Here is a 115,343-nt window from a genome sequence, read left to right as displayed (position 1 = left end):
TGCTCATCAATATGAGTGAACTGGTAGCCAATGTGATTGCAGTAAAGGCCATCCAATCGCTGGACGAGTTCTCGCAACGGGATCTGTTCGATCTTATCGCCGCACGTGTAGTAGACCCGTTCGCTGAGATCCGACTTCGACAGGCCGAAGGACTCGAGAGAAAGAGGCGTCCGAAGCTGCATGTTCAGCTTGAGCGGATCGAGCTTTGCGTTGTAGTGCCCGCGTGAACGATACCCATTGACCAACTGGTCGGCACCGTACTGCACTTTCTGGAGTTTAACGTTACCGCCAACGCTGGTGACCGGGGCGCCAGAATCTCCGCCGGACTCACGGAAAATGCTGCGTGGCTGGAACGAAGGGGCACGCGATCCCAATTCGTCGGCAGAGATACCATTTTCGGCCGCCTGCTGGTCGAAAAAATCGCGCCAGTTCTCTGGGACACCGTTACGGTCATCCAGATACTTCTGCAGCAACTGCTCGACATAGCTGGCGTTATAGCACGCTAAGTCGAGCTCTTCGGTCGACTCAGCTTTGGCCTGCCTGGGGGAACTTTCGGAGATCATTTTTTCGCGATGCCTCTTGAACTTCTAGTTTTACGCGATTCTTCCATGGAGCACAGGTAGCCTAGGGGCCGCATGCCCTGACAACGCCAAGATTTCCGATTCTTTTGGTCTTGGAGATTGCCAATGACGAACCATGCCTGTTCCTGCCGGATTCGGGACATGCAAAAGCTTGCTCGGCTTGAGCTGAAAGGTCCTGCCAGAAATTGCCATGGAGGGTTCATCTTGGGGTACCCCGCATCCTTTGCCGGGGAGCCTAACCGATATGTGATGAAAGGTGGGACCTAATTAATTTCGAGAATGCGAAATCCCATCTATTAGGATTTCTGCCGCAATAAAAACGCATTAGCGTACAACGCGCCAACCTAACCGTCTATTTCAATTCTGCCGGTTGGGCCAATTTTGCCCAAAATGAAATATGGTATGGCTATATTCTGTGCACCAGGAGCCGACTGATGGAAAGCTTTCTCACTAAATCGCTTGAATCTCGCCGGCAGACGCCCCGTGTATTGGCGAAACGTCGTAAACTGTAACGCAATTCTAACAAGTTGCATCGAGAGTCAACGCTGGGTGAAGCCAGCGATTGCGCGGGGCTGACTGGGTGAATCGATCAGCGAGTTTTCGTGGCAACAACCGAAGTGAGTACTAGTCCTATCGTACGAGAAGTGCGAATTCCTGGATTTTGTGTTTTTTCCTTGCCGAAAGCGTGCAAATTGGATAAAAACAAGGGCATATCGCGGGATAGTCGCTGCCACGGCCATTCCACCCATTCGAAGTAGTATAACAAGCGTAAACACGATGGCAAAGAAGACTGGTCGAACCGCGGTCCGAATGAAGGATGTTGCTGAAGTCGCAGGCGTTTCTCGCATGGCTGCTTCAGCTGTATTAATGGGAACAGGCAACGGCCGAATTCGCGTTTCGGAAGAAACGGCGGAAGCCATTCGCAAAGCGGCTGCCGACCTGGGCTATCGCCCGAACATTGCTGCACAGCAGTTGGCAGGCAAAAAGAGTAACGTGGTCGCGTTGGTCGTTCGCGAAACGCGAAACTTCCTGACCCAAAAGGTCACGGCCGAACTTCAGCGCGAGGCCGAAGAGCTAGGACTTCGCCTCCTCTCGGTCGGTTCATACCCCGATCTCGACGGTCTGAAACGGGTTGTCCAGGATCTGGACGCTGGTTGGGTCGATGGCGTGATGTACCTCGCCCACGAAAACGAAGAGCAGTGGGACGAAGTCGGCAAGCTCTTCGAGTCGCGGCAAAACGTGCTGACCGTTCTCGAAAACCTCGGGAATGAAGGGACTTGCCGGGTCATCAGCGATGTTCGCACGGGTGCCAAAGAATCGATCGATCACCTTGTGTCGACGGGTCGGAAGAAGGTTGCATTGCTGACCGAGCAGCGAGAATCATTGTCGATACTCGATCGGATCGAATCGTACCGAGAGGCCCTCGGCGAGCACGGTATGGAGCTTTCCGAAGACCAGATCATCGTCGATACCAAGGGCTGGCTGGTTAACGATCCGACGACTTTCCCTCGATTCGATGAGATTAGCCGTCACCTGGTCGAGGAGGTAGGCGCCGACGCCATCCTCTGCGATACCGACTTCAACGCCGTCGCCGTTTGTCGGTCGCTGCGTCGGTTGAACCTTGCCATTCCTGACAAGGTCGCCGTCATTGGTTGGCATGACCTGCAGTTCTCGTCGCTGCTTGATCCGCCCCTGACAACCGTTGCTCATGATTTGCCGGCCCTGCTGAAGGCCGCCGTGAACGTCATTCAATCGGATAGCGACGAAATGCCATCGGAGATTCTCATCCCGACCAAGCTAAGAATTCGCCACACTTCCTGAGATCAAATTTCGTGGTTGCTGGACACTTGGTCATGGTAGATCATCGCCGTCTGTTTCCAGCCCAAGAAGGAAGTACGTTCCTTGGGCGTCGAGGCCCGTTTCCAGCTTTTTCCAGCCACGGCGGCGATAGAATTCGAGTGCTCGGTGGTTGGTTGCCAGGCACTTCAGTTTCCAGGGAAATGGCAACCACGGGGCAAGTGATTCGAGCAATTGGGTGCCAATCCCCTGCCCTTGATACTGGCTGTCGACAAACAGGAAATGAATGAAGGCTTCGGGCTGCCAGACGGTAAGGGTCCCGACCAGATAACCTTCTTGCGAGACCGCCACATAGACGCGTTCCCCGTTTGTGGCCTTCATGAAATCGGTGTCTTTCGCCGATCCCACAGGCAGCCAGTCAGCGCCGCCAACAAAACGTTCGAACAGCGCTTGGAGTTCGTCTGAATCAGCGGAGGTGGCTAAGCGGATCGTGACCATACCTTGCCAGAGCGTGTCGCTTACAACGAGGTTCGCTGGCGAGCCGTTAAACCGCCGTGGTCTGGCCCCGCCTAACCGGTCACCAGGTGATTGGCGGCCTGCTCGGGACTGTGCATGACCCGCAAATCGACGTCGTTGAGACGCATCCTGGCGGATTCTAAGTAAACCCCAAACAGCCCAGCGGAAAACGTTGAGTCAGCGAGAGTGAGAATGATTCGACCGTTGACGGAAAACTCGATGTAGTGACCAAACGCAATCAAGCAGATCTCGGCTTGGCCTGGTGTTTCGCTCCGCCAGTTGCCACTTTGCAGGGCCTGGAACTGCATCATGTGCTCGCCGCTGCCTGGTTCTCCCGTGTGCCAGGCGCGCAGTTGGGCCATTCCCTTCAACAGGTCTAGGGACAAATAGTAGCCATCCTGCGTCTCGGGATCGACTCGAAAAATAACCCCACACTTCCCGAGGCCATACAAGTCGATCTTCGCCGTGAACTTCGCCGATTCGATCGAACCATCGAAGACGTAAGCTTGAAAACCCGCTTCACACCCAAGATCCAGGTTGTTTCCGTCGATCGAACAGAATTGCTGGCCGATACCTTGCTGGAGCTGGTGAATGCAGCGGGTATCGACGCGTTCTCCGATGAACTCGTTGAGCCCCTCGAATGTTTTCGTGCGCAACATTCCATTCTCAGTGAGTTCAAGCCTCTTCGGAGGAGGCATCAAATTACGGGCAGTTCGGTCAGCCCCACCCAGCGAGAAGAAATTCCAAAGCAGCCAACCTTTGTCATCACGGCAGACACGCCCAGCGTAGTTTCCCTGGGCGAGCAGCACGTTGTCGTAATAGCTGCGCCACGGCTTGCCGATCTTGTCGGTATGCCAATACCGGATCTTGGCGTCTTCGCGAATACTTCCGATCAGGTAGTACTCGTCGCGCAGCTTCAGCAGGTTGGGAACTTCGATATCGTCATACAGGCCTGGATGATGAAGCGAAGGCCTTGCCTCGAACTTCTCAGGAGCGACTTCTTCCATCACACCGACACAGCCTCGGCGAACGATCGGTCCTTCTTTCATGCGGGCCGCCATGATCAACCAGCCTCGATCCCCTTCGCGATAGTAGTAAGGATCACGGAAGCTGACCCAGCAGCGTCCTTCGTCGAGGCGTGATTCGTAATACTCGGGAGCCGCTTCCAGGGGAAGATGACTCTCAGGATCCGTCATCGCATGACGGCAACTGGTCGACTGTTGGCGAGCGAGTTCACGTGCCTCCATGACCTTAGGCGGATCGTTTGGCCCACGTTCGTCGGTCCAATTCACCGGTCGCTTATGCCAATGATAGAGGTCATCGCTGACCGCCATCCCAAGTCGCTGGATATTTCCCTGCTCGCGCCGCGATAGGCCGGTATAGAACATTCGCCATCGCCCCGGCTGGTGCGGGTCTGGTGAGACGGCCATCGTCCACAGCATGAGATCGTCCCACGAGCCGGGATCACCAATGAAGAGCGCATTATTCACGCGCCGCCAGTCGATGCCATTGGTGCTGACCGCATGGGCGATGAAGTCGTGATTGGGCAACACCAAGTGAAACAGGTGATAGAGTCCATCGTGATAGACAATATCAACGTCGCCGATTGCCTTTCGACTGCCTTGGGTTTCCGTGTACATGGTGCCAATCTTCTTGAAGAGCCAAGTCATCAAGGCTGGCCGCGAAATTCAAAATGCCAACCGCTTTCGCAGCTTACGCGATATGGCAGCATGTCGCGAGGGCAAAACATGGCAATTGCCGCCGGCGATGCAGGACCGTACGCGCTTTTTTCGAAGTTACCGAATCGACGCCTAAGAAGTGGCGATCGCGCTCAATTGAAACTCCGAGATCAACTTCTCGGCATTCTTGACGAGGTTGAACTCGTGCTCGACGCGTGCTCGGCCATTGGCAGCAAGTTGGCGACGTAAGTCGGCATCTTGATAGAGGGTCTTGATACTGTCGACGATCGAGTCCACGTCCCTCGGATTGGGTAAGAGGCCGCATTGACCTCCGAGCAGTTCGGGGATTCCCGAAAGATTGCTGCCAATGCACGGGACGCCGCTGGCCATCCCTTCCATGAGCACAACAGGGATTCCTTCACGCTGTCCGCTTTGCGTGAGAACGCTGGGCGTGACGAGTGCATCAGCGGTTGCCAGGTGATCAACGATCTGGTCGCGTGTTCGCGGTCCCCAGAAGACGACTTGCTCTTGGATTCCCAACTGCTCGCATTGCGACTGCAGCATTTCCATGTCGGGGCCACCTCCGATGAAGTGACAGTGCACGTCGAAAGATTGCTCTCGGAGTTTGGCACATGCCTGGATGAGGTAGGTTTGCCCCTTCACTTCGTGCAAGGTGCCGATGCAAAGCAGGACCATCGGCCCACTTCCCTCATCAAAAGGCGTAGACGAAGTTCGTGCTGCAAACTTGGCCGTATCTACCCCGCAGTGGATCACCTTCACTTTGGACGAAAACTGCTGACCACATTCCTCCAAGATCAGATTGCGGTTGTAGTCGGAGATGCCAATCACCGAGGAAGCGTCTGCGACTTTCTCCAATAGCATGTGACGATCGCAATGAAGATCGGTCCCATGCGCCGTGAAGCTATAGGGAATCCCGGTCAGTCGGTGAATGATATAGGCCGTGGCAGCCGGGTGACTGCAGAAGTGCGCATGGATGTGTGTGACACCCCGCTCTTTCATGTCCTTGGCCATCCACACCGATTTCGGAAAGTACAGAATCGCTCCGGCAAGATAACGAAGACTTCCCATGTTGGCTCGCACCAGCGTAAACCACGTCGCCAGGTAGGTGCCGGGCATAGTCAGCAGATATTGCAAATTAGCGAGAACGATCGCGACCGACAACCATCCGGTGAAGTGTGCTTTGGCGACAATCGGCTCGGCTTCTTTGTGCATCGTCTTGCACTTTTCGCGGCGAAGCGGATAGACCTCGACCGGAACTCCAGCTCGTTGGGCAGCGAGTATTTCGTAGAGGACGAATGTCTCTGTCAGCTTGGGAAAACGCGACATGATGTAGGCCACCGGTGCGTGGGTGACTACGGAATCTTCGCGCTGGGTTTCGATCTGTTCAGCTTCGGCAGCAATCGCCATGGGAATACTCTTTCAACCAGTTTGTTCTGTGCTAAGCAGACGTCCTAAGTAGGGAACCCGAGCAACCTCAGGAAACACGTTCGCGACTTCCAAGTCATGTCGACACAGCCAGGCGAACAGAATCGACGCAGCCACCAGCAGTACCGGCATCCAAAAAACGGGCACTACAGCGCTGTTCGCGGCTGCCCACAGACACCAGGTCAGGACTGCGGCTAGTGAATAGGCCCGGATCAATCGCCCCGACACGGGATTCACATCAACGGTCATGGCGACCGCCACCATGCAGGCGACGCCTTGAATACCAAATCCGATCAAAATTGCCCAGGCACCGCCAACGGCTCCAAGCGATGGAACCAGTAACAGGTTCGTTACGATCGCCCCGGCCAGGCTAATGACGTCGACGAGGATCAGTGTCCGCAACCCACTTACCACGCGGATAAGTCTTAGGTTCATCCCCACCATGGTATTGATGAAGAATCCCAACGAAAGAATCGCCAGGGTGGACGCCGAGTCAGCGTATTGGGCCCCAAACAGCAGCACGCAAAGCTGCTCCGGTAGAAGAAAGCATGCCAGGAAGAGCGGAAAGGAGAGAACCGTGGTCCAAATTATCGTTTTACGAAAGAGGTGATTCAGCGAATCGATCGCGCCCTCGGAAAACAAGCGGCCTGCTCCAGGCATGAAGAGCATCGAAAATGTCGCGATGACGATATCGTTCAGCCGAGCTGCAGGAAAGACAGCCTGAAATCCGGCGACCTCGGACGGGGTATGGAACATTCCGATGATCAGAACGACCATCGCTCCACGCATCAGGAATCCAACATCGCCGAAGATGAGCGTGAGGCTATAACTGAAGACTTCTTTGGCTGTTGACTTCATGTCGTTCCAGGTGACGCGGACGAAGTCATTTCGTTCGAGAATCAGCCCACGGACCAATGTTGCGTAAATGAGCACACCAATCAGCGACGCAACGAGCTGGCCCGCAGCGAAGGCGAAAATTCCTCCGCCGGCCAACACGACTGCAATGACGGCCGCCAACCGTAACAAGGGGCCCAGGACATGCTGCCGCACGAAAATTGCCCGCGGCTTGCCAAACACTGAGAACAGGGAGGTGACAAAACAATCGAGCACCATGCAGGGTGTCATCCAGATCATGACCAGCATCAAGTCCATCGACCGTGACTGGCTCGAATAGGCGCTTTCGACTCCCCAGGTGACGTAAATCACTGCGATCGCTAACAAAGAACACAGGAAGGTCGCCAGCGCCATCATGAGAGTCGCCGCCGAGAACTTCTTGAGATCGCCACTGCTCTGATAACGAGGCAAGACTCGCAGGGCCGTCTTATCCATGCCGAAAGCGGCGAAGACCGCGGCCACAGCTACGGCGGACAACGCGACGGAATAGACACCAAATTCGTCCTTCGAAAAGTATCGGACCGCGGCCAGCTGTATCGCGAAGTTCATGCCCAACGAAAGGCACCGCCCAGCAAACAATAGCGAGGACCCGCGAATGCCCCGGGAGATTTCCCCGCCATTCGGGGTGGTGGAAGATGCCGTTCTATTACTCATTTAGGTGGGCAGTGAGATATCCGTGCTTTGAAAAGTGGACGACCGAGATCCATTATGCTTCCCGCGTTCCGCTCTCAAGGTCGGAAAAATTCTGATTTACATGGGTCGATAGCTGAAAAACCATGATTTATGAGTGTCTTTTCACCACCCACATCATTTGAAGCATTGCTGATAGATCGTGTCGATCGTTGCCTCTCCCAAAGATCAGGACTTCGAGCTTCGCGTCCCGCGCCGAAGTAAGTCGGAGACTCTGCAGACGTTGCTCACCGTTGTGCCCATGATGGTTGCCGATGGGTTGAGCATCGTTGTTGCCATGGCGTTTTCGCAAGTTCTGATTGGGACGGTTTTTCCGGATGTGCATTACGCCATCACACGGCAGCTGCTCCCCCTGCTGGCAATTGCAGTTATCACGTACTCCATCGGAGGCGCCTATCGCATCTGTGGATTGCACCCAAGTCAAGAGTTGCGACGTATCGCACTGCTCGACAACACGTCCATGTTGCTCTTGCTGCTGGCGAACCTTCTCTTTAGCGAAACAAGCACTCCCTACGAACTCTCTCTGCTCTTCGTGACGCTTATCGCACTGAATTTGATTCACCCCGGGGTTCGCCTCGTGAGCCGAACTTTGTTGAGTACGCAGCGTTGGTGGGGCTGGTCCGTGGTCGTGGTCGGACCTCGCGAACATGCACGACGTGTCCTGCGACATATTCAGAAAAATGCTGAATTGGCAATGCGTCCGGTTAGTCTCCTGACGTCGGATGAGTTTCGAGTCGCCATGACACCCGCCGAAAAAGAACAGCTGGCCCGCGATACGGTCACCCAAAGCCATGCCAGTATCATTGTCATGGCGGTTGAAGATCCCGATCCATCTTCCTACTGCAGCGATATTGATTTCTGGTCGACCCAGGCCCACGACGTCATCATTGTTCCCGCCGATTTCCAATGGCCAACGCTATGGACGGAAACTCGGGACATCGGTGGCATTATGGGGCTTCACGCGAGGGCCAAGTTACTTTCCCACTGGCGACTTTTCGCCAAGCGTCTTCTGGATGTCGGCCTCGTCCTTTTGTTTGCACCACTGCTTGTGCCGATGTGCTTAGTGATCGCCATTTTGGTTCGCCTAAACTCGCACGGACCGATCTTCTTCGGACACAAACGGATTGGCCGATCGGGCCGAACGTTTACTGCCTGGAAGTTTCGCAGCATGATTCCAAATGCGAATGAAGTTCTGGAACAGTACCTAAACGAACATCCCGAATTGCGGGAAGAATGGGAACGCGATCATAAGTTGAAAGACGATCCACGCATCATTCCAGGCGTCGGCCACCTAATCCGAAAATTCAGCCTCGACGAATTACCTCAGATTTGGAACGTGCTTCGTGGCGATATGAGCCTCGTCGGCCCAAGGCCCATCGTTGATTCCGAGATCGAAAAATATTGCGATGTATTCCCGCTTTACCTCAAGGTGACACCTGGAATCACAGGCCTGTGGCAGGTATCCGGCAGAAACAATACAACCTACCAAGAGCGTATAACCCTTGATGCGTTCTATGTGCGAAACTGGTCACCATGGCTGGACTTGTATATTCTTGCAAGGACAATAAAGACGGTATTACTACGTGAAGGTGCGTATTAGAAGACGTTGCAATGTCATTACATGCATGCACACATTTACAGGACTCAGACTAGATGGGTGCTGCCTCGCTACTTGTCCAGCAAAGAACGGCCTCTCAAGTGCGCCCCATCGTCCTGAGACCAAATCAACTGACAACCGATCAGCTTTTGGCATGGAAGACGGTCGTCGCTGAGAACAGTTCGCTTCAATCTCCGTTTTATCAGCCCGAGTACACCCAGGCTGTCGGACAGGTACGCGATGATGTTCGCGTCGCCGTCGTTGAAGAAGACAACCAGCCGGTTGCCTTCTTTCCCTTTCAGCGTGGTAGCACGGGACTCGGATTGCCGGTCGGTGGCAAACTCAATGACTTTCAAGGTCTCATCGGGACACTCCCTGGGTCCCTCACCACTCAAGCACTCTTGAAGGAGTGTGGTCTATTCAGCTGGGCTTTCGATCACTTACCGGAGACACAGTTAGATCTTGTGCCCTCAGGTGCCGGGAGTTCTGCCTCGCCGTATATCGACTTCTCGAACGGCTGGAAGGCGTATCAAGACGATCGTGCCCAGGCTCACTCCTCTATCATCCGAGAAACCAGGCGAAAAGAACGCAAGTTGGCTCGCGATGTGGGTGATATCCGGTTTGTGTTCCACTCGGAAGATGACTACGTATTCAATACGCTACTTGACTGGAAGTCGGCCCAACGCAAAAGCACAAAGACGTTCGACGTTTTACAGATGGACTGGGCACGACGTGTCCTCGAGATTCTGCGGCCTATGCAGACCGAGCATTTTCGGGGTTGTCTGTCAGCACTTTACGCTGGCGACCACTTGGTTGCAGCACATTTTGGGCTTATCTCTAACCAGGTAATGCACCTCTGGTTCCCTGCCTACAACGTCGACTTTTCCGCCTATTCTCCAGGCGTATGCCTAATGTTGAACATGTTGGAACAGGCCGATACGCGTGGTATCAGCCGGTTTGATTTAGGAAAAGGTGACGAACGCTTTAAACAGCGCCTATCCAATGGCACAACGAACGTTTGTCATGGCGCTATTGCCTCGAATGCGTGGGCGAAATACTGCAATCGCGTATGCGGTATGGCCCGGACTCAAGCCAGGCAGTTGCCATTTCGCGGGCTGCTGAGGAAGTCCAAACGTTGGCTCGACACTTGGCTCTATCGATAAGCTTTACACGGCTCGGTGGGAATTCCAGATATCGACCCGGCGGCCGACGAAGAATTGATACCAACCGCTGAGGGCAGAGAAGTTGGCCATACAGAAGAAGTATGGCACGGCCATGATCTTCGCAAGTTTGTTGCGGAAGATCGGGGTGTTTCTCAGTAAAATGCCGACAAACGCTAGTGCGTAAAAGGCCAACTGTAGACCAAGTAGCACTTGGTAAACTAAGCCTTCGCCGACGCAGGCAACGTTTAAGAGAAGGATTACCGGGAGCAGGAAGATCACGCTCCAGCGAAGCAATTTGTGCGACGCCAATTGGAAGGAATAGAACCCGTAGGCCAAGGGATTTAGAAGGGTCTTCATCACCCAAAGCCCGCGAATACCGCGTGCAATGATGCGAGATTTACGGCGAAACTCTGCCTTGTCTGATGCGGCGACCTCTTCGTAGGCAATTGCATTTGGCTCAAATACCAAGCGATATCCCTTAGCGATCACCCTGGTTGAAATCAGGAAGTCGTCGCAAACACCTGAGGGTACCGGCTCGAACAGATCACGCCGCACAGCATGAATGGCGCCAGTTGAAGAAGTGACGCTGCCGGACCGTGATTGCATTTGTTTCAGGAAACGGTCAAAGTTCCAAAAGAGTCGTTCTCCGAGACTTCCTGCGTTTCCTTTATCGGTCGTGTATACCTGATCGCCAGCGACGCCGCCTACTTTTGGATCGGAAAAACACGAAGCGATGGCCTGTAGTGACTTCGAGTCATACATACTGTTCGCGTCGGAGAAAACTAAGATCTCTCCTTGGGCATGCGCGACGGTTTCGTTTAATGTGCCAATCTTGCCTTGCCGCTCGCATGCGATAAGGCGCACTCCAGCGTGTTTGAAACCTTGGACAATTTCATTGGTTCGATCGTCCGAACCATCTGACCCGACAAGGATTTCCAACTTCTCGCCAGGGTAGTCCTGCGTGATGGCGTTTTGCAGTTTGTCCGCAATTACGTCCTCTTCATTGTGCGCAATGATCACCAGCGTCACGTTCGGAGTTGCCGGTGATTTCCGAATTGGTCGGGCCAACAATCCCCGCACCATGAGCAGGACCGGAAACCCCACATATGCGTAGACAACCAGTAGCAGGGTCAGCCAGAAAGTTACGCACAGAAGTGTCATGAGTATGTCACATGGTGGGTGTACAAATGTAAGAAATATCCTGTCTAGACTATTCACAAACCATGGGATGGCAAGCATTCTAGAAGTAGAAGGACGCATATTTATGTGTCTATTTCATGTGCGCATTACGGGTTCGTAATTCGCGCAATTGCTTTGTAGCCGAAACCCTTGAATTAAGCTCTGATGTTCCAAGCTCACTCGGAAGACAACACGGCCGCCCCAGATCAGATTCGCGTATCCACGTTCTTGCGGAAGTGGTACTACTTCGCGATCACGATTCCAGTGTGTCTCGGTCTCGGCGCCGCTCACTACTTCCTGGTGACACCCACCTACGTTGTTACGGCACGCATCCTCATCCAAGAGCGTGGTAAACCACTTACACCTCATGATGAAAATGCGCTAGTTCAGAGCTTTCTGCCTACCCACGCTGAGATTCTCAGCAGCCCTTCAGTGATTAGCCGTGCTGTTCCGAAGATTCCAAGTGCGAAGGTTGATTCACCAGACAAGTCTCCGATTGATAAAGTCTTGAAACGACTTGAAGTTCGACCTCTCGCCGGAACAAACGTGCTCAGCGTCACGTACACCGACGAGGATCCGCAGTGGGCAATCGACGGTCTCTCCGAGGTTATCGAATCGTATCGCGACTATCTTTCCGAGCGAGAGCAGTCAGGCCATCAACAGACGATCGTGCTGCTCGATAAGCGAGCCGAGAAACTGCGGCACGAGATCGCAGATCTCCAAGTGGAGTATCAAGAGGTACGTAGCCAAAGCCCTCTGCTGGGGACTGACGTTGATGCGGCTTCGGTGCAAAGAAACAAGCTAATGCGTGTGGGAGAAGAACTGGTTCGCACGCAATCCCAGCGTATTGCGTTAGAGAATAAGCTGGAAACTTTATTGGCCATGCAGGCTGATCCAGCACAGAAGAACATGCACTTGGTTGCCAAGCCGGCGATTCCTAACGAATTCGATCAACAAAGAAAAGTGGTTGAACTTCTTTCGCGTTTGAACTCCGAAGGCCTATTGGCGGGTTCTCATCTTCAAACGGACCTGGACACGCTTCTCTCATCGGAAGTGGAATATTCGGAACTACGCAAGAGCTACGGGGAAAAGCATCCAAGTGTGCTCGCTGTCGCAGAGCGTATCGAAACGCTGGAAAAGCGACTGAACGAAGTCGCGGCCTCGGCTCAGACAATAGTTCGGCAGGAGACCGAAGCACTACGGCGACGTGAGACGCGATTGGCGTCTCTTTATCAGGACGAGTTCACCGAAGCCAAGAAGATCGACGAATACCTGGTAAAACAGCAGCAAAAGCTGGATGAGATCGACCTGGTCAAGTCGGCACACGATACGATCGTCGTGCAGCTCAATGAACTTCGCGTTGCCGATCAGGCAGTGACCGAAGGCAGGTCAAGTGTGGTGGTAAGTGTCTTGGATGGCCCTATTCTTACGGATGAATTGCTCTGGCCTCAGCCCAAACCATTGTTCGGTATTTGCGTACTTGCTGGATTGGCAAGCGGGTTTTGCCTGGTGTTCGCCTCGGAAAAGTTCAAGCAATACAAACAACAACCGGTCGACCCCTCCCGTGCTTCACGACAGTTGCCGCTTGAATTCGGTCGCACTGCCTAGTCTCTAATCCATGGAAGCAAGCTCAAACAAGCCCGATATCCAGCAAATTGCCTTTCTCTGGGGCAGTTGGTTCGCCATTACTTGCCTCTGGATACTTGCTGCGTTCTACGTCCTTTCTGGGGCAAGTCCTATTTGGCTTGGAATTGTTGTTCTTCCCGTTGTGCTGGTTGCTGGCTACCTGAAGCCCCACCTGGCGACTTTCGCTTGTGTCTTTCTGATCTACTCAAATCTGCCAGTCGTCGCGGCACAGTTCCACGGCTTGCCGTACGCTGTGGTGGCTTTGACACCCGCGATGTTGCTGCTTCCTTTGGGCTACTTTTTATGGGTTCGGGAAGAAGGCATCATTTTTCCCTGGGAAGGGATGCTCGTGGTGGGCATGGTGGCCGTTCAAGCATTCGGCGTGATGTTCTCACGCGATCCGGATGAGTCGTTCTCGGAACTTGTTCGCGCAATCTTCGAGGGACTCGGCTTGTTCTTTCTCGTGATCAATGCGGTTCGGACGCCAGAGATTCTTCGTGGTTCGCTCTGGGCCATATTGGCAACTGGGGCATTCATGGGGGCGGTGACAGGCCATCAATACCTCACCAACAATTATCAAAGCGATTACGGTGGATTAGCTCAGGCAGACCAACTTGGGTTTGGCGAGGTTAACGAACGTGGTGTCACAATCACACGCGCTCGATCCGCAGGGCCCATTGGCGAAAAGAATCGGTATGCCCAGAACATGTTGATGCTTTTGCCGATTGGTATTTGCTTGGCCCTGTCGGAGCGGAAGCATTGGCTCAAGTACCTGGCCTGGATTGCAACAGGTCTGACCGTCGTTGGGTGGGCCGTGACCTTCTCGCGAGGCTCCGTGATCGGCCTGGCAGGCGCAATTGTGATCGCTGTGTTTCTCGGTTATCTGAAGCCGAGAGTGCTCGGGGTGATGGGAATCACGGCGGTGCTGTTTGTAGCGATTATGCCTGCCTATCGAGAACGTATCACCTCACTCATGGCTGCGACTCAGTTGATTTCATCGACCCAGGGCAGCGAGGAAGTGGATGGTTCGTTGCGAAGCCGAGCAACCATCATGATGGCGGCTGCGAACGTGATTGCCGAAAATCCAATCCTTGGTGTCGGTCAGGGCATGTTCCCCTCGTACGCCCGCGAATACGGCAAGAAGAGCGGATACAGCGTGCTGCAAGGCAATTGGGAAGCGCACAATCTCTACCTTGGAATCGGGGCCGACAGCGGCCTCTTAGGGCTCAGCTGCTTTCTCGCAGCCCTTGGCGTCGTCATTGTGCGACTCCATCGCATTCGCCGACAGTACTTGGATAGCAATCCAGCCATCGCGCTGACGGCGACTGCCCTGGTCTTCACGCTCTTGATCTACCTGATGTCAGGCATGTTCCTGCATTTTTCCTACATTCGTTACTTCTGGCTTATGTTCGCTATCGCCAGTGCAACCGCGACCATTTTCGGGCCGAAAGCAACTTCGATTTTGGGGAAACAAGGCTCTCAGAATTATTCTGATCCCATCCACAAATTCACGAATCAGAATGAATAACGTTGTGGAATTTCGCGCTCCTCGGAATAACTACCGCTTTAGCGATCATTGTGGCAAAGACACCTTTAGAAACGATCGGAATTCTGGCGCCCGGTGAGATGGGATCTGCCTTGGCGGACGTGTTTCGTCAAAACGGTTGTCGGGTCGTTACCTCGGTGGAGAAACGAAGCGATCGCACAAAGCAAATCGCCGAACTTGCGCAGATCGAATTACTGCCGAGCTTGCAAGAAGTTGTTCGCCAGTCGTCTATCCTGATTTCGACAACACCACCACAATGTGCGGTCGAACTAGCCCAAGAAGTCACTGAGATGGCTTCCGATGATGGCAAACTTTATATCGACGCAAATTCCATCGCTCCTCGAACGACACAACATATTCAAGGACTTGTGAACTCAGCTGGCATGACGATGGTCGACATGGCGATTCGAGGGCTCGCTGGCAAGTTGGTCGAACGGGGTGCGATTTACCTAAGTGGCGAAGACGTGCAGCGAGTGGTACCACTGCTTCGCCCGATTGAAACAGAAAACCTGGGGGCTGAGGTAGGCTCCGCATCGCTATTAAAGATGCTGATGGGCGGCCTATCCAAGGGAATTGCTACGCTGGTAATGGAACTAGGCGTGGGCGCCGATCGAGCAGGTATTCTCGATCGCTTTCTCCAAGGCCTGGGTCGGTATTATCCCGACGTGTTGTCGGCTATGGATTCGGTTCTACCTACCTATCCACTACACGCTGGGCGGCGAGCCCACGAGTTGGAAGAAGTAACGGCATGTTTGGCTGACTGTGGTATCGAAAGCCAAGTCGTCGCCGGAGGTCGTCAGCTACTTCGCAGTTGTGCCCAAACCAATCTTGAGAAATCAAGCAGTACGCTCAAGACCGCTCCCGTTCAAGAAATCATCCGCGCCTTGTCTCATCAGTCATCGTTCCTATCGACATCTACAGGGCAACACTTTGTAGATTCGATCTAGCCAGCGTCCAGTGGACGTCAGCAATTGCAGAAGACCAGCACCATGAATAAACGCCTCCGATCTGCCGCTCTCAATCCCGGTCCGGGATTCCGAGTGCGCACCGACTTTGTACGTCTTGAGTCCATTGTCTACCGACAGCTCGCGCGTTTCGAGACGCCAGATATCTCGGACATGCTTAATCGCCTCTACGCAGTCGACTCCGAGATTCGTTTGCGAACCAACCCGGAACACCGCCTCTGTGGCCCGGTTTGCACCGTAAAAGTGTTTCCTGGCGACAACTTGATGGTGCATAAAGTTCTCGATATCGCGAAGCCTGGGGACATCGTCGCCATTGATGCTGGTGGTTCCCAGATGAATGCGGTCTTGGGAGACATCATCTGCACCAAGGCTCGTCATCGCGGAATTCAAGGTTTCATCGTCGACGGACTCATTCGCGATCTTCCACAAATTCAGGAACTCGATTTCCCTGTGTTTGCACGTGGCGAAACAGCGATTGGCCCACTGCATCGAGGTCCTGGTGAAATCAATTTCCCCATTGCTTTGGGCGGGATCGTGGTGAATCCAGGTGACGTGATTGTTGCTGACGCGGCCGGTATCGTCGCTGCTCCGCAAGATATCGTCGCCGAACTGATTCGTCGATTGAAGGTTCACGAGGCGGGCTCGCGCGAGTATCTCGAAGCCGTTCATCGTGGCGAGTTCTCGAATGCTTGGGTCGATGAAATGCTTGCCGAACAGAACTGCGTTTTCGAGACACCAGAAATCGATCCGCCTCCTTCGGAAGTGAAGGAAGCATCATCGCACGCCGATCCGATTGAAACCGAAGAGCACGCATAGGTTTCGTGATGTGGAATCATCTAGACCTTCGCGCACGGAGTCTTTGGACGTTCGCTGGCTCGAAGCTGACAGTTCGTCGTGGATTGGGGCAAGAAATGCAACGGCAGCGTGATGAGTTTTACTCGCACGCCTGGGAGCAAGCGGCAGCGCAGGTCGGAGCTTCTCTCGAGCATCTTGGCGGTGGACTCTTTGAGTTTCATCGCAAGGGAGAAAGCACGCGTGTCTTCAAGAACTACACAACACTCGACGATCCGGTGACGCTTCGCCTGGCTGGCAATAAGCCGCTGGTACTGAAGAAACTAGAACACATTGCGAAGGTTTCCCCTTGGAAGGCTTTTACCCTCAAGACGATAGAAGCCGCCTACGAGTTTCTCGATGGCAGCCCACATGTCGTGAAGCCTGCACGAAACACCGGGGCTGGTTCGGGAGTGACAACAGGCGTTCGCACGATTCGCGATCTCCGAAGATCGGTGGCAACGGCTCGTGCATTTGATACGACCATGCTCATCGAAAGACAGATTGCCGGAGATAACTATCGCCTGCTTTTCCTGCATGGTGAATTGATTGAAGTCGTACATCGTGGCGCTCCCGTTGTTGTGGGAGATGGGAAGAGTTCCATCCAACAGTTGATCGCTAGCGAGAATGCGCTTCGCCGAGAACAAGGCTGGCGACGTGCTCAAACCATGCTATCGGTCGACGACGACATGCGGCGCACCTTGTCGGCTTCTGACCTGACGCTTCGCTCAATCCCGAAGAGTGGCCAGTCGGTAGTGCTCAAGACTGTCATTAATGAAAACCGGGCCGCGGAAAACCAGCTTGTTCAAGACATGTGTCCCGAGATTGTCAATTTGTGTCGTAAGTGCGCTTTAGAGTTGGGTATCCAACTCGCAGGAGTTGACATCATCACGGCCGATCCGAGCGTTCCGCTTGAGGAATCCGGCGGTGTCGTGCTGGAAATGAATACAACCCCTGGGCTCTATCATCACTTGGATCCCGATCAACTGACGTGCCGCGTCGCTCCCGCGATTCTCGAAGCAGCCCTGCACAAGGCGACACCTTCCCTGAAAGATGTCGCCAAAGAGAAGTGGGAGGTCGCTACCTAATGTCTGCGATTCCTCCCACACTTAGCAAACGCATCGAGCCAAGCGAAAACACTTGCTCCACAACGGCTAAGCCTCCGGCGATCGTGATTGGTGGCGGAGCGAATGCCCTATCCATTGCACGAAGCTTGGGCCGCACGGGCATCCAGGTGTGGGCGCTCAACTACGACAATTCTCCCGTTCGATACTCTCGTTTCTCCCGCTGGCTGAGCCTGGACGGAAAGTCGCAGGGCAAATCAGCGTGGGGAGACTTTTTGCTGGGTTCCGCTTCGGATGACTTGGAAGGAGCCGTTCTTATTCCGGCAAGTGACGATGCGTTGGAACTGCTGATCGAGCACTATGATAAGCTCAAACGGAAATTCCGTCTCGATCTCTTCGTGCCGGATGCCCAGGCATCGATGCTCAACAAGTTGGAGACATATCAAGCAGCGAAGCGCGTCGGCGTTCCGACTCCCAAGTTCTGGCTGGTCGACTCGAAATCATCGGTGATGAGTGTTCGTGACGAACTAGTCTTTCCACTGCTTGTTAAGCCACTCTATTCGCATCGCTTCGTGGCTACGTTCGGTGTGAAATTCCTCGTCGCTGAGACGTTTGAAGAGTTGATCTCGGCATGGGAAAAGATCGACGAAGATCACGAGGTAATGCTCGTAGAAAAGATCCCGGGACCCGACAGCCAGCTTTGCAGCTATTACACCTACATTGACGAAGATGGCGAGCATCTATTCCAGTTCACCAAGCGCATCATCCGCCGTTTTCCCCCAGAGATGGGCGTCGCTTGTCGTCATGTCACCGATCACATTCCGGAACTGGTAGAACCTGCCACCAAGCTCTTCGCCGAAGTCGGCTTGCGCGGACTGGCGAACGTCGAGTTCAAGCTTGATCCTCGGGATGGCGTTTTGAAGCTCATTGAATGTAATGCGCGAATTACCGCGGCGAACATTCTGTTGGATCGCTGCGGGTACGACCTGGCGTATTTTCTCTATCAGCGCGTTTGTGAGGGCGATCTTCCCGAGTTTGGTGACTATCCCGATAACGCCTACCTTTGGAATCCGGTTGATGATCTACGGGCCTTTCTGCAACTAAGAAGGCGCGGCGAATTGAGTTTTCGCGACTGGATTAAAAGTATCAGCAAAACAAATGTAACCCTTCAAATCTTCCAATGGAGTGACCCGCTGCCATCCTGGATGGATAATTGGCATCGACTTTGTCGGGCTTTGAAGCGCAAATAACTTTTTGTGGGAGAGAGGTTTCATGCACGAAGAAAAAGAAGTCCAACAGTCGACTGATTTTGGCAGTCAGTTCTCGATCTTTGCCTTCCTAATGGCATGTGGCATTTTGTTCCACCAGTCGATTCTTTCCGATTGGAATCCATTCTCTCACCATATGGTGGCGTCACTGACGGCCATCATCGTGCTCACGCGTCCAAAATCGCTTGTAGCCTTTCTTGTCATGGTTGGCGCACACCTAGCCAGTGTGCTGATTGACCTGCCTTATGTCGTCAATCATTGGATTTTCGTCGGTGTCATGGACATCGCGATTCTGCTCACCGCACTGGGGCTTTGGCTTCAGCATCGATGTTCACGGTTGACTGGAGGAGAACTACTTCAAGTTCTGGCACCGGTCATTCGCTGGTCCGTGATCGTTATGTATACGTTTGCCGCCTTGGCAAAGTTGAACTCTGACTTCTTCAAGCCGGAACTCAGTGCCGCCGTCTCATTGTACAGTGGCCTTTCCGAAAAGCTGGGCGGTATCCTGCCTCAGGAGATGTGGGCTTTCTATCTGGTCATCTGGGGAACAGCGGCTCTGGAGTGCTCGTTGCCGATTCTGCTTACCGTGAGGAAGACGCGCTGGTTGGGCATTACGCTGGCATTCTCGTTTCACTTTGCCATGGGAGTGTCAGGCTTCATCCCGTTTTCCGGCTTCGCAGTTGCTTTTCTTTTTCTGTTCCTGCCGGAAGATGTGCCTGCCCGCTTTACGGAACTTCGAGTCAGCATGCCTTGGCTGGATAAAGCATGCTCGGCGATTGCAAGAGTCTTTCGAAATCCCGCGACTCCGATCACATTGTGCCTGGTGTGGTTTTTGATCGCTTGTACACGATCCTACGCATGGCTCCCACCGGCTCAGGTTCGCATGGCGGTCATTCGCGTCGGCCAATTGCTATTCGCGTTGTATTATGGAGGGGTGGCGTTTTTTGTATGGAAAATGTACGGCCGCACACTCTTTGACCCAAGTGATAAGCCACAACCTGCGTCACTTAAGCTGGCCAGTGTCGGCCTGGCAATCGTTCCGCTGGTCGTCATCCTCAATGCACTATGCCCTTACATCGGATTGAAAACCGAGAGTTCGTTCACGATGTACAGTAACCTTCAAACGGAAGGGAATCAGTGGAACCACCTGTTGATGCCCAAAGCAATGAAGGTCTTCCACTGGCAGGATGACCTGGTGAGCATCATTGACTCATCCTACCCGCCGTTTCAGCATGCCGCGAAGGAAGACATTCGCTTGACCTGGTTCGAGTTCCAACGCCAGGCCAGCGAGGCTGACAGCATTGCAGTGACTTACCGCCGTGGTGATGCAGTCTATGAAGTTTCTGATTCCAAGAGTGACCCGGTTCTGTCGCATCCGCCGGAGGCCTATTGGGGCAAGTGGATGTGGTTCCGTGAAGTTCCGCTTCCAGAGAAGAACACCATTCGGCACTAAATTATGATCAATCGAGTGTTCTCACAATGCGCGCTGTCTCTGGTGAACTCCTGGGCAGGAAGCAACCTTCTCTCGTCTTTCGAGTCGAGAGATCGCTGTGACAACGTGCTCCGCGTGATTACCTATCATCGCGTCGATCGTCCCAGCGAGAACCCGCACCTATACCCAGGCGTACACAGTGCTACGCCGGAACAATTCGCCGCTCAGCTTGATCAGCTGCAAATGTGCTCGAATATCGTTTCGCTCGACGACGTGCTAGACGCCATCGAAGGTCGTCGTCGATTGCCTGCTAAATCGGTATTGATAACCTTCGACGATGCTTACCAAAACTTTGAAACGGCTTGGCAATACCTTAAATCACGCGGCCTTCCTGTCGTTCTTTTCGTACCGACTTCGTTCCCTGATCACCCGGAAAACAAGTTTTGGTGGGATCGCGTTCATTGGGCGATTTCTTCCTCCCCCAAGACCCAAATCACTCTCGACGGTCAAACTTTACCTTTGGATGGTCTCCAGCAGAAGAGCCAAGCCGCTCGCATGATTGCCGCCAAGGTCAAACAACTGCCACATCGAGATGCCATGCCATGGATCGATACCCTTTGCGAAGAGCTTCAGGAGGATGCTAAGCCCAACGAAGTCCTCTCATGGGAACGACTACGAGAGTTGGCGGAGGAAGGCGTTACCATGGGGGCTCATACGCACACGCATCCGCTTATGAACCAAATTGATTTGGACGAAGCCCGCGAAGAGGCCATTCGATCACGAGACGAACTGCAAAAGCGCCTAGGGAAGGAGATCCATTCTTTCTGCTATCCGGCTGGGGGCGTCAGCGATGAGGTTGCCGCGATGTTGAAGGACATCGGCTATACGGCTGCCTTCACAACCAAGCGGGGCGTGAACGACTTGGACGCTTGCGATGCGATGCGATTAAACCGCATCAATGTCGGGGGCCGCACGTCGACGAACGTCATGCGGATGCAATTTCTGTCGTATGCCAGAAGCTTGAAGCCAGCCCGTCAGCCCGCCTAGAATCCCCAGACACTTCGATAGGGGAACAGGAACACGTCGTCGATCAGTCGATCAAACGTGCGACGGAAGTACCAGTTGGCATCCGGATTCAGGTAGATGATATCGCCAGGGCAAACATTGATGTTCTCTTGCCGGCAATACCTGGCCTTAATCAGATCGACATGGATCAGCATGGGTTCTTGCCCAGGGATCTGTCGATGGACGGTAACGGTCGTGGGTGAATCGATCGGATCGATGTAACCAGCCATGGCCACTGCCGTAATGACGTCAACTTCCCGATCCCGCGGTAGGATGAAACCGCCACCAAGCTCTCGTTCTCGTTCCCCGGCAGAGAACCGAACCACATTCGTCGGGTTCAGCTTTCCAACGACATAGAATACTTCGTTTCTTCGGTTGGGAACCACGACAACATCGCCTTCGTGCAAGATGACATCGTGCGGCCCGAAGTTGAGGTTATCCATGCCGCGTAGATCGATCTTCACGACCTCTGGGGTAACCCCGTGTGCCCGGCGGTGAATTTCGATCGCTTCGGCCGCGTCTTCGGTTAAGCCGCCTGCTAAAGCAATTGCGTGGGCTACGTCGTTCTCGTAGCGAGGAAGCTCCGTAACGCCTGGCGACGCGACCTTGCCCAACACGACCACGCTGAACGTGGCCTTCTGGGCCAAGGAGATACTGACCGTTGGAGAATTGAAGAAACCGTTCGAGTAGGCTCGCGTGATTTCCGATTGGGCTTGCGCGAGATTCAGCCCACCGACAGGGACCGATCCAACCAGCGGAAGCTGGATATGCCCCGACCCCATGACTTGCACTAAGAGTGGTCGATACTCGCCGTTGGGAAACAGTTCGGGAACCGTAACTTCCAGCACGTCTTCGGCACCCAACAGATAATCTTTGGGGGGCGGTGCTGTGAGCATTGTGTAGTTCAGTGGAGTGCCGCCCGTACGAAGAGGAAGGCGGAACTCTTCGGGAAGCGTGCTAGCGGGAATTCCACCACTGACCAGTGGAGCATAACAACCTGAGCAAATAACCAGCGCGCAGACCACAATCAGTCCATAGACTGCCTTCGTGTTCATACGCAGAATTGCTAGCATTGGGCCGTTTCCTCTTCCGTGAGCTTTCGGCGTCCTCGTAGTATCCCTTTATGCAATCAGTTTCGGCGTAACTGGCGCAACGATTAAGACGAGTCGCTTTCCATCCTACGACTCGGTTAGGCGGGACAACCGCACTCTCTTAGCTAACCGGAATGTCGAAGTACTTCGGCTTCCTGAATTGCTGGACCAACTCGGAGATGGTTTGGTCGTCGACCGAAGTACTCAACCTCTGAAGACCTCGACGCCCGAATACCATTGCGATGTCGCGAATCAGTTGTAGTGGCGAGTCGATATCAAGCTTGTCAAACAGCTGCGTCCGAAAGGTATGAACCGTCTTAATGGCGATCCCCATTTCCAGAGCGATTTCCTTGACGTGTTTCCCGGCTACCATATGCCGAAATACTTCGCGTTGACGCTCCGTCAGCGTTGCGATACGACGGCCAAGCTGCTGCCGTTCCAGACGTGTTTTTCGACGGAGGCGAGTTCCCAGAATTGCCTGATCGACAAGGATCTTTGCCCGCTCTAGATCGAAAGGCTTCTCCAGAATGGACATGGCTCCTCTCTCGAGGCAATGCAGGGCTCGGTGGAGCTGCGACTCAGTTGCCGAAATCAAGATCGATCTAAGTTCTGATTCCGCGCAGAGTTCCAGAATCAGCGATTCACCGCGGCCATTCTCAAAGTCCACATCGATCACAAGCGCATCGAAGACCGTTTTCGTATTTGCGAGGTCATCGATACTATCCAGGCAGTGGATATAACGAGCGGGATTCTGCAAGCTATCGTGCAGCCGCTTGCGTTCTTGTCCGCAAGACTCTAGCAGGGCGATATTGGAACTAGGAGTGAGCAAGGTACAACTTCGAAGAATGACGCCAAGGGGTGAGAGCGGCAAAAACCATGAGGAAAGTGGCTTTGCGATCGACGAAGGAAGCAACGCCGGAAATACGGATATTGCTCCGCAGCTGCCGATAAAACAGTAGTTCGCTTAGAGATCGACAGCAAACGCGACGTTTGTAGAAATGGGCATCCAGACGGAAATCATGGTTTGCAAGTGAGCAAGCTTCCCCTTGAACGGGCCGTGCCGACGGTTTTGGTTGCAGCGATTATGCAGATCGCATGCGTGGGAGTGGTTAGGTGGCCAAAAAGAAACGACTCTGAGAACCACTGTCGAGGAGTGATTCACAGAGCCGTTAGTTGCTGCGCTGAAGCTGTGTGATTTGCGACGAGGCACTAATCAGGGAGCTGGGCACTGTGATAGACGTTTTGCACATCTTCGCAGTCGTCGAGCATGTCCAGGAACTTCTCGAATGCCTTGGCGTCATCGCCTGTTAGCTCGGTGTTTGCTTGGGGAACGAACGCAATTTCCTGAACTTCCAATTCAACATCGGGAAATGCTTCCTGGAGGGCCTGCTTCGCTTTGAAGAAGTCGGTCGCCGCGGCGAAGACGGTGAGCTGACCATCTTCTTCCTCGACGTCATCGACATCGACATCTGCTTCGAGCATGGCCTCGAGAACCTGGTCTTGCTCGCCACCTTTGAACGAGAAGACGGCCAGGTGATCGAACAAATGCGAAACGGAACCGGCGGTGCCCAGCTTAGCTCCGCTCTTGTTGAAGCAGTTACGAACGTCGGTAATCGTGCGATTGGGGTTGTCGGTCAAGCAGTCGACAATCACGCTACAGCCGCCTGGCCCGAACCCTTCGTATCGGGCTTCTGAGTAGTCCTCGCCCCCTGCCCCCTTGGCCTTTTCAAGGGCCTTATCAATCACGTGGGCGGGCACCTGCTCGCGTTTGGCCTTTTCCATCAGGCTTTTGAGGGACGGGTTGGACTCAGGATCGGGCACCCCATTCTTCGCCGCAACGTACAGCATCTTGCCGTACTTGGAGTAAAGCTTGGACTTTTGAGCGGCCGTCTTAGCAATCGAATGCTTCCGGTTTTCGAAGCTTCTTCCCATTCGCGTAATCTACTTATGGTTTCAAGAAAGGGGTTGAGAAATCACTGCACAACAAAGATAAACCAGTTCGATGTTTCGGGCAATTGCTCTCAAATTACCCCGTAAGCGACCAATCTAGCGGCACCGTAACATGCTTTCTTATAAGACGTTACATCTCGCTGCCCTGTTCTTTGGCCCCAAGGCTCCGGCCTTCTTAACGTGCTTGAACCCCGCAAGATGACAACCGGAAGGGCTATGAATCGGTTCTAAACGCTCTACTTGGTCGATTCGGACGACCATTTTTCCCACTGTTGGTCAAGCCATTTCGCATCTGGCATCGCATCGGTTACCAGGTACCGGTACCGAGACTGATATGGGTGATCTTCGTCGATCACGAACTCTCCATCGACACACGGAGCGTAGCAGAAGTACGGCTTCGTGGGATGGATTCGAGCAGCCTGAGGGGCTCGGAAGTTATTCGGATCGCACAGTACAGTTATGCTTACCGGCTTTCCGTCGATCTCACCCCATAGGGAAACCCATTTGGCATGCTGATGGTTTCCTTCCGCTCGTTTTGAGCCAAGATTGTTGAGAAACCCGCTAGATTCTCGTTCTTCCTTCTCGTTCCCGGTGGTAACCCAACGTGCAGGTCCCCGCACGGCGAAGCCGCCGTAATGGTACTCGTTGATAAGCAATGCGCGTGGCGAGATTGCGGACTGGGTTGATTGCAAATCGAAACAGCGGTAACTGCCGTCGGTGGGATAAGCTGTTACTTTCCAGCGCTCTCGCAAGACGTCAACCTTCGGCTCGGTTTCTTTGCGATGGATCAGATTGACCTCGAACCCTGCGCGGTCTTTCTCTTGAAAGGTCCCCACCACTTGCTCGTGTAAAACGCGACCTGTCCCGCCGCCAAGATTCCAGAAATCAATGTTCTCTCCCTCATAGGTTGTTTTCACCCAGGCCGAGAAGATGCCTTGCTGATGTGGGTGGTCCTTGGGAAACATTGCCGTGACCGACTGGCCACTTGGAGAACAAACCGGATGCAGGCAGCCGCTACGGTGGTAGATCTCTTTCAATCCCTTGGGAACCGGTGGCGAGACCTTGTTGTAGGTCAGTATGGATTGGTCCCCATCGGATATCACTATCGTGCTATCCGATTCCCTTACGCTCAGATTTTCAGCCGTGCAATGGGAGGCAAGCCCACAGAACCAGCCTAGGACAGATACTGAAGCAATCCCAAGCAACCATGCACATTTCATCTCGAGCAACTCCCCGAACGGCGAAAGCTGAATCAATAATAGGCGACGGCCCTATTGTAGCTGCTCGGCGAGGCATGTCATAAGCCTGACTTCTTCTTCCGTTCGCGGCAGGTATCAATTGGGGTGGATGCGAGTGAAGCGGTTCAGGATGGAAGTCTTTGCTGAGATAGATGATGCAACCGTCCACCGGGGATGCTTGATCGGCGGCTTCTGCCTGGGCATCCACAATGGTCGCAGCTTTAGTTCTAACGCGACTTGTTGGAAGAGATCGAATCCAGACCGACACGTCACAAATGGGCAGACATAGTCCAACCGAATGGAACGCAGCAACTCCGTTGCCTCGAAGCGTGAAAAGGAGTCACCTGTGTAGTGGCCGTCTTCGTCGATCTCGACGGGGAATTCGCACCGGCCTGCTGGGGTAAGATCGAGCAAAACCACTTCCCACCGCTCCGCCGCCGGAAGACGCTGTAAAGTGTCTAGTGCGAGCTGGTGAGATCGACGCCTGGACCTCTCAGATTCTGGTGATCCGATTACGACAAGTATCCGACGAGTTTGCCACATCTTATCTCACTCCTCTCCGCAAACTGAATCTCCACGAGACCGAACTTAATATGGTCCGATATCTGTGAAATGCTGCCCGCAGACCTGAAGTTGTCGTCGGGACTGCGAGACCTCGCATGGGAACACCGACCGAAGTGTTTGCTGTTAACCGTGACTTGCTTTTGGCGGTAACACGGTTAACAACAGGCATAACAAGGAGGAATCTTGATCGAAGTCACTGAGGCCGGGCTCTACTGTCGGGCCGGCGATTTTCATATTGATCCTTGGCGGTCAACTCCCAAAGCGATCGTCACGCACGCCCATTCCGATCACGCCCGCTTCGGCAGTCAGCAGTATGTCACTTCGGAGGAAGGCTATGGCGTTCTTCGCAAACGTCTGGGTAACACTGCGCAGATTTCAACGCTTCCCTATCGAGAAACTCTCTCGATGAACGGTGTTTCCGTTTCGCTTCATCCGGCTGGTCACATCTTGGGGTCTTCTCAGGTTCGTGTGGAACACCGAGGCGAGGTCTGGGTCGTCACAGGCGACTTCAAGTTGGGAGCCGACGCAACGTGCTCGGAATTTGAGCCCGTCCACTGCCATACGCTGATCAGCGAATGCACCTTTGGCCTACCCATCTATCGCTGGGAAGATGATGCGCGAGTATTTCAATCCATTAATACTTGGTGGAAGGCCAATGCCGACGATGGCCGTCCTTCGGTTTTGTTCGCCTACTCGCTTGGTAAGGCTCAGCGTCTCCTCGCGGGTCTCGACGCTTCCATTGGTCCGATTTATTGTCATGGAGCGATTCAGAACCTCAACGAGGCATATCGCCAAGGTGGCATCGCTTTGCCAGAAACGCTCTACACGGGCCGCGACAACGAGAAGTCTCGGTGGGACGGGGCGATGATTGTGGCCCCTCCTTCGGCACTTGGTTCCGTTTGGATGCGTAAGTTTCGCAAAGCATCCACCGCCTTTGCTTCCGGTTGGATGCTCGTCCGGGGTAATCGTCGTCGACGCAATGTCGAGCGAGGTTTCGTCTTATCAGACCATGCCGATTGGGATGGTTTGCTCACGGCCATTGATACAAGCCAAGCTGAACGAGTTCTTCTCACGCATGGCCAAACGGCCCCGATGGAGCGATATCTGCGAGAAAAGGGAATCGAGGCCGACGCGCTCAACACGCTGTTTACGGGCGAGAATGACGACCTGGTGGTTGACTCCAACTCTGACGACGAACCTGTCGAGCAGGAGTCCGAGGTATGAGGCAATTCGCAGAGTTGTACCGAGCCCTTGATGAAGCTTTGGGGACCAATGCCAAGGTCGATGCCCTCGTCGACTACTTCTCGCGGTGTAGCCCGGATGATGGCGCATGGGCCGTTTATTTCCTTGTCGGTCATCGAATCAAACGTTTGTTACCTTCTAAGGACATGCGCCAGTGGGCGGCCCAGGCGGCTGGAATTGAAGATTGGCTATTCGAGGCCTGCTACGAATCAGTCGGCGACTTGGCAGAAACGATGGCGCTTCTCGTCGCCGCCTCGACATCTCCAGGCAAAACAGGGGAACACAATCAAAGAAAGCAACAAGAGTTGGCACATTGGATCGACAATCGCATTTTGCCCCTTCGCAAGCTCAACGAGGTAGAACGCGCGTGTCTCTTGCGGCAATCGTGGCAGGAACTATCGAACCACGAACGGTTTGTCTTCAACAAGATTGTGACCGGTGGTTTCCGAGTGGGCGTATCCAAGGGACTTGTTGTTCGGGCACTTGCGAAGGCGAGCGACGTTGCCACATCAGTGATCGCCCACCGCTTGATGGGCAGTTGGGAGCCGACACCCCAATTCTTCGAAGCTCTGGTGAGTCGTGATGATGGCGAGGCCGATGCCAGTAAACCTTACCCGTTCATGCTCGCTCATCCTCTTCAGGATGACCCAAACGTGCTGGGAGACCCTCAAAACGGGCTCGCCGAATGGAAGTGGGATGGTATCCGTGCACAAATCCTTCGCCGTGACGGGCAATCGTATGTGTGGTCTCGTGGAGAAGAGCTCATTCTGGAAAGGTTTCCAGAGCTTTACGATGCCATCGCCGAACTGCCTGACGGTACCGTGTTGGACGGTGAAATCGTTGCCTGGAAAGACGATCGAGTGATGCCGTTTGCAGATCTGCAGAGGCGAATTGGCCGAAAGCGCGTCGGGAAGAAGTTGCTCAGTGATGTCCCCTGTCGATTTATTGCGTTCGACTTGGTGGAACATGGCGGCCAGGACATTCGTTCAATGCCACTCGCGGACCGTCGAATGAAACTGCTGAAAACGATTGGAGCGATCGAACATACGTGCCTGCAAGTATCATCTTCGATCGAGGCAACCTCCTGGGAAGATCTGGCCCAACATCGCGAAGAGAGTCGGCTACACGGGACGGAAGGTCTGATGCTCAAGCGTTTGGACGCGAGCTATGAAGTTGGACGCCCAACCGGCCTCTGGTGGAAATGGAAAGTCGATCCGTTTGTCTGCGATGCGGTTCTCATCTATGCCCAGCGAGGACATGGCCGAAGATCCAATTTGTACACCGACTACACTTTTGCTGCCTGGGATGACGGACAGCTCGTCCCTTTCGCCAAAGCTTATTCCGGACTGACCGATGAAGAGATCCGGCAGGTAGATCGCTTTATTCGCAAGAACACGCTGGAGAAATTTGGACCAGTTCGTTCGGTGAAACCCGAACTCGTCTTTGAGTTGGCCTTCGAGGGTATTCACGAGTCGAAACGGCACAAGTCAGGCGTGGCGGTTCGCTTTCCGCGCATCAGCCGCTGGCGACACGATAAGCCAATTCAGCAAGCCGACACGCTCGCCACGATCAAATCGATGGCTCAATTGGAGGTGGCTTGATGGAAGGATCCGTCATTACCAAAACGGCCCGTGAAAGCAAACGCCGCCAACCTTCGCGGACCCACATTGATTCCGCTAAACGCAAGGTAACCGATTGGTTTCACGCGCAGGGATTCGAGCCTTTTCGTTTCCAGCGTCAGGCCTGGAACGCCTATCTAGGCGGTCAAAATGGCCTCATTCACGCGAGTACGGGAACTGGCAAGACGTATGCGGCCTGGATGGGGCCACTGATCGAGATTCTTGCCGAGCGCCAGTCACGAAAGATATCTTCTCCGCTACCTTTACGTGTGCTTTGGATTACGCCTCTGCGGGCACTTGCCAACGACACGTTCGATTCGTTGGCTCTGCCGGTCTTGGATATGGACCTGCCGATGACGGTCGATATTCGAACTGGGGATACCTCTTCTTCCGCACGAGCCCGCCAGAAGAGACGACTTCCGACAGCATTGGTGACGACCCCGGAAAGTCTCACGGTGATGCTGAGTCAAGAAGACGCCCAGGCCAGGCTAAGAGACTTGCGCCTCGTGGTGATCGACGAGTGGCATGAACTGATCGGATCGAAACGAGGTACACAGACGGAGCTTGCCTTGTCGCGGCTACGGCAATGGAATCCACTTATCCAAACCTTGGGCCTATCGGCAACGCTCGGAAACACCGACGAGGCAATCGACGTCCTTCTTGGAGAACATCGCCGCTTACAAGCTGAGCCGGCGATAATAGCTGGCCGAAGGCGAAAGAGCATTGCGATCGAGACCATGATCCCCAGCAAGATCGAACGCTTCCCATGGGCAGGGCACCTAGGTACGCGTCTCGTCGAGGATGTCGCCAAGCGTGTCGACGCAGCGAATACGTCTTTGGTCTTCACGAACACGCGATCACAGACCGAGGCCTGGTATCAGCGACTTCTGGAAATACGTCCCGACTGGGCCGGTTTGATTGCCGTCCATCATGGTTCTATTGATCGTGACACCAGAAGTTGGGTCGAACAGCAGTTAAGAGTTGGCAAGCTCAAGTGTGTTGTCTGTACATCCAGCTTAGATCTTGGTGTCGACTTTAGTCCGGTCGAACAGGTTTTTCAGGTAGGTAGTCCTAAGGGTGTGTCCCGATTGATGCAACGTGCTGGTCGAAGTGGACATTCGCCTGATCGACGAAGCCAAGTCGTTTGCGTTCCAACCAACACCCTGGAGTTGATCGAGTTCGCAGCGGCTAAAGAAGCCATCGAACGAAATGAGCTGGAGAGTCGCGTCCCACCCAACGCCCCACTCGACGTCTTGATCCAGCACATGGTGACGATGGCGTGTGGAGGCGGATTCCAGGCAGAGAATCTCTTCCAGGAGGTACGGCAGACCTTTGCCTATCGGAATCTGACTGACACTGACTGGCAGTGGGCGCTCAAATTCGTTACGACCGGAGGTGATGCCCTGAAGGCTTATCCCGAGTATCGCCGAGTTGTGCCCAGTGAAGACGGGTCGCTGGCAATCGGCGATCGCAAAATTGCCCGAAACCATCGGCTCTCGATTGGGACCATTGTGGGTGACGCGAACATTACGGTTCAGTTCGTCAAAGGTCCTCGCCTGGGCACCCTCGAGGAAGCGTTCATCGCGAAGGTTTCTCCTGGCGAAGCATTCTATTTTGCAGGCCGACTCGTGGAATTGGTACGCGTCCAGGACTCCAAAGTGTGGGTCCGACGGGCCAAGAACGCGGAAAAGCCTGTGATTCCGCGTTGGATGGGAGGCCGCATGCCACTCTCCACGGAACTATCACGCGCCGTGCGTCGCAAGTTGGATCAAGCCGCCGACGGGAACTTTGACGGGAGCGAAATGAAGGCGGTCCAGCCAGTTTTAGAGCTCCAACCGGCATGGTCGGCGATTCCGCGACGAAAGCAATTGTTGATTGAGTCGTCGAAGTCTCGAGAAGGATATCACCTCTTCTTCTTTCCGTTCGCAGGACGACTGGTTCACGAAGGGTTAGCTGCGCTGGTGGCATATCGACTCGCCAGGCTTCAGCCGATTACCTTCAGTATGGCGGTCAACGACTACGGGTTCGAGCTGCTTTCGCCAACGGAGATCCCGCTCCAAGAAGCCCTTCAGACGGACCTGTTTCGCTCGGAACTTATTCAAGACGACATACTGGCCTGTCTTAACTCGGTGGAGATGGCCAAACGACAATTTCGTGAAGTCGCGCATATCGCTGGTCTCGTTTTCCAAGGCTATCCAGGCAGTCGCAAGAGTGCTCGTCAGCTTCAAGCCTCGACGGGACTTCTCTTTGACGTATTCAGCAATTACGACCAAGACAACCTACTACTTAAACAGGCCAAAGCAGAAGTTCTGGAACGAAATCTAGAGCGTCAGCGACTACTGGATACGCTCCAAGAAATCCGCGAAAGCGAAGTTGTGATTCGGAATACAAAGCGTTTCACGCCGTTGGCGTTTCCGCTGGTCGTGGATCGTCTACGGGAACGGCTATCATCGGAAAAGCTTTCTGACCGAGTTCGCAGGATGCAACAACAACTCGAGAATGCGGCGGAGCGGCGCTAGATGGAAGGAAACATCGAGAACACCATGGGGGAAGGATTCGAGCTGATCTGGCACGAACAACGGCTTGTGCTCCTAGGGGAACGTGCCGTCTGGATGCCGGATTATGAGGTACTCCTTGTCGCCGACCTACACCTGGGTAAAGAATCCGCGTTCCGAGCAGCTTCGATCCCGGTTCCCGATGTGACTGCAATCGACCTGGGACGATTGTCGTCCTTGATCGATAAGACCGAATGTCGGCGACTGATTATCCTGGGCGACTTAGTCCATTGTGCTCGTGGACTGAGCCGAGAGGTGATTGATCAGACGGCTCGTTGGCGAGAAGAGCATCGAGACCTTCACGTTCAATTGATAGTCGGCAATCACGACGATAAAGCCGGCTGCCTCCCGACGTCCTGGAACCTTGATAGTCGTGATGTCGCCGACTGCGGTCCATTTCAGCTTCAACACGTTCCACCTAAACGCAGCACCAAACCATTGCTTGCTGGCCATGTGCACCCGAAATACCGTTTAAGAACTTCGACCGACTCGATAACCCTACCCTGCTTCGTCCTGACCAACGAGATCCTCATCCTTCCCGCGTTCGGGACTTTTATTGACGGTCAAGCGGTGAAGTACGCTCCGGCACGCTACTTTGTGATTTCCGACGACACAATCACGGAATTGTGCAGCCCTTCTTCAAAAACGGCCCGTCTGGCCAAGTAGTTTACCTGGGCGAAGGTAAGCAGAATTCACAATATACCTTAGGTCGGAGACGATGCTTCTCATTGCCCTCCCCCATGTCGCCAACTACAACGTTCGGAATAGAATGATTGTCAGATGCAGACGCTATGGCCTACGTCGACCGAAACCATTCGACCCAATTCCAAAACACGCCCCTCCCGGAGCGACCCTTCCTGAAGTGAAGTTCGCCGGGAACCAGTCCCCAAATACGAAGGTTTATCCATGAAGGCTCTATTACTCTCGGAATACAAAAAGCTGGATGTCGTTGAATTCGAAGAGCCTCAGATTGGCGACCACGATCTCCTGATCAGCGTGAAAGCTTGTGGAATCTGTGGCAGCGACATTCATGGATACGATGGCAGCACAGGGCGTCGCCAACCACCGCTGGTCATGGGACACGAGGCCGCAGGCGTCGTTGCCAAGGTGGGTAAGTCGGTGACCGGGTTTCGCGAAGGGGATCGCGTCACGTTTGACTCCACCGTCTCTTGTGGACATTGTTTCTACTGCCGTCGGGGAGAGATCAATCTTTGCGATAACCGCATGGTTTTGGGTGTTTCGTGTGACGAATACCGTCGACATGGCGCCTTCGCTGAATATGTCGCCGTACCGCAGCATATTTGCTATCACTTGCCTGCTTCGATTCCGTACAATCACGCAGCGATGATCGAAGCCGTTTCTGTTGCAGTTCATGCGGCAGGCCGAGCCCCTGTTACGCTGGGCGATACGGCAGTGGTCGTCGGAAGCGGAATGATTGGCCTGCTCGCCATCCAGGCAATTCGTCTGGCCGGGTGCTCCCAGGTCATCGCCGTCGATCTCGACAGCAATCGACTTGAGGTTGCCAAAAAGCTGGGAGCGGATGTCGGTATTGTTGCCAGCGAAGGAAACGTCGAAGAAAAGGTCCGCGAACTGACTGAAGGACGCGGTGCGGATGTCGTGCTGGAAGTTGTTGGGGCTACTCCCACGGTCAAGACCGCGATCGGGTGCGCCAAGAAGGGGGGCTCAATCGTCCTGGTAGGTAACCTGGCACCGAACGTCGAGTTTCCTTTGCAAGCCGTCGTGACGCGTGAGCTCTCCGTGTATGGTTCGTGTGCCTCCAGCGGAGAGTACCCGGCTTGCATCGACCTGATGTCTCGGGGGCTGATCCGTGTCGAAGATATGATCACGGCGACAGCTTCGTTGGAAGAAGGAGTCGACTGGTTTGCCCGCCTCTACTCAGGCGAACCGGGGGCGATGAAGGTCATTATCGACCCGACCCAGTAGAAGTAAGTAAGCGAAGCCAATCGCCTGTCAGCCGCTTCACTGACGATGGTAGATGGCACGACTAAACTCGCGCGTTTGCCTGTCTTTACATCTCGCTACAAGTACACGGCGGATCGATCATTTCGATCGGCCTTTGCGTTGCTTGCCGTCTGATCCTGTCGCCAACCGCGGAAAAGTGCGTCAAGTTGCTGCCAGACTACCTCCCCCTTAGTGGAAGGGATCATCCGCAATACGGACGCAATTCTTGTTGACTAAGAAGCCAGAACTCTACAATAGCGTCATCGATCCGTAATCTTGGTTCGGAGTATCTGGCTTTGCGTACGTCCCTTAGCAGTTGGATGATGTCTCTCACGATGCGCGCGGTCTCGCTTGCGAGCGCGCTTGCCGTAGTGGGATTGCTTCTCTGCCTTGGCACCGTTCACGCCGCAACCTTATCGGAAGCCAAAGATCTGTTTCGTACCGGTGAGTACGCCAAGTGCATTGAGGTAGCTGCCCAGGAGATCGAAGGTGGTCGTACGTTTATCGATTGGTATGTGCTGAAAACTGAGAGTGAGCTTACTCTCGGACGGTACGCCGACGCGGCTCAAACCATGAATGACGCCAAGAAGCTGTCTCCGACGAACTTACGGCTGCTGTGGTTGGAGCGTGACGTCCGGCGCTATAACGGCCAGTCGAATCAAGCCAAAGAAGTTCTGGCGGAACTGGGAACGCAGCTTGAACGCACCAGTGGTATCTACCGCGACTTGGAAACGTCGATCGTTATCGGCAAGTTCTTTCTCGAGATTGGGGCCGACCCAAAACGCATTCGGATTGATCTTTTCAAACCGATTCAGCAACGGGCGCCTGGTCTACCCAATGGCTATATCGCGGCTGCGGAATTGGCGCTTTCTAAGAACGACTATGCCTTGGCTGCTGAAGACTTCCAGGTCGCCTTGAAAGTAGACGAGGACAATCCACGTGTGCTCTATGGACTGGCCCGGTCCTTCGAGCCGAGTGATTCAGAGAAGGCGGAAGGGTACCTCCAACAGGCCCTGAGGATTAACCCGAACCACATCCCGGGCCTGCTAATGATCGCCGAAGATCATCTTTCAGCGGAACGCTATGAGGAAACAGAGCAACTGCTAAACAAGGTGCTGGAGATCAATCCCCACCAGCCAAGTGCTTGGGCGATTCGCGCCGTGCTGGCGCACCTGGCAAGTGACGCTGACCGCGAGAAGGAATGTCGCGAGAAGGCTTTGATGCACTGGAAGGATAATCCGGAAGTCGATTATCTCATCGGCAAGCACTTGGCCAGGAAGTACCGTTTTGCCGAAGCAGAAGCAGCCCAGCGTCGAGCTCTAAATTTCGACAGTGAATATCTTCCCGCGAAAATGGAGTTGTCCAACGATCTGCTACGGTTGGGCAAGGAAGAGCAAGGCTGGAGGCTGGCCGAAGAAGTCTTCGAGGCGGACAACTATAATGTTGTTGCCCACAATCTATCAACTCTCCAGGAACACATGGCCAAGTTTCGCACGCTAGAAAGCGATGGCTTCATCGTGCGAATGGACGCACAAGAAGCAGCTATCTATGGGGATCGAGTGCTGGAAATCCTTCGCGAAGCCAAAGCCGTTCTGTGCGAGAAGTATGATGTCGAACTGAAAGAACCGATCGCTGTCGAGATCTTCCCCAAGCAACAAGACTTTGCCATTCGGACGTTTGGACTCCCCGGCGGAGCTGGTTTTCTGGGTGTTTGCTTTGGCAATGTGATCACCATGAATTCCCCAGCGTCCCAAACGGACAACCCTAGTAACTGGGAAGCCGTCTTATGGCACGAGTTCTGCCACGTCGTCACGCTGAACAAGACCCACAACAAGATGCCTCGCTGGCTCAGCGAAGGGATCTCGGTCTATGAAGAGACCCTGCGCGATCCATCCTGGGGACAATCGATCTCGCCCTCTTATCGAGAGATGATTCTGGGCGACGATCTAACGCCGGTCAGCCAGCTGAGCGGAGCGTTCCTTCGCCCCCCGAGTTCGAAGCATCTCATGTTTGCCTATTATGAATCGGCTGTCGCGGTCGAATTTTTGGTCGACCAGTTCGGAATCGAGGCACTTCGGTCAATCCTTGATGAGCTCGGAAGAGGATTGCAAATCAACGACGCGATCGCCCGGCATGCGGCTCCCCTGGACGCGATCGACGCTGGCTTCAAGAAGTACATCCAGGATCGGGCTCGGGCGTTTGCCCCTGATGCGGATTTCAACGCCGAGGACCTCCCACCGCCACGCGTTGCTGAACTTCAAGCGTGGTTGAAAGAACACCCTAATAGCTTCCCCGGGCTCCTGCAGTACTCCGCAGCTTTGATCCGGGAAAAACAATATACGGAAGCCCTGGAGCCAATTGATAAGTTGTTGGATCTGGCCCCCGACTATGCCGGGGACGGTAGCCCTTTGCCGTTGAAGGCCCAAATTCTGAGAGAATTAGGCGAAACCGAACAAGAACTAGCGGTGTTAGAACTACTGGCGAAGCTGCGCGCTGATGCGGTTGATGAATATCGGCGCTTGGCTGAATTGCACGCCGAGTCCGGCCGATGGAAGGCCGTGATCACTAATGCCAAGAGAATGCGGGCGGTAAACCCACTCGTTCAAGAGCCCTATCTCTTGTTGACCCAAGCCGGCGAAAAGTTGGACGATGGAGCAGTCGTGATCGAAGGATTATCAACTCTCGCGAGTCTAGATCCCTACGATCCGGCCTATGTTCATTTTCGCCTTGCCCAGCGATTGCTCGAGTCAGAACGAAACGAGGAAGCGCTGCGACATGTTCTCTTGGCTTTAGACGAAGCACCCCGTTATCGCAAGGCTCTCACTTTGCTGTTAACCCTGACCGAGGCTCCTTCGGCCGAATCTGACCGGCCCTCCCAAACCAAGGATGATTCCGAGTGATGTTGAAATCGAAACCGGTCCGAATCCTCTGCTTCTTTCTCTCGGTCACGCTTCTTGGTGGCGTGGTCTGGGCACAGTTTCAGGACGGCTTTCGATCGCGGGGAAGATTCAGCGGCAATTCGTCCTCGATGACTGGCGCTAAGAACGATTGGGAGATCGACGAGAAGTTCGAGCATGAAGCGTTCCGCTTTGCTCGCGTGAAGTACACCTCTTATGGCTGGCGAGACAAATGGAGGACCGATTTTCCCGAAAGTGACCTGAATCTACCGCATCGCCTGCGTGAACTCACTTCGATGGAAGTTCACCCGGAAAGCGTGATTGTCGAATTGACCGACGAAAATCTATCAGACTACCCGTTTCTGTACATTGTTGAACCGGGACAAATGAATCTCACCGACGGGGAAGTCACCGGGCTTCGCACCTACCTGCTAAACGGTGGGTTTTTGATGGTCGATGACTTTTGGGGTGAGGAAGAGTGGCGAACATTCTACGATAACATCAAGCTCGTCTTTCCTGATCGGGAACCAGAAGAGTTGCCGCTAGAGCACGATATCTTTCACTTGGTGTACGACCTGGCCGAAAAACCCATGATTGTCAGTATCGGCACATGGATGCGCGGCAGCGAAACAGAACGCTGGGATGCCGATGAACCCCATTACAAAGGCATCTTCGATGACAAAGGGCGAATGATGGTCGTCATTTGCCATAACACCGACCTGGGAGACGGCTGGGAGGAGGAAGGAGTCGACCCGACCTACTTCAAGGAGTATTCCGAACGCTTCGCCTATCCCCTTGGCATCAATATTATTACCTACGCGATGACGCATTAGCCCCCTTCATTCCCCTTCTTCGCCAAGCCCTCGTTCCTAAATTCCCAAATTCCCACCAGAAAGTCGAACAATCGTGAGCATTGACATAGAAGACCAGGACTTCGAAGAACAAGCGGTCCAGCAGATCCGAGTTGGCCGCGAGAAAATCTTGGCCGAGCTTTCCAAGACCGTCATCGGTCAGCAGGAAGTTGTCGAGCAACTGTTGCTGTGCCTCTTCGCAGGCGGTCATTGCTTAATCACAGGGGCGCCCGGTTTGGCCAAAACGTTGCTGGTCAATTCTATCTCCAAGATTTTTGATCTTGAGTTTCGCCGTATCCAGTTCACGCCTGACTTGATGCCTGCCGACATCACAGGTACTGAAATCTTGGAAGAGACGGAGGAAGGCCGCCGCAAGCTTCAGTTTGCCAAAGGTCCGATCTTCGCCAACGTCATCCTTGCTGACGAAATCAACCGTACGCCACCCAAGACCCAGGCCGCTCTCCTGGAAGCGATGCAGGAACATCAGGTTACCGCCGCTGGGGTGCGCTATGCCCTCGAGGAACCTTTCTTCGTGCTCGCCACGCAGAACCCGATTGAAATGGAAGGGACCTATCCCCTGCCCGAGGCCCAGCTAGATCGTTTCATGTTCAACATCTGGATGGACTATCTTCCCGAGGATGACGAAGTGGCCGTGGTGAACCAAACCACCTCGCGCAAAGCGGAACCAATCAGTCCTCTGTTCTCTGGTGAAGATGTCCTGCGTTTTCATGACGTCGTGAAGAAAGTCCCCATCGCCGAGAACCTGGTACGCTATGCCGTTCGTCTGGCCGATGCTTCACGACCAGGTCGACCCTCGACGCCTGACTTCATTAATCAATGGGTAATGTGGGGAGCCGGGATTCGTGGTGCTCAGTATCTCGTTCTGGGAGCGAAGGCTCGGGCGTTGCTGCTGGGGCGTACGCATGTCACCGCCGACGACATCAAGGCCCTGGCCCATGTAACTCTGCGACACCGGATACTGGTCGGCTATCGTGCCGAGGCAGAAGGGATCACGGTCGAAAAGGTAATCGACCAGCTACTAGCGGCCATACCGGTACCGGGGGCACAATGAGCAGCCCGACGCGCGGATCGTCGACCATTACTTCCAGTACAAGTCGCCCCACGGGGACGGCTTCGCTGATCGATCCCGGTTCGCTCATGCGCATCAAGAATCTCGAACTGAGGGCTCGTGCTGTTGTCGAAGGATTCCTGACCGGCTTGCACCGATCGCCTTATCACGGATTCTCGGTTGAGTTTACCGAGTACCGTCAGTATTCGCCCGGCGATGATACCCGCTTCCTCGATTGGAAGCTTTTCGGACGGTCGGATCGTTACTTTATCAAGTGCTTCGAAGACGAGACCAATCTTCGCTGTTATTTGCTAGTCGACCTGAGTCGCTCAATGAGCTTTGGGACGCTTGGCTACAGCAAGGCCGACTATGCGAAGACCGCAGCCGCGACGATCGCCCATTTCCTCTCCCTGCAGCGCGATGCCGTAGGGTTGATGACGTTCGACGAATCGATAACCGATCGCATCCCGGCTCGGTTTCGTCCTGGACATATTCACCAGATCATGATGAGCCTGGAACGCTCTGAACCTGGCTCGGCGACCGATATCGAGAAGCCACTCGAGCAGATTGCCGCGACGGTCGTCAAACGGGGCTTGGTCATCCTTATATCCGATCTGCTCACGCCGATCGGCTCGCTGTACAAGCACTCAGGATTTCTCAGGGCACGCGGACATGAAGTCGTGATTCTTCGTGTTCTCGATCCGCGCGAGCTCGATTTCAAGTTCGATCAGCCTGCCATGTTTCGCGATGTTGAAACAGGCAAGAACTTGTTCATCGATCCAGAGCAGGCTCGGCAGAAGTATCTCGACCAGTTTCATGAGCATTCCCAGGCAGTTCAAACTATCTGCCAGAATCTGGGAGTCGAACTGCACCAGGTCTCGATCGATCATCCACTCGAATTGATCCTATTCGACCTACTGGCCGATCGTCTGAAACGTGGTCGTTCGACCGTCCGGCAACGGGCTCCGCGTGCAGGGGGCCGGTCATGAGCGTTCTATCAGGTATCTTTTTGCTGGGAGCAGCGGCGATTGCCGCACCCATTCTCTTTCACTTAATTCGTCGCACGCCCAAGGCAAGCTTTGAATTCAGTTCGCTAATGTTCCTGCAGCCTTCGCCTCCACGGCTGACGCGCCGCAGTCGGCTTGATCAATGGTTGCTGCTTCTCATTCGGTCGTTGGTTATCTTGCTGCTTGCATTTGCCTTCATGCGGCCCTTTTTTCGCACGTCAACCAACCTTTCGCCCGACGATATTCCTCGTCGTCACGTGGCTCTCCTCATCGATCAAAGTGCCAGCATGCGACGGGCGAATGTTTGGAAACAGGCGATGGACGAAGCAGACCAGACAATCGATGACCTGGAGGCTTCCGACGAAGTCTCTCTCTATGCCTTCGATGAGAACCTGACTCCACTGGTCACCGCTGAACAAACAAGCGAGCTTGATCGATCCCAACGTCGCGAAATGGTCCGAAAGAGCCTGGCAGAAGCGTCGCCGACTTGGGCCTCCAGCAATCTGGGGGCGGCCCTAGTTGGAGTTGCGGAGCGATTGTCAGCCGATGACGACCTAACTCAGAACAGCGCCACACTACAAATTGTATTGATCAGCGACATGCAATCTGGTTCGCAAATCGATCGTCTGCAGACCAGTCAGTGGCCAGAGGCTGTTCGCGTTGATGTGCGTCTCATCACTGTGGAAGACGATTCCAATGCACGTGTACGGCTGGTCGAAAGCAGAGAGGCGGGGGATAGCCCCGTCGCGCCTCGCGTTCGTGTCCGAAACACATCCGACTCCGTTAAAGAGCAGTTCGAAGTCGTATGGCATCGAGGCGATCAAATTGCTTCCCGTCCAGTCTCCTTTCATGTACCGCCTGGCGAAAGCCTCGTGCTGGACGTTCCGTACGAGCCTGGCTCTCCTGGTCCCGACCGTCTTCAACTCAATGGTGATTCCAGCGGGATGGACTTTGACAACACGTTCTTCGTAATCCCTCCTCTGCAAGAAGAAGTCACCATCGCCTACTTCGGAGCCGACTCGAGTGACGATCCTGAAGGCATGCTCTTCTATCTAAGTCGAGTATTCGACGAGACGCCGAGTCGTAAGATTGAGGTGCAGACCGTCGAGGCGGAAAGTGTTCCCAGTTGGAATGATGTGGCCGGAACCGTTCCGCGACTGGTGATCGTTACCCAGACTCCTAGCGAAGGCCAGCGAGACGTTTTGGATCGATATTTACAGCGTGGTGGTCACGCGGTCGTGGTGCTGCAAAACGACGATATGGTACGTGATCTTAGTACCTGGCTCGATAATCTGAGTTTGGTCTCGCAAGAAGATGAGAAGCTTGCGTCTTCTAACGGGTCTTATGCGATGCTGGGACAGATCGATTTTCAGCATCCTCTCTTCGCTCCGTTTTCGGCGGCACGCTACAACGATTTCACCACGATCCGGTTCTGGAAGCATCGAGATGTACTTCTTGGCGACGAATCGTCCTCCGACGTGATTGCCCGGTTTGAAGACGGAACCCCTGCGATCTGGTCAATTGAGCGCGGCAAGGGGCTGCTATATGTGATGAGTGCCGGCTGGAACCGAGCAGACAGCCAACTCGCTTTATCAACCAAATTCCTTCCACTCCTATCACGTTGGCTGGAACTGGCCGACCGTCAAAAGCTGGCCTCGCAATCGTATTTTGTGAATCAGAGCGTCCCCCTACCGCCGTCAACGGGCGAGAAATCTATTCAAACCCCAGGCGGAAACACTTTACAATTACCTGATGGCGCCACCACCTTTGACGAGACGACCCAGCCAGGCATTTACGTCCTGCGGCAAGGCGGCAAGGAACTTCCCTTCGCGGTCAATCTGGCCGATGGAGAAAGCGATACAGCCCCGCTGGAATTAGATCGGCTCGAACAGTTCGGTGTCCCGCTGGGGATGACTGCCACACATTCCGAACAACTAGCGGAACTTCGCCAGCTTCAAGATCGTGAGCTGGAGAACCATCAAAAGGTATGGAAGTGGCTGGTTGTCTCGGTGCTGTTTCTGCTGGCGGTTGAAACGTTTCTCGCTGCCCGCAGATCGCAAGTTCCCACACAGGAATTGGGAGAAGCACAATAATGGATCGCGAACTCACTAGCCAGTTAGACCGCGTTGCCCACCGCTTGAGAACGTTCCGTTTTTGGAGCGGGATGGGCATCGTCTGGGTATTAGCTGCGATCTTTATCGGCGTTGTTTATGCCATTAGTCAGGTAACGGGAAACATCCTTGACGGAACCCTCATTGTTGCCGCGACGATCGGCGTGATTGGCTCGCTGCTTGTCACCTGGGGCAGTAGCCGTTCGGCCCGAAATGTGCATCAAGTCGCCAATCTTGTGGAATCACGATATCCCCAACTCGACTCGGCTCTATTAACTGCCGTCGAGCAGCAGCCGGATGGCATTACTGGGCGTTTTGGATATTTGCAGAGCGAGGTTGTTGGTCAGGCAATCCGTCATGGCCGTAGCCACAACTGGCAAAATGTTGTCACTCAAGGCCAGTTGTATGGGGCTCGGCTAACAGCATGCGTTGGGCTTGTGGCCACGCTGCTCGCGGCGATTGCTTTGGGTCAGCTCAATCGTGATCTCCTTGCGTCGGGGGCACCGGTCGGCTCAGATTCGCCAGACGCAGTCGCTGCGGAAACGGTCTTCGAAGTAGAGGTCGAGCCCGGTGATACGGAAGTCGAGCGTGGCTCGGGCTTGCTGGTGTTGGCGAAGTTCCTCCAGACCTTGCCGTCCGAAGCGACGCTGGTCTACACGTCCGAAGATGGCAACGAACACGCACTACCGATGTCTCGTTCACTCGACGATCCCCTATTTGGTAGTCGGATCCCGGTCGTATCGCAGGCGCTGTCGTATCACGTTGAATTTGAAGGACAGAAGACGCGAGATTTTCAGGTCGAGGTATTCGAGTACCCTCTGCTGCTCCAAACGGATGCCCGTCTGGTATTTCCTAGCTATACGGGCCACGAAGATAAGTTCGTTCCTGATGTTCGCCGCGTGTCAGCCGTGGAAGGTACGAAACTGACGCTTTTGTGCCGCGTCAACAAGCCCTTGGCAACGGCCGAATTCATTGAACAGAAGGATTCCGGCGATGAAGCTCTTTCGCTTCAGCCAGAAGCGAGTGACCCACTGACGTACAGCACGACATTCGTTGTGGATCGATCCCGCGAACTGACGCTTCACCTTACCGATGACGATCAGCGCGTGAATCAGCATCCTCCAAAGCTACAGATCACCATGATCGCAAATCTGCCGCCCGATATTAAGCTGGCGACACCGACGAAGGACATCGAGGTCTCCCCGATCGAGGAAGTCGATCTGGCCGCGTCCGCGTGGGATGACTTTGGACTGAAACGCGTCGGGATCAACTATTCAATTCCTGGCAAGGTCGATCAGGATGTCTCCTTAGGAGACTCTTTCCCCAGTAAAGAGCGGGTAGAACTGGGGCATCTGTTGGCGTTCGAGTCGCTTGACGCCCAGCCTGACCAGCTCCTGTCTTGGTATTTCTGGGCTGAAGACATTGGTCCCGATGGTCAGCTAAGGCGAACAATGAGTGACATGTTCTTCGCTGAAGTGCGTCCCTTCGAGCAGATTTTCCGACAAGGAGAGCAGCCTCCCCAGGGCTCTCAGCAGCACCAACAACAGCAAGGTGGCCAAAATGCGGAGCAGGCTCAGAAACTTGCCGAATTGCAAAAACAGATCATCAGTGCAACCTGGAAAATTATACGCCGGGAAACGCATAACCAGCCTACCGACCAGTTTGACAGCGACACCCAACTCTTGATCGAATCGCAAGAGTCAGCCATGGTGCAGCTCGAGGAATTGCAGGGCAATCTTCAAGACGTCACTTCTATCGAGCACGCCGCTCAGGTCCGTAATTCCATGGAAAGAGCGGTCGAAGCTCTAAGCTCGGCGGTCGAAGAGTCTTCCCCGGCCAAGATGTCAGAGGCCCTCCAGGCAGAGCAAGCCGCCTATCAAGGCCTGCTTCGTTTGCGTGCTCGCGAGCATGAGGTGATTCAATCGAGCCAATCGCAGCAGTCGGGCCAGTCTCAACAATCGCAAAACAGCCGAGCGCAGCAGCAATTGCAGCAGCTACAGCTTCAAGAGGACGAGAACCGTTACGCCCAGGAGCAACAGGCGCAGACCGAGCAACAGCAACAAGCCCGCGAAGATCGGCAGATTCTCAATCGTCTACGAGAACTCGCTCAACGGCAGGAAGACCTCAACGAGCGAATCCAGGAACTGCAAGCAGCTCTGGAAGCTGCGGAAAATGACGAGCAGCGTGCCGAAGCCCAACAGCAGCTCAAGCGATTGCGAGAGGAACAGGAACAAATCCTCCGTGATACCGAAGAACTGCAACAGCGGATGGAGCAGCCTGAAAATCAGGAACGCATGGCCGAGCAGCGGCAACAGTTAGAGCAAGCTCGTGAGAACATTCAACGTTCTAGTGAAGCGATTGAGCAGCAAATGGTCACTCAGGCAGCCAACGAAGGGACGCGTGCTCAGCGGGAACTGAACGAGTTACGAGAAGAATTCCAACGAAAAACGTCGCGCGAGTTCGAAGAAGAGCTTCGCGACATGAAGAACCAGGCCCAAGACCTGGTCGAGGCAGAAGAAGAGCTTGCGCGGCAACTGGAAGACCTGCTAGACGAGAAACCGGAGCAAACCAATTCTCTTCGTGAATCCAACGATCAAGAGGAACTCGGTGGCCAAATCGCAGAGCAACAAGAGCGGCTCGATCAATTGCTGCAGCGAATGAGGGACACGGTGGAACAAGCTGAGCAGTCCCAACCTCTGCTGGCTGAAAAGCTGTATGAATCGATTCGGGAAACGAGAACCTCGAAGCCGAATGATGCCCTAAAGGAAACTGAAATGTTGCTCGATCGCGGATTTGTCGATCAAGCAGCCCGACGCGAACAGCAAGCCCGCGAGGGCATCGAGCAACTTGCCGAAGGAATTGAGCAGGCCGCCGACCAGGTACTTGGCGATGAAACAGAGATGCTACGCCGCGCACTGGACGAGCTAGAACAGCTCAACGAAGATTTGGAAGGCGAACTAGCTCGCAACGGACAGCAACAACCGGGACAGCAACAACCGGGACAGCAACAACCGGGACAGCAACAACCGGGACAGCAACAACCGGGACAGCAACAACCGGGACAGCAACAACCGGGACAGCAACAACCGGGACAGCAACAACCGGGACAGCAACAACCGGGTCAGCAACAACCGGGTCAGCAACAACCGGGTCAGCAACAACCGGGTCAGCAACAACCGGGTCAACAACAACCTGGTCAACAACAACCTGGTCAACAACCTGGTCAACAACAAAGTAGCCCAGGCAGTCAGGCAGGTAGCGGAGCGTTGGATAGGTTCCTGGGTGGTGGGGGCAATCGAAATACGTCCCCATTCTCTGGCGATGACTTTGTGGACTGGTCGGACCGGCTTCGTGACGTGGAAGAAATAGTGAACGATCCAGAGCTGCGCGCGGAAGCTGCCCGTATTCGAGACGAGGCCCGCGAGCTACGCCGCGAGCAGATTGAAACATCCGCGCCGCCGCAGTGGGATATCATCCAGCAAAGAGTTGCACGCCCGTTGGCTCAGCTGCAAAATCGTGTCGCCGAGGAACTTCTCCGGCGAACCTCCGAGGAAGCCCGCGTTCCGCTCGACAAGGACCCGGTTCCGGCTCAATACGAAGATGCTGTGCGCCGGTATTACGAGCGTCTGGGGAGCAGTGAATGAACGAATGGGTTCAGGATCAATGGCTTCTCGAGTGGCCAAACGTCTGGGGTGCGCATGACTGGATAGTTCCAGCGTGCGCGATTGGTGCGGGACTATTCCTTCTTATTCTGTGGGCATATCGCTCGATCCAAGCGCCGCTGATTGTCAAGCTCGCCTGCGCCGCAGCGAAGACCTTAGCGGTGATGCTATTGGCCGCACTGTTGGTTGAGCCGATGCGTAGCGAAACAAAGCCCGTTCCCGGAGCGAATCTTTTCGTGGTGCTCGCAGATCGCTCGCAAAGCCTACAAGTTACCGACCCAGGCGAAACCGAAACACGTGCCGAACAGTTGAAAAAACGCCTCGATCGGTCCGAGGATTGGCAGATTCGTTTAGGACAGGATTTTGACGTTCGCCGTTACGAATTCGCCGATCAGCTTTTGCCTGTGGCTGATTTTGAACATTATGACGCCGACGGACGTGGATCGGCCCTACAGTCTGCTTTGGCTTCAATCGCTGATCGCTTCTCAGGTCGTCCTATCGCCGGGGTGCTGCTACTAACCGACGGCAACGCCACCGACATTACCAATGACGCCGTCGACTGGAGCAAATATCCTCCAGTTTTCCCGGTTCAGATTGGGGCGAACGAGCCTGCCAAGGATGTGCAAGTACGGCGAGTCGCGGCCAGCCAAACTAACTTTGAAGCTTCGCCAGTTACCGTGACCGCCGATATTGCCGCGGCGGGGTTCGCCAACGACTCGGTCATCGTCGAACTGCTTGACGAACAAGGCGAGATCCTGGAAACACAAACGCTTACGAACGTCAGCGACGGACAGTCGTACACAACTCGGTTTCAGATCAAGCCTGACAAGCGTGGTGTCCTGTTTTATCAGGTTCGCGCTTACGCCCAGTCTCAGAAGGGCGTCTTTGAGCATCCGAGCACCAGCACCGAGGCAACACTACTGAATAACAGCCGGACCGTGATGGTGAACCGAGGTCACGGTCCGTACAAAGTGCTCTACGTCTCGGGTCGTCCCAACTGGGAGTTCAAGTTCCTCAATCGTTCGTTGGCTGAAGACGATGAGGTAGAACTTCACGGACTTATTCGCATTGCAAGAAAAGAACCTCGATTCCAGTTTCGCGAAAAGGATTCAAACGCCAACCGAATTTTTACCAATACCGACGATGAGGCTAAAGAGCAGGTCGAACAATATGATGAGCCGGTCTTGCTTCGTGTCGGCAAGCTCGAACCAGGAGAACTCTCCGGAGGATTCCCCAAGTCTGCCGACGAACTGTTCTCTTACCACGCGATCATCTTGGATGACCTGGAAGCAGACTTCTTTACCCAGCAGCAAAAGTCACTGATTCAAGAGTTTGTCAGTCTGCGAGGGGGCGGCTTGTTGATGCTTGGTGGTGGTGAGTCGTTCGTCGAAGGTGACTACCTACGCACCCCAGTTGGCGAGGTCTTGCCGGTCTATTTGAACGGTGTTTCACCACGACCAGGAGCCATGGCGTTCTCGCTCGCCTTAACGCGGGATGGACTTCTGGAGCCCTGGGTTCGTGTTCGCACAACGCAGCAACAAGAACAGCAGCGTCTCGACGCCATGCCTGGTCTGCGGATCCTCAACGAAGTGGGAGCACTCAAGCCAGGTGCGAGCGAGCTCCTATCGATTGTCTCAGCAAGCGGCGAGAGTCGCCCCGGGCTGGTCACGCAGCGTTTTGGTAAAGGAAGGACGGCAGCCTTCCTGGTCGGAGACCTCTGGCGGTGGAAGCTGCACCCCTCATCGCACGACAACGAGGACTTCGAGCGGACTTGGCGGCAGACCATTCGTTGGCTGATTGCGGATGTGCCGCATCGAGTCCGCGTTCAGACGATCACGACGAAAAAAGATCCGGCGCAGCCTCTTCAAGTCGCCGTGCAGGTCAACGATGAAAGTTATCAACCGCTGGATAATGCCGGGGTGGCTATCGAAATATCGACACCGACGGATGAAGTGCTCAAGCTGAAAGCAGAACCCAAGGATGCCGTTTCTGGGCAGTATGGTTCCAGCTACGTGTCACGTACCGATGGTACCTATCGGGCCACGATCATTGCGAACAATCCGGACGGCAGCGAGATCGACCGGGTCGAAACAGGCTGGGTGTCCGATCCGGCAGCTGAAGAGTTTGCCAATCTACGGCCGAACGTCGACTTCTTACAGTCGATCGCTAGGGCATCAGGAGGGGAACTGGTCACTCTTGATGAGCTTGATTCATTCGTGAGTACGCTGCCAGATCGCGAGATTCCCATCGCGGAGCCAATGGTTCGTTCGGTCTGGCATACTTGGGGAGTTTTCCTCCTGGCAATTTCACTGTTGAGTATCGAATGGGGACTTCGCCGTTGGAAGGGACTTGCCTGATATGTTGTGGCTGTTGACATGCACCCTGTTGCTTGCCCCTTCGAGTGATAAGTCGACGGACGACTCCGTGGATGTCGCCATCATCGTTGTTGTTGGTGAACCCGGCGAAGCGAAATACCACGAGCTGTTCACGCAGTGGGCCGATCGTTGGCAAACGGCCGCCAAACGGTCGACTTCACAGCTTGTCACAATCGGACTCGATGAAGGCGGTTCATCCCAAAAGAAAGATCGGCCTCTTCTCAAAGAGACGCTCGAGAGTCTGGGGAAGGCGCCTCCGCAGACGTTGTGGCTTGTCTTGATCGGGCATGGAACTTTCGACGGTAAGCAGGCGAAATTCAATCTTCGCGGCCCCGATATCAGTGCGGAAGAACTAGCAGAATTGATTGCGCCCATATCGTCCCGCATGGCAATCATCAATTGTGCCTCGGCGAGTGGACCATTTGTCAAGCAACTCTCAGGCCGCGACCGTGTTGTTATCAGCGCAACGCAAAGTGGCTTTGAATACAATTTTGCCCGGTTTGGTGACTTTCTTTCGCAGACGATAGGCAACACGTCTGGCGATCTAGATAAAGACGGCCAAACCTCACTGCTGGAAGCCTGGCTCGCGGCCTCCAAGCAAACGCAAAACTACTATGATTCCAACTCACAGCTGGCCACGGAGCATGCTCTGTTGGACGACAATGGTGACGGAAAGGGGACGCCTGCCGATTGGTTTCGGGGAATCTATGTGACCAAGGCCTCCAAAGATGGTTCACTTCCCGACGGAACTCTAGCTAATCAATTCGTGTTGGTTTCTAGCGATGAAGAGTTACAGCTCTCCGCAGAACTAGTTACAAAGCGAGATCAACTCGAACATCAGTTGGCGGAGTTGCGGCAGAAGAGATCGAAACTCAGTGAGGAGGAGTATCTACACCACCTCCAGGAGATTCTCGTTCCCTTGGCACGCGTCTATCAAGCAGGCGAAACTTCCGGCGACGAAAATCCTGATTCGGAGCCAATGGAACAGGCTGAGCAAGGTAAACGCGATTAGGATTCAGCTTACGACGCCGAGGCTGCTGTCTGCATAATTGACTCGATTTCATCCGCTTCGACAGGGATGTCTTTCATCAGATCGATGGGGCCATCCTCGGTGATCAAGATGTCATTCTCTAGTCGGACGGCGAATCCTTCGTCAGGCAGGTAGATACCCGGTTCGACCGTCAATACCCAGCCTGGGGCGAAAGGAGCGTGACCCGGTGCCACATCGTGGACATCCAGGCCCATCGGATGTCCCAGGCCATGCATGAAATACTTCTTACACGCAGGTTTGTCGCGTGTATGCTCAGCAACATCTTCCTTGGTAATCAGGCCAAGGCCAAGCAATTCCTCATTCATCATCAACTGAGCCTCGTGGTGCCAGTCACGATGAGCCTTGCCCACGACAGCTCCTTCGATCGATGCCCTCATGACGCGTAGGACAGCGTCGTACACATCGCGTTGCCGCTTAGTGAAGCGGCCACTGACCGGGATCGTCCGCGTCATGTCCGAATTGTAGTTTCCATAGTTCGACCCAGTATCAATCAACACCAGATCGCCGTCCTCGCAGACCTGATCGTTGTCGATGTAGTGCAATCCGCATGCGTTCTTGCCAGAAGCGATGATCGGCGTATAAGCAAACGCACCTCGGTTTCGCGTGTATTCGTGAATCAACTCGGCTTCGAGCTCGAACTCGGTGACCCCAGGCTTGAGGTATTTCAGCAATCGGTCAAAACCCTTATGCGTGATTTCCACCGCCTTTTTAATCAACTCGACTTCTAAATCAGACTTTACTGCTCGTAGTTGGTGCAAGAAAGGGGCCAGCCGACGGTAGGTATGGAGCGGATAGTCCCGCTTGCACTGGCTAATGAATCGGTCGTCACGCGTCTCGACGGTGACAGCGGCGCGGCGATGTTCGTTGGTGTTGAGGAAAACCTCGTCCGCGCTAAGCATGCAATCACGAAGCGTCAGGGGAAATTCACTTAGCCATTTGACGTTGCTGATTCCCGAGATCTCTGTCGCGCGCTCTTTCGTCAGCTTCGTTCCTTCCCAGATCTGCAATAGTTCCGTTGGCTCTCGCAGGAACAAAACTTCGCGGTGCTTTGGCTCATATGCATCCGGGTAAAGCAAAAGGATCGATTCCTCCTGCTCAATACCGGAGAGGTAAAAGAGATCGGCGTTGGGAATGATCTTGATGCTCCCATCCGCGTTGGTCGGCAAGACATCATTGGCGTTCAGAATCGCCATCGAGTTTTTGGGGAGCAGGCTGATAAGCTTTGCTCGATTTTCAATGAACAGTTTTGAGTCGAGAGCTTGATGTCGCATGGATGTCGATTCCTTGGGGATGCCTATTTTCACTTCATTCTATTTTGTTTGCCGATGCAATACTTGGCATCGAATCCCTCGGAACCTAAGAATTGCGCATAACTTGGGAAAAACCGGAAACCCTAGGCAGCAAAAGCGATTCACTTGGCAAGTTGGCGAAAAGATCGGGGCGTCGTGCCGGTCGCGTTTCGAAACGCCCGGGTAAACGCGCTATGATCGTAAAACCCACACTGATGAGCTATTTCAGAAACCGATAAGCCCGTTTCCCGCAGTAGCCTGGTGGCCGCGTCAATTCTAATTTTTGCGATGAATTGCCCCGGGGTCAGATCGAACACCTTCTTGGTCAATGTTGCCATCCGGCGGGCAGTTAATTGGCATTTCTCCGCGAACCAAGTAGGTGTGACATCAGGGGACAGGTGATCCTCAAATTCGGCCAATGCTTTCGCGAATGCTGCCGGGATCGATTCGGGTTCTACCAGCGTTCGGACATCCTTGGAAAATCCAATTAATCCAGTGATGTTCCCTTCGGCATCTCGCATCGGCAGCTTGGTCGTCAAGCACCAAGTCATTACCGGCGGGCGATACCACTGCATTTCTAGCTGATTCAGCAACGCCTTGCCGGTCCGAATTACACGTTCATCTTGTTGCGTCGGAATTATCCCCAGGTCTCCCTCGCAGATATCGGACGATCGCTTGCCGATCACATCACGCTTTTCTCGCCAACCATGACGCAAGACCAGGGAATCGTTTACGGCGATGTACCTTCCCTGGGCATCCTTCACGAAGAATGCCATATCAGGGGTGCTATCAAATAGCTCGGCCAGCAAACCGACATCAACGGTACGGTTGCTTTCCGAGGTGACCGCTTTCAGCAGTTTTGTGCGCGGATTCACGCTGAACTACCATCCATAACCAAGATTCGAGAAGCCTACGACGGTATGCTGGGTATGTCGTAAACTGAATATCGCCTCAAGCTTACCTCGTATTCTGGGGTTGCAAAATAGCCAGCTTAGGAACTGAGTTGGCAAAGTTTCTGGAAAGTTCTCTCATGCAAATCGCGCGAATTTTTGCCCATCAGGTCGATCTTCCCCTTGTTGAGTCAAATTACCAATGGGCTCAGGGCAAATCGGTATCAACATTTGATTCGACGATCGTTGGGGTTGAAACCAAATGCGGACTGGTCGGCTATGGCGAAGTCTGTCCCCTTGGCCCAGTCTACTTACCTGCCTATGCTGCAGGCGTAAGGGCTGGTCTGAAGGAGTTGGCCCCCCACTTGATCGGGTTGGATCCTCGTGAGACGGTCAAAGTGAACGAAGTCATGGATTTCGCACTCAAAGGCCATCCTTACGTGAAATCGGGAATTGACATCGCGTGCTGGGACATTCTAGGCAAATTCACACAGCTTCCCATCTGCGAACTTCTCGGCGGTCGTTTCGGGGAATCGGTCCAGCTCTACCGAGCGATTTCTCAACTGCCACCGGATGAAATGGCAGCGAATGTCGCCAAGTACCGTGAAGAAGGCTATCGTCGATTTCAACTGAAAGTGGGGGGAGACGCGAACACGGATATTGAACGTATTGAGGCAACCCGCCAGGTCCTCTCACCTTCTGATCGTCTGGTCGCCGATGCTAATACCGGCTGGACGTTGCACGAAGCGATTCGCGTCGTGCGAGCGGTCAAACATCTGGATGTCTACATTGAGCAACCATGCGTTACCTACGAAGAATGCCTGACCGTACGCCAAAAGACAGACCATCCATTTGTGCTTGATGAAAACATCGACAGCTTGCATGCCTTGCTTCGAGCCAAGGCCGATAAAGCAATGGATGTCGTGAATCTGAAGATCAGCAAGCTGGGGGGACTCACGCGAACCAGACAACTACGCGACCTGTGTGTGGCTACCGGGATTGCCATGACGTTGGAGGATAGCTGGGGAGGAGACATTGCGACCGCGGCCATTGCTCATCTGGCCCATAGTACGCCTGAGTCATTCCGCTTTACCTCGACCGACTTCAATAGCTACGTCACGGTCAGCACAGCGGAAGGAGCACCTCAGCGCGTTGACGGAAGGATGAAGGCATCAACCGAGCCGGGCTTGGGGATTGAAGCCCGCCAGGATGTTCTCGGGCCAAAGGTCGTCGATATCTGCGAATAGCAAGCGACCTCTGGTTCTCTTCACTTGCGTTGGTTAAAAGCTTCTTGCAGTGCGAACGTGAATGTTTGAATATCCTCGCGGCTCGTATACGCGTGCGTTGAAACACGGATTAGTGTGCGATTCTGCCACCGGATTACCGGCACCTCAATTTTGTACGCGTCGTATAGATGCTTCTTCAGCTCGACAGGGTCAGCTTGTAGAGAAGTGATATCGATCAAGCCCATCTGCCGAAAGAATCGATCGGCGTGAACACGATGGACGCCGTCGATTTGTGATGCCAAATCGACGGCCAAGCGAGCAAGGTCACATGATCGCTGACGCACACCCGCAGTAAAATGCTGCTTGTGCCACGCAATTGCTGCGGGAACTGTCAAATATGCCGACGGATCGTGCGTCCCCAACCACTCGTGATGTTCCACGAATTCGTTTTCACGATGAAACGTCTTGTCTTTGCCCCAACCCCATCCAACCACGAGCGGTTCGACGAGGTCTTGCCGATCCTCCCGAGCGTAGAAGATCCCGGAACCCTTCGGTGCGCACATCCATTTGTGGCATGTCGCCGTGTAAAAGTCGGCCCCGATCTCGCCTAGATTCACGTCGACCTGGCCCGGAGCATGTGCCCCGTCGATCATCGTAAGAATCCCAGCCTCGCGGGCTCGTCGACATATCTGGGCAACCGGCAAGGTCAAAGCAGTTGTCGATGTGATATGACTGATGAAGATCAGCTTGGTTTTTTTTGTCACGCCTTGCCAAAATGCCTCGACAATTGCCTCGTCTGACTCAACCGGTAGGGGAATCGATTGTTCGACAACCTGGAAGCCCTTTTGCTGAGCCGCAAACTGAAACGCAAAGCGGCAAGCGCCGTATTCCTGGTCCGAAATCAAGACCTCATCACCCGTCCCTAAGGACAGGCAACGTGCAATCGTATTCGCAGCAAACGTCGGATTCGGGACGAATACGACCTCATGGGATCGCGCCCCCAGATATTGGGCCAGTTGGCGGCGAGCGTCCGCAAGGAGTTCCGGCAGTTCGCGCTGCAGAAATTGTACTGGCTGACGTTCCAGTTTAAGTTGCCAACTCTGGTACTCCTCAAATACAGACCTTGGACAGGCTCCGAACGAGCCGTGGTTCAAAAAGACAACATCAGGATCAAGGAGGAAGTCAGACATAAATTGGCAACCGACAAACGTCTTGCGTTCTTCGAGAGATTCTTTTAGCAACCAGTCACTTTGGCATCGGATTCTTGCTTTTCAGTGCGAACTGAGCAATACCCTACTCACGCGACTTCATGACTGGCCCGAAAGAACTACCCAAGCTATGCCTTACTCGCTCTCTGCAGAGTCAACAGGCCGCGTTCTATGTTCGAGGACAAACGGGTCTGCGTCGATGCAAATTTGAGCCAACTAACTTTGTCAGTTTCACACACTTAGGATTTTAACGGTGCCACATAGGAACTTGCATCACGTCTCGTCAACAACAACACAGACGCCATCAACAGGTCTGGCAATTTCCGTTCAATGTTGCAGACGGGGCTTCTTGAAAGATTTTGTGATACGCCCCGGCAAAGCGGCCGAAATGCCAGAAGCCAAAATGCGCGGCTACGGCCGTCACGGTTGTTTCTTCTGGGTGGGAAGCGCGTAGAACGTTTCGGACGTGATTCAGCCGTTGAATCATCAAGAATTTTCGCGGCGGCATGCCGTAATACTCTAAGAATACATTTCGTAATGATCGCTCCGATATATCTAACGCTTTGGTGAAGTCTTCGATTGTTAAACATTCGTGCGAATGGGTTGCGATAAGATTACGAAGTGTGCGGATTACTTCGTCCCGCCTGAGAGGAGGTCGGCCAGTGGTTGTGGCAGGTTCCTGACTTACGGATGTAATCCGCTGGCACACTTTGACCAAATCGTCTTTGACCGCATCGCGAGCTGCCTTCTGGGTCAAGATATCCGGGTTGCATTGAATCGAGTCATGCAACTGGGTCATCAACCAGCGAAGGTTGGCAATCTCCTGATCGTTCAACTCCACGGTATAGGTACCTTGTGAGCGACCTTGGTGTCTACCTGCTGAGCTGCGGTTGGGCTCTGCTCGGCTATCCGGAAGAAACAAGGAACACCAATCATGTGCCTCTTGCACGCTGATCGTAAACTCACTCGCCGCATCCATCACGAAAACGGAATGCTCTCCCAGCGGCAATCCATTTGCGTGATGACGGCCATGTAACGGGATAAAGACAATCTTTCCGTCAGGTCGAGTCACACCTTCGGCGATGTTTCCGCTCCATTCGCTACCATACTGGAGATGAAATTCGTCCACGTGAAATTCAGAGATTTCCCAACGTGGTTTATCAATGCGTGGCAAGACCATCCTCAAGTCGGCGTCGCCAACGGCAGAAGCATAGGCCTCGAACTCTAGAAACGTGTGTGTAATCACGCGTATTTGCCTCGGTTCCGAATGATCCCAGGACCACTCTTATTGAACTCGAATAGAAGAGAGACTTCTAGCGAATTTTCTGTGTTCACTGAACTTTCGTCAAGGAAATGAAAACAGAGTTTTTGCCGAAAGTGGATTGCTGACTTACGACGAGAAACGACAATCGGGACATAACACGGCGTAAACATTACCTACAGGAGTTCCATCAATTCATATATGTCGATGCGAGTTAAGGAGTTGAACAAACACCCATAATTGACATCGCTTATGCACTTTGTAGTTAGCTACTAAGCGAATGTCGGTTTGAGAAGCCTGCTTGAGGAATCGATTTCGTAACTGGCCAATTCATGAATAAGTAGTGATCCAGGGGCATTTGACTTCCTTACTTATCAGTTGGAGTGAAGCCATGAGAAAATTGCTAGTTCTAGGGGTGGCGGTATTGGGAGTTTCTCTACTCGCGCACGAAGTAATGGCTCAGGGTGCCATTCGAGGTGGAATGCGTGGGGCGGCTGTTGGTGGACTTGTTGGAGGAAAGTCGGGCGCCTCGACCGGGGCGAAAGTAGGTGTTGTTACCGGCGCGACACGTGGGGCAATCAATCGAGAATCCCAGGCCCGCAGCCAGTATCAGTCGACGACCGAGTACCAGAATTACCAGGGAGCCAACTTTAGCGAATCGTCGCCGAACGTAATCCTTGAGAGTGAAGCAGCTACCGCCGCAACCGCGGAGCCTGCTGTTGAACCGGCCGCCAAGCCCGTAGGCGAATCGGTCATCCGCCTAGATGGTAAGCCAATCGTGGGTGTCACGTTTCCATCTGACTGGAAGCAACGCACTGGCGAGAACTACATCTCGGCGGTTAGCGCCGACGGGCACTGCTGGTCGATGTTTGTGACGATCAAGTCCACCACGGACGTAAACGCTGCCCTGAAGAAGGTCGAAGATGGGCTGCAGAATTACATGACCGAGATCAAATTCGATAAGCAGACCGAAGGCAAAAACGGTGGCGTGGTTGTGACCGGCAACGGCAAAGGCAAGAAGGCGGGAACGGACTTGAACTTTGCAGTCGGCGTTTTCGATGCTGGCAACAATCAACTGGTTGCCGCCGGTTTCGCGGTCGACGCAAAGCTGGACGAACATTACAAGGAAACGGTTCGCGGCATTTGCGAAACGATCCGACGTTCCGATGACTTCAACTCGGACGCTAGTGATACACAATAAGTCGCGAAGGTTGGGCTACGGTTCCTGATGAGCGATAACTGGCACGCTTGTCAGGAACCCAGCCAGCCTCACGATTTTTCGACTGCTCTATTCATCCGTCCAGCGGCACTCATACACCTGGCCGACTTCTGGATTAACGACCGACCAGCCAATTAGCGAGCCGTACGGGTGATTGATTCGATACCGCGAATTCATCACCGTGGGTGCCTCGCTTTTGTCGATGGGATAGCGAACCAGTTCGTAATTCACATACGGCCGATCTTCGGGAAATAGCATCCACACAGTCAGCAGATCGGTTTTAAAACGCGTGGCGAAAGGTGCCCGCGAAATCTTCGCCGGAATGCGAACTAACATTTCATTGGTAATCGTCCCCGGTTCGCCTCGTGATAGCTCAGTCAAGTCGTACTCGACTTCATACGTTTGTCGTTCCAGACCATATTCCATAACAGGTTTGGTCAAACGCCGAATCTGTCCTGGGAACCGTTGTTCTGGTTGACGGAATTCAACATCTTTGAATAGCGAAGGATAGCTGAATACAATCTTCGGATCCCAACCTTCCGCAGAGGCTGCGTTTTCCGGAATCATTAGCATGACGCGATCTTTGATATAAACGCCTCCCTGGTCTTCGCGATTGCTCTTCTCAGGATGCCAATGCCTTAAATCGATGATCCGACTGTAGTCAAGGAGTTCGACCACGGTCTCCTTTTCTGGGCTCGGCTCGTCGATGTCCTCGACGTCCATAGGACTCCAATCAGTAAGCGGATTTCGGTCTAACAAATCAAGAATATCGTGGATATCAGGATTACCGCTGGCAATCGAATCGATGACCTGGGCCTGCACTTGAGACTGCTTGTAAAGTTCGTAGACCTGAAATGGCAAGTAACAGAACAGGAAAATCGCTAGCGCGATGTAGATGTAACTCGGCCAGTCCCGAAGGTCGAGCAAGGTCGTCCATACTCGGCGAGCTGCCGACTTTCGGAGGTCCCGTGCTACTTTTGTCGGAGCGGAGCCACCACTAGGCGATTTCTTCGGGATTCCTGGGCCTGGCAGCCGCTTGGCCGGGATCGGTGCCCAACCTTCTCCCTTCGGGATATCCTTTCCTGAATCAGCGTGCGTATTACGGAAGACCTTTCTAGCGACTTCATACCCATGCTGGGCAAGACCATTGATTTCGAAGTCGGAAAAACGATCCAGGTCGGTACGAATTGTCTGTACTTCGGCCTGAACGACCGGATGGAGTGTCGGATCCTCGTCTTCGGCAACGGAATCGGTGATGGGAATGAACGCGAAGCCAGTCTCCTTGGCAAAGTTCTCTCTCTCTAGTTGCCATACACGATCCCACAGAATATCCGATGCCCGCACAGATTGTCCGATGAAACCGAGTGAATTGTCACTCAAGACTTGAAATGGCTTACCAGCATCGCTAACGAAGACCTCGTCAAACTGAGTTCCAAGCTCCTTGAGCCAGGTGAACGCGCGAATCCCTAAGTTGTCGTACACACCGCCGTCGGTGAAGTATTCCGTCGGGAACTCACCATCGCGAACGCCTAGATCTTCGGCCGTAAATTCCACTGGCGGGAAAAAGCCAGGAAAAGCGGACGATGCTCCGACAACTCGCGGAATTCTTGCCATCTTGCCGGGCACATACGAGAAAACAACTTCGCCAGCCTCGGTTCGCTGCTGAACGTACAGACCATTTCGATTGAACACCGACAGCCCGCCATTGCTAACGCTGGTCGCCAAGATGTGCAGCATTGGCGACTCAGGCAGTTCGTACATGCATGTGTCACCGTACAGATACCGCTGGTAACACTTTTCGAGAATCGCATTCGGTGTGAGGTTGCGCGAAGGGTATCGGGCAAGTCGAGAGAAAATCCGAGCCGGATATTGCAGAGGCAGGCGGCGGACGACGTGATTGCGAACGTCGAACTGGACAAAAGAAACGACCTCGCCTACTGCCTCGTCGAACTCTTCGTCGGTGCCGTTATAACGATCCCAGTTCAGTGTCAGGTGCGCGGCGAGAATGCTTCCTCCAGAAACCGAAGCGATATCGGACACACTGGAAAGCAAATCGACATCCTTCAGAAATCGAAGAACACCTAGATGAAACAAGGTCGCACGAAATCCACCGCCAGATAGGGCTAGACCGATTTTTGCCATTTGCGAGCGCTCTCAATGATGTCAATTCGTGGTTAGGCTCCTTCCAAGTATAGTTCGCTTGAGCTACTCCTACGATGTTTTTATGCATCATGCCAGCCTCTCTAAGCAGACCATTGAGGGCATGATTCGTGTCCTAAATCTTCTAACCCGTACTATCCGATCGAAGTAAACCGTTTCGGAGTAGGGCAAGCTGACCAAGCGTCATCCAGGCCGCGATCAACACGATGACGCTCGTTACCCAGAAAATGGTCCAACGTAGACGACTACGAATCTGACTCACCAGATCTTGAGCACCTTCAGCAACCCGATTGAGTTCATCAATGAGTATGCCAGTTGGAAACAGGACTTTCTCCACGGCCACCAACGTTCGCTCTTTGACTTCATCAGCCACGGCCTCACGAAGCGTTCCGTCAGGTCGAAATCGCTCGGTAATCTCTGAGAAGTTCGCGGAGAATTCTTCGAGACGATCATCGATTTCTTCGGTTTTCTCAAGCGTCTTCGTGATTCGATGTCCGTCCATTTCCAGCCCCAGCGATTGCAGGATGTCGACAATGGCCAGCGTCTTTTCCAAGGCAGTGGATACTTGATCGACTCGCTGCCTTATCTCGAGTATGCCCTCCTGGAACTTGCGTGTCGCCGCGAGCCCCTGTGGATCGAGTTCTTCGGCTTGTTTATCAATTGCCTGACCAATCATCTGATTCAGTTTTTTCATCTGGGCATCTGCATCCGTCACCCGAACTCTCACCGCTTCAATGGCATGCGTTGCTTGGTCGGTCAGTTTGCAGACGGCAACGTCAATACGAATGGCGACATAACAGCAGGCGAGAATTACCACCACGCCGACGAAGAGGCCGATTCCACCACAGATCCGAAGAAACTCTTGCATGTTGGCACCCCTATCGATTCGTTTCGCCGGTCAGGCACGAAGCAATGAAAACTTTCCGCTCGCATATTGTGACGTGTTTCCGGACGCATTTCATGTCTGTTTTTGGTCAAGTCACTCATCCGGGCACATTTGGATTGGACGCGAAGTACGGGCGGTCGCGTGCCTATTGCACTAAATACGTCAATTTCAATCAGCAGATCTAGATGTATAGCCTATATGAAGTCTTGATCTAATATCTGTGTTTATGAGCGTTTGACGTCGGAAACGCCTATATTTAGAGTTGCAGAACGTCAGCTCTCTGCGGTTACCTCTCGGGTTCGTCTAAACACTGGTCTGGAGTATTACATCATGTGCCGATCCTTTAATACGCGTCGATTCTTAGTCGCAATTATCGGTATTCTTCTTTTGCTTCCCGCATCTCAAGCAGCATGGGGGCAGGAGGAGAAACCAAACATTCTGATCATCTGGGGCGATGACGTCGGCATGTGGAATATCAGTGCCTACCATCGCGGCATGATGGGTGGGTCAACGCCCAATATCGATCGCTTGGCCAAAGAAGGCATGATCTTCATGGATCATTATGCCCAGGCTTCCTGCACCGCTGGTCGTGCCGCGTTTATTCTTGGACAGTACCCGATCCGAACTGGTCTCAGTACCGTTGGTCTTCCAGGTGCGAAGGAAGGGATTCAAGACAGCGATCCAACGCTCGCCCAAATGCTAAAGCCACTGGGATACGCAACGGGTCAGTTCGGCAAGAATCACCTGGGGGACCGTGACGAACATTTGCCCACGAATCACGGCTTCGACGAGTTCTTCGGAATCCTCTATCACCTGAATGCCGGTGAGTACCCCGAACAGTATGACTACCCCAAAGATGAAGAAGTCCAGGAGCAGTTGAATTTAAAGCAACGCGGCGTCATTCACTCGAAAGCAATGGCCGACGGTTCGCAGCAGATTGAGGATCTTGGCCCCTGGGGTAGAGAGCGTCAGCGTAATTTGGACGAAGAAGTTCTTACCGAGTCCAAGAGATTTATCACCGATGCGGTTAAGGCCGAGAAGCCATTCTTTGTATGGCACAATACGACGCGCATGCACTATCGGACAAACCTGAACGAAGAGTACGACGGCAAGAGTGGTTACGGCCTGTATGCCGATGGCATGATGGAGATGGATGATGACGTCGGCGCACTTTTAGACCTCATCGAAGAACTGGGAGTCTCCGATAATACGATCGTCATGTTTTCTACCGACAACGGCGCGGCTTCAAATTCCTGGCCCGATGGTGGCAATCAGCCGTTTCATGGTGAGAAGGGAGCTGGCGCCTGGGAAGGTGGCTTTCGTGTTCCGATGCTCGTTCGCTGGCCCGGCAATATTCCAGCAGGAGTAGCCACCGGTGAGTTTATGACGATGGAGGATTGGATTCCAACCTTAATGTCGTTCCTTGGCCAGAAGGAAGTCAAAGAGAAACTACGTCAAGGAACGAAGATCGGAGATAAGACATACAAGGTCCATCTCGATGGGTATGATCAGAGTGACCTGCTACTGAATGAAGGGAAGTCGAAGCGGAAAGAATTCTTCTACTTTACAGAAGACAAGTTCCACGGCATGCGTCATGGCGACTGGAAGCTACTGTTTATTGACCAGGAGAAATGGTTCCGTGCTCCACAAACGGCGCTAACGAGTCCGTTCATCACTAATTTGAAGATGGACCCCTTCGAGCGTTTTCACGAAGCCCGTGGCTACGACGAATGGGCGGAGAATCGTAGCTGGGTCCTGGGGCAAGCTGGTCCGAAGATCGCTGCATTTGTAAAGACGTTTGGAGAGTTCCCACCCAGCCAGAAGTCGATGTCTCTGCAAGTCGACGAGGTGAGCAATATGATCAACACGCAGGCGATGGCCCGCTAGATGTGCTCGCCCATTTATTGCCCAACCACAACCGGAAGCCTTATTGCGCTTCCGGTTGTTTTCGTTAACGCCTTCTCGTCACGCTTTTCTAAATCCTACGTCGATCGCGTTTGGAAGCGTTTCGATGCGTATTGGGTTTCACCAGATTGGGCCGTCGACGCGATCCTGTCCGAGCCGAGCAGTACGCATCGTTCTACTCGAAGTGGAAAGGCTGGTCAGGCGAGCTAGAAGCCCTCGTTGACTTGATCAAGACCAAGCAGCAGTCTTCCACAACTATCAATGCTTACTAGATCTTAGGAGCAAGTAATTTGCTTACCAGCCAATGCAGGACCTACAACGAGATTCGCTGCCTGACGTGCCTTGCCATCTTCCTTCTTTGCGAGCGCACTATCTTTTTGGCCCGCGCCATCGCTAAACAATTCTGTCAGGTCTCGTGTCGCGTAGATCAAAAGACGGTACACGTCCACGACATTTATCTTGGCCAACTTTTGTACGGGGGCATTAGGTTCGCGCTAGTTCAGAACCAATGCTTCAATATCAAATAGCGTGCCCACGCGTCTTTGGCGTCAATTGCTCAATCTGTTGATGCAACTGAGTATTTCTTACGTTGTTCTCCGTTGATCCGATCTTGATCTTCAAATTGGCGTGACAACATATCTTACGTATAAGACGAGCCATCTCATTGTTTGATCATGTTGCAAGAACTAAAAAGTGAAGAACGAAATTAACGCTAGAACGTGTTCCGACTCGATTGGTGAACATCGCTAGTGGTGGCAACTTTTGGCCAGTGGGAGATGTTGTCGATGCGCACAAGTATCCCCACCCTGACTTTCCTTTTGCAGAAGGCGGACGCTTTTCTGATTACATCAAAGTCGTCGGCGAATTTGGCGGCCATGGCTATCCAGTGTCAGGGCACCTCTGGGACGCAGATCGGCGGAATTGGGGTTATGGCGGTCTGCCACAATCGAAGGAGGAATTCCTTGAACGGTATGCCACCTCGATTGAAATGCTGCGAACACTCCGAGAAAAAGGCATCGCTGGCGGAGTCTACACACAGACAACTGACGTTGAGGGAGAAATCAACGGGTTGATGACCTACGATCGCGAGGTGATCAAGATTCCCGCCGAGAGTCTTGGGAAGCTGCACGACAAACTTCTCGCCCCACTCTCGGTCGGTGACGGATTGATGTTCCCCAAGTCGGCATTCATTCAGATGGAAACGGATCGAAAGCCTGGGCCTGTCATGGACGCCCAAACGATTCAAGCGGGGCTGAAGTCGCACGATCATACCCTCTTCATCAAGTCCGGCTGGATCCGCGACCCGTATATTACGATTGGCCCCGATCAGCAGTATTACCTCACCGGGACTCAGCCAAGTGAAGGAGATCCCCGCGAGCAGAACGATCCGTACAACATCGGGCTCGGCGATGAAAGCATTGTTGGTAGCCAAGTCCGCGCCTGGCGAAGCCCTGATCTCATCCACTGGGAATCATTGGGACCGATCTTTACAGTCCACGACACCATGAGAGCCCGTGGTGGAAATCCAATCAACAAGGAACTTATCTGGGCGCCAGAAGTCCATTGGATGGGAGATCGCTGGGCGTTAGTTCACTGTCCCAAGGCCCACTCAAGTTTAGTACTTTCTGAAGGAAAAGAACTGCGAGGTCCCTGGGCGCACCCGATGAACGGCAATATGGGACAGCGCCACGACCCATCGCTCTTCACCGACGAGGACGGAACGGTTTACATGCTGTGGGGAAACACGCTCGTCGCCCCGCTTAGTAAAGACCTCAGTCACTACACGGCCGAGCCAGTACGAATCGATCCCGCTGGCACACGTCCAGGCCCCAATGGCAAACCGATCAATCGTATCGGCCACGAAGGGGCCACCATGATGAAGGTCGGCGACAAGTACGTCCATCTTGGCACCGCCTGGTCGACCGATCAGGGACGCAAAGGTTCCTACAACTTGTACTACTGTACTTCCGACAAGATCACTGGCCCCTACGGTCCACGAAAGTTCGCAGGACGCTTCCTGGGTCATGGAACTCCCTTCCAAGACAAGGATGGCCAATGGTGGTGTACTGCGTTCTTTAACGGAAACGTTCCGCCCGTCCCTCGAAAGGGAATCCAGGATCGAGACCTTGGAGAAGACGCCCAGACAATCAATGAGCAAGGCGTGACAATTGTTCCCCTTGATGTTCGCGTGCTTGAAAACGGCGAAGTTTATATCCGAGCCAAGGATCCAGACTACGCGACGCCTGAACCAGACGAAGCACAAGATTTTGCGAATACCCCGTAGCACGAACACGAAGAAAGAGCGGGCCTGTTCTCTTGCCCTCAGGTGCAGGCTCGCTCCTTTCGTACTACTTACGATCTTGTGGCCAGGGCAAGACATTAGTTTGCTCGGCCCACGCCTTCCATAACGCTAGCATCCGCTTCACCCGCTCAGGTTCCTTGGCGGCGAGATCTCTTGTTTCCGTGCGCTCGATGCTCATATCGTAGAGTTCCCACTTATCATCCGACCGAGCGTCCAGCGTAACCAGCTTCCAATCTCCTTCACGAAGCGCGCTGTGTAACTCGTGTTCCCAGAATAAAGTTCGCTTTGAAGCGGATTCCGGATTTTCAAACGTCGAAACAAGGCTTGTGCCTCGCATTGGATTAATCGCTTGTCCTTGATGTTGCTGCGGATACTGTGCGGCTGCCACGTCAACACAAGTCGCCATGATATCGACGACGTGCCCCACCTGATGTGACAACGCTCCGGTGTTCTTAAGCTTGTCAGGCCAATGGGCAATGAGCGGAGTCGCGATTCCACCTTCATGCACCCATCGCTTGTGCAGTCGGAATGGCGTGTTGGATGCATTGGACCAGGCCTCGCCCATGCTACTCGAACGGCCCGATTGCGTACGCCATTGGTCGAAGTTTTCACGCGTGTTCTTTTGCCACTGGTACCCATACATTCCTCCTTCGGCACAGCAGCCATTGTCCGAAAGGAATAGGAGTAGCGTGTCATCGAGCTGATGAAGGTCCTTCAGCTTGGAGACGACACGACCGATATTCGCATCCATCCGTTCGATCTGAGCGGCGTAGATCTCACGACGAAAGGCAGACTCATGCTGCTCATTCGGAGAAAGCGAATCCCATTGGGGGCATTCCGAGGAAGATAACCGCGTTGCTTCGTCAACAAGGCCAAGATCCTTCATGCGCTTGAGCTTTGCCACTCTCAGCTGGTCCCACCCTTGCGAATACTTTCCCTTGTAGTGGGCGATATTCTCTTTGGGAGCTTCCAAAGGCCAGTGAGGAGCGTTGTACGCAATGTACAAAAAGAACGGCCGTTCATCCGCTTGTGCTTCTTCGAGAAACTTCAAGGACCAATCCGTAAATACGTCCGTCGTATACCACGGTTGATCTGGATGAAGGTGGTTTTCAGGGTACCTCGTCGGAGCCACGACTAGCTTGTCGTTGTGGTACACAGGGCATCACGGCAACACTTTGAAGTAGCTGTCGATATGGATGTGGATACCATAAAAGTGCTCGAATCCGCGATCGGTCGGCCACTGTCCCTTCTGATGACCAACGTGCCATTTTCCGGCCATCATGGTGCGATATCCAGCATTGCGAAGGACTTCCGCAATGGTGACGCACTGCTGGTTCAGGTACGGGTGATAACCAGCCCCGCGATCCTGATAGACCATGTGGCCTACTCCCGATTCATGTGGATAGAGGCCTGTCATAAGCGAAGCCCGGGTCGGGCAGCAACGCCCCGTATTGTAGAACTGCGCAAATCGCAGCCCATTTTCGGCAAGCTGATCGATATGCGGCGTATTGATTTCACCGCCATAACATCCGACATCCGAATAGCCCATGTCATCGGCAAGTATCAAGACAATATTGGGGCGAGCAGACCAACAAGAATCGGCCGGGCCCGTCAGCCAGCCGACGGCAAATACCAGAATGAGCACGCAGTGCTGCGAATTGAGTGGCATAAGAAACCTGTCTGAGGATTGTCTTTGAAGTCTAATTCATACCGAGCAGGAAGTCTAAGTTGCCGCCTTCTTGCGATTCTTACCTTTCTTCGGTTTCGCTTCGGCTTTGCGTTTTCCCTGGCGGGATTTAGCCGTCATCTCTGTTTCCAGGCCCTTGTCTCCTTGCTGAGCCATCCAGCCGTCGATTTCCTTTCGCAGGCGCTGCTTTATCTTTTGATGCTCGGGAGAATCTGCGAGGTTATTCGTTTCCAGCGGATCCTTATCGAGATCGTACAGTTCTTCCCCTGGGCGGTGTGAAAGCCACTCAACACGTTTTGCGAGCTGCGGATTGTTTTGGGCGTCTTTCCGCCAGGAGTCAGTTGGTTGACCCCGATGAATGCCCCCGATGAAGTAAGTATTGTCTGGGGCAAGATTCAGAATCAATTTGTATCGATTATCACGCACGGCTCGCATGGGATAGGGATCTTGATAGCCGTGAATTCCAACTGTCGTTTGCTGCGAGAAAATCACATCGCGGAACGCTTCCTGTTCACCCTGTAAAACGGGAAGCAGGTTCTTGCCGTCAAAGCCCGTGTCGCCATTGGCATCAGGACACCCGACATCGATCTTCGTAGCGTCGATTCCAGCGGCTTCAAGCAGTGTCGGAGCAATATCGACATATTGGCACAGGGCATCGCTGTGAGAGCCGGGCTTGATCTTTCCTGGCCACCGGACGAGGGTCGAAGCACGAATGCCGTTATCGTACACGCTCCACTTGCCACCGTAGGGAAAGCTGCTGCCCTGCTCACTGAAAAAGAATACAAGCGTGTTGTCCTCTTCGTGGCAGTCCTTCAACAACTTCATAAGTTCGCCCACCTGCTGATCGCACTGAGATATTTCGGCGTAATAACTAGCCAGTAGTTGCCGCGTTGTTGGGTTGTCGTGGAGGTACGACGGAACCGTCAGCATCTTCGGATCGTATTTCTTCTTCGGCCCTCGCGTCCATGGACCGTGTGGATCATTGGATGCATAGACCAACAGCCAAGGCTGACTGGGATCGCGACGAATAAATGCCTCGGTCTTCGTTAGATCATCAGCGCCTTGGATCGCCTCATACGGAAACGAAGCCGCGGGTCCCACGTGGGACTTATTCTGCAAGGCAACGCGATAGTTAGCATGCTTCAAGTGCGTAAAAACACTCTTCGTTCCCTCATAGACGCGAGTGTGGTTGGGGTAGGCGCCACTGCGGATCGAATAAAGCCCTGTGTACAGTGCGTGCCGAGAAGGAGAGCACGTAGTCGCAGGTGTAAACATTCGTGTCAGATGCATGCCTTCTGTACGAAGCTGATCCAAATGCGGTGTGTGAATCTCGCGATTGCCCTCGTAGCCAAGATCGCTCCACGTCAGATCGTCCGCCACGATCAACAAGAAGTTGGGACGGTCATCAGCTAGAGCGAATGACGCACTACCGCCTATAAGCATCAGAGCGGCGAACGCGACGCCCAAGACGTGACGAATTGATTTCGCATGCATAGAACACCTGTTGTTTTGACAAGGTCGACACGGGATGGACTTCTGACGGCATCTTCTTTCAATGCAGATGACGCTCAATCACTTGCTGTCACGTACTTCGAAAAGGGAACGTTACCGAGTGGAAACTACTCCGCAAGAACCAGCCACGCAACTTCGTTTAAGCAAAAGAGAGTTTTTACTTGATGATGAATCTTGTCAACATTGCTCTAGCATGTTACAGACATTAGGAGACTTGTTTTCAAAACAGATAAGATATGTTGTCATCTGTTTAATCCCGATTGGCATCATCATTCTCTTGAATTGAACATGTATTCGAGAACGCATAATGATCACTTCACGCGAGTCGCAACCTTTCCCTTCATCCCGTCGAGGTCGCCGAGTGAGTAAGCGAGTGGCTCTTTTGATAGAAACATCCAGCGTCTATGGCCGGCGGATCTTGGAAGGAATCGGCCGCAGCATGCGTATCCATCACGACTGGTCGGTCTATCTTGAGGAACGAGACCTTTCCAACGAGTTGCCAAGTTGGCTGGAAAGTTGGCAAGGCGATGGGATCATTTCTCGCTCCTGGTCGCCTCAACTCCAGGACTGGGCCGACGCGTCTTTAACTCCTATTGTCGAATTGACGGACCGTCGCGAGGACGATCTGAATCCTCACCTTCGCAGCAACGACGCAGCCATCGGAGAGCTTGCCGCACAGCATCTACTTGAGCGTGGATTTCGAAGCTTTGGCTTTGCAGGCTTTACAAAGGAGTCCTGGTCCCGACGGCGTATGGAAGCTTTTCGCGAAGCGGTAAGCGATTTTCCCATCTCTTACTATGAGTCGGACTGGCTAGGACCTTCGGTGCGTCCCTGGCCAGAATTACTACAGGAGCTTGCGGCCTGGATTGAGATTCTGCCAAAGCCAGCGGGGATTTTAGCCTGCAACGACATTCGCGGACGACAAGTCCTGGATGCCTGTTCTCAGATGGATATCACCGTACCTGATGATGTTGCCGTCGTGGGTGTCGACAACGACGAGCTGCTATGCAACATCTGCAACCCGCCTCTCTCAAGCGTATTTCCGAATGCTGAACGACTCGGATTTAGAGCAGCCGAACTTCTCAAGTCAATCATGGCAGGCGAAGATCCACCGCAGCAGAACCTCAATATTGAGCCACTTGGAGTCGTAACCCGCGCATCGAGTGATGTGATGGCAGTGACGGATAAGGAACTTTCCCATGCCCTGCAGTACATTCGTGAACATGCCTGCCTAGGCATCACCGTCGATGCCGTGGCTAAGGTGACTGGTGTGTCGCGAAGTACACTTGAGAGAAAAGTTCGTCGCTACCTATCGCGAACTCCTCAAGAGCAGATCCGGCACGTTCAAATCCAGCGAGCTCAGGAGCTGCTGCAGACATCGGAGCTATCGGTGGAAGAGATCGCTCACCTCTGTGGTTTCGAACACGTCGAGTATCTGCACGTGGTCTTTAAACGCCTGACTCGAATCACACCCGGCCAATATCGAAAGCAGTGTAAACAACAGTCCCCCTAAACCCGAGACGGGTATTTGGCGACCATCCTAACCTGACAAAATGGATCAATCGATTGGTGGTTAATCTCATTGTAACCAGGCTCCCGCTACCTAGGATTGAGGAACCTGACCATCGTATCTACACCTCTTCGCAACGATCCCCCTAATTTGTTGACTGCTAATCAATACAAGGTTCTGCCCATGCCTCCCCGAGTATTAGTTTCCCTAATTGCCCTGCTCTTCGCACAGACATATGCGATCAAGGTATCGGCGGATGACCGTCCTAACATTCTGGTAATCCTTGCCGACGATTTGGGGTACTCAGACCTTGGCTGCTACGGGGGAGAAATTCGGACGCCCAACGTCGATCGCTTGGCGGCCAATGGTGTTCGCTTTACCCAGTTCTATACCTCGGCGCGCTGTTGCCCGACACGTGCATCTTTGATGACGGGCCTCTATCCGTCGCAGGCTGGCATCGGTGACTTTACCACTAATAAACCTAGCAAGACTCGCGGCCCAGGCTACTTGGGACGTCTCAACGAAAATTGCGTCACGTTGGCTGAGGCCTTGAAGCCAGCAGGCTATGGTTGCTACTACGTTGGCAAGTGGCATCTGCACCCCGAGACAGGACCAATCAAACGGGGATTCGACGAGTTTTATGGATATACCAGTGGTTATGCCCAAGATCAGTACAGTCCCAACAAGTATGTGCGATTGCCGAACGGCCGTAAAAAGGAAGTAAACGTCCCCCATGATGAGTTCTACGCAACTGATGTGTTCAATCAATATGCGCTGGAATTCATTCGTCAGGGACAAGAAAGCGATCAACCATGGTTCTTGTTTCTCGGCCACTCGTCACCCCACTTCCCTGTCCAGGCTCCCGCGGATCGAGTGGACAAATACTTTGATCTCTACATGCAAGGCTGGGATGAACTACGCGAAAACCGCTTCGCTCGGATGAAGGAACTGGGCCTGATTGATGGCGAACGCTGGAAGCTTTCTCCTCGATCGATTGTACCGGTAGAGCCCGACGATATTGCGAACGGCTACTCAGGAGAGATGAATCCGGCCTGGGCTGACCTTGATACCGATCGGCAGAAAGATCTTGCCCGCCGGATGGCGGTCTTCGCGGCAATGGTTGATTCGGTCGATCAGGGCGTTGGAGAGATTGTCGAGCATCTCGATAGCACTGGCGATCTAGAGAATACTCTTATCCTCTTCCTTAGCGACAACGGGGCTTGCTATGAATGGGGGCCGTTTGGATTCGATGGCCAGTCACGCGCAGGGCAGACGACACTTCGTACTGGTGATCAGCTGCGAGAAATTGGACAGCCTGGAACGCATCAATCGTACGGCAGTGCATGGGCAAACCTCGGCAATACACCATTCCGAATGTACAAACACTTCACGCATGAAGGTGGCATCAGCTCTCCCCTGATCGTTCATTGGCCGGCGGGAATCGGTAAGCCCAATCGATGGGCTCGTGATCCAGCACATGTGATGGACATCCTGCCAAGTCTGGTCGAAGTTGCAGGGGGCAGTTATCCCGACGTGGTCAACGATCGCGACATTACACCTTGTGAAGGCTCAAGCTTATTGCCGGTATGGCGGGGCAAACAGTTAGCGGACCGCGTCATCGGATTCGATCACATGGCCGCTCGAGCGCTTCGCCAAGGTGATTGGAAACTCGTTCGGTCGAAACGAATGCCGCATGAGATTGAATGGGAACTCTATAATCTGGCGGAGGATCGCTGCGAATTGAACGATCTAGCCGACCAGGCTCCCAAGCGTGTCGAAGAAATGGCGGAGACCTGGGAACGCTGGGCTCGACATGTCCAAGTGATATGGGAAGGAGATCAGGGCAAGAGTGCCCAGTCTGAACCGGCCTCGCCGGAGATCGCTAATCGCCCATTCACAGCGACTGGCAAGGTGGAACTGAGCGGAGATCGTGGGGTCGTCGCGGCCCAGGGAGGACGCGAATACGGGTACGCTATTCACGTTGTTCGAGGAAAACTAGCATTCGACGTACGAACCTCGGCGAACAAGGTCACGCGAATCATGTCCACCGATAAGGCACCTAAATCATTTCGATTTGACGCCCACTTAGATCAAAAGAGGATGACCTTACGGCTTGATGGAGAGGTGGTTGCGGAAACAGAGTCGCCAGGCCTTATTCCTATTCAGCCCAAGGATGGACTTTCTCTGGGAGAGGATACCCTCTCGGCGGCTGGTAACTACGATGCGCCCAATCCACTTACCGGTCACGTGTTATCGTTTGAAGTAAAGTCCAATCCCCAGAATAAACCAGCGAACAAGCTGCCCGAGGTCAGTTACGGAGACGTTTACGCACCTCTATTCGCCGATCCACACTACAACGGATCGTGCGATCCGGAAATTGTCTGGAACCCAGTTCTCGAAAAGTGGTTCGTTTACTACACGGCCCGTCGTGCGACACGAACAAGCGCGAGCTACGTGGGAACGCCGATTGGCGTTCTTTCCTCGACAGATCTAAGGAACTGGGAATTTCTTGGATACTGTTCGTTCGATGGTACGGAAGGTAAACCAGACAATGAGACGACACATTGGGCGCCGGGGATCATCGCCGTTGGCGACGAGTTGCACATGTTTGCGACGTTCAAGAATTCGGCCAAGCCGCCGTGGGGTGGCGATGGGGTCATTCGGCATTACGTAACATCTGCATCTGAACCATTGCGTGGCTGGAAGCTAGCTGACGCACCCAGTTTTCAGCAGCCTGACCCGATCGATGTTTCCCTCATCAAGGTTGGTGATCTCTTTCACGCTTACTATCGTGTCGGAAAAGGGGGAGGAATTCATTGGGCCACCTCGAAGGACCTATCGTCCTGGGAGAATCATGGAGCATGTTCTGGCGAGATCAACGCTAAAGAACGTGGCTTCGGCTATCAAGAGGCGCCATACGTCTTCTCATTCGGTGCTCGCTTCTGGATGGTGACCGATCCTCATGATGGCTTGGCCGTCTTCCACTCGCCTGACGCTGTCCATTGGACACAACAGGAGAGAATCCTTCGCGACCCGGGAAAGCGAGAGGCGGACCATACCCTGGCACGTCATCCCAGCGTCGCTGTGGTCGATGATCGAGCATTCATCTTTTACCATACCGAACCCAATCGACCCTACCCTTCCCCACCGGCCGAGAAACGAACCGTCCCACAGAAGATTTCCTTTCTGCAGATAGCTGAGTTAAAACTAATCGATGGCACACTAACCTGCGATCGGAACGCGTCGATCAGCTTCCCCGAATCGAGCACACCCGATTAATGGCATGTGCCCTACCGACATATTCTCCTCTCCAATAGGCAGCCCCCAATGAGACTTTCCGCACTCCTCTCGATTCTTCTACTTTTGCTTTCTATCAGCTCAATTCAGGCGAAGGAGCCTGTCCGCCCAAACATCATCTTCATCTTGGCCGATGACCTCGGTTACGCAGAACTAGGTTGCTACGGCCAGAAGCTGATTCAGACACCTAGACTCGATCGTATGGCCGACGAGGGGATGCGCTTCACGAACTTCTACGCTGGAAGTACGGTTTGTGCCCCTTCACGCTGTGTCCTGATGACGGGCCTGCACATGGGGCACGTTCATGTTCGCGGAAACGCAGGTGGGCCAGATATGACGCGTCAATCGTTGCGGGATAAGGATTTCACCGTTGCAGAGGCATTGAAGTCGGCTAACTACGCCACTGCATTGTGTGGAAAGTGGGGCCTGGGAGACGACGCAACTGGCGGACGAGCAGGTTTCCCTCGACGACAAGGATTCGATCATTTCTTCGGCTACCTCAACCAGGTTCATGCCCACAACTACTACCCGGAATTCCTGTGGCGTAATGAAGAGAAGGTTCCGCTACGAAACGTTGTCCAGGAAGCAGAGCGCTCATACGGGGGCTTCCGCGGCGGTTGGGCAACGAAGAAGCTTGACTACAGTCATGATCTGTTCGTCGACGATGCCATGACCTTCATTCAAGACCAAGCGAAGCAGGATGACCAACCGTTCTTTCTTTACCTGTCTCTGACGATCCCTCATGCGAACAACGAAGGCACCCGAGGCACAGGCAACGGGCAGGAAGTTCCAGACTATGGGATTTATGCGGACAAAGATTGGAAAGACCAAGACAAAGGTCAAGCTGCGATGATCACCCGCATGGATTCCGATGTCGGCCGCATCCTCGATCTATTGGACCAGTTACAAATCGCCGAGAACACGGTGGTCATGTTCTCTAGCGACAATGGGCCTCACAATGAAGGTGGCCACACGGTCGATCTCTTCGACCCCAACGGGCCGCTGCGCGGCATGAAGCGAGATCTCTACGAAGGTGGTATTCGTGTTCCCATGATCGTTCGCTGGCCTGGAACCGTGCCGGCGGGCACGGTCTCGGATCATATTGGATACTTTGGCGATCTGATGGCTACATGCTGTGATCTTTCCGGCGTCGAAGTCAAAGCAGGGCTCGACTCGATCAGTTTCGTTCCCATTTTGACAGGCCAGGCCGCCAAACAGCAGTCGCACGAATTCCTCTACTGGGAATTCTATGAACGCGGAGGCAAACGCGCCGTGCGATCCGGGAAATGGAAAGCGGTGAACAATTCCTGGCCAGGTGGTACGCCGGAGCTATACGACTTATCCAGTGATCTAGGCGAAACCAAGGATCTTGCTGCGGACTATCCTGATGTTTTGAAGAAACTGCAAGGCTACATGCAGGCGGCTCATGTGCCTCATCCTGACTGGAATGCCTCGCGGAAATAACCGCCTTGTGCCTTAGGTTGAGCTGCAATTCACCCATCGAGTTGTTTCACCTAAAGCATTGAACCACGGTGCCATCCTTTTGGGATACTCCTTTCATGAATCTCGGACGTAATTTGGCTGGTCTCAGTTCAGCAACGATCCTCGTTTCGATGTGTCTGGGTAGTGTTGTGTCCACGGCATACGCTGCAGACCTTCCGAACATTGTTTTCTATATCTCCGATGACCACTCACAATTCGACTCCAGTCTTTATGGTGATGCCACCATACCAACACCCAATTTCGAGAAGCTCGCGGCTGATGGGATGATGTTCACGCACGCATTCGTCGCCTCTCCTTCATGTGCTCCCAGTCGATCGGCGATGCTGACGGGGCTCATGCCACTACGCAACGGTGCTCAGGCCAACCATACGTACCCCAAGGAAGGAACCCCCTACCTCGTCGCAAACCTCCAACAAGCCGGGTACGAGGTTGCCGCGTTCGGAAAAGTCGCTCACGGTAAAGACTCCCGGAACGTCGGATTTGATCATCTCAGTCTGAAGAAGCCGATCGAACAAATGCGACTGGAAATTCAACGGTATCTTAAGAGCCGAAAGGGTAACAAGCCGCTCTGTTTATTCGTGGGCACGACGAACCCTCATGTTCCGTGGACAAGTACTCCTACAATCAATCCTAAAGATGTTGCGTTACCTCCGCACGTGCTCGATACGCCGTCAACCCGCGAGCATCGTGCCGCCTACTATCAGGAAATCATCGACCTGGATCAGTTCCTCGGGGAACTCCGCCAAATCGCCGCCAACCAACTTGGCAAAAACACACTGTTTCTTCACACCAGCGATCACGGCTCCCAATGGCCCTTCGGGAAGTGGAATCTGTATGACTATGGAACACGAGTCCCTCTCATTGTTAGCTGGCCCGGAAAGATCGAAGCCGGAACTACTTCTGATGCCATGGTCAGCGCGATCGACTTACTACCGACACTTATCGAGATTGCCGGAGGGAAGGCACTGGAAAACTTGGATGGCCGATCTTTCGCTTCCATTCTCCTCGGAAACAGCGATTCCCATCGCGATGTGATTTTCACGACGCACACAGGCGATGGGAAAAAGAACATCTATCCCATTCGCAGTATCCGAACACGTGAGTGGAAGTTAATTCACAACCTCCACCCGGAATTTGCCCATACCAACCACTCCGACCTCGATCGTAAGCCGATGGCCGGCGCCTACTGGAACGAATGAGAATCCTTAGCCGACTCCAATCCAAAAGCCAGGCATATCGTCGATCGTTACTTCGTCCGCCCGGAATGGGAGCTCTATCACGTAGCGGAAGATCGTTGGGAACTGAATAACCTGGCGGGAGACCCTGCCCACGAGAAACAATTCTCGAAGCTGCAAAAACAACTCAATGCCTGGATGAAGCATCAACACGATGAAGGAGAGGTTCATCACGAACCACGTCTGATTAGTGATCCGGAAAGCTGGCGACCTGACTTGACTCAGCCGGTGAAGGCCAGTCGCTAAGGAGCCGCACGATGAATTTTGCAATCAACAGAGCTTCGCTAATCTCAACGTTTGCGTTACTCGGCCTGATTTCGCAGCTCAACGCCCAGTCCCCAGAAGTTGGTCGACCACCGGTTTCCACCGACATCGTTTCGAGGAGTGGCAAACCCAAAGTCTGGATTATTACCGATATGAGCGATAAGACGCTCGAAGGAGATAACCACGTCGGTACGATCAATGATCCTGACGACATCTCAGCCATGGCCGGCTATCTGCTGATGGCCAATGAGTTCGATACCAAGGGAATTGTTGTTGCCAGCACCCATCGCAGCCGCCACCGTGATTCGCCTAATCAGGCCGATTGGGCAAATCGTTACTTCGGAGAAGCCTACCGGCAAGCCGTGATTCCGCTGAATAAGAAGCTGGGAGGCTACCCAACCACGTTGTCGTTCATGCAATCGTCAATCAAAGAAACCGGACAGCTCTTTGATCCTTCGCGGAAGTATGAGAGTCTCGAGCAACTTGCCAGCGTTAAGGCGCTGCTAACAGCAACGCAGGAGCTGACGGAGAACGAAGTTCTCAATGTTCTGTGCTGGGGATCGGTCACTGAACCTGCCATTCTAGTCCGTCACTGCCAGTCAACAGGCCAAGAAGGAATGCTCGATCGCCTAAGGTTTATCGCTCATTGGACCAATTCAACACTCCACCAGGGAACGCCCGAGCAACCTGAGCAAGTTGCCAACTGTCGCGAAGATCTCGCGGCGTGCCGTTTTCTCAAGTCAGTCGCTGCGCAGGGCAAGATTCAATACTTTGAGTGTGGGGCCATTGGTCAGCACGGCATTGTTGGCGGTGCCCCCAAAGGCCAAGCGTACTATGACCAATTTCGTGTCTCCGGGCTCGGCAAGATATTTGCCACGGGGAAGTTCGTCAGGGGAATTGTCGACCATTCCGATTCAGCGACCTATTGGACATTGCTTGGAGATTGGGGCGTCTCTCTCGCAGATATTGACCCGAAAGGCAGTAACCCCACATCGACAGAGCAAGCGAACGAAAGGAAGTTTCGGGACAACTCCCGCCGCATCCATGATGAGCTTCTACGGCGCGCCCGAGCAGCCGCTTCTACTGAATAATTTCGATACGATTATGCGAGAGTCTCACGGATTAGGTCCATGATCGTTCGAACGACCTTCGTCGGCTGACGCCCCTTCTTTCGTCGAAATGCGATGTACGCTTGTCCCAGGCAGTGAGACAACGATCGTTTGGCCAGCCGAGATGTCAATGGGCTCTCAACGGCTTGCCCCGCAACGATCCCGACTCCCATCCCGGCACGTACGCAAGAGATCGTGAACGCGCTGTTATCGGTCTCTGCCGCGATATTCAGTTTGGAAGTTAATCCTTCGCGATGCAACGTCTGTTCGAACAGGGCACGGCCTGAGGTTGCCCGGTGACCGATGATGATCGGATATCGAATCAGGTCATTCAGTCCAAGTCGCTTCTTGCGATTGAGCGGATGATCCTCGGGAAAGACGGCCAGGTAGTCAATTGTGTAAGCACGTTCGCTGGTGACTAGCGAGTCTTTCTGTTCCGGTCCCCGCTCAAGCGTTAAAGCCAGGTCCGCAGTTCCCTCCGAGATCATCCGAACCGCCGTGTCATCATCCCCATGAACTAGCCGCAAACGAACCTGGGGTAGCTCTTCATGGAACTTGGCCAGAGGTGCCCCAAGTTCTTCGCACATCATTCGCACGCCGGTAACGAGCGTTACCGTGTCCGCCCCGAGCGTGTTGAACTCACGGATTCTCTCGAATGTCGAGTCAATTCCGGCTAGGAGCGGACGCAGCGAGGTGTACAAGACTTCGGCGGATGCCGTTGGCTCGATTTTACGGCCCTTGCGGCGAAACAGAATAACTTCGTAGCGCTTCTCGACCGACCGAACCTGCTCCCACAGGGTTGGAACGGAACGTCCCGTTTTCCGAGCCGCGGCGGCATAACTGTGGTTCTCATACACGAGACAGAATGACCGCAGTTGCTGGACGACCAACTCGTTAGCTTTATCCACATCGGAAGGAATCACGAAGGACCACCTTAGAAACCGGAAGAGGAGCTTAAACTGAGTGAGACTCATCATTCGGCGTTGCCGAACAATGTTTTTGCATTATTTGAGATATTCAAATTAAAAAGTGGCTTACAATCAAGGTCAATCCTGTCTAATACAACTTCTTCGGAGATTTTCGGAAATGCCCCATCGCCGTCTTACTCCCCCTACATGCCGATCCACGTGGATGTCTTTCACTTTCGTGGCTACGACCTTGGGCATGCTCATCATTGGCTACACCCCTGCTCGAGCCGAGCAGCCCTCCATCGACGGAGAGCTGAAGACCTGGCACAAGGTGACGCTGACAACCGATGGTCCACAAGCCACTGAAACGGACTCGAGCCCTAATCCGTTTACCGATTACCGCATGACGGTCAATTTTCAACATGAGTCAGGTACCCCGCGGTACCAGGTTCCAGGCTACTTTGCGGCGGACGGCAACGCTGGCCAAACGTCTGCCAAGTCAGGAAACCAGTGGCGTGCCCATTTATCGCCTGACAAGCCTGGAAAGTGGACCTACAGAATCTCGTTTGTCCAAGGGAACCAAGCCGCCGTCGATGACTCGGCAATGGTCGAAGCGGTGACCCCAGTCGACGGTATTACCGGAAGTTTTAACATCGCTCCGAGCGACAAGACTGGACGAGACTTTCGTGGCCGGGGTCGCTTGGCTTACGTCGGCAAACATTACCTCCAATTTGCTGGTTCCGGCGATTACTTTCTGAAAGCTGGCCCCGACGCCCCGGAAACCTTTCTCGCCTACCAAGATTTTGACGATACGACGGCCAACAAGAAGAATGTTCCGCTAAAAACCTGGAAGGCTCATGTCCAGGATTGGAACGAAGGAGATCCAACCTGGAAGAATGGCAAAGGGAAAGGAATGATTGGGGCGGTGAACTATATCGCCGATAAGGGCTGCAACGTTATTTCCTTCCTCCCGTACAACGCAGGTGGCGATGGCGACAATGTTTGGCCGTTTGGCGATCGTGACGATCAACGGCATTACGACTGTTCGAAGCTTGATCAGTGGCAAATCGTGTTCGATCATGCACAGTCCAAAGGCGTGTACCTGCACTTCAAGATGCAGGAAACAGAAATGGACGACAACGTTCCTACGTCGCTAAATAAAGGAGATCTAGGCCCGGAACGGAAACTGTATTGCCGCGAACTGGTAGCACGGTTCGGCCACGAACTTGCGTTGAACTGGAACTTGGGGGAAGAGAACACGCAGACCCCCAAGCAACAGCGCGACATGGCTCAGTACCTGAAAGATATCGATCCGTATGATCATCACATCGTGATCCATACGTTTCCGAACCAGCAAGACAAGGTTTACTCCCAGTTGATCGGCGACCAATCCGTTCTAACCGGGGCTTCGCTACAGAATGGATGGAATCAAGCTCACGCACGAACGTTACAGTGGGTTTCCGAGTCAGCAAAAGCCGGCCGTCCGTGGGTTTGTGCCAACGATGAACAAGGCCCAGCCTCCTTTGGCGTCCCTGCCGATCCCGGCTACGAGGGAAAAGATGGCAAGGGCGGAGAAAAAGGGAAGCAATACGATCTGCACGACATCCGTAAGCAAACGCTCTGGGGAACGCTCATGGCGGGAGGTGCAGGCGTCGAATATTACTTCGGCTACAAGCTTCCGCAAAACGATCTAGTGTGCGAGGACTTCCGTAGTCGCGACCAGTCGTGGGACTACTGTCGAATTGCTCTCGAATTCTTCAACGAGAATGACGTTCCATTCTGGGAGATGAAGAATATGGATCGACTCTTAGAAAACGATTCGGATTCTAAAGTAGCGTATTGCTTTGCCAAACCAGGAACGATCTATCTTGCCTATCTCGGCAACGGTGGTCAGGCAAAACTCGACTTAACCAAAGATAACCAGGCATACCAAGTCAGCTGGTTCAATCCTCGCACAGGCGGGAAGCGGCAAGAGGGTAGTGTTACCCAGGTAAAAGGCGGGACCGTTGTCTCCCTCGGTAAGTCGCCCGAGAACGACGGACAAGATTGGCTCGTCGTTTTGCGTAAATAGCTGCATTTCCAATAACTCATCACGTTCTTATTTCTTTTCGCAATCTTCTCATTCTTCGCCAGAAGGGCACTTGTCTAGAGAATCGATCCGAATAACTGGACATGTCGCTATCTGGCGAAACCGCCTTCTTTTCATGCAGGAGTTCATCTCATGACTCGTAAGGGTTTTACGCTAGTTGAATTGCTTGTTGTCATTGCCATTATTGGTGTTCTCATTGCTCTGTTGCTTCCAGCCGTCCAACAAGCTCGCGAAGCTGCCCGGAGAATGCAGTGCACCAACCAGCTCAAGCAGTTGGCACTAGCAGTTCACAACTACCACGACACTTTTGGTTCGCTGCCTGCCGGTACGATTACGGTAGCAAACAACTCGACCGGGGCCGGAGACCAGGGGAATGCAAGTTGGGGTTGGGGCGCGCTATTACTTCCATTCATCGAACAGCAGAATATGTCAGATCGACTCGGCGTTGGCAAAATCCCATTGAATGACTACGTTCAGCAAAGCGCCTCGACGGGAATCAACCTAGACGATCAGTCTTTGGTGCTTAATGCGTTTATCTGTCCATCCGACGCGGGGCCGGAGATTAATGACAGCTCAAAGTTCTCGCGAACCGGCGGCAACCCTTACGAATCGTCGCCAGCCAACCTGGCACCGAAATCGAATTACAACGGATGCTTTGGTCACAATCGTTCCCGTATCTGGAACAACGGCCAATATGACAGAATCGCCACTGGAATGTTTCGCTACGCAGGCGGAGGATCAAATGATTCGGCGCTTGCTTTTCGAGATATCACTGACGGTACCACCAACACCCTTATGCTTGGCGAACGTACCTACGCATTGAAGGGCAATATCCGATTCTATCCAGGCACGTGGGTCGGGTGCCTGGCAGGTAGCCATGAGGATTGCCATGAAGACATCTGGTTTACCTTTCGAGCTCCGATAAATGGTGCCCAAGGTGGTATCAATTTCAGCAATCCTGATGCCAATTCCGTGCAGTTGTGGTCCCGCCAGGAAGGCCTTTCAAGTCAACATCCAGGTGGCGTCAATGTTGCCTTGGGGGACGCTTCCGTCCGATTCCTTCCGGAAACTCTTGAGTGGGCCTATGGCGGCGATGGAGACGGAAATATCAATACGGTCTCAGAACGGTTGGCCGCTATCAACGATGGCTTTCCGATTGGTGACTTTTAGAGTGTCCCGTTCTCTAGGGAGCGTCGGACGGCCAGACGCTCCCATTTGTCTTACACCGAATATATGCTGAGAAGTGAGATGAATACTCTTTTCCGAATACGCTGGGCTATAGCATTGGTTGCGCTAATCGCTACCGCGGGATGTGGCGGCGGCAAGTACGACGTTGTCCCGGTCGAAGGGGTACTTACGTACGAAGGTCAACCCGTACCGCAAATGATTGTTTCCTTCAAGCCGGACGGTGGCCGTGCGAGTGAAGCTACGACCGACGAAAACGGCAAATTCCGGATGCGGTACAGTATCGATCAATACGGTATCAAGCCTGGTCCGCAGGAGATCAGTGCGTACTGGGTTTCACCGACAGACGACGGAAGTGTTCCGCCAACGGAATTACAGAAGAACGTGGTCAAGTACTTCAAGAAGCACCCACCGATCAAAGTCACGATCGAGCAGTCCCAAAAGAACTTCGAGATCAAACTTCCAAAGTAATGTCCCAATACCCTGGCGAAACGAAAGTTGAATAAGGAGCATTCCTTGTATATCCGCCGGACGCACATGATCGTCGGAGGAACGTTTGCCTTGTCGGTACTGCTGTATGTCGATCGAATCTGTATTTCGGCCGCGGCAGTTCAGATGGAAAACGATCTTCTCCTAAGCCGTCAGCAGATGGGCTGGGCGATGTCGGCGTTCGCGCTGGGTTATGCATTGTTTCAAACGCCAGGCGGATGGCTGGCGGATCGATTTGGCCCTCGTAAGATCCTTTCGGCAATTGTTGTCTGCTGGTCTATCTTTACTGGACTGACAGGGCTGGTATTTGGATTTGTTCCGTTGTTGATTACACGCTTTCTCTTTGGCGCGGGCGAAGCCGGTGCGTTCCCAGGGATGTCCCGCGCGGTCTTTTCCTGGATACCGATGGGAAATCGCGGACTGGTCCAAGGAATTAATTTTTCTGGATCACGCCTTGGTGCGGCGTTCGCACTTCCAGTTATCGCGATCCTGATTGCTTCGCTCGGCTGGCGAAGCTGTTTTCTCCTACTGATGGTGATTGGGTTCATGTGGGCAATCGCCTGGTATTGGTTTTTCCGCGACGATCCGACAGGACACCCCACGATTGCTGACTGGGAGCGAGACGACATCCTCGCCACACGTCAGGTCCCAGCCAAACATGACCGTGCAGCAGACTACCGGATTGCTTCCGCGATGCTCCGTTCCCGAAATATGTGGCTGATATCGCTGCAGTATTTCTGCTCAAACTTTACCTTCTTCTTCTGTCTGACTTGGCTTTTCCCACATCTCAAGGAGACTTACTCCTTGAGCACCTTGGAGGCTGGCCTTTACTCCTCCGCTCCGCTCATCTGCGGAGCCCTAGGAAACTGGCTGTCAGGCTGGCTTGTCGACAGAATCTATCGAAGCTCCAGTTGGACATGGTCTCGCAGAGGACCTGCAATATTGGGTTTTTCCTGTGCGGCGATCGGGCTCGTCTGCGGTGTATGGGCAAATACGCCTTGGAGTTCCATCATCTTCTTTAGTCTCGCAATCTTTGGAGCGGATATGACCTTGTCTCCATCTTGGTCGCTCTGCATTGATATTGGTAAGCGGAACTCCGGCGTCGTTTCGGGCACCATGAACATGGCTGGCAATATTGGCTCATTCATCACAGCTTTGGCCTTTCCTTACCTGGCTGCCTGGACCGGGTCTAATGTTCCGTTCTTCTTCCTCGCAGCTGGCTTGAATGTGATCGCGATTCTCGCTTGGTTGGGGGTGAACCCACATCGTTCCCTGCAACCGGTCGAAAACCGAACGACCGAGAAGGTGATGTGCGTGTCATGACAGCACTTCGCGGAATCTGCGTAGGAGCAGGATACTTTTCTCGATTTCATCTCGACGCCTGGCGCCGCATGAATGATGTCGATATCGTCGCAATCTGCGATACAAATCAGGCAGCCGCCAAGGCTATGGCGAGCGAGTACGATGTATCCAACGCGTATGCAACACTGGAAGAGGCACTGTCGTCCGAGCAAGTCGAATTCGTCGATATTATCACGCCACCTGCTTCCCATTTCGGGCTAGTTGAGATGGTCGCACGGCATGGTTTGCCAGTGATCTGCCAGAAGCCATTGGCTCCCGACCTGAAAACTGCAGAACAACTAGTTCAGGTGGCCGCCGAAGCGGGCATTCGCCTCATGGTTCATGAGAACTTTCGATTCCAGCCCTGGCATCGCGCCGTCAAGTCGCTATTAGATTCAGGAGTCATTGGCAACAAACTGCATACCATCAGTTGCCGTACTCGATTGGGAGATGGATGGGGTCCTGATGCATACCTCGGCCGCCAACCCTATTTCCGAGACATGAAGCGATTCCTGATTCAAGAGACCGGTGTCCACTTCATCGATACCTTCCGCTATCTCGCAGGAGAGATCGACGAAGTTTTCTGCTCAACGCGTCGGCTTAACGATGCCATCCAAGGGGAAGATTCGGTTCACCTGCTGGTAAGCTTCTCAAACGGTGCTACGGGAATTTGGGACGCTAGTCGCTATAACGAGTCTCTCTCTTCTGATCCACGCTATACCTTTGGTTCTTTTCAAATAGAAGGAAACGAAGGAACGATTTGGATCAGTGAGGATGGTGAGATCAAGATCGCGCGACTGGGGGAAGCTCCTACACGACATGAATACGATCCTTCGAAAACTGGTTTCGCTGGCGATTGCGTCCTGATAACCCAGCAACACTTCATCGACTGTCTGCGAGCAGGTCGTCCCTTTGAAACGAATGGTTCCGACTATCTCGCCAATCTAAGGATCGTTGAATCGGCCTACGATTCTGCGGCAGCAAACCGTCCAGTACGTGTTAAACACCCCACTCCAGATCGTGAATTCATCGATCTGAGTATTCCGATAAACAATGCACTTCCCGGTGCTAGTGTTACCGACTGCAAGACCGTTCTTCAGGATGGCTGGAACGCGACCACCGTTTCGTTGTATTCCCATTGCGGGACGCATATGGACGCCCCAAAGCACTTCATTGCATCCGGTCAGACGATCGATCAGATGGCCTTAGCCTCCTTCGTTGGTCCGGCGAAAGTAATCGACCTGACTCCCGTGTCCCCAAGCGAACTGCTTACAGTTGAGCGGATCACCAGCAGTACTTCGTTACCGATCGAAGTTGGCGACCGACTTCTGCTGAGAACGGATTGGTATAAGCACCTTGGCAATTCCATCTATCGCAACGAACTTCCGCGGATTTCGCCAGAGCTCGCCCAATGGTTCGTGGATAAGCAGGTCGCACTTATCGGCGTGGAACCCCCTTCTGTTGCCGACGTGAACAATATTGACGAACTAACCGAAGTTCACCGGATTCTTCTCGAAGGCGATGTGGTCATCGTCGAGGGGCTCGCTAATCTGGATCAATTGACACAAGAGCAAGTTGAGTTCATCGCGCTTCCTTTGCGGATAGAAAATGGTGATGGATGTCCGGTAAGAGCTATTGCGGTCCAGACCACTTCACAATCACACGCTAGGTAAATCGACTGTATGCCGCCGCTATTGGGATGTATTGCCGACGATGTTACAGGCGCTAGTGATCTCGCAAGCGCACTGACGATCGGCGGTATGCGCACCCAACTGTGGTTCGGTGGAAATCACAAATTTGACCAGGAGTACGCTGTCGATGCCGTCGTTATTGCCTTGAAGACACGTTCTATCCCCAAAGTGGAAGCCATCGCACAGTCACTCGAAGCTTTACGTTCACTACAGACAGTTGGTGTTCAAAGAGTGTTGTTCAAGTACTGCTCGACCTTTGACTCAACAGAGGAAGGAAACATCGGTCCTGTCGCCGAAGCATTGATGCAGGCCCTTTCGACTTCTTACACGTTGTTCTGCCCCGCGACTCCTGAGAATGGTCGTACCGTTTATTGTGGTCACCTATTCGTTCATGGAGTGCCGCTCAATCGTTCTGGCATGCAAGATCATCCGCTGAATCCCATGAAGGAGTCTGATTTGGCGCTGGTGTTACAGCATCAGTCGAAGCATGGTGTCGGATTGATCCCGCACGAAGCCGTTGCGCGTGGCCCTGAAGCGATCGCTGCGGCTGTCGAACGCAACCTGATCCAACATAAGCCATTGATGGTTGTCGATGCGATTGATGATGCCGATCTTCAAGGTATTGCCCAGGCGGTAGTCGACTTGCCGCTTGTCACCTCGGGGTCAGGACTTGGGTCGAAGTTGCCGGTGGCCTATCTCACAGCTGGCAAGTTGGCTGCGCTACAAAGCGAGGCAGCATCCCCGTCCGCTACCGGAAACGCTCTGATTCTCGCGGGGAGTTGTTCCGAGGCAACCCGGAAACAGGTAAAAGCTTGGCCTCGGGAGTGGCCTTCGCTCCGCTTGGATATCGGTGCGCTGGTACGCGGTGACCTTGCGTTAAGTAACATTCTTGACTGGGCGCGAACGGGTCTGAAAACAAGCCACGTTCTTATTGTCAGTTCCTCGACGCCAGAAGAAGTAGCCTCGATCCAAAGCCAAGTTGGGGCGCAAAAGACATCTGCGGCCATTGAAGAGACTTTCGGATGTATCGCTCGCGTTCTTATCGCTGAGGGAATCCAAAAGCTAATCGTAGCCGGAGGTGAAACAGCGGGAGCCGTTGTCCGAGCGATCGGAAGAACTCGATTTCGGATCGGTCCCGCCATTGCTCCCGGTGTTCCTTGGATGGAAACACTAGACGAATCCAAGTTGGCAATCGCACTTAAATCGGGAAATTTTGGGGACAATCACTTCTTCCGAGCCGCGTTGGAGATGCTGCCATGAGCGAAGGGGAGTTGCGAGAACAGATCGCCGAACACGGTAAGTCGCTTTTCAATCGTGGCTATGGCGTTGGTACGTCTGGCAATATGAGCGTACGTCTACCTGATGGAATGCTCATCACACCGACGAATTGCTCGCTAGGGCGAATCGACCCCGATCGGATTTCCAAAGTGAGCTGGAATGGATCACTGATTGCTGGAGATAAACCATCCAAAGAAGCTTTTCTGCACCTTGCCATGTATCGTTCGCGTGAAACGGATGATGCTGTCGTGCACCTGCATTCCACCTATTCGGTTGCCTTATCGTGTCTGCGAGATCTTGACCCAGAGAATGTCATTCCACCAATGACCGCCTATTTCGTGATGAAGGTTGGCCGCGTCTTTCGAGTCCCCTATTTTCCACCAGGCGATCCGCAGCTCGGAAACGTCGTTGGCAAGATTGCAACACAGTACCGTGCCGTTTTGTTAGCCAATCATGGTCCAATTCTATCAGGCTCAAATCTCAATTCGGCAGTCGCCGCAATCGAGGAAATGGAGGAGACGGCCAAGCTCTATCTTTTGCTTAAAGATGAAGAGATCAGCGTCCTCACTCGTGAACAATGCCAGGAACTTATTGAAAGGTCATCCTCGTGATTGAAAGTGTCGGTGATGTCTCGGCTCAACGTCTGGACCTCCAGAGTAAATATACGATCGCGCTGCTACCAGGGGATGGTATTGGTCCGGAAGTCATGGATGCGGCCGTTCAGGTCGTAAACGGCGTTTCAAAACTGCTTCCTAATCTTCATGTTGACCTACAGTCTCACCAAGCAGGTGCCCAGCACTATCGCAAGTCAGGCGAAGTGCTCCCTCGGGAAGCTTTGGAAGCTTGCCGCAGCGCGGACGCCGTACTTCTCTCCGCGATCGGTTTGCCCGATGTTCGCAATAGCGATGGCACCGAAGTCCAGCCACAGATGATGATGGGACTGCGGCGGGAACTCGATCTATTCGTCGCGGTTCGTCCCGTTAAGTCGTACCCCGGAGTTCCTTCGCCGCTCAAGAGCAACGCGAACATCGATCTGGTCATCTTGCGCGAAAACCTGGAGGGGCTCTTTGCCTCATTCGGTGGCGGCTGCGTAGTTCACGATCAAGTCGCTACCGATTCAATTATCATTACTCGCAACGCCACCACACGCTTGGCTGAATACGCATTTCAGCTCGCTGGTCGGCGGTCAGGGCGTCCATCCGATGGAAAGCCGACGGTTACCTGCGTCGACAAAGCCAACGTGTTTCGAAGCTTTGCTTTCTTTCGTAAGGTGATGTCCGAGACCTCAATCGCGTATCCAGACATCCAGTTTGACGCCCAATATGTGGACGCGATGGCGCTGTTTCTCATACAGAATCCAAACGCTTACGACGTTCTCGTAATGGAGAATCAGTTCGGGGATATCTTTTCCGATCTTGGAGCGGCACTTGTCGGAGGACTAGGCATGGCCCCTTCCGCAGAGCTTGGACCGAAGCATGGATTGTTTCAGCCTTCGCATGGATCCGCTCCCCACCTTGCCGGCCGAAACGTCGCCAACCCGATCGCAACGATCCTTTCCGCTGCGATGATGTTCGATTGGCTTGGGGATAAACACCAAGATCCTGACGCAAAGCAAGCCGCATCCTTGATCGAGGGCGCGGTAACCCGGACGCTTCAGGAAGGGAAGGTAAAAACCCAGGATATCGGTGGTAACTCAACGACGAGTGAGGTCGCCGCTGCCATTTCCGATCAGCTTGGATGACCTAGCATCGCTGAGATGCATCTACCCCATCTTTTCATTAACATAAAGCGAGCCCTATAACCGATGTTCCATATAAACGTTCTGTCGATCGTCCTTTTCTTTACGATGATTACTGGAAGCAATGTCATCTGCCAAGTCGCCTTCTCTGCAGACACGGACGCTATCCCCACTGAGAAGGACGGCTTGCTTGTCGTAGAAGCGGAGGCATTTGATCATCAGACCAAGACGGATCACCGTGCGTTTCATCTCACCTCGCAAGACATTTCCCCAGCCATAACACCGGATGGGGACGAGGCCCACTGGAAAGATGCCAGCGGACAAGCCTACTTGGAAGTTCTACCTGATACCCGCCGTACTCACGACGACAAGCTTATTCCAGGCGAGAATTTTGCAAATGAACCAGGCACCGCTGCGGTGCTCTCCTATCCTGTTCGCATCACCACGCCCGGTCGATACTATGTCTGGGTTCGTGCTTATTCGACAGGGTCGGAAGACAACGGCATTCATGTCGGACTAGATGACGCTTGGCCAGAAAGTGGACAACGCATGCAGTGGTGCCAAGGAAAACACAGTTGGCGGTGGGAAAGCAAGCAGCGAACTTCTAAGAATCATTGCGGTGAGCCCTATAAGATCTTTCTCGATATCAAAGAGCCCGGTCAACACACGGTCCAATTCTCAATGCGCGAAGATGGTTTCGAATTCGACCAGTGGCTGATTACCATCGATCGAGAGTACCAACCGCAAAAGCCAGAATGACTATTCGACCGATCAAACATGACGGTCAAGCCATTCCGCACATAGATCCGCAATCTGTCTCCAATCTGATTCCAAGGTCAGGTAGTGGCCGAACCCAACAGCCTCGTGGAATGTGGCTAGCTCGCCGTGGCACTGGGCAATCCGTTTTGCTGTCGAAGGCGGGATCGCAAGATCTTCTGTAACTGACACCATCAGGATGGGGCAATCGATCGCATCGTAGTTGATCTTGGTCGTCTGGTTGTCATCGAACATCCACAGGAACAGCTCAAACAGAACTCTCCCTGATTCGGGGCCAAGTTGATCGAACACCCGATGCTGCTCATCTGTCGCGAGCCTATTTAGACCAAAGCGTGCCATCGTCTCGAAGTCCGGAAGAAGTGTTTCTTCCCAGATCGCGCCAGCGGAAATCAGGATTCTGCCTAACTCTCTTTCCTGTTCAGTTGCTGGTAGGATTCCCCAATTGACGCTTCCGTTCAGCAGTATGATCGCCCTCGCAAGGCCACGTGCCGCGAGTTTCTGCGCGACAATTCCGCCTAGCGAGTGGCCAATGAGAATTGGTGTCTCGCTAAGTGTTCCGATATACGATGCGATATCTTCCACATAGTCTGCAATGCTCAATCCCTTGATTTGTGATGCCTGCTCAGGCGATGGAGTTGGATCGTGATTGCGATACGCGGGACAATGACAAACATACCCGTTGGAGGTAAAAAAGTCGGCAAAGTTCGCCATAGTCCAAGGTCCGGCATTTGTACCGTGTATTAAGACAATCGGTGCTTTCATGACTCCCAAGTCTCGGTTGCTATCAAGCTGGGCTAAAGGCGTAATCCGTACAGGCAACATCGCTACTTAGAGTATATGAACACTTCCGAAGCCGTTCACTTAGGTATTGTGAGGATCTCGAGACGTCTTCTGAAAAATGGGGGATTCAAAGCACTTCTGAATCGCGATAATGGAGATCCACTCGCATCGCAACTGATCAAAGCGAATTAAACAATCGAGGGAACATGGACACGCCGAATCACTCGCGTTTGCCGCTCGAACAATGGAATAGCGACATGCAAACCGCCGTCGACAATATTTTTGCCGTCGGCAAGCAATTGCTCTCCGTACACCGCCGTGCCAGTCCTAAGGCAACGGAAGTTGCCGTCCAGTGGAACCTGGAGGATCGTCTCGAAGAAGAGCGGCAGGCGTTAAACGACTCGGTTGTGATGCTCCGGGGCGTTCTCACGTCTATCGATGCGGTCTGGTGTCTGATGAATCAGGCGCAAATCCAGGAATCGCAAATGCGTCAATCGATGCGGGAATGTGCGAAGTTGATCGGCGCTACGCTGCCGTCTCTTCAAAGAAATTTTCTTACTATTCGCCACTGTGCTCTCGACTTACTCCGGTGGTCACGCCAATTTGCTGAGATCACCGAGAGCGATTTGCCGGATGAATATCGCGCCAGTTATGCTCGGCTTCTCGCCTATACGCCGATTTTCCGGCCCGCTTTGGAATCGCTGCAGAGTGATTTGCTCCAGCGAAACGCGAATGCTCGTGTATCTGACGAGCTACAGGAGTTACTTTCCCAGCTGACCCACTATATGGCTGCCATCGAGACTGTCCGGGCTTTTGTGACCAGTGTGGTCAGTCCCCCTATGGACCTCGTGTTCCAAGACACGCACTCGTTCCATGAAGACTGGACGAATAAAGGTCCCGAAGAACAAGGCCTACTGGCCACCGAGCTGAATGATCATTGTCAGCTATTGCTATATGACGCAGCTGGATTTCACGCAGGCGTGCAGAATATCCAACATTCCTTGCCGCAGGACCTGGAAGCCGCACTCTACGTGCTGGCCGTGAATAACTGCAGAATCGTCTTCTCGATGGATGAAGATCCGGTATTCAGGCAAATCATCGTGACACTATTGCGGGTAGTAGAAGTGCAAGACCTCAAAGATACGATCGCATCACTCCTCCCGATACTTTACCGGGACTTCTCTGGCGAATGACATGGCCAACACATCCAATCCCTTGGATCCATAGAGGACATTGATATGGCAGAGCTAAAAAGACTGCTGGACGAATTTGGCATCATTCACGACGCCATGAAAATCCTTCCCGACACGCGTTTGAAAGTCGAGTTTCTCGAGGCACTCGCTGAATTGGAAAACAACGAGTGCCATCGCACGCGTAGCTTTCCCAAAACCCGCTTGCATCGCGTACGCGGCATCAAGCAGGCAATTTACCGAGCCGACATCGATAAAATCTCCGGATGGCGTATCCACATACAGTACGTCGATGGCAATATCGTCCTGAAGGACGTTATTGAAGGGAGTCGGCATGATGACGTCATTCAGGTCATCAAGACGAAGAAAGGGCGTTACTCTTAGACTACCAGACGGGGCTGACACTGTTTCTTTCTATCTACGATAAGCCAAGTGCTCACTTTCACTTATGCGAAAAGCTGAAGGAATCGAAACTTCCTTCGAATGAAGCCCGCCTAGATTCAACTCATCTGCCTAGCGTGACGTATATTACGGCGAGCCGTCCCTGCGTTTTCGTCACTCTATCGCTGCAGAATGACTCCGGCATCGAAGCAATTTCATGAGCCAACCCGATCAAAACATTGGATTAGCACTGTCTGGCGGCGGTTTTCGTGCAGTGCTATATCACCTTGGGGTTATCCGCTTTCTGCGGGATGCGCGGATCCTGCCGAAGGTATCGCATATTACCTCCGTCTCTGGCGGCAGCGTGATTGGTGCTCACCTGGCGCTCAACTGGAACCGCTACTGCGGCTCGGACGAACAGTTCGAGGAGGTGTCGCAAGAGCTGATCCGGTTCCTTCAAATGGATGTTCGCAACCGAATCGTGCGACGCTTTCCCCTGGCAGCAGCGTTAAACGCCGCCCGTCGTATTCTCCTCCTGCCTACTCAGAGAAGCCTCACCCGAGCCGGACTGCTAGAGCAACATTACAAGAAATACCTGTTTGGTGATATTGGGCTTTTCCAGCTTCCCGATCAGCCGCGGCTGTACATGCTGGCGACCAGTGTAAACGAAGGCTCCATCTGTGCATTTCATAGAGATGGACTATTGCTGCAGAAGCGGTCTCCAGGCAATCGACACGTCATTTTCGAAGACGTGGAAATGGGCCTTGCTACGGTGCCCATGGCCGTTGCCGCTTCGTCGGCGTTTCCTGGATTCTTCCCGCCACTTCAAGTTCGCGCAACCGAGGTAGGTGCGAGCGAAGGTGATTTCTCGAGTCACTTCCTTACCGATGGAGGCGTTTACGACAATCTCGGACTAAGGATGTTTCGTCATCTTCAGGAAGATCTGAAGGTAACACAAAACAAGCTTGATAGCGTACTGGTTAGCGATGCTGGAGCAACCTTCCGTGTGCTGGGGGAAAAGCCGGTCGAGGGACTGCTGCGAACAGCATTGCGCTCGTCGATGATTCTGATGGATCGCGTCAACCAGTTGGAGTTCGAATCCTTCGTCGATACAGCTGGAGTGAAGTTCATTCCGATTACCGCACTTGTCGACCACGAACAGGACCCAACCTGCGCACATCGCGAAGTCCAACGGAATGCGGCCCTAATTCGCACCGATATGGATCGGTTTTCTGATCTTGAGATCTCAGCGTTAACTCGCCACGGGTACTGTGTCGCTCGACAAATGTGTCACAGCGACGACTCCTTCTCCACCTACGAAATTCCCAGTGGACCAGCCTGGGACCCGATGGAGTCTCACGAGGATGCAAAGCGGCTTTGTGAGCCGACTAAGGCCTTAACAGCAGCCAGACAGCTTCAACAGTCGGCCTCCCGAAAACTATTGTCGAATCTACTGAACTTCCGAGACTGGCCGACATACGTCTGGCTACTTCTGTTGGGCGTATTGCTTTATACGATACCATTCACGCTGTATCAGTTGCGAGAGAAGTCGATTCAACAAGGGCACATACTTTCTGCCGTAGCGCAGACAAGCCCGCTCCATCGTGATGTGTTGCGACTTATCCAAGAGGGTGCGCCGCCGCGAATTCCTCCTGTCGAATTCAAAGAAGTCGATACGATCAAACCCGTCGATTTCACTGGCTACGATGTCGTTTCTGATGACCGCATTTACGATCTTCGTGGATGGTCTGACGACGACGCTGAGGGCTCTCCTCCCCGAATGTATGCCCGCTTTCGCTTTCGACGCACCGAAGAGGCTACCGATCGTTCATCGCTGGAAATCCAGCTCCCCACTGATAAAGATGAGATGCGCGCAGAGTTTCTGCCTGAGACTTTCAAGCCTAAACATGTACGCTCACAATTAGATGATGGAACATACGTTTACGAGACAAGCTTGGATTTCAGTTCGGTTCCCATCAACGCTGATGCTATTTTGGTCGTCCGCGAGGAGTTGCCCGAGCTTATGGCGAACCAGGCAGATGGAGTAGGTCGATTCAAGTTTACAATCGCTGCCAACACTGGGCTTTGCCGAATTTGGGTTCTACTGCCCAAGAATCGTCCACACGATCAATTCCAGTTGTTTCGCAAACCGCTCGATCACTCGGAACCATTTGAACTGGTGGAAGCGACGACCACTGTTTCGCTACCGATTGGATCTGTTGCAGCATTCGAATTGATCAATCCAGAGAATGGATATCGCTACGAAGCGCGTTGGCGATGGCTTGACGACGATTAGGTTTCGGCCCTCTAGCTCTCCTCGCTGACATCACTAACCACGTTGACGGAGAGGCCATTTGTTAGCCGTTCGCCTGGATTGATAACAACACGGTCCGCGTCCGTGATGCCCGTGGCAATTCCCAGTGTGCCTCCCTGGTCGGCTTCAACCTCGACAGCACGCAGCTCAATATGGTTCTGTGAATTGACAGTTGCTAATTGAGCACCATCAGCATTGAAAATCAGAGCGGAAGCAGGAACAACGAGTGGTGGATCTGTGCGATGTACGGCCAACTGTACTTGGACGTAGGCTCCGGGAAGCAAGAGCCCCTCTTCGTTTTCCAGCTCTACCTCGATACGCATAGTGCGGGTTTGCAAGTCAATTGCTTTGGCGGTGCGGGCAATATGCCCCGTGAACTTTCGAGTTGGCATTTCCCGAACAATCAATTGAGCCTGATCACCAGTCTTGATACTCGATGCATAAAGCTGTGGAACATGAACAACTACTCGAACCCGATCGGTTCTCAGCAAGCGAAAGAGCGATTGTGCTTGATCGTTACCGGAAGTAACCAATTGACCTAAGTCGATCGATCGCTCCGATATGGTACCGTCGAAGGGAGCATACACGTTCGTAAACGATTGCAGTTCCTTAATTCGTTGCAGATCGGCCATGCCTGCGGCAATATCCGCCTCAGCGACTTGCACGCGATGATTGGCTACCGCTAGTTCGGCTTTGCGCTCATCATACTCTTGCTGTGAGGCAGCATTGGATGCGATCAAGCGTTCCAAACGTCCGAGCGTATAGCCTGCCAAGTCCAATTGGGTTTCGGCTACCTGACGACGGGCTTTGAGTTGCTCGACGGTCGCCTGAGCTTCCTCGAGTTGCTGATCGATTTCCGGTGTATCAATTTCTGCTAGAAGCTGTCCCTTCTTCACGACATCGCCGATATCGACATGCCACTTCCTCAGGTATCCACTCGTACGCGGAAAAATCACTGTTTCTTCCATCGCCTTGATCTCGCCGGGCAGGAGCACGTCCGTGGATGTTTCTGCTGGATAAGGGCTCATGACTTTGACTTCTGGCGTTGAATTTGCTCGCTGCTCGGCTTCTTCGGCGAGTACCATATGCTGCTGTACCTTAGGGAGCCAACCAAGGAAGAAAGCGCCCGTAGTCGCTCCGGCAATCACGATTAGCAGAAGGGATACCTTCCAGGCGGAAACGCGAGGAGGCGGCGTTGGAGTTCCCGCTTCGTCGATCAATTCTGAGTCAGCACCAAGTTCTGGCTTATTCATAATGCGTTTTTACATTTTTCAAGTACTTCGATTGGTTCGACACTCGTCGCGCTACGGTTTCGATCAGCTAATCGACAAGCAGGTCCATTTGCTCTTGTGTCTTGGGGGCTTTGAGGCGAAGCAAGCTGTAGATCAGGGGAACAAAGACAAGCGTGGCGAGCGTGGCCATCAGCAGGCCACCAATTACTGCTCGTCCCAGTGGAGCATTCTGCTCTCCGCCTTCACCAAACCCAAGCGACATCGGCAACATGCCCAAGATCATCGCGCCGGCGGTCATTAAAACGGGGCGCAGCCGCGTAACTCCGGCGGCCCAGGCTGCGTCGTGGGCATTCTTGCCCAGTTGCCGTTGGTCATTCGCGAAAGTGACGACGAGAATCGAGTTGGCTGTGGCCACCCCAATACACATGATGGTGCCCATCAAGGAAGGAACGCTCAGCGTTGTTTGCGTAACAAATAGCATCCAGATGATCCCACTTAGAGCTCCTGGCAAAGCCATAAGCACAATCAGAGGATCGGTCCACGACTGAAAGTTGACCACCATTAACAAATACACCAGTGCGATCGAGAACAGGACGCCAAACGACAAGGCCGAAAATGAGCTTCGCATGCTCTCAACCTGACCTCGCATTCTGATGGAAGTGCCACGCGGAAGTTGCTCTTGGAATTCGGCAACGACAGAGTCAATCTGTGCGGCCACACTACCGAGATCTGCGCCTTCGACATTGGCCAAAACGTCGATGCTTGGGGCAACGTTGTAATGCGTTACGTTCGTTGGGCCGACACTGCGCTTTAGCGTGGATAGGTTTCCCAATAGCTGGGAGTCTGTCCCATCTCGGTTAGCGTTGATTGGTGTACCGGTAATCGCCGAAATTGAATCAATTTGCCTTTGCGGAGATTGAACGACCAGCGGGTATTGAATTCCCTTCTTGGGATCGAGCCAGTAATTGGGAGCTGCCTGTTTGCTGGAACTCAACGAAACAAGCACGTCATTTGCAACGTCATATTGGGAGATGCCCATTTGACTGAGCAATGTACGGTCCGTTTCGATTCGGAGCTCTGGAGCGAAGGGCACTTGGTGAATCCGCACATCGGCCGCTCCAGGAATCTGTTGAATTCGGTCCCGTATCTGACTCGCAATCTTGTAGTTCTCTTTCTGATTGCGTCGCGGTCCGACCAATTGAACATCGATGGGAGCCGACAGCCCGAAATTCAGAACTTGAGAGATGATATCTGGCGGTTTATAGAAGAACGTCAACTCTGGAAACCGTCGCTGTAGTTCACGGCGCAGCCTTTTCATATGCTCATCAGTTGAAGTATGTTCGTGCCCGAGCGAGATGAGGATTTCTCCATCGGCCGACGACATGAGTGTTCCATCGCTCAGCGCCAAGTTAATCCCACTGTTCGGAATGCCGATGTTATCGATGACCGACTCAATTTCATCCTCTGGCACGACTTCATAGATCGTATCGACCACTTGGGCAAAGTAGCGTTCAGTCTCTTCCACCCGAGTTCCTGCTGGAGCCCGCACATGCAGTCGAATTTGCCCTGAATCGACTGAAGGGAAAAAGTCCTGTCCAATCATCGGTACCAACAGGAAGGAACCAGTCGTGAACGCGGCGAAGAGGACCAGGACGACCAATCGGTGGGCCAGCATCCACGAGAGCCCAACACCGTAAACGTCTCTCATCCAATCAAACAATGAATTGAAGCCAGCATGCAGACTTGCAAAGAATTTAGTATTCTCGGTTTCCTTGGCGCGAGCATGTTGCTGGACCTCGGCCGCCAACAAGTACCGCGACATGGTTGGTACAAGTGTGCGGCTTAGCAAATAACTGGCAAACATGGCGAAGACGACCGACAGGGCCATCGGGACGAATAACGCACGTGCTGCTCCAGTAATAAAGCCCACCGGAAGGAAGACGATACATATGCACAGAGTGGACACCATCGCTGGCATCGCGATCTGCTGTGCCCCTTCCAAAATGGAAGTTGTAAGCCCCTTCCCTAATCGTAGATTTCGGTGAATGTTCTCAATTTCCACCGTAGCATCATCGACAAGAATCCCCACCGCCAATGCCAAGCCACCCAAAGTCATCACATTTAACGAGTGACCCAGCGCACCCAAGATGGTGATGGATGCAAGTATCGCGAGTGGAATCGAGATCACGATAATCAATGTGCTGCGCCAAGATCCGAGAAACAGCAGGATCATCGCACCAGTCAGGCCAGCAGCTATTCCCGCTTCCACTAATACTCCATGCACCGCGTGACGCACAAATACAGATTGATCGGCCAACAAGGTGACCTTCATTTCCTCTGGCAGTGTCGCCAACACGGACGGAAGCCGGTCCCGCACGCCTTGCACAATATCCAGCGTAGAACCGCTTGATTTCAGAATGGGTTGCAGCACACCTCGCTTTCCGTCGACATGCACGATGTTCGTTTGGGGCGCAAAACCATCGCGTACCGATGCCACATCACGGACAAATACCGTACGGTTGCCAATGGAACGGATAGGTAAATCTCCAATCGCCGCGACCGCTTCGGGGCTACCATTGAGCCGAACGTTCATCTCATGCGCCCCAATCTTGGCGGATCCAGACGGTAGGATCAGATTCTGGGCGTTGATCGCCTGAGACACCTCCCTGGCAGAAATTCCCCACGCGTATAGCTTATCCGGGTCAATATCGATCATGATCTGCCGGACCTTGCCACCATAGGGCCATGTCATTTGTGCCCCCCGAACCGGAGCGAGACCGGGCCGCATGGAATTGGTGGCCAAATCGTAGAGTTGCTGCTCGGTGAGGCTTTCGCTTCCAATCGATGCCTGCACGATTGGGACGTTGGCCGCGTTATAGCACATGACTAAAGGAGGAAAGATCCCAGGCGGCATCGACTTGAGTGACTGCTGGGAAGTCGCCACGATCTGCGAAATTGCAGAGTCAACGCTGGCGCCTTCCTGTAGGAATACTTTGACAACGCTAATCCCATTAAGCGATTGGCTTTCGACATGCTCGATTTCGTTCACGGTTGCGAACAACACGCGTTCGAAGCTGCCGACGATTCGCGTTTCCATTTCGTCTGGGGGAATTCCCTGATAAGTCCAGATGATGGCAACGACTGGAATATTGATCTCAGGGAAGATATCGGTTTCCATCCGACGAATCGAAATTACACCAGCAATGGCAATTAGCATCGAAGCAACAACGAACGTATACGGCCGCTGCAGCGCCAGGCGAACAATCCACATGACGTCGTAACTACTCAGAGAAAGGGGATTCGCGGGGGAGTAAGGCGGGGCTAATCCGATCCATTCGTCGCAGTGGACGTTTCGATCGTGCAAGATGGGGAGGGTGTATCGGTATCAGATGAAGGGGACTCAACTTCTTTGGCCCAGGCTTCCGCGAACGACTCCGAATGCTCGCGAAGCAGACGACCAGCCTCGATGCCATTGCCTTGTTTCAGTGCCACCACGATCGGATGATGCTCGGCGGCACGCGCAACGATGGCGTTTTCTTTGCGGAACAGATTCACACGAATTCTGGCTTCAAACCTTAAAGCATCCCAGCTTTGTAGAAGCACCAGGTTGTCTGCGGCAGCAACGATGCTTCGATGGAAGTCCAGGTTGCCTTGGGCATATGCGTCGATGTCGCCACGCTTGGCCGAATCACAGATTCGTTCTACGGTGGCTTCCAGCGCGGACGTGTTATTCTCAAAACGTGCGGCGGCTAACTCGGCGGCCCGCTGCTCGAGAATGGCCCGTACCATATATGCTTCGGCCATTTCGCGAGGCGTAATCTGTCGCACCCGCGTTCCTTTATAAGGCTCTGACTGGACCAGCCGCATCGCCTCAAGTTCACGTAATGCCTCACGAACTGGTGTCTGGCTAGTGCCGAATTCTTCGGCAATAGATAGTTCGATCAACCGCGCATTGGGCATCAGGGATCCATCATAAATCCTTTGTGCTAGGGCATTTCGGATCTCATCGCTCATGCACTGGCGTTTGACCATCTGAATTCCTCAAGGTTAACTTAATATGACTATATATTATCGATAATAATGTCCGCGTCAATGACTTTCTGCCGAAGATCCGGAACAAGCTGCTCGCTAGCCTCCCATGAGGCAATCGGAATCACTGTACATTTTGAAAGTCAAAGACCGATCGGTTGGAGTGCCTCTCGAGTCATCTTAGACTTTCCGATCTTCGAGCGAATTACGGAGCGGGTTTGTAAGACACGAATGTTGCAATCGTGGATACGAGATTCTTCGCTTCGTCAAAGATGTCGCCCAACCCAAGTCAACTGCGTGATTGAAAACTGCTAAGCATCGACTTAGCTCAACGATGTTATTCAAACAGCGTAATTGTTCGCAGACGTTATCTGAGTCGGCATAGCGTCACGATGTCAGTCAGCTTTTCGGACGGATTGGCTCGTTTGCAGGTAGAGTTACTGGCTGATAAATTGGCCGACTTTGTGGTGTCCTCATCTCCTTGAAGATACACTCAGGGTACCTTCTCGACTTGCAATAAGGAGGAGTTCGGGTATGCCGCGAACCTCACCTGCTTATCTTCTTGTGGTCCTCGTTTCTCTCGTACTTGTTGTCGGCGTGACTGGCCGGCCATCCTTCGGGCAAACTAATTCCATCGAGGCGATTGAACTCCGAACCGATGATGCATGGAACCGGGCTTCCACTAAGCTCGTTAAGGGTTCGCATGTCAAAGTCTTCATTCCCAGCTTGCCTTATCTTTACACTTCTCATGCAGTGAATGGAGCCCTGATTCGACCGGCGGCCAATCAACGTGGCTGGGAATACGACATGGCGGTAGACCATCAGCAAATAGATGATACCACCTACGAATTTCAACTGCGCCGAGGTGTCAGGTTTCAGGATGGTACTCCGTTCAACGCCGATGCGGTTGTGCTGAATATGGAATACTTCAAGAAGAAGCCAGTCCAATACAGCAAAATCGACGAAGTGTTCGACCATGTCGAAAAGGTCGATGACTACACCGTGCGATTTCACCTGACCCAGAAATACGGCTCGTTTATGAACGATGCGATCTGGATGCAGTTTTATACGGAGGAGTATCTCAAACGCAATCCGGGCGGCTGGAACGGAAAAGACAACTGCCCGAACTTGTCGATGCCTGGCCCGTACGGCTTGGGCCCCTATATGCTGACTGAAGGTTACATGGAAGGAGACCGCCAAACGAGCAAGGCGGTTCTCACGGCAAATCCATATTATTGGGACCCCAACTATCCGAAAGTGGAGACTATTACCGTCTTCACCGATCTCGATAGTCAGGAAGCAAAGCAAATGGCCTTGTACGAGGAAGGCGAACTCGACATTACGATTATTCCGCCCGAAGACAAAGTCGAGACCATCCTGTCCGACTTTAGCAAGCTCGTCATCTCTCCTTCGACGGACAATATCGCTATCCATTTCAACATGATAAATGGCCATCCAAAGCTAAAAGACAAAGCCGTCAGGAATGCTCTCAATGAAGCGATCAATCGACACAATCTGCTTCATTTTGTGCTTGAGAATGAAGGACTTCTTTCTCCGATCTCACCTCAGTTTCCTGGCGTTGGCGAAGTTTCACAGCATCTTCTTCCCACCCCAGCCGATTTCGATCCAAATGACAATGAGACACAGCAGCGGCTTCGAGGCATTCTCGATGGACTAACGCTTCGTGTTCTTACGCAAGACCGCTTTCTGCCACTGTGGCGAGGTATTGAAACGCATTTTGCACGAGTCGGTGTAACGCTTGACATCCAAGTTACCAACAGCGAACGAGAGATCTTTGAACAGTTGCTTACAACCTATAAGGGAAAGAATAGCGACCACTGGGATCTATTGATCTGGGGCAACGACGACTGGTACTTCAATCACCCTTTCTCAGTCTTCCTCGTGCTTCGGGCGAACAATGCCTGGAGCACGATTTTGCCTGATCCGGTAATGGATGAATACCTCGAAGAGATGTTCCAAGCGACCGTGGAAGATCCGGACTTTGCAGACATCTGTGAAAAGATCATGCGGCGCGCCTACGACCAGGGATACATGTTGTTTGTGCCAACGCCTAACAAAGTCTTCGCCGTCAACAAGGAGGTGGTTTTCCATCCGTATCGCATGGCATGCATGCCGCTATGGAGAATTGAAGTGACCGAACAGCATTGGTCAGTTCGATCTTCGAAAGCCCCCTACCCTCCCTCGTTGAGAACGCCCGTGGAAATTACTCGGGTTCAAATAAAGTAGCAGGTGCCCCATGTTTAAGGGTGGTGTTAAATCAAAACTGATTTTCCTCGTGGCCCTCTCGGGCGTAGCGTTTGCCTGCCTCGGCATCTATGGAATCTCCAACTCTGCTTCTACCTTCACGTGGGTCGGGCAAGTCTATAAAACTGCTGAAGATTTTAGGGACAGTTCGCGCAATATTGCTGTTCCCCTGAACGAATTGCGGCAACTATCTTTATCGATTGTCATGGCCCCCAATGCGACTCTACAAAGAGACCTCGACGTTCGACAGCAGAAGTTGACAGGGCAGATCGACGAAGCGTTTTCCCGGTGGAAGATTGATAGTGGCAACTCGAAAGAGGCAGAGGCATTTGCGCAACTGGGACGCAGCTGGCGCGAATACAAAGAGCTGAAAGATTTCACGATCGAGAAAGCAAAGCAGCGATACCGAGAAGAGGCATTCATCAATGCGACCGGCGCCGAACAGTTGCAATTCGAGAAGGTAAACGATGACCTGAACGGTTGGATGCAGACGCGAATTGATAATGCCGATCAGGTCTACCGCGAGGCAAACTCCCAATTTAACAGGACGATATGGGTGTCAAGCATCGTGATTGGCCTTTTGACATTCATTGTCGCCACGGCAGGGTATTTTGCGAGCAAGAGCATCATTCGCCCCATCTACGCACTTAAGGCTGCCGCCACACAGATCGCCAACCGAGAACCGGTCACTTCCATCGGCGTGCAAACGAAGGACGAACTAGGCGAACTAGCACGCGACATGGAAACGATGGCCGCTGCGATTGCCGCTTATGATGCTCAGCAGCAACAGTCCGAAGCCGAGGTGCGCAAACTTAATGTGGAACTAGAACACCGCGTTCACCAGCGGACAGCAGAGCTGGGCAAAACGGTAAACGAACTCCGAATCGCAAAGGACGCTGCGGAGGCGTCCAATCGAACCAAGAGCGAGTTCCTTGCGAATATGAGCCATGAAATTCGTACGCCGATGAATGGCATCATTGGAATGACAGACCTGGCACTGGATACCAACTTGTCCAGTGATCAACGCGAGTATCTCGAGATGGTCAAGGATTCCGCCGATCACTTACTGGATGTCATCAACGACATTCTCGATTTTTCCAAGATCGAAGCGGGCAAGCTCGAGTTGTCGCCCTTTGAATTTGAACTGCGCGACCATCTCGACGATACAGTCGGTCTCTTGGCACTAAAAGCCAACAGCAAAGGAATCGAACTGGCCTGTCATGTCCTCAATTCCGTCCCCGAGGTACTCATTGGCGACGCTGGTCGCTTACGCCAGATCATCGTGAATTTGCTGGGAAACGCCATCAAATTCACGTCCGAGGGAGAAGTCATCATGCGGGTGGAGGTCGACTCTCGCTCGGCTGACGACATAATGCTCCATTTCTCGGTCAGAGACACAGGCATTGGAATCTCGGAGGATAAGCGCGAGCTCTTGTTCAAGGCGTTTTCCCAAGTCGATAGTTCAATGACCCGCAAGTATGGAGGAACTGGGCTAGGTTTGGCGATTTCGGCCCAGTTGATCAAATTAATGCAGGGTGAAGTCTGGGTTGAAAGCCAACTAGGCAAGGGAAGCACCTTCCATTTCACCGCCAAGTTTGGTTTGCCAAAAATTCGGCCACTCCGGACGACGCCTATAGAAATCGAAAAGCTAAGAGGCGTTCCCATTCTTGTTGTTGATGACAATCTAACCAATTGCCGCTTGTTGCATGAGATGTTATCGGCTTGGAACATGAAGCCCACAACCGTGACCAATGGTCGCGACGCCCTCAGAACACTCCACGAGGCTTACGAGCACGGTGAACCCTTCTCGATCGTGCTGACCGACAACATGATGCCCGAGATGGATGGATTTACTCTGGCTGAGAAGATTCGTTCTCGCGCCGAATTAGTTGGATCAACATTGATGATGCTTTCTTCGGCGGATCGCAGAGAGGATGCAGCCAGATGTCACACTGTCGGCGTCGACGCATATTTAACCAAGCCAATTCGCCGTACTGAGCTTTTGCACGCCATCATGCAATGCAAGCACGTAGTGTCCAAGCAGCGAGAAACAAGCGAAGTCAAATCATCCGCAAATCAACCTACATCTGAAAATGGGCTTCGGCTGCTGCTTGTCGAAGACAATCCGGTCAATCAAAGACTAGCCGAAAGACTGCTAGAGAAGCGCGGCCACATCGTCGTCATTGCCGACAATGGACGAATTGCCTTGGACCTATTGGAAAAAGACAATTTGTTCGACGTTGTACTCATGGACGTACAAATGCCTGAAATGGACGGGTTTGAGGCGACAGCTGCCATACGTGCCCGCGAACAGTCCGGGGGAAAGCATATTCCGATCCTTGCCATGACGGCCCATGCAATGAAAGGGGATCGTGAGCGCTGTTTAGAAGCCGGAATGGATAGCTACATCTCAAAACCACTCAATGCGACACTACTTTACGATGAGCTAGACCGCCTCGCTCGTCGCACTTGATCTGATGTGATCTATCTGTTTTCGGGTGAGGGGTAATTGCCCATAGCAACTCTCGATCAGAGTTAAACTCCCCAACGGTTGCTTGGGGCGCGCGGAATGGATCACGGATTGTAACTCAGTGTGCGAATTCGCTCACTCAATCCCCGGTCCCGTTGCAAAAATCGACGCAATTGCCTGTGATAACTGACATGCGCCTGCTCGGCATTAGTTTTGCACTTTGCTTATTCAAATGGGCAGCTTAGTCCATACCATTCATGCATTTAGTTCCCGTCGTATTCCGAACTTCGCGATACCCCAGCAACGATGACGATTCGGGAACCAGGAGACATTCCGATGCCATCGAAACAAGTAAAAGACATTCTGGATCATGTCCGAAGCGTACACCACCAACTGAACAAGGTGTGTCATCAGCTTTCCACCAACGAACCGGACGAACGCCTGCAATTACTGTTGGCTTACATTGGACGTCACGAGGAAGCCTTCAATAGTGCAGTTCGGCGCTATGAAAAAGAATCCAATGTAAAGACGGCCCTGGATACGTGGTTGCAGTTTACCGCGGATGAAACCATCACCGAAGCCTTTGCGAACTTAGACCTGCACGCCGGGATGACGGCAGAGGAGATCGTTGAACAGGTGCTGTCATTCGATGCTAAATTGATGGACCTTTATCGCGATCTGGCTGCATCGACATCATCGTCCCAAGTGCGTGATCTGTTTTCCGATTTGGTTCAGATGGCCGAAGGAAAGCAGCATCAGTACGCTCGGATATTGCAAGAATGGGAATAAGATGAGGTGAGTACAAGCAAACGGCTCTATGCCAATTGCCCGATTTAACAGAGTTCGTGCATCAGCGCCGAAATGCATGATCGAGCAAAAAGTTGCGCCGCCGACTTCTGCCAAGCCGACGGCGCAAGCATCGAGGTTCAGCTACTCTTAACCTCGATATGGCGCGACTGAGCTTCCGGCGACTTTGGAAGCACGACGGTCAAGATGCCGTCCTTCATCGTGGCGTCAATCTCGTCTTCCTGAACGGCACATGGCAGAATCGTCGATCGCGAGAAGCGGCCGCTTCGACGTTCAATACGGTGATAAGTCTCACCTTTTTCTTCCTTCTCCTCTTTACGTTCACCACTAACCACCAACTGGTTTCCATTCAGCTGGATGTCGACCTCCTTAGCTTCCACACCAGGCAGATCCAGACGAACGGTAACATCCTTGTCAGACTCCTTCAGATCAAGGGCCGGTGACAGCATCTGGCTACCCCAGGCGTCACCATTTTCATCCCAGAAACGCTGGAACATGTGTTCCATCTCTTCTCGCAGAGCAGGAACACCGCCGCCCTGGGCCCAAGGAAACAGCCCGCGGCTTTGTCGGGTTGTAAGTGGAGCGTTCATGTTCTTCTCCTTATATTGAATAGGAGATGAATTGGCTTTGGCAAATAGGCTTGCCAAAACCAACTTACTGACTTTCTGCCTCCTACTTAAATTCTTGCGTGTCGCGTTTAGCAGCAATATCGAGAAGAACTTGATTTCCGAATGGTGAAACCAACTAGTTTGTTTTTCCGGCGGTAATTCTAGGGCCGGACGCTGCTAAGTCCGCAACTGCTGACGACATCGACGCTGTTCACCAGTTGCTGTACCTGGGGAATATCACGAAGAAGTTCCTGCAGGTTTTGCTTCAGATAGAAGCTCGGTACTTGGCCAGTCAGCGTCAGCGTACCGTTATCAAAACGAGCGCTTACCTTGCGAAAGATGAAACCATATCGGCATTGATCCATTCGGCGTCTTACGGCTCGCATCACGTCGTCTTGTGCATACTTCTGACTCTTTCGGCATCGAGGTCTTTGAACATACATCAGAATACTTCTTGCATTTAGGGGACTTGAATAACCGAAGCCGGAACGTTGAGAAGGGCGAACTGCAAGTCCGGCTTCGGGGTGGGGTGTTGTTCGTCAGGCACAGGCGTCAATTCGCCGGAAGCCTGTTTTTCGATTCGATTAAGAAGTTCGCCACGAAGAATGGGAATCTCCTGCGGAGCCTCAATCCCCAAGCGAACCGTATTACCAGAGACTCCCAAAACCGTGAGAGTAACATCCGTGCCAATTTGGATGGTCTGACTGGCTTTTCGACTTAGTACCAACATGATTCTCCTCCTTGTCTCATTTTCGACGCAGATCACTTTGCGCCTGGTTGTTGGGCCTTCGTGGACTGCCTCACTTCGAGCGTCTCACTTGCCAAAGGAAAATATGACGGTTCTCCGGATTTTTCTAAATCGAGCTAAACTCTATTTCTGGATGGTGATTTCCGCCATCCTCAAGTCCAGTTGCCAGGTAGTGTTTCAGGCGAGTCGGAAGTTGGCCGAATCCAACCTGTCGTTCCGCAGCATTCGCTTGTCTCACAATCCATCCGAGTCTGCCGAGCCAACTCATTTTCACTTGTTCGTTTTAGATCAACCGTTCAGATATCACGATTACATATTGGTGCGTCTGAACTTATGATGAGTGGAAGCTGATGAAGGACTTTGCTGCGGTATTGCTGATCCGGCCGGATGTATAGTTAGGTGTTCATTTGCCCCACGCTCAACCAACATTGTTGTCTCTCTCCGTACTCGTGATCGAAAGTGATTACGATACACGCACTTACATTCGGGATGTTCTCGAGCCCGACGGGCATCGTGTCCGTCTGACCTCATCTTTCGATGAAGCCGTGAATCAAGGGGATTGGCTAGATACAAACGTCATCCTGCTGGATAGAGAACTTCCCAACGAATCCGCTCGCGAAGTGCTTCCCCGTCTACGAAGGATGCTCCCCCATGCGTCGATCGTCATGGCCACGCGCAATCCTAAGATCGAGGACGCCATTCAGACCCTTCGCGAGGGAGCATACGACTATCTGCTGAAACCCATCAATGCGGAGATGCTCAAGGCCACGCTGCGGAGGATCGGCCAGCTGAAGCAAACCAGAGAGTCGCTGAAACTGGAAACGGACGCCCGGCAGTATGCCGAGAATCAGCGGCGTCTACTCGCCGAGGCGGTTTCGCACCTGGGGGAAGGTGTCGTCATCACCGATACCAAATTCGATGGTTCCTGTCCGAGAATCGTATTCGTTAACGAAGCCATCTGTCAGATAACGGGATACCAAGAGGCTGAGCTCTTGGGTGAAACACCTGAGATCTTTCACGGTGAAAATACGAATTCACAATCCGTTCAAGAGGTGTACCAGGCGATTCATGCTCGCCAGCCTTTTGAAGGAGAATTGCTCTTCTATCGAAAGGATGGCACGACCTACGACGCGGAAATCGTTTGTACACCCATGATCGATAAGAATGGCCACTGTACCAACTACGTCTCCATTCATCGCGATGTAACGGAAAAGAATAAATCGGCTCGACAACTGCGTGAACGAGAGTCGCGTTTGCGAGCCATTCTTCAAACGGCGACCGACGCGATTGTGACGATCGACCATCAGGGAACGATTGTCGGCGTCAACCCGGCCACGTCGCGCATGTTTGGCTACTTGGCCGAGGAGATGATCGGTACCAACGTAAAGCTGTTGATGCCTGAGCCATCACGTAGCGAGCACGATAATCACCTTTCGCGCTATTTGGCGACTGGGGAAGCTCGCGTGATCGGTACAGGACGGGAAGTCGTCGCTCGGAGAAAAGATGGCTCAACGTTTCCAGTGCATCTCTCGGTGAGCCAAATCGATAATCCTCCGCTGTTCACCGGCATCATTCGCGACATATCGGCACTCAAGGAGTTACAAAAACAAGTGCTGGCGATCGCTGCCGAAGAAGACCGTCGTATTGGGCATGAACTGCACGATAGTGTTCAGCAGCAACTGACAGGTCTGGGTTTGCTGTCGCAAACAGTCGCCGAGATGCTTTGTAACGACGAACAATGGGAGACGCGTTGTCAGCCTACCGTTGCCAAAGTGGCAAAACTTGCGGACCGCGTTGCCCGCGGTATTAGTGAAGCCGCGCGCGAAGTCCACAACCTTTCCCGCGGTCTCGTTCCTGTAGAAATCGACGCGGAGGGACTTCGGGCAGCACTGGAAGAGCTTGCCGAGAGGGTAAGCGAGCAATATGGGATTGGCTGTGCTTGCGTATTTCAGGGAGATATCGACCTGACGAATAACTTTGTTGCAACGCACCTTTTCCGAATCGTCCAGGAAGCTGTAAACAACGCCATGAAGCATGGGCATGCTTCAAACATTGAGATTCGCCTGATTGGCGCTGAGCGATCAATTACCATGGAAGTGTTCGATAACGGTTGCGGAATCCCATCGCAAATACTTTCTAATCTGGGAACAGGACTGAAGATCATGCAATATCGCTCCAGCCTAATCGGCGGTGTTGCCCAAATAGGTCCGGGGCCAGACGGTGGAACGCTCGTTAGCTGTACCTTTTCGCGAGACGTCAATTCGGAGAGGGCCGATTAGTATGGGTACATCATCTTCACCCAGCCGAATTCTTATTGTCGACGATCATCCGATCGTGCGAGAGGGTCTAGCTGCTCGAATCGACGGTCAACCAGACCTTGAAGTATGCGGAGAAGCGAGCGGTATCAACGATGCATTGTCCCAGTACCGTTCGCTTTCACCAGACCTGACGCTGATCGATATCCAGTTGGAAGATGGAAACGGAATCGAACTGATCAAAGAAATCTATGCACGTAATTCCGCTGCAAAGATGCTTGTTGTCTCAGCATTTGACGAATCGCTATACGCCAAACGCGCCCTACGTGCTGGTGCATTGGGATATGTGAATAAACGAGAACTGCAAGACAAGGTAATCGACGCCATCCGCACTACCCTTAGCGGCCAGCGTTACCTAAGCCCCAAAATCATGCAGCAGTTACTTAGCCAGGTAGCTTCGAATAACACGCCTGTCAATGAGGATCCAATCCAGCGTCTTAGTGACCGAGAGCTGGAAGTGTTCCAGCTGATTGGCCATGGTAAGACAACTTCAGCCATCGCCGCGCAATTGCAACTAAGTGTGCATACGATTGATACGCACCGGGAGAAACTTCGTCACAAACTTAACGCAAAAAACAGTGCTGAATTGATGAAGTTGGCCGTTCAGTGGGTACTGGAAAACGGCTAACCTCTTTACCGGTAACCCTCAAGCATCCATCACCAGAACTTTGGCCCCTTTTACGCTTCCCTGCTTCAATTCTACGATCGCTCGATTCGCCTCTTCCAGTGGGTAGGTGGTGATCGTGGAGCGGAGGGGGATTTCGGCCGCTAGCGGTAAGAACTCACGAATATCATAGTGCGTGATGTTGGCTACCGTCTTTACTTCTCGTTCCATCCACAAGTGTTCGTGATAACTCAATTGGAGTAGCTGTTCTTTGTCGTCATCTTCCTTGCGAATGGCGTTGATGACCAATCTCCCCCCTGGCGCGAGATTCGCCAAGGCCTCGACAACGGGTTGCCAGGCGGGTGTCGTGTCGATGATGGCATCTAAAGGGATCGGAGCCCGATCGGTCGTATGGCCTGCCCACACAGCCCCTAGTTCCAGAGAGAATTCCTGCTGGTCTCCGTCACGGGCAAATACGAATACCTTCGTCCGAGGAAACTGGTGACGTACCATCTGCAGCACTAAGTGGGCCGATCCACCAAAACCAGTGAGCCCCAAAGTCTGCCCATCCTCAATGCCAGTAAGTCGCATCGCGCGATAACCGATCGCTCCGGCACACAATAGAGGTGCGGCCTCGGAATCTGTAAAGCACTTGGGGATTGGATACGCATACTCCTCTGGTACCGTCATGTACTCTGCATATCCACCGTTTACATCTCTGCCTGTGGCACGAAACTGAGGACAGATGTTCTCCTGCTCACCCCCGCTAGAAGAATGGATCCAACCGACGCCCACGCGATCGCCAATGCGATGGTGCGACACGTCGTCACCCACTTCGTCGACGTAGCCCACGACTTCATGTCCAGGTACTACAGGAAGAATGGGGGGAGCTGTTCTTCCCTCGACTTCATCAAGTTCCGTATGGCATACGCCACAAGCGGCAACTCTTATCCGAATCTCGCCTCGGGTGGGACGCGGCGTGGGAATATCGACGAGTTCCAACGGTGTCGAAACATCACGTAACGACACTACTTGACGGAGTAGCTGGGCCCTCATCGACACCTCCCACGCATCACGTCCCCCGAACTCAGACTTGCTGATAAAGGTGAAACGTTGCCGCGACTATTTTTTGACTTTCAGTCTATTCATTTGGATCACAGTTAATCACTCGCAGTTCTTTCATTGTCGATATCAGACACCCGCTGAGAAGAACTTTCTTCTTAGATTCACACTAGCGATGACAACAAGCGACTATTGATCCTTTTCACGAAGATACGACGAAAACCAATCTCCTGCCAAATGGTCAACCTTCCCAGTGTTTTCTGTGCCCGGGACAAGTTCCGGTGCGTGACTTACAACCTCAAAACGTTTTGTACATTTAAGTTCATCGTAGACCTTCTGATTACACTGAATCGCACCGTCGTCCGCGCCCACAACAATCAACAGCGTCGGGACAGATACCATCCGAATGTATGCCTTCGCCAAATCGGGGCGACCTCCTCTCGATACAACCGCTCTTAAACTGCTCCCATTTAAGGCCGCAGCAACTAGTGAAGCAGCGGCCGTCGTGCCGCCCCCTAAACATCCCAAAGGCAAATGTGCAATCGCTGTCTGCTCCTTCGCCCAATTCTCAACACCTCGCAGGCGAAGAGCCAATAACGGAATATCGAAAATATGCCGATCATCGCTCGCCTCCAACTCTGTAAGGAGGTCAAAGAGCAACGTAGCGAATCCCTTTTCTTGCAGGAACAGTGCCAGCCCATGGTCATCCGAAAGCGCTCGCTCACTCTCACTCCGATGGATTAAGAAAACCAACCCCTGAGCAATCGGCGGAACGCGGAGAATCCCTGGCAGGTAATCCGTTCCGACAAGTACTTTCGAAACATGCCCTTCTGCAGGGACTGTCATTGTTAAGCCTCTTGTTTTCACCTGGACGTCCGACATCTTCTCGGTTTGGAATTATCATCGCACTCCACTTCGAGGCCCATCACTGTAGTCATTCGATCTGATACTTTTCCAGGAGACGGTAAAGGCTACGCCGGCTCACGCCCAATGCACGCGCAGCACGAACCTTATTGCCATTTTCGCGTGACATTACCAACTCTATTTGGTGACGCATCAAAGACTCTAGGTCATCCTTCCGTGGCGGTCCGGAATGCGATAATACATAGGTGCACTCTGCGACTTCCGTAGGCAGGTTCTGGAGAAGGATCGTTTGATCGTCCGACAATATCTTGGCTCTTTCCAGGGCGTTGATAAGTTGACGGACATTCCCGGGCCAGCGATATCGCTCGATAGCTTCCATGGCATCCATGTCGATTTGCCAATCGTTGCCCATGAAGTGGTGCGTGAGCAAGGCAACATCATCTCCGCGATGACGCAACGGAGGTAATTCGAGGCGCATCACGTCGATCCGGTAAAATAAATCTTCACGGAATCGCCCCTCTTTCACCTCTTCGAAGAGATTGCGATTAGTCGCCGTCAGTAAACGCACATTCACACGCCGTTCCTCCGTCCCACCGACACGGCGAAACGAGCCATCCTCAAGGACACGTAATAGTTTGGCTTGTATGCCACTAGCCATCTCACCGATTTCGTCGATGAACATGGTGCCTCCGTCGGCAACCTCAAATAACCCAGGCTTGGCACTTGCGGCTCCGGTAAACGCTCCCTTTTCGTGGCCGAAGAGTTCACTTTCAAGTAATGTTTCTGGCAGCGCAGCGCAGTTAACAACGACCATGGGTTGATCCACGCGATGGCTTACCTGATGGATAGCCTTGGCGACTAGCTCCTTGCCAGTGCCGCTTTCACCCTGAATTAGAATAGGCTGATCCGTGGGACCGGCGCGTTTGATAAGCCGAAATACTTCCTGCATTGCGGCTGATTGTCCGATCATCAGCGGCTTTTTTGCCTGTCCGTTTCGTAGATGCTCGCTTCTACATAGGCGCTGTCGCCGAACCGTTCTGAATGCGTTGTCGACGGTCTTTTGCAGTCGCGACATGCGTACCGGCTTGGTCAGATAGTCGAAGCAACCAGCCTTTATTGCGGCGACGATTGATTCCGCATCCGGCTTCTCAGACACGCAGATGACTTCACAGTCTGCCTTTTCCTTTAGTTCCCGAAGCCTTAGTAGTGATGCTTCGGTATTTGCTGCCATTTCAACCAGAATCACATCGAATTCAGATCGCTCGAGTTTTTGCAATGCCTGACGTTCATGACTTACTTCTTCGACCTGAACGATCTGACTAGAAAGAAACTCTTTAACGATCCGGCGAAATCGGGAATCGGTATCGACCAACAGCAAACGGCAGGGAAAAGCGCTGGGGGCTGATTCAGTACTACTCATCGTGACCGCCTATTATGGAGGTTGGGCCGACACATCGCATACTTCGTGGGGCGAACGGCCTAACTCCCAATGTGCTTGTAACGCCCCTTGTCCATAATCAGAGAATTCACCGCTTCGCGATGGCGATTTCCGCCATCATCAAAGCCCTTTGCGGAATCTACCGCCCCGGGTCCTCGTGCCCTTTGCTTCCGGACCACAGATAGGATGAGATCAGTTCGCTGCATGATTTCCGACTCGAGGTCCGGCGTATCTGCCTTCTCGACCTTTCGATCCTGTGCGACGTAATTCGCACCACACTGTTCACACGAGAGCAGCTCCCCCAAAAGATGTGCCGGAATTTGCAGAGTCCGACCGCAGATAGGACAACGACTCGTAAAATAGGTTGGAATCTTAGCCATCGGATGAGACAACGCTTTTTCGGATTACCGATAAGAACAATGCTGTTTAAGTCTTTTATCATCGAGTATTCCCTGGTGACCTATCGCCGAATTAACCGTTTCCACATGGCGGATCCCCCTATCCCAATCTCCATGATTTAACGAGACAATAAGCGCTGTATCACGCAACTCAACGGGAATCGTAGAACGAAACAGGTAGTTTTCCCTTGCGATTCAGAGCGTCCGTTCATGTATCGATAGGTAGCTGAAGTGAGCGATAAATGCGAATGGCAGGCCGTTCCTTTGGCCGAGGTTTATCGACGGCTGGATGCCACAGCAAACGGTCTTTCGCAAGCCACGGCCGACAAACGCCTTGAGACTGTTGGGCCCAACACGCTACCTGAACAGCCGCCACCTGCCTGGTGGGAGGTTCTTCTACGGCAGTTCTATAGTCCGTTGATTTACATATTGCTCGTCGCAGCATTTATCTCGATTCTTACCGGAGAATTCCGCGACGCAGGCTTTATCTTTTTCGTGTTGCTTCTCAACGCAACGGTTGGTGGATACCAGGAATGGAAAGCTGAGAAGAGTAGCCAGGCACTGAGAAAGCTGTTGCGAATCAGGGCATCCGTCCAGCGAGGCGAGGAGGTTCAGGAGATTCCTGCCGAGGAGGTTGTGCCTGGAGACGTTGTCTGGCTCGAGTCAGGCAACCGCATCCCAGCCGATTTACGCTTGGTCATGGCGAGGGGACTGGAAATTGATGAATCCCTTTTAACGGGCGAGTCGTTGCCGGTATCGAAAGACCCCCAGTGGATAGGAAGTGCGGATTCACCGCAATCGGATCAAGCCAATATGGTATTTGCTGGTTCAATCGTAACGCACGGTCGTGCCAAAGGAATGGTGGTCGCAACGGGATCTTCGACCGCTGTCGGACAACTAGCGCTGGACGTCACACGAGCAACCGGAGGCAAACTGCCCCTTTTAGAACGCATGGAGCAGTTCACTAATGTGATTGCCCTTTCGACGTTAGCGATCGCCGCAGTAATTGGCACAATTGGTGGTCTGTTCGCCAGGTATCCTGTGACAGAAATGTTTATATTTGTTGTCGTTTTGGCGGTAGCAGCCATTCCCGAAGGCCTTCCCGTTGCTATGACGGTGTCCTTGGCGGTGGCCACGACACGAATGGCTCGACGCGGCGTCATCGTTCGAAGGCTCAGTGCCGTCGAAGGGCTGGGCAGTTGCACCTTCATCGCGACCGATAAGACAGGCACACTAACGGTTAACGAATTGACCGTCCGCGAGGTACAACTCGCTACCGGTGAAGCGTTGAAGGTCACCGGCGAAGGTTTCATTCCGCAGGGAGAACTCGTTGCCGAAGACAGCAACTCCAAGGTTATCTCAGACCCGATTCTTGCGTCGCTGATCCGGTCTGTTGTCTTGTGCAACGAGGCCGATTTACATCAGCGCAACGGGAGCTGGCACTGGCGCGGTGACGCAGTTGATGTGGCTCTTTTGGTCCTCGGACACAAAGCTGGCGAAACTCGTGAAGCAATGCTCACGAAGTTTCCTCAGGTTAATGACATTCCTTACGAGTCGGAACGCCAGTTTGCAGCGTCTTTCAATCGATTGGATGGTGATGTGCGTGTGATTGTGAAAGGCGCTCCTGAACGCGTCCTTCAGATGTGTCGCGACGACATTGACCGCGAGGAACTGGAACAAATTGCCTTGAAAATGGCTGAGCGTGGTCTCCGCGTCTTAGCGGTAGCGGAAGGCCCTGGCACCACAGGCCTCGATCAAACACGAGCCCCTTCCGAACCGACGAACCTTGCCTTGCTAGGTTTTGTTGGAATGATCGACCCATTGCGACCAGGCGTTCGCGAGGCGGTAGATACCTGCCATCGGTGTGGCGTCGACGTCTCCATGATAACCGGGGACCATTCGGTAACGGCCCTGGCAATTGCTCGTGATCTGGGAATGGCGCAGCACGAAGAACAAGTCATGACTGGGCCTGAAGTGGCCAGCAAAACCCCTGAGGAGCTTTCCCAGATCGTACAAAACATCCGGGTGTTCGCTCGGGTGGCCCCGCGACAGAAGCTACAGATTGTCGAGGCCGCACAGAAGTCTGGCCATTTTGTGGCAGTGACCGGCGACGGCGTTAATGATGCACCCGCTCTTCAGGCGGCGAACATCGGCGTGGCAATGGGCAAGTCGGGCACAGACGTGGCTCGTGAAGCATCCGAGCTGGTAATCAGCGATGACAATTTTGCGACGATTGTCGTCGGAATCGAAGAAGGTCGCGTTGCCTATGACAATATCCGTAAGGTGATCTACCTTCTGATCTCTACCGGGGCGGCCGAGCTACTTGTGATGGGGTTAGCGGTGGTCACCGGGATGCCATTACCACTGTTACCGGTTCAGGTACTGTGGATGAACCTGGTTACCAATGGTATTCAGGATGTTGCCCTTGCCTTTGAGCCTGGCGAAGGAGATGTTCTGGATCGCCAACCACGTTCGCCTAAAGAACGCATCTTCGATCGCTTGATGATCGAGAGAACCCTCGTTGCGGCTGGCCTCACGGGCGCTGTTGGCTTCGGTACTTTCTACTGGATGATCTCTAACGGGTACTCAGAAAGCGATTCTCGAAATGTGCTTCTGTTGATGATGGTTCTCTTCGAAAACTTCCATATTGGCAACTGCCGTTCCGAAACAAAGTCGGCTTTTTCCCTAAGCCCATTTCGTAGTCCCTTTCTATTGGCCGGAGCAATCGGAGCGTTTTTGATTCATCTGGGCGCAATGTACCTTCCATTCATGCAATCGATTCTCGATACTTCACCTGTGTCTTTGACTACCTGGCTCATCGTCGCCGCTTTGTCAGTAACTATCGTTCCTGCCATAGAACTGCATAAATGGCTATGGAACGCGCGTTCTGCCCAAACACAACCATAAATAGTGAAGAATGTTTTGGGCCAAACAAGAACCATACGCTGTCACCAAACGTAGAAATATTAGAAGGTGAGCAATGGACGCGAAGCCGCCTGACCGTTGTAGCGGGTGACAACCGCCATTGAGGGTCAGACGCTGGCAAGGCAACCTAGACGGTCCGAGTTTGCCAAACGTCGAACATCCATTGTGGCACTTCCAAGGGAGGCAGGAGGCTGACCTAATAGGAGATGGCGGGTGGATCCGATCCTTCGCAGTCCTGTTAGGACTCGACGCTCGCCAACATGGCGATAAATGCTTATAAATACTCGGGTCCACCAAGCAACCTGAATTCTCCGGCCCGGCAGAAGCCGGGCTTTTTTTATGCGCCGCCGAGCTTTGTGCTCTCACCCTAGCAGATTCTAGGAAACGGTGCGCCTTGTGGTTCCTCAAGGGGAATCTCTGCAGACCGTCCGCGACGAACAACAACCGGAGCCAATCGCCGTGTTGTTACCTCGCCGATGATGGCAGCGCTTGGGCAATTTCCCACCTTCAAGAGTGCCTGCAATGCGCGTTGGTTCATCTCCTTGGGCACCGCAACCAGCATCGTTCCTTCGTTCGCAAGGTGGAGCGGATCTAAGCCTAACAGCTCGCACGCGCCGCGGACTTCGTTACCAACAGGAACGGCTTCTTCATTGATCATAATTGTTGAATCACTGGTTTCAGTCCATTCATGCAAGACCGCCGAAACCCCTCCTCGCGTGGCATCCCGCATGGCACGCACCGGACAGCCAGCCGAACGAAGTGATTGGGCCGCGTTCCATAGTGACCCGCAGTCACTCGTGGGCATTGGATCGAATCCGAGCTTCTCCCGAGCTGCCAGAATTGAAATTCCGTGTTGTCCAATCGGCCCTGTCACGAGGATAACATCCCCTTCTTTAAGCGTTTCTGGACCAGTTGGAATAGGTTCGAAAAGCTCTCCTAATCCCGTTGTTGTCAGAAAAAGCCCGTCGGCCGCACCTCGCGGAACAACTTTCGTATCTCCCGTCACGATCTCCACTTCAGCAATTCGTGCCGAAGCGACGATCGAATCCAACACACGGTCCAGCAGGGCCAGTGGAAGGCCTTCCTCGATGATCATCGAAAGCGCAATCCACCGAGGGCTCGCACCCGAGACAACGAGATCATTTACCGTACCGAATACAGCAAGTGTTCCAATGTCGCCACCGGGAAAGAAGAGGGGTGAAACAACAAAACTGTCAGTCGTCATTACCGGCGAACCGCCCATTGTCGGCAAAACCGCGGCATCGGAAAGGTTGACCAGCGGTGTGTTTCCCAATCGAGAGACGATCCTGTCACGAATCAATCGTCGCATCGTACGCCCACCTTCTCCATGTGCAAGCGTTACGGCGTCATCCGTTGAGCGAGGAACCGGGCAATTGACAGGCAATCTTGACATCGGTGCTTACTATAGAGACGGTTGAGAATTCTGGTTGGCGGGTAGGTAACGATAGTAGGCGGCACAGGCGCCTTCGCTACTCACCATTGGGGCGCCCATCGGTTGTTCAGGGGTGCAATGCTTGCCAAAGAACGGACAATCAACGGGATTCAGACGTCCGGTGATAATCTCGCTGGCAGGACAGTCACCGGATACAATCGCAAGCGAATCTTGAATCGAGTACTTGAGTTCAGCGTCGTACCGCGCCCATTCTGTTCTAAGTGCCAAGCCTCCGTTAGGAATGATCCCAAAACCACGCCAATCTCGGTCAGCGACTCGGAATACATCTTCTACGTGGTTCTTCGCCTGAAGATTGCCGTGCTCGGATACGCAACGTTCGTAGCGGTTTACAACCGAAGGTTCATCACGCTCCAGAAGTGAGACACACTCGTGAATCCCCCTCAGCAAGTCCAACGGTTCGAAGCCCGTAACCACAACCGGAACTCGATAGTCAGTAGCAAGGTACGCGTAATCCTGAAATCCTGTTATCGTGCAAACATGGCCCGCCGCAAGAAACCCATCGACCAGGCTGGGTTCCTCGGAGGCAATCATTTCCATCGCTGGCAGAACGCGAACATGTGCTACAAGTAACGAGAAATTCTCTAGCCCCAATTCGGCAGCCTGTTTTACCGCGAGAGCACTCGCAGGGGCAGTCGTTTCAAAGCCGACGGAAAAGAAAATGACTTGGCGATCCGGGTTATCTCTCGCCAATCGAACCGCGTCCAGCGGGGAGTACACCAACTGAACATCCGCCCCCCCTGCCCTCGCCTGCAAGAGGCTTTCCTGTGAACCAGGGACACGCAACATATCACCAAAGCTCGTCACGGTAACATCAGGGCGTCGCGAAAGCTCTATGGCGGCATCGATCATCGAACTGGAGGTCACACAGACAGGACAACCTGGGCCGTGCAGGAGTCG

At 53.2% G+C, this 115,343-nt stretch carries 82 protein-coding genes and 2 pseudogenes (2 of these 84 cut by a window edge); 52 read left to right on the top strand and 32 right to left on the bottom strand.

Going from position 1 to position 115,343, the window contains the following annotated elements:
* Window positions 1-563, bottom strand: the 5' portion of a protein-coding gene (locus tag PSR63_RS25420; RefSeq protein WP_274328761.1) for a 2-oxoglutarate dehydrogenase E1 component. Its footprint begins 2,314 nt before the window's first position; only the first 563 of its 2,877 coding nucleotides appear in the window; the start codon lies at window positions 561-563; its stop codon lies off the left edge, out of view.
* A 795-nt stretch (window positions 564-1,358) separates the two neighbouring features.
* On the opposite strand from PSR63_RS25420, the gene PSR63_RS25415 reads away from it, so the two are divergent.
* Window positions 1,359-2,402 carry a LacI family DNA-binding transcriptional regulator gene (locus tag PSR63_RS25415; RefSeq protein ID WP_274328760.1) on the top strand — a complete coding sequence of 348 codons (1,044 nt, stop codon included), beginning with the start codon at window positions 1,359-1,361 and terminating at the stop codon, window positions 2,400-2,402.
* A gap of 30 nt (window positions 2,403-2,432) precedes the next feature.
* Here the strand turns inward: PSR63_RS25415 and PSR63_RS25410 are convergent, their stop codons facing one another.
* The 4 genes from PSR63_RS25410 to PSR63_RS25395 all read right to left on the bottom strand — a co-directional run bounded on the left by PSR63_RS25410 (window position 2,433) and on the right by PSR63_RS25395 (window position 7,567).
* Window positions 2,433-2,759: a GNAT family N-acetyltransferase gene (locus PSR63_RS25410; protein ID WP_274328759.1), complete on the bottom strand. Its 327-nt coding sequence runs from the start codon at window positions 2,757-2,759 to the stop codon at window positions 2,433-2,435.
* A gap of 188 nt (window positions 2,760-2,947) precedes the next feature.
* Entirely contained in the window at window positions 2,948-4,534 is a 1,587-nt protein-coding gene (locus PSR63_RS25405) for a glycosyl hydrolase (RefSeq protein ID WP_274328758.1), read from the bottom strand.
* A 171-nt stretch (window positions 4,535-4,705) separates the two neighbouring features.
* Window positions 4,706-6,001 carry a glycosyltransferase family 4 protein gene (locus tag PSR63_RS25400; protein ID WP_274328756.1) on the bottom strand — a complete coding sequence of 432 codons (1,296 nt, stop codon included), beginning with the start codon at window positions 5,999-6,001 and terminating at the stop codon, window positions 4,706-4,708.
* Window positions 6,002-6,013: 12 nt separating this feature from the next.
* Window positions 6,014-7,567, bottom strand: a complete 1,554-nt coding sequence (locus PSR63_RS25395; RefSeq protein ID WP_274328754.1) for an oligosaccharide flippase family protein — start codon at window positions 7,565-7,567, stop codon at window positions 6,014-6,016.
* A gap of 178 nt (window positions 7,568-7,745) precedes the next feature.
* Here PSR63_RS25395 and wbaP point away from each other — a divergent pair, with 178 nt between their 5' ends.
* Both wbaP and PSR63_RS25385 read left to right on the top strand, forming a co-directional pair.
* Window positions 7,746-9,203, top strand: a complete 1,458-nt coding sequence (gene wbaP, locus PSR63_RS25390) for an undecaprenyl-phosphate galactose phosphotransferase WbaP (RefSeq protein ID WP_274328752.1) — start codon at window positions 7,746-7,748, stop codon at window positions 9,201-9,203.
* Between the two features lie 98 nt (window positions 9,204-9,301).
* Window positions 9,302-10,363 carry a GNAT family N-acetyltransferase gene (locus PSR63_RS25385; protein ID WP_274328750.1) on the top strand — a complete coding sequence of 354 codons (1,062 nt, stop codon included), beginning with the start codon at window positions 9,302-9,304 and terminating at the stop codon, window positions 10,361-10,363.
* Window positions 10,364-10,366: 3 nt separating this feature from the next.
* Here PSR63_RS25385 and PSR63_RS25380 read toward each other — a convergent pair whose 3' ends face one another.
* Complete coding sequence (locus PSR63_RS25380) at window positions 10,367-11,623, bottom strand: glycosyltransferase family 2 protein (protein ID WP_274328748.1); 1,257 nt, start codon at window positions 11,621-11,623, stop codon at window positions 10,367-10,369.
* An 84-nt stretch (window positions 11,624-11,707) separates the two neighbouring features.
* Here PSR63_RS25380 and PSR63_RS25375 point away from each other — a divergent pair, with 84 nt between their 5' ends.
* The 8 genes from PSR63_RS25375 to PSR63_RS25340 all read left to right on the top strand — a co-directional run bounded on the left by PSR63_RS25375 (window position 11,708) and on the right by PSR63_RS25340 (window position 21,321).
* The gene (locus tag PSR63_RS25375; RefSeq protein ID WP_274328746.1) at window positions 11,708-13,150 is read left to right on the top strand and encodes a GumC family protein; all 1,443 of its coding nucleotides are present in this window, start codon (window positions 11,708-11,710) and stop codon (window positions 13,148-13,150) included.
* 10 nt (window positions 13,151-13,160) lie between these two features.
* Complete coding sequence (locus PSR63_RS25370) at window positions 13,161-14,696, top strand: O-antigen ligase family protein (protein ID WP_274328744.1); 1,536 nt, start codon at window positions 13,161-13,163, stop codon at window positions 14,694-14,696.
* Window positions 14,697-14,746: 50 nt separating this feature from the next.
* Window positions 14,747-15,661 (top strand): NAD(P)-dependent oxidoreductase, encoded by a 915-nt coding sequence (locus tag PSR63_RS25365; RefSeq protein WP_274328742.1) that lies wholly within the window; start codon window positions 14,747-14,749, stop codon window positions 15,659-15,661.
* Window positions 15,662-15,703: 42 nt separating this feature from the next.
* Window positions 15,704-16,495, top strand: a complete 792-nt coding sequence (locus PSR63_RS25360) for a hypothetical protein (protein WP_274328740.1) — start codon at window positions 15,704-15,706, stop codon at window positions 16,493-16,495.
* Window positions 16,496-16,503: 8 nt separating this feature from the next.
* On the top strand, window positions 16,504-17,598 hold the full coding sequence (locus PSR63_RS25355; RefSeq protein ID WP_274328739.1) for a hypothetical protein: 1,095 nt from the start codon (window positions 16,504-16,506) through the stop codon (window positions 17,596-17,598).
* A complete protein-coding gene (locus tag PSR63_RS25350) occupies window positions 17,598-18,824 on the top strand; it encodes a carboxylate--amine ligase (protein ID WP_274328738.1) in 1,227 nt (408 codons plus the stop codon). The genes PSR63_RS25355 and PSR63_RS25350 overlap by 1 nt, the downstream gene beginning before the upstream one ends.
* 22 nt (window positions 18,825-18,846) lie before the next feature.
* Complete coding sequence (locus tag PSR63_RS25345) at window positions 18,847-20,295, top strand: HTTM domain-containing protein (RefSeq protein WP_274328736.1); 1,449 nt, start codon at window positions 18,847-18,849, stop codon at window positions 20,293-20,295.
* A gap of 114 nt (window positions 20,296-20,409) precedes the next feature.
* Window positions 20,410-21,321, top strand: coding sequence for a polysaccharide deacetylase family protein (locus PSR63_RS25340; protein WP_274328734.1), 912 nt, complete (start codon window positions 20,410-20,412; stop codon window positions 21,319-21,321).
* On the opposite strand, the gene PSR63_RS25335 is transcribed toward PSR63_RS25340, so the two are convergent.
* From PSR63_RS25335 to PSR63_RS25320, 4 genes are all read right to left on the bottom strand, one after another.
* Window positions 21,318-22,394: a polysaccharide biosynthesis/export family protein gene (locus tag PSR63_RS25335; protein ID WP_274328732.1), complete on the bottom strand. Its 1,077-nt coding sequence runs from the start codon at window positions 22,392-22,394 to the stop codon at window positions 21,318-21,320. The two genes, PSR63_RS25340 and PSR63_RS25335, sit on opposite strands and share 4 nt — an antisense overlap.
* Before the next feature lie 157 nt (window positions 22,395-22,551).
* Window positions 22,552-23,259 (bottom strand): LuxR C-terminal-related transcriptional regulator, encoded by a 708-nt coding sequence (locus tag PSR63_RS25330; RefSeq protein ID WP_274328730.1) that lies wholly within the window; start codon window positions 23,257-23,259, stop codon window positions 22,552-22,554.
* A gap of 380 nt (window positions 23,260-23,639) precedes the next feature.
* The gene (locus tag PSR63_RS25325) at window positions 23,640-24,362 is read right to left on the bottom strand and encodes a YebC/PmpR family DNA-binding transcriptional regulator (protein ID WP_274328728.1); all 723 of its coding nucleotides are present in this window, start codon (window positions 24,360-24,362) and stop codon (window positions 23,640-23,642) included.
* Window positions 24,363-24,616: 254 nt separating this feature from the next.
* Window positions 24,617-25,483 (bottom strand): DUF6807 family protein, encoded by an 867-nt coding sequence (locus PSR63_RS25320; protein WP_274328726.1) that lies wholly within the window; start codon window positions 25,481-25,483, stop codon window positions 24,617-24,619.
* A gap of 882 nt (window positions 25,484-26,365) precedes the next feature.
* Between PSR63_RS25320 and PSR63_RS25315 the strand changes: the two genes are divergently transcribed.
* From PSR63_RS25315 to PSR63_RS25255, 13 genes are all read left to right on the top strand, one after another.
* Window positions 26,366-27,406, top strand: coding sequence for a ligase-associated DNA damage response exonuclease (locus PSR63_RS25315; protein WP_274328725.1), 1,041 nt, complete (start codon window positions 26,366-26,368; stop codon window positions 27,404-27,406).
* Window positions 27,403-29,025 (top strand): ATP-dependent DNA ligase, encoded by a 1,623-nt coding sequence (locus tag PSR63_RS25310; RefSeq protein ID WP_274328724.1) that lies wholly within the window; start codon window positions 27,403-27,405, stop codon window positions 29,023-29,025. The genes PSR63_RS25315 and PSR63_RS25310 overlap by 4 nt, the downstream gene beginning before the upstream one ends.
* Entirely contained in the window at window positions 29,025-31,562 is a 2,538-nt protein-coding gene (locus PSR63_RS25305) for a ligase-associated DNA damage response DEXH box helicase (protein WP_274328722.1), read from the top strand. The genes PSR63_RS25310 and PSR63_RS25305 overlap by 1 nt, the downstream gene beginning before the upstream one ends.
* Window positions 31,563-32,264 carry a ligase-associated DNA damage response endonuclease PdeM gene (pdeM, locus tag PSR63_RS25300; RefSeq protein ID WP_274328720.1) on the top strand — a complete coding sequence of 234 codons (702 nt, stop codon included), beginning with the start codon at window positions 31,563-31,565 and terminating at the stop codon, window positions 32,262-32,264.
* Between the two features lie 240 nt (window positions 32,265-32,504).
* Window positions 32,505-33,542 (top strand): zinc-dependent alcohol dehydrogenase, encoded by a 1,038-nt coding sequence (locus PSR63_RS25295; protein WP_274328718.1) that lies wholly within the window; start codon window positions 32,505-32,507, stop codon window positions 33,540-33,542.
* A gap of 314 nt (window positions 33,543-33,856) precedes the next feature.
* Window positions 33,857-36,460, top strand: a complete 2,604-nt coding sequence (locus tag PSR63_RS25290; RefSeq protein WP_274328717.1) for a tetratricopeptide repeat protein — start codon at window positions 33,857-33,859, stop codon at window positions 36,458-36,460.
* Window positions 36,460-37,290: a DUF4159 domain-containing protein gene (locus PSR63_RS25285; protein WP_274328716.1), complete on the top strand. Its 831-nt coding sequence runs from the start codon at window positions 36,460-36,462 to the stop codon at window positions 37,288-37,290. The genes PSR63_RS25290 and PSR63_RS25285 overlap by 1 nt, the downstream gene beginning before the upstream one ends.
* 70 nt (window positions 37,291-37,360) lie before the next feature.
* Window positions 37,361-38,380: an AAA family ATPase gene (locus PSR63_RS25280; RefSeq protein ID WP_274334260.1), complete on the top strand. Its 1,020-nt coding sequence runs from the start codon at window positions 37,361-37,363 to the stop codon at window positions 38,378-38,380.
* A complete protein-coding gene (locus PSR63_RS25275; RefSeq protein ID WP_274328715.1) occupies window positions 38,377-39,366 on the top strand; it encodes a DUF58 domain-containing protein in 990 nt (329 codons plus the stop codon). Before PSR63_RS25280 ends, PSR63_RS25275 begins: the two co-directional genes overlap by 4 nt.
* Window positions 39,363-41,477, top strand: a complete 2,115-nt coding sequence (locus PSR63_RS25270; RefSeq protein ID WP_274328714.1) for a BatA domain-containing protein — start codon at window positions 39,363-39,365, stop codon at window positions 41,475-41,477. The genes PSR63_RS25275 and PSR63_RS25270 overlap by 4 nt, the downstream gene beginning before the upstream one ends.
* Window positions 41,477-45,139, top strand: a complete 3,663-nt coding sequence (locus PSR63_RS25265) for a hypothetical protein (RefSeq protein ID WP_274328712.1) — start codon at window positions 41,477-41,479, stop codon at window positions 45,137-45,139. Before PSR63_RS25270 ends, PSR63_RS25265 begins: the two co-directional genes overlap by 1 nt.
* Window positions 45,136-47,514: a glutamine amidotransferase gene (locus tag PSR63_RS25260; protein ID WP_274328710.1), complete on the top strand. Its 2,379-nt coding sequence runs from the start codon at window positions 45,136-45,138 to the stop codon at window positions 47,512-47,514. The genes PSR63_RS25265 and PSR63_RS25260 overlap by 4 nt, the downstream gene beginning before the upstream one ends.
* Before the next feature lies 1 nt (window position 47,515).
* The gene (locus PSR63_RS25255) at window positions 47,516-48,544 is read left to right on the top strand and encodes a hypothetical protein (protein ID WP_274328708.1); all 1,029 of its coding nucleotides are present in this window, start codon (window positions 47,516-47,518) and stop codon (window positions 48,542-48,544) included.
* Window positions 48,545-48,552: 8 nt separating this feature from the next.
* On the opposite strand, the gene PSR63_RS25250 is transcribed toward PSR63_RS25255, so the two are convergent.
* Both PSR63_RS25250 and PSR63_RS25245 read right to left on the bottom strand, forming a co-directional pair.
* Window positions 48,553-49,854, bottom strand: a complete 1,302-nt coding sequence (locus tag PSR63_RS25250; protein WP_274328706.1) for an aminopeptidase P family protein — start codon at window positions 49,852-49,854, stop codon at window positions 48,553-48,555.
* 140 nt (window positions 49,855-49,994) lie between these two features.
* Window positions 49,995-50,747: an AraC family transcriptional regulator gene (locus PSR63_RS25245; RefSeq protein ID WP_274328704.1), complete on the bottom strand. Its 753-nt coding sequence runs from the start codon at window positions 50,745-50,747 to the stop codon at window positions 49,995-49,997.
* 155 nt (window positions 50,748-50,902) lie between these two features.
* Here PSR63_RS25245 and PSR63_RS25240 point away from each other — a divergent pair, with 155 nt between their 5' ends.
* Entirely contained in the window at window positions 50,903-52,009 is a 1,107-nt protein-coding gene (locus tag PSR63_RS25240) for a cis-3-hydroxy-L-proline dehydratase (RefSeq protein WP_274328703.1), read from the top strand.
* A gap of 20 nt (window positions 52,010-52,029) precedes the next feature.
* Here the strand turns inward: PSR63_RS25240 and PSR63_RS25235 are convergent, their stop codons facing one another.
* Window positions 52,030-53,178: an aminotransferase class V-fold PLP-dependent enzyme gene (locus PSR63_RS25235; protein WP_274328701.1), complete on the bottom strand. Its 1,149-nt coding sequence runs from the start codon at window positions 53,176-53,178 to the stop codon at window positions 52,030-52,032.
* A gap of 322 nt (window positions 53,179-53,500) precedes the next feature.
* Entirely contained in the window at window positions 53,501-54,442 is a 942-nt protein-coding gene (locus PSR63_RS25230) for a helix-turn-helix domain-containing protein (protein ID WP_274328699.1), read from the bottom strand.
* 406 nt (window positions 54,443-54,848) lie between these two features.
* Here PSR63_RS25230 and PSR63_RS25225 point away from each other — a divergent pair, with 406 nt between their 5' ends.
* Window positions 54,849-55,658 (top strand): hypothetical protein, encoded by an 810-nt coding sequence (locus PSR63_RS25225; RefSeq protein WP_274328698.1) that lies wholly within the window; start codon window positions 54,849-54,851, stop codon window positions 55,656-55,658.
* 87 nt (window positions 55,659-55,745) lie between these two features.
* Here the strand turns inward: PSR63_RS25225 and PSR63_RS25220 are convergent, their stop codons facing one another.
* Complete coding sequence (locus PSR63_RS25220) at window positions 55,746-57,818, bottom strand: patatin-like phospholipase family protein (RefSeq protein WP_274328696.1); 2,073 nt, start codon at window positions 57,816-57,818, stop codon at window positions 55,746-55,748.
* A 142-nt stretch (window positions 57,819-57,960) separates the two neighbouring features.
* A complete protein-coding gene (locus tag PSR63_RS25215; RefSeq protein ID WP_274328694.1) occupies window positions 57,961-58,704 on the bottom strand; it encodes a hypothetical protein in 744 nt (247 codons plus the stop codon).
* Between the two features lie 348 nt (window positions 58,705-59,052).
* Here PSR63_RS25215 and PSR63_RS25210 point away from each other — a divergent pair, with 348 nt between their 5' ends.
* The 3 genes and pseudogenes from PSR63_RS25210 to PSR63_RS25195 form a co-directional block, all read left to right on the top strand.
* Window positions 59,053-60,609, top strand: a complete 1,557-nt coding sequence (locus PSR63_RS25210) for an arylsulfatase (protein WP_274328692.1) — start codon at window positions 59,053-59,055, stop codon at window positions 60,607-60,609.
* A gap of 146 nt (window positions 60,610-60,755) precedes the next feature.
* Window positions 60,756-60,899, top strand: a complete 144-nt coding sequence (locus tag PSR63_RS25205; protein ID WP_274328691.1) for a hypothetical protein — start codon at window positions 60,756-60,758, stop codon at window positions 60,897-60,899.
* A 431-nt stretch (window positions 60,900-61,330) separates the two neighbouring features.
* Window positions 61,331-62,911, top strand: a pseudogene (locus PSR63_RS25195) (family 43 glycosylhydrolase); the annotation flags it as partial.
* 64 nt (window positions 62,912-62,975) lie between these two features.
* Here PSR63_RS25195 and PSR63_RS25190 read toward each other — a convergent pair.
* Window positions 62,976-64,598: pseudogene (locus PSR63_RS25190) on the bottom strand (arylsulfatase).
* Window positions 64,599-64,652: 54 nt separating this feature from the next.
* Entirely contained in the window at window positions 64,653-66,110 is a 1,458-nt protein-coding gene (locus PSR63_RS25185; protein ID WP_274328690.1) for a sulfatase family protein, read from the bottom strand.
* A gap of 325 nt (window positions 66,111-66,435) precedes the next feature.
* Here PSR63_RS25185 and PSR63_RS25180 point away from each other — a divergent pair, with 325 nt between their 5' ends.
* The 5 genes from PSR63_RS25180 to PSR63_RS25160 all read left to right on the top strand — a co-directional run bounded on the left by PSR63_RS25180 (window position 66,436) and on the right by PSR63_RS25160 (window position 75,028).
* The gene (locus PSR63_RS25180) at window positions 66,436-67,641 is read left to right on the top strand and encodes a XylR family transcriptional regulator (RefSeq protein WP_443111069.1); all 1,206 of its coding nucleotides are present in this window, start codon (window positions 66,436-66,438) and stop codon (window positions 67,639-67,641) included.
* 180 nt (window positions 67,642-67,821) lie between these two features.
* Window positions 67,822-70,917, top strand: a complete 3,096-nt coding sequence (locus PSR63_RS25175; RefSeq protein ID WP_274328687.1) for a sulfatase-like hydrolase/transferase — start codon at window positions 67,822-67,824, stop codon at window positions 70,915-70,917.
* 48 nt (window positions 70,918-70,965) lie between these two features.
* Window positions 70,966-72,399, top strand: a complete 1,434-nt coding sequence (locus tag PSR63_RS25170; RefSeq protein ID WP_274328685.1) for an arylsulfatase — start codon at window positions 70,966-70,968, stop codon at window positions 72,397-72,399.
* Window positions 72,400-72,494: 95 nt separating this feature from the next.
* The gene (locus PSR63_RS25165; protein ID WP_274328683.1) at window positions 72,495-73,637 is read left to right on the top strand and encodes a sulfatase family protein; all 1,143 of its coding nucleotides are present in this window, start codon (window positions 72,495-72,497) and stop codon (window positions 73,635-73,637) included.
* A 293-nt stretch (window positions 73,638-73,930) separates the two neighbouring features.
* Window positions 73,931-75,028, top strand: coding sequence for a nucleoside hydrolase-like domain-containing protein (locus PSR63_RS25160; RefSeq protein ID WP_274328681.1), 1,098 nt, complete (start codon window positions 73,931-73,933; stop codon window positions 75,026-75,028).
* Between the two features lie 11 nt (window positions 75,029-75,039).
* Here the strand turns inward: PSR63_RS25160 and PSR63_RS25155 are convergent, their stop codons facing one another.
* Window positions 75,040-75,969: a LysR family transcriptional regulator gene (locus tag PSR63_RS25155; RefSeq protein ID WP_274328679.1), complete on the bottom strand. Its 930-nt coding sequence runs from the start codon at window positions 75,967-75,969 to the stop codon at window positions 75,040-75,042.
* Between the two features lie 208 nt (window positions 75,970-76,177).
* Here PSR63_RS25155 and PSR63_RS25150 point away from each other — a divergent pair, with 208 nt between their 5' ends.
* The 9 genes from PSR63_RS25150 (at window position 76,178) to PSR63_RS25110 (ending at window position 86,524) form a co-directional block, all read left to right on the top strand.
* Window positions 76,178-78,025 carry a DUF5060 domain-containing protein gene (locus PSR63_RS25150; protein WP_274328677.1) on the top strand — a complete coding sequence of 616 codons (1,848 nt, stop codon included), beginning with the start codon at window positions 76,178-76,180 and terminating at the stop codon, window positions 78,023-78,025.
* 150 nt (window positions 78,026-78,175) lie between these two features.
* Window positions 78,176-79,213: a DUF1559 domain-containing protein gene (locus PSR63_RS25145; protein ID WP_274328675.1), complete on the top strand. Its 1,038-nt coding sequence runs from the start codon at window positions 78,176-78,178 to the stop codon at window positions 79,211-79,213.
* A 78-nt stretch (window positions 79,214-79,291) separates the two neighbouring features.
* Window positions 79,292-79,699, top strand: coding sequence for an Ig-like domain-containing protein (locus PSR63_RS25140; RefSeq protein ID WP_274328673.1), 408 nt, complete (start codon window positions 79,292-79,294; stop codon window positions 79,697-79,699).
* A 45-nt stretch (window positions 79,700-79,744) separates the two neighbouring features.
* Entirely contained in the window at window positions 79,745-81,040 is a 1,296-nt protein-coding gene (locus PSR63_RS25135; protein WP_274328671.1) for an MFS transporter, read from the top strand.
* Window positions 81,037-82,731, top strand: coding sequence for a cyclase family protein (locus PSR63_RS25130; protein ID WP_274328670.1), 1,695 nt, complete (start codon window positions 81,037-81,039; stop codon window positions 82,729-82,731). Before PSR63_RS25135 ends, PSR63_RS25130 begins: the two co-directional genes overlap by 4 nt.
* Window positions 82,732-82,740: 9 nt before the next feature.
* The gene (gene otnK / locus PSR63_RS25125; protein ID WP_274328669.1) at window positions 82,741-84,009 is read left to right on the top strand and encodes a 3-oxo-tetronate kinase; all 1,269 of its coding nucleotides are present in this window, start codon (window positions 82,741-82,743) and stop codon (window positions 84,007-84,009) included.
* Window positions 84,006-84,638 carry a 3-oxo-tetronate 4-phosphate decarboxylase gene (otnC, locus tag PSR63_RS25120; RefSeq protein ID WP_274328668.1) on the top strand — a complete coding sequence of 211 codons (633 nt, stop codon included), beginning with the start codon at window positions 84,006-84,008 and terminating at the stop codon, window positions 84,636-84,638. Before otnK ends, otnC begins: the two co-directional genes overlap by 4 nt.
* Window positions 84,635-85,768: an isocitrate/isopropylmalate dehydrogenase family protein gene (locus tag PSR63_RS25115; RefSeq protein ID WP_274328667.1), complete on the top strand. Its 1,134-nt coding sequence runs from the start codon at window positions 84,635-84,637 to the stop codon at window positions 85,766-85,768. The genes otnC and PSR63_RS25115 overlap by 4 nt, the downstream gene beginning before the upstream one ends.
* A gap of 63 nt (window positions 85,769-85,831) precedes the next feature.
* Window positions 85,832-86,524, top strand: a complete 693-nt coding sequence (locus tag PSR63_RS25110; RefSeq protein WP_274328665.1) for a hypothetical protein — start codon at window positions 85,832-85,834, stop codon at window positions 86,522-86,524.
* A gap of 12 nt (window positions 86,525-86,536) precedes the next feature.
* On the opposite strand, the gene PSR63_RS25105 is transcribed toward PSR63_RS25110, so the two are convergent.
* Window positions 86,537-87,304, bottom strand: a complete 768-nt coding sequence (locus PSR63_RS25105) for an alpha/beta hydrolase (RefSeq protein ID WP_274328663.1) — start codon at window positions 87,302-87,304, stop codon at window positions 86,537-86,539.
* A 224-nt stretch (window positions 87,305-87,528) separates the two neighbouring features.
* Between PSR63_RS25105 and PSR63_RS25100 the strand changes: the two genes are divergently transcribed.
* The 3 genes from PSR63_RS25100 (at window position 87,529) to PSR63_RS25090 (ending at window position 91,189) form a co-directional block, all read left to right on the top strand.
* Entirely contained in the window at window positions 87,529-88,515 is a 987-nt protein-coding gene (locus PSR63_RS25100) for a hypothetical protein (protein WP_274328661.1), read from the top strand.
* Window positions 88,516-88,560: 45 nt separating this feature from the next.
* Window positions 88,561-88,896 (top strand): hypothetical protein, encoded by a 336-nt coding sequence (locus PSR63_RS25095; RefSeq protein ID WP_274328659.1) that lies wholly within the window; start codon window positions 88,561-88,563, stop codon window positions 88,894-88,896.
* Between the two features lie 214 nt (window positions 88,897-89,110).
* Window positions 89,111-91,189, top strand: a complete 2,079-nt coding sequence (locus PSR63_RS25090; RefSeq protein ID WP_274328658.1) for a patatin-like phospholipase family protein — start codon at window positions 89,111-89,113, stop codon at window positions 91,187-91,189.
* A gap of 11 nt (window positions 91,190-91,200) precedes the next feature.
* On the opposite strand, the gene PSR63_RS25085 is transcribed toward PSR63_RS25090, so the two are convergent.
* The 3 genes from PSR63_RS25085 to PSR63_RS25075 all read right to left on the bottom strand — a co-directional run bounded on the left by PSR63_RS25085 (window position 91,201) and on the right by PSR63_RS25075 (window position 96,453).
* The gene (locus PSR63_RS25085; protein ID WP_274328656.1) at window positions 91,201-92,460 is read right to left on the bottom strand and encodes an efflux RND transporter periplasmic adaptor subunit; all 1,260 of its coding nucleotides are present in this window, start codon (window positions 92,458-92,460) and stop codon (window positions 91,201-91,203) included.
* Between the two features lie 67 nt (window positions 92,461-92,527).
* Window positions 92,528-95,710 carry an efflux RND transporter permease subunit gene (locus PSR63_RS25080; protein WP_274328654.1) on the bottom strand — a complete coding sequence of 1,061 codons (3,183 nt, stop codon included), beginning with the start codon at window positions 95,708-95,710 and terminating at the stop codon, window positions 92,528-92,530.
* 50 nt (window positions 95,711-95,760) lie between these two features.
* The gene (locus PSR63_RS25075) at window positions 95,761-96,453 is read right to left on the bottom strand and encodes a GntR family transcriptional regulator (protein ID WP_274334256.1); all 693 of its coding nucleotides are present in this window, start codon (window positions 96,451-96,453) and stop codon (window positions 95,761-95,763) included.
* Between the two features lie 549 nt (window positions 96,454-97,002).
* Here PSR63_RS25075 and PSR63_RS25070 point away from each other — a divergent pair.
* The 3 genes from PSR63_RS25070 to PSR63_RS25060 all read left to right on the top strand — a co-directional run bounded on the left by PSR63_RS25070 (window position 97,003) and on the right by PSR63_RS25060 (window position 101,992).
* Window positions 97,003-98,715 (top strand): ABC transporter substrate-binding protein, encoded by a 1,713-nt coding sequence (locus PSR63_RS25070; protein ID WP_274328653.1) that lies wholly within the window; start codon window positions 97,003-97,005, stop codon window positions 98,713-98,715.
* A 10-nt stretch (window positions 98,716-98,725) separates the two neighbouring features.
* The gene (locus PSR63_RS25065; RefSeq protein WP_338000657.1) at window positions 98,726-101,206 is read left to right on the top strand and encodes a response regulator; all 2,481 of its coding nucleotides are present in this window, start codon (window positions 98,726-98,728) and stop codon (window positions 101,204-101,206) included.
* 333 nt (window positions 101,207-101,539) lie between these two features.
* Window positions 101,540-101,992 carry a hypothetical protein gene (locus tag PSR63_RS25060; protein WP_274328651.1) on the top strand — a complete coding sequence of 151 codons (453 nt, stop codon included), beginning with the start codon at window positions 101,540-101,542 and terminating at the stop codon, window positions 101,990-101,992.
* Window positions 101,993-102,129: 137 nt separating this feature from the next.
* On the opposite strand, the gene PSR63_RS25055 is transcribed toward PSR63_RS25060, so the two are convergent.
* The 3 genes from PSR63_RS25055 to csrA all read right to left on the bottom strand — a co-directional run bounded on the left by PSR63_RS25055 (window position 102,130) and on the right by csrA (window position 103,348).
* Window positions 102,130-102,600 carry an Hsp20/alpha crystallin family protein gene (locus PSR63_RS25055; protein ID WP_274328649.1) on the bottom strand — a complete coding sequence of 157 codons (471 nt, stop codon included), beginning with the start codon at window positions 102,598-102,600 and terminating at the stop codon, window positions 102,130-102,132.
* A gap of 179 nt (window positions 102,601-102,779) precedes the next feature.
* Window positions 102,780-103,004 carry a BON domain-containing protein gene (locus tag PSR63_RS25050; protein ID WP_274328648.1) on the bottom strand — a complete coding sequence of 75 codons (225 nt, stop codon included), beginning with the start codon at window positions 103,002-103,004 and terminating at the stop codon, window positions 102,780-102,782.
* 74 nt (window positions 103,005-103,078) lie between these two features.
* Entirely contained in the window at window positions 103,079-103,348 is a 270-nt protein-coding gene (gene csrA, locus PSR63_RS25045; protein ID WP_274328646.1) for a carbon storage regulator CsrA, read from the bottom strand.
* Window positions 103,349-103,797: 449 nt separating this feature from the next.
* Here csrA and PSR63_RS25040 point away from each other — a divergent pair, with 449 nt between their 5' ends.
* Window positions 103,798-105,645, top strand: a complete 1,848-nt coding sequence (locus PSR63_RS25040; RefSeq protein ID WP_274328645.1) for a hybrid sensor histidine kinase/response regulator — start codon at window positions 103,798-103,800, stop codon at window positions 105,643-105,645.
* Between the two features lies 1 nt (window position 105,646).
* Complete coding sequence (locus tag PSR63_RS25035) at window positions 105,647-106,309, top strand: response regulator (RefSeq protein WP_274328644.1); 663 nt, start codon at window positions 105,647-105,649, stop codon at window positions 106,307-106,309.
* Between the two features lie 18 nt (window positions 106,310-106,327).
* On the opposite strand, the gene PSR63_RS25030 is transcribed toward PSR63_RS25035, so the two are convergent.
* The 4 genes from PSR63_RS25030 to PSR63_RS28310 all read right to left on the bottom strand — a co-directional run bounded on the left by PSR63_RS25030 (window position 106,328) and on the right by PSR63_RS28310 (window position 110,029).
* Window positions 106,328-107,341, bottom strand: coding sequence for a zinc-dependent alcohol dehydrogenase family protein (locus tag PSR63_RS25030; protein WP_274328643.1), 1,014 nt, complete (start codon window positions 107,339-107,341; stop codon window positions 106,328-106,330).
* A 195-nt stretch (window positions 107,342-107,536) separates the two neighbouring features.
* Window positions 107,537-108,193 (bottom strand): dienelactone hydrolase family protein, encoded by a 657-nt coding sequence (locus tag PSR63_RS25025; RefSeq protein ID WP_274328642.1) that lies wholly within the window; start codon window positions 108,191-108,193, stop codon window positions 107,537-107,539.
* Window positions 108,194-108,281: 88 nt separating this feature from the next.
* Window positions 108,282-109,631 carry a sigma-54-dependent transcriptional regulator gene (locus tag PSR63_RS25020; protein WP_274328640.1) on the bottom strand — a complete coding sequence of 450 codons (1,350 nt, stop codon included), beginning with the start codon at window positions 109,629-109,631 and terminating at the stop codon, window positions 108,282-108,284.
* Between the two features lie 59 nt (window positions 109,632-109,690).
* Window positions 109,691-110,029 (bottom strand): hypothetical protein, encoded by a 339-nt coding sequence (locus tag PSR63_RS28310; protein WP_443111068.1) that lies wholly within the window; start codon window positions 110,027-110,029, stop codon window positions 109,691-109,693.
* A gap of 249 nt (window positions 110,030-110,278) precedes the next feature.
* Here PSR63_RS28310 and PSR63_RS25015 point away from each other — a divergent pair, with 249 nt between their 5' ends.
* Window positions 110,279-112,954: a cation-translocating P-type ATPase gene (locus tag PSR63_RS25015; protein WP_274328638.1), complete on the top strand. Its 2,676-nt coding sequence runs from the start codon at window positions 110,279-110,281 to the stop codon at window positions 112,952-112,954.
* Window positions 112,955-113,339: 385 nt separating this feature from the next.
* Here the strand turns inward: PSR63_RS25015 and hypE are convergent, their stop codons facing one another.
* Both hypE and hypD read right to left on the bottom strand, forming a co-directional pair.
* Window positions 113,340-114,386, bottom strand: coding sequence for a hydrogenase expression/formation protein HypE (hypE, locus tag PSR63_RS25010; RefSeq protein ID WP_274328636.1), 1,047 nt, complete (start codon window positions 114,384-114,386; stop codon window positions 113,340-113,342).
* Window positions 114,387-114,395: 9 nt separating this feature from the next.
* Window positions 114,396-115,343: the 3' portion of a hydrogenase formation protein HypD gene (gene hypD, locus PSR63_RS25005; protein WP_274328634.1), read on the bottom strand. The gene runs 162 nt beyond the window's last position; only the last 948 of its 1,110 coding nucleotides appear in the window; the start codon falls outside the window, past its right edge; its stop codon occupies window positions 114,396-114,398.

Origin of the sequence: Bremerella sp. P1, assembly GCF_028748185.1 — a bacterium.
Taxonomy (GTDB): domain Bacteria; phylum Planctomycetota; class Planctomycetia; order Pirellulales; family Pirellulaceae; genus Bremerella.
This window is presented reverse-complemented; position numbering and strand designations above follow the sequence as displayed.

Bases quoted from the DNA above. Each gene is read 5' to 3' on its own strand.
- PSR63_RS25415 (WP_274328760.1), top strand. From the start codon at position 1,359: ATGGCAAAGAAGACTGGTCGAACCGCGGTCCGAATGAAGGATGTTGCT.
- PSR63_RS25410 (WP_274328759.1), bottom strand. From the start codon at position 2,759: ATGAAGGCCACAAACGGGGAACGCGTCTATGTGGCGGTCTCGCAAGAA.
- PSR63_RS25405 (WP_274328758.1), bottom strand. From the start codon at position 4,534: ATGTACACGGAAACCCAAGGCAGTCGAAAGGCAATCGGCGACGTTGAT.
- PSR63_RS25400 (WP_274328756.1), bottom strand. From the start codon at position 6,001: ATGGCGATTGCTGCCGAAGCTGAACAGATCGAAACCCAGCGCGAAGAT.
- PSR63_RS25395 (WP_274328754.1), bottom strand. From the start codon at position 7,567: ATGAGTAATAGAACGGCATCTTCCACCACCCCGAATGGCGGGGAAATC.
- PSR63_RS25380 (WP_274328748.1), bottom strand. From the start codon at position 11,623: ATGCGTCCTTCTACTTCTAGAATGCTTGCCATCCCATGGTTTGTGAAT.
- PSR63_RS25375 (WP_274328746.1), top strand. From the start codon at position 11,708: ATGTTCCAAGCTCACTCGGAAGACAACACGGCCGCCCCAGATCAGATT.
- PSR63_RS25370 (WP_274328744.1), top strand. From the start codon at position 13,161: ATGGAAGCAAGCTCAAACAAGCCCGATATCCAGCAAATTGCCTTTCTC.
- PSR63_RS25360 (WP_274328740.1), top strand. From the start codon at position 15,704: ATGAATAAACGCCTCCGATCTGCCGCTCTCAATCCCGGTCCGGGATTC.
- PSR63_RS25355 (WP_274328739.1), top strand. From the start codon at position 16,504: ATGTGGAATCATCTAGACCTTCGCGCACGGAGTCTTTGGACGTTCGCT.
- PSR63_RS25350 (WP_274328738.1), top strand. From the start codon at position 17,598: ATGTCTGCGATTCCTCCCACACTTAGCAAACGCATCGAGCCAAGCGAA.
- PSR63_RS25345 (WP_274328736.1), top strand. From the start codon at position 18,847: ATGCACGAAGAAAAAGAAGTCCAACAGTCGACTGATTTTGGCAGTCAG.
- PSR63_RS25335 (WP_274328732.1), bottom strand. From the start codon at position 22,394: ATGAACACGAAGGCAGTCTATGGACTGATTGTGGTCTGCGCGCTGGTT.
- PSR63_RS25325 (WP_274328728.1), bottom strand. From the start codon at position 24,362: ATGGGAAGAAGCTTCGAAAACCGGAAGCATTCGATTGCTAAGACGGCC.
- PSR63_RS25310 (WP_274328724.1), top strand. From the start codon at position 27,403: ATGAGGCAATTCGCAGAGTTGTACCGAGCCCTTGATGAAGCTTTGGGG.
- PSR63_RS25305 (WP_274328722.1), top strand. From the start codon at position 29,025: ATGGAAGGATCCGTCATTACCAAAACGGCCCGTGAAAGCAAACGCCGC.
- pdeM (WP_274328720.1), top strand. From the start codon at position 31,563: ATGGAAGGAAACATCGAGAACACCATGGGGGAAGGATTCGAGCTGATC.
- PSR63_RS25295 (WP_274328718.1), top strand. From the start codon at position 32,505: ATGAAGGCTCTATTACTCTCGGAATACAAAAAGCTGGATGTCGTTGAA.
- PSR63_RS25285 (WP_274328716.1), top strand. From the start codon at position 36,460: ATGTTGAAATCGAAACCGGTCCGAATCCTCTGCTTCTTTCTCTCGGTC.
- PSR63_RS25275 (WP_274328715.1), top strand. From the start codon at position 38,377: ATGAGCAGCCCGACGCGCGGATCGTCGACCATTACTTCCAGTACAAGT.
- PSR63_RS25270 (WP_274328714.1), top strand. From the start codon at position 39,363: ATGAGCGTTCTATCAGGTATCTTTTTGCTGGGAGCAGCGGCGATTGCC.
- PSR63_RS25265 (WP_274328712.1), top strand. From the start codon at position 41,477: ATGGATCGCGAACTCACTAGCCAGTTAGACCGCGTTGCCCACCGCTTG.
- PSR63_RS25260 (WP_274328710.1), top strand. From the start codon at position 45,136: ATGAACGAATGGGTTCAGGATCAATGGCTTCTCGAGTGGCCAAACGTC.
- PSR63_RS25255 (WP_274328708.1), top strand. From the start codon at position 47,516: ATGTTGTGGCTGTTGACATGCACCCTGTTGCTTGCCCCTTCGAGTGAT.
- PSR63_RS25250 (WP_274328706.1), bottom strand. From the start codon at position 49,854: ATGCGACATCAAGCTCTCGACTCAAAACTGTTCATTGAAAATCGAGCA.
- PSR63_RS25240 (WP_274328703.1), top strand. From the start codon at position 50,903: ATGCAAATCGCGCGAATTTTTGCCCATCAGGTCGATCTTCCCCTTGTT.
- PSR63_RS25235 (WP_274328701.1), bottom strand. From the start codon at position 53,178: ATGTCTGACTTCCTCCTTGATCCTGATGTTGTCTTTTTGAACCACGGC.
- PSR63_RS25225 (WP_274328698.1), top strand. From the start codon at position 54,849: ATGAGAAAATTGCTAGTTCTAGGGGTGGCGGTATTGGGAGTTTCTCTA.
- PSR63_RS25220 (WP_274328696.1), bottom strand. From the start codon at position 57,818: ATGGCAAAAATCGGTCTAGCCCTATCTGGCGGTGGATTTCGTGCGACC.
- PSR63_RS25215 (WP_274328694.1), bottom strand. From the start codon at position 58,704: ATGCAAGAGTTTCTTCGGATCTGTGGTGGAATCGGCCTCTTCGTCGGC.
- PSR63_RS25210 (WP_274328692.1), top strand. From the start codon at position 59,053: ATGTGCCGATCCTTTAATACGCGTCGATTCTTAGTCGCAATTATCGGT.
- PSR63_RS25185 (WP_274328690.1), bottom strand. From the start codon at position 66,110: ATGCATGCGAAATCAATTCGTCACGTCTTGGGCGTCGCGTTCGCCGCT.
- PSR63_RS25180 (WP_443111069.1), top strand. From the start codon at position 66,436: ATGATCACTTCACGCGAGTCGCAACCTTTCCCTTCATCCCGTCGAGGT.
- PSR63_RS25175 (WP_274328687.1), top strand. From the start codon at position 67,822: ATGCCTCCCCGAGTATTAGTTTCCCTAATTGCCCTGCTCTTCGCACAG.
- PSR63_RS25170 (WP_274328685.1), top strand. From the start codon at position 70,966: ATGAGACTTTCCGCACTCCTCTCGATTCTTCTACTTTTGCTTTCTATC.
- PSR63_RS25165 (WP_274328683.1), top strand. From the start codon at position 72,495: ATGAATCTCGGACGTAATTTGGCTGGTCTCAGTTCAGCAACGATCCTC.
- PSR63_RS25160 (WP_274328681.1), top strand. From the start codon at position 73,931: ATGAATTTTGCAATCAACAGAGCTTCGCTAATCTCAACGTTTGCGTTA.
- PSR63_RS25150 (WP_274328677.1), top strand. From the start codon at position 76,178: ATGTCTTTCACTTTCGTGGCTACGACCTTGGGCATGCTCATCATTGGC.
- PSR63_RS25145 (WP_274328675.1), top strand. From the start codon at position 78,176: ATGACTCGTAAGGGTTTTACGCTAGTTGAATTGCTTGTTGTCATTGCC.
- PSR63_RS25140 (WP_274328673.1), top strand. From the start codon at position 79,292: ATGAATACTCTTTTCCGAATACGCTGGGCTATAGCATTGGTTGCGCTA.
- PSR63_RS25130 (WP_274328670.1), top strand. From the start codon at position 81,037: ATGACAGCACTTCGCGGAATCTGCGTAGGAGCAGGATACTTTTCTCGA.
- otnK (WP_274328669.1), top strand. From the start codon at position 82,741: ATGCCGCCGCTATTGGGATGTATTGCCGACGATGTTACAGGCGCTAGT.
- otnC (WP_274328668.1), top strand. From the start codon at position 84,006: ATGAGCGAAGGGGAGTTGCGAGAACAGATCGCCGAACACGGTAAGTCG.
- PSR63_RS25110 (WP_274328665.1), top strand. From the start codon at position 85,832: ATGTTCCATATAAACGTTCTGTCGATCGTCCTTTTCTTTACGATGATT.
- PSR63_RS25105 (WP_274328663.1), bottom strand. From the start codon at position 87,304: ATGAAAGCACCGATTGTCTTAATACACGGTACAAATGCCGGACCTTGG.
- PSR63_RS25100 (WP_274328661.1), top strand. From the start codon at position 87,529: ATGGACACGCCGAATCACTCGCGTTTGCCGCTCGAACAATGGAATAGC.
- PSR63_RS25095 (WP_274328659.1), top strand. From the start codon at position 88,561: ATGGCAGAGCTAAAAAGACTGCTGGACGAATTTGGCATCATTCACGAC.
- PSR63_RS25090 (WP_274328658.1), top strand. From the start codon at position 89,111: ATGAGCCAACCCGATCAAAACATTGGATTAGCACTGTCTGGCGGCGGT.
- PSR63_RS25085 (WP_274328656.1), bottom strand. From the start codon at position 92,460: ATGAATAAGCCAGAACTTGGTGCTGACTCAGAATTGATCGACGAAGCG.
- PSR63_RS25080 (WP_274328654.1), bottom strand. From the start codon at position 95,710: ATGTGGATTGTTCGCCTGGCGCTGCAGCGGCCGTATACGTTCGTTGTT.
- PSR63_RS25075 (WP_274334256.1), bottom strand. From the start codon at position 96,453: ATGAGCGATGAGATCCGAAATGCCCTAGCACAAAGGATTTATGATGGA.
- PSR63_RS25070 (WP_274328653.1), top strand. From the start codon at position 97,003: ATGCCGCGAACCTCACCTGCTTATCTTCTTGTGGTCCTCGTTTCTCTC.
- PSR63_RS25065 (WP_338000657.1), top strand. From the start codon at position 98,726: ATGTTTAAGGGTGGTGTTAAATCAAAACTGATTTTCCTCGTGGCCCTC.
- PSR63_RS25060 (WP_274328651.1), top strand. From the start codon at position 101,540: ATGCCATCGAAACAAGTAAAAGACATTCTGGATCATGTCCGAAGCGTA.
- PSR63_RS25055 (WP_274328649.1), bottom strand. From the start codon at position 102,600: ATGAACGCTCCACTTACAACCCGACAAAGCCGCGGGCTGTTTCCTTGG.
- PSR63_RS25050 (WP_274328648.1), bottom strand. From the start codon at position 103,004: ATGCGAGCCGTAAGACGCCGAATGGATCAATGCCGATATGGTTTCATC.
- csrA (WP_274328646.1), bottom strand. From the start codon at position 103,348: ATGTTGGTACTAAGTCGAAAAGCCAGTCAGACCATCCAAATTGGCACG.
- PSR63_RS25035 (WP_274328644.1), top strand. From the start codon at position 105,647: ATGGGTACATCATCTTCACCCAGCCGAATTCTTATTGTCGACGATCAT.
- PSR63_RS25030 (WP_274328643.1), bottom strand. From the start codon at position 107,341: ATGAGGGCCCAGCTACTCCGTCAAGTAGTGTCGTTACGTGATGTTTCG.
- PSR63_RS25025 (WP_274328642.1), bottom strand. From the start codon at position 108,193: ATGACAGTCCCTGCAGAAGGGCATGTTTCGAAAGTACTTGTCGGAACG.
- PSR63_RS25020 (WP_274328640.1), bottom strand. From the start codon at position 109,631: ATGAGTAGTACTGAATCAGCCCCCAGCGCTTTTCCCTGCCGTTTGCTG.
- PSR63_RS28310 (WP_443111068.1), bottom strand. From the start codon at position 110,029: ATGGCTAAGATTCCAACCTATTTTACGAGTCGTTGTCCTATCTGCGGT.
- hypE (WP_274328636.1), bottom strand. From the start codon at position 114,386: ATGTCAAGATTGCCTGTCAATTGCCCGGTTCCTCGCTCAACGGATGAC.